Origin of the sequence: Mesorhizobium sp. M0862, from assembly GCF_040319795.1 — a bacterium.
GTDB lineage: Bacteria > Pseudomonadota > Alphaproteobacteria > Rhizobiales > Rhizobiaceae > Mesorhizobium.
In genome coordinates this window covers 110,930-222,714 of record NZ_JAMYOJ010000007.1, presented here as the reverse complement: position 1 = coordinate 222,714, position 111,785 = coordinate 110,930, and the positions used below count along the sequence as shown (strand labels likewise).

109 protein-coding genes and 2 tRNA genes (1 of these 111 cut by a window edge) are annotated in these 111,785 nt (G+C 62.8%); 61 read left to right on the top strand and 50 right to left on the bottom strand.

The features are described from left to right. Positions 1-40: 40 nt before the first annotated feature. On the bottom strand, positions 41-451 hold the full coding sequence (locus tag NKI15_RS13590) for a hypothetical protein (protein WP_352886210.1): 411 nt from the start codon (positions 449-451) through the stop codon (positions 41-43). A 182-nt stretch (positions 452-633) separates the two neighbouring features. Further along, positions 634-804 (bottom strand): hypothetical protein, encoded by a 171-nt coding sequence (locus NKI15_RS13585; protein WP_023670139.1) that lies wholly within the window; start codon positions 802-804, stop codon positions 634-636. 204 nt (positions 805-1,008) lie between these two features. Here NKI15_RS13585 and NKI15_RS13580 point away from each other — a divergent pair, with 204 nt between their 5' ends. Then, positions 1,009-1,170 (top strand): hypothetical protein, encoded by a 162-nt coding sequence (locus NKI15_RS13580; protein ID WP_023683991.1) that lies wholly within the window; start codon positions 1,009-1,011, stop codon positions 1,168-1,170. Between the two features lie 9 nt (positions 1,171-1,179). On the opposite strand, the gene NKI15_RS13575 is transcribed toward NKI15_RS13580, so the two are convergent. The 8 genes from NKI15_RS13575 to tkt all read right to left on the bottom strand — a co-directional run bounded on the left by NKI15_RS13575 (position 1,180) and on the right by tkt (position 10,959). Then, positions 1,180-1,440: a hypothetical protein gene (locus NKI15_RS13575; RefSeq protein WP_352886208.1), complete on the bottom strand. Its 261-nt coding sequence runs from the start codon at positions 1,438-1,440 to the stop codon at positions 1,180-1,182. An 85-nt stretch (positions 1,441-1,525) separates the two neighbouring features. Further along, the gene (locus NKI15_RS13570; RefSeq protein WP_023706280.1) at positions 1,526-2,239 is read right to left on the bottom strand and encodes an SGNH/GDSL hydrolase family protein; all 714 of its coding nucleotides are present in this window, start codon (positions 2,237-2,239) and stop codon (positions 1,526-1,528) included. Positions 2,240-2,302: 63 nt separating this feature from the next. Further along, positions 2,303-3,043, bottom strand: a complete 741-nt coding sequence (locus NKI15_RS13565; protein ID WP_023693666.1) for a DUF899 domain-containing protein — start codon at positions 3,041-3,043, stop codon at positions 2,303-2,305. Positions 3,044-3,215: 172 nt separating this feature from the next. Further along, entirely contained in the window at positions 3,216-4,241 is a 1,026-nt protein-coding gene (locus tag NKI15_RS13560) for a class I fructose-bisphosphate aldolase (RefSeq protein ID WP_023708586.1), read from the bottom strand. Between the two features lie 120 nt (positions 4,242-4,361). Then, positions 4,362-5,564: a phosphoglycerate kinase gene (locus NKI15_RS13555; RefSeq protein ID WP_352886206.1), complete on the bottom strand. Its 1,203-nt coding sequence runs from the start codon at positions 5,562-5,564 to the stop codon at positions 4,362-4,364. Between the two features lie 145 nt (positions 5,565-5,709). Then, on the bottom strand, positions 5,710-7,596 hold the full coding sequence (locus NKI15_RS13550) for a potassium/proton antiporter (RefSeq protein ID WP_352886205.1): 1,887 nt from the start codon (positions 7,594-7,596) through the stop codon (positions 5,710-5,712). Positions 7,597-7,801: 205 nt separating this feature from the next. Then, positions 7,802-8,812, bottom strand: coding sequence for a type I glyceraldehyde-3-phosphate dehydrogenase (gap, locus tag NKI15_RS13545; RefSeq protein ID WP_023696438.1), 1,011 nt, complete (start codon positions 8,810-8,812; stop codon positions 7,802-7,804). Positions 8,813-8,967: 155 nt separating this feature from the next. Continuing rightward, on the bottom strand, positions 8,968-10,959 hold the full coding sequence (gene tkt / locus NKI15_RS13540; RefSeq protein WP_023706284.1) for a transketolase: 1,992 nt from the start codon (positions 10,957-10,959) through the stop codon (positions 8,968-8,970). Between the two features lie 273 nt (positions 10,960-11,232). Between tkt and NKI15_RS13535 the strand changes: the two genes are divergently transcribed. The 4 genes from NKI15_RS13535 (at position 11,233) to NKI15_RS13520 (ending at position 13,751) form a co-directional block, all read left to right on the top strand. After that, entirely contained in the window at positions 11,233-11,505 is a 273-nt protein-coding gene (locus NKI15_RS13535; RefSeq protein WP_023670128.1) for a DUF4164 domain-containing protein, read from the top strand. Between the two features lie 12 nt (positions 11,506-11,517). Further along, positions 11,518-11,883, top strand: coding sequence for a cell division protein ZapA (locus tag NKI15_RS13530; RefSeq protein WP_023670127.1), 366 nt, complete (start codon positions 11,518-11,520; stop codon positions 11,881-11,883). A 190-nt stretch (positions 11,884-12,073) separates the two neighbouring features. After that, positions 12,074-12,733, top strand: a complete 660-nt coding sequence (locus tag NKI15_RS13525) for a peroxiredoxin (RefSeq protein ID WP_023670126.1) — start codon at positions 12,074-12,076, stop codon at positions 12,731-12,733. A 145-nt stretch (positions 12,734-12,878) separates the two neighbouring features. Then, positions 12,879-13,751 (top strand): MBL fold metallo-hydrolase, encoded by an 873-nt coding sequence (locus tag NKI15_RS13520; RefSeq protein ID WP_023706285.1) that lies wholly within the window; start codon positions 12,879-12,881, stop codon positions 13,749-13,751. Positions 13,752-13,903: 152 nt separating this feature from the next. On the opposite strand, the gene rpoH is transcribed toward NKI15_RS13520, so the two are convergent. Together rpoH and NKI15_RS13510 are read right to left on the bottom strand one after the other, a co-directional pair. After that, the gene (rpoH, locus tag NKI15_RS13515; RefSeq protein WP_023670124.1) at positions 13,904-14,815 is read right to left on the bottom strand and encodes an RNA polymerase sigma factor RpoH; all 912 of its coding nucleotides are present in this window, start codon (positions 14,813-14,815) and stop codon (positions 13,904-13,906) included. Between the two features lie 188 nt (positions 14,816-15,003). Next, complete coding sequence (locus tag NKI15_RS13510) at positions 15,004-16,062, bottom strand: RluA family pseudouridine synthase (RefSeq protein ID WP_023706286.1); 1,059 nt, start codon at positions 16,060-16,062, stop codon at positions 15,004-15,006. Positions 16,063-16,087: 25 nt separating this feature from the next. On the opposite strand from NKI15_RS13510, the gene NKI15_RS13505 reads away from it, so the two are divergent. The 6 genes from NKI15_RS13505 (at position 16,088) to tolA (ending at position 19,725) form a co-directional block, all read left to right on the top strand. Continuing rightward, complete coding sequence (locus NKI15_RS13505) at positions 16,088-16,468, top strand: hypothetical protein (RefSeq protein WP_023701325.1); 381 nt, start codon at positions 16,088-16,090, stop codon at positions 16,466-16,468. Between the two features lie 13 nt (positions 16,469-16,481). Then, positions 16,482-16,889 (top strand): VOC family protein, encoded by a 408-nt coding sequence (locus NKI15_RS13500; RefSeq protein ID WP_023706287.1) that lies wholly within the window; start codon positions 16,482-16,484, stop codon positions 16,887-16,889. A gap of 92 nt (positions 16,890-16,981) precedes the next feature. Next, a tRNA-Glu gene (locus NKI15_RS13495) sits at positions 16,982-17,056 on the top strand. A gap of 588 nt (positions 17,057-17,644) precedes the next feature. Further along, positions 17,645-18,226 (top strand): VOC family protein, encoded by a 582-nt coding sequence (locus tag NKI15_RS13490; protein WP_023683976.1) that lies wholly within the window; start codon positions 17,645-17,647, stop codon positions 18,224-18,226. Between the two features lie 25 nt (positions 18,227-18,251). Beyond that, complete coding sequence (locus tag NKI15_RS13485) at positions 18,252-19,136, top strand: glutathione S-transferase family protein (protein ID WP_023706289.1); 885 nt, start codon at positions 18,252-18,254, stop codon at positions 19,134-19,136. Between the two features lie 220 nt (positions 19,137-19,356). After that, a complete protein-coding gene (gene tolA, locus NKI15_RS13480; RefSeq protein ID WP_023690097.1) occupies positions 19,357-19,725 on the top strand; it encodes a cell envelope integrity protein TolA in 369 nt (122 codons plus the stop codon). Positions 19,726-19,860: 135 nt separating this feature from the next. Here tolA and NKI15_RS13475 read toward each other — a convergent pair whose 3' ends face one another. Beyond that, on the bottom strand, positions 19,861-20,076 hold the full coding sequence (locus NKI15_RS13475; protein WP_023690098.1) for a hypothetical protein: 216 nt from the start codon (positions 20,074-20,076) through the stop codon (positions 19,861-19,863). A gap of 292 nt (positions 20,077-20,368) precedes the next feature. Here NKI15_RS13475 and NKI15_RS13470 point away from each other — a divergent pair, with 292 nt between their 5' ends. After that, entirely contained in the window at positions 20,369-21,274 is a 906-nt protein-coding gene (locus tag NKI15_RS13470) for a DUF2865 domain-containing protein (RefSeq protein WP_023737394.1), read from the top strand. Positions 21,275-21,392: 118 nt separating this feature from the next. On the opposite strand, the gene NKI15_RS13465 is transcribed toward NKI15_RS13470, so the two are convergent. Next, the gene (locus NKI15_RS13465) at positions 21,393-21,749 is read right to left on the bottom strand and encodes a hypothetical protein (RefSeq protein WP_023670115.1); all 357 of its coding nucleotides are present in this window, start codon (positions 21,747-21,749) and stop codon (positions 21,393-21,395) included. A gap of 242 nt (positions 21,750-21,991) precedes the next feature. On the opposite strand from NKI15_RS13465, the gene NKI15_RS13460 reads away from it, so the two are divergent. The 7 genes from NKI15_RS13460 to phoB all read left to right on the top strand — a co-directional run bounded on the left by NKI15_RS13460 (position 21,992) and on the right by phoB (position 33,188). Beyond that, complete coding sequence (locus tag NKI15_RS13460) at positions 21,992-26,500, top strand: PAS domain-containing hybrid sensor histidine kinase/response regulator (protein WP_023706291.1); 4,509 nt, start codon at positions 21,992-21,994, stop codon at positions 26,498-26,500. A gap of 496 nt (positions 26,501-26,996) precedes the next feature. Then, a complete protein-coding gene (locus tag NKI15_RS13455; RefSeq protein ID WP_023670113.1) occupies positions 26,997-28,025 on the top strand; it encodes a substrate-binding domain-containing protein in 1,029 nt (342 codons plus the stop codon). Positions 28,026-28,120: 95 nt separating this feature from the next. After that, a complete protein-coding gene (gene pstC, locus NKI15_RS13450) occupies positions 28,121-29,581 on the top strand; it encodes a phosphate ABC transporter permease subunit PstC (protein ID WP_023748347.1) in 1,461 nt (486 codons plus the stop codon). Beyond that, the gene (gene pstA, locus NKI15_RS13445; RefSeq protein WP_023748348.1) at positions 29,578-30,894 is read left to right on the top strand and encodes a phosphate ABC transporter permease PstA; all 1,317 of its coding nucleotides are present in this window, start codon (positions 29,578-29,580) and stop codon (positions 30,892-30,894) included. Before pstC ends, pstA begins: the two co-directional genes overlap by 4 nt. 17 nt (positions 30,895-30,911) lie before the next feature. Then, positions 30,912-31,736 carry a phosphate ABC transporter ATP-binding protein PstB gene (gene pstB / locus NKI15_RS13440; RefSeq protein WP_023670110.1) on the top strand — a complete coding sequence of 275 codons (825 nt, stop codon included), beginning with the start codon at positions 30,912-30,914 and terminating at the stop codon, positions 31,734-31,736. A gap of 41 nt (positions 31,737-31,777) precedes the next feature. After that, positions 31,778-32,482 carry a phosphate signaling complex protein PhoU gene (gene phoU / locus NKI15_RS13435; protein ID WP_023670109.1) on the top strand — a complete coding sequence of 235 codons (705 nt, stop codon included), beginning with the start codon at positions 31,778-31,780 and terminating at the stop codon, positions 32,480-32,482. 16 nt (positions 32,483-32,498) lie between these two features. Continuing rightward, a complete protein-coding gene (phoB, locus tag NKI15_RS13430; protein WP_031193203.1) occupies positions 32,499-33,188 on the top strand; it encodes a phosphate regulon transcriptional regulator PhoB in 690 nt (229 codons plus the stop codon). Positions 33,189-33,218: 30 nt separating this feature from the next. Here phoB and NKI15_RS13425 read toward each other — a convergent pair whose 3' ends face one another. Continuing rightward, positions 33,219-34,454, bottom strand: coding sequence for an ROK family protein (locus NKI15_RS13425; protein ID WP_023683969.1), 1,236 nt, complete (start codon positions 34,452-34,454; stop codon positions 33,219-33,221). 266 nt (positions 34,455-34,720) lie between these two features. Between NKI15_RS13425 and xylF the strand changes: the two genes are divergently transcribed. From xylF to NKI15_RS13405, 4 genes are all read left to right on the top strand, one after another. Next, positions 34,721-35,761 carry a D-xylose ABC transporter substrate-binding protein gene (gene xylF, locus NKI15_RS13420; RefSeq protein ID WP_023683968.1) on the top strand — a complete coding sequence of 347 codons (1,041 nt, stop codon included), beginning with the start codon at positions 34,721-34,723 and terminating at the stop codon, positions 35,759-35,761. 144 nt (positions 35,762-35,905) lie between these two features. Continuing rightward, positions 35,906-37,222 (top strand): sugar ABC transporter permease, encoded by a 1,317-nt coding sequence (locus NKI15_RS13415; protein WP_352462175.1) that lies wholly within the window; start codon positions 35,906-35,908, stop codon positions 37,220-37,222. A 12-nt stretch (positions 37,223-37,234) separates the two neighbouring features. Next, positions 37,235-38,032, top strand: coding sequence for an ATP-binding cassette domain-containing protein (locus NKI15_RS13410; protein WP_023822585.1), 798 nt, complete (start codon positions 37,235-37,237; stop codon positions 38,030-38,032). 154 nt (positions 38,033-38,186) lie between these two features. Next, positions 38,187-39,833, top strand: coding sequence for a CHASE domain-containing protein (locus NKI15_RS13405; protein ID WP_352514790.1), 1,647 nt, complete (start codon positions 38,187-38,189; stop codon positions 39,831-39,833). A gap of 39 nt (positions 39,834-39,872) precedes the next feature. Here NKI15_RS13405 and NKI15_RS13400 read toward each other — a convergent pair whose 3' ends face one another. The 6 genes from NKI15_RS13400 to NKI15_RS13375 form a co-directional block, all read right to left on the bottom strand. Then, a complete protein-coding gene (locus tag NKI15_RS13400) occupies positions 39,873-40,115 on the bottom strand; it encodes a YMGG-like glycine zipper-containing protein (RefSeq protein ID WP_023670102.1) in 243 nt (80 codons plus the stop codon). Between the two features lie 82 nt (positions 40,116-40,197). After that, positions 40,198-40,524, bottom strand: a complete 327-nt coding sequence (locus tag NKI15_RS13395) for a hypothetical protein (RefSeq protein ID WP_352514789.1) — start codon at positions 40,522-40,524, stop codon at positions 40,198-40,200. Positions 40,525-40,665: 141 nt separating this feature from the next. Further along, positions 40,666-40,842, bottom strand: coding sequence for a hypothetical protein (locus NKI15_RS13390; protein ID WP_352514788.1), 177 nt, complete (start codon positions 40,840-40,842; stop codon positions 40,666-40,668). Between the two features lie 129 nt (positions 40,843-40,971). Further along, positions 40,972-42,006 (bottom strand): sensor histidine kinase, encoded by a 1,035-nt coding sequence (locus NKI15_RS13385; protein WP_023670099.1) that lies wholly within the window; start codon positions 42,004-42,006, stop codon positions 40,972-40,974. A 163-nt stretch (positions 42,007-42,169) separates the two neighbouring features. Beyond that, the gene (locus tag NKI15_RS13380; RefSeq protein WP_023670098.1) at positions 42,170-42,337 is read right to left on the bottom strand and encodes a DUF1328 domain-containing protein; all 168 of its coding nucleotides are present in this window, start codon (positions 42,335-42,337) and stop codon (positions 42,170-42,172) included. Between the two features lie 220 nt (positions 42,338-42,557). After that, positions 42,558-43,352: a response regulator gene (locus tag NKI15_RS13375; RefSeq protein ID WP_023670097.1), complete on the bottom strand. Its 795-nt coding sequence runs from the start codon at positions 43,350-43,352 to the stop codon at positions 42,558-42,560. Between the two features lie 221 nt (positions 43,353-43,573). Here NKI15_RS13375 and NKI15_RS13370 point away from each other — a divergent pair, with 221 nt between their 5' ends. Both NKI15_RS13370 and NKI15_RS13365 read left to right on the top strand, forming a co-directional pair. Further along, positions 43,574-43,768 (top strand): NepR family anti-sigma factor, encoded by a 195-nt coding sequence (locus NKI15_RS13370; protein ID WP_027050766.1) that lies wholly within the window; start codon positions 43,574-43,576, stop codon positions 43,766-43,768. A gap of 3 nt (positions 43,769-43,771) precedes the next feature. Beyond that, positions 43,772-44,323: a sigma-70 family RNA polymerase sigma factor gene (locus tag NKI15_RS13365; protein ID WP_023670095.1), complete on the top strand. Its 552-nt coding sequence runs from the start codon at positions 43,772-43,774 to the stop codon at positions 44,321-44,323. Positions 44,324-44,379: 56 nt separating this feature from the next. On the opposite strand, the gene NKI15_RS13360 is transcribed toward NKI15_RS13365, so the two are convergent. Continuing rightward, on the bottom strand, positions 44,380-44,697 hold the full coding sequence (locus tag NKI15_RS13360) for a response regulator (RefSeq protein WP_050485906.1): 318 nt from the start codon (positions 44,695-44,697) through the stop codon (positions 44,380-44,382). A gap of 339 nt (positions 44,698-45,036) precedes the next feature. Here NKI15_RS13360 and NKI15_RS13355 point away from each other — a divergent pair, with 339 nt between their 5' ends. The 3 genes from NKI15_RS13355 (at position 45,037) to NKI15_RS13345 (ending at position 46,722) form a co-directional block, all read left to right on the top strand. After that, complete coding sequence (locus tag NKI15_RS13355) at positions 45,037-45,798, top strand: Crp/Fnr family transcriptional regulator (RefSeq protein WP_023670093.1); 762 nt, start codon at positions 45,037-45,039, stop codon at positions 45,796-45,798. 124 nt (positions 45,799-45,922) lie between these two features. Next, entirely contained in the window at positions 45,923-46,249 is a 327-nt protein-coding gene (locus tag NKI15_RS13350; protein ID WP_023670092.1) for an ElaB/YgaM/YqjD family protein, read from the top strand. A gap of 11 nt (positions 46,250-46,260) precedes the next feature. Then, on the top strand, positions 46,261-46,722 hold the full coding sequence (locus NKI15_RS13345) for a hypothetical protein (protein ID WP_023706299.1): 462 nt from the start codon (positions 46,261-46,263) through the stop codon (positions 46,720-46,722). Between the two features lie 58 nt (positions 46,723-46,780). Here the strand turns inward: NKI15_RS13345 and NKI15_RS13340 are convergent, their stop codons facing one another. Then, positions 46,781-48,301 carry a sensor histidine kinase gene (locus tag NKI15_RS13340; RefSeq protein WP_502898690.1) on the bottom strand — a complete coding sequence of 507 codons (1,521 nt, stop codon included), beginning with the start codon at positions 48,299-48,301 and terminating at the stop codon, positions 46,781-46,783. Positions 48,302-48,467: 166 nt separating this feature from the next. Between NKI15_RS13340 and NKI15_RS13335 the strand changes: the two genes are divergently transcribed. Continuing rightward, positions 48,468-48,695, top strand: a complete 228-nt coding sequence (locus NKI15_RS13335; protein WP_023706301.1) for a hypothetical protein — start codon at positions 48,468-48,470, stop codon at positions 48,693-48,695. A 26-nt stretch (positions 48,696-48,721) separates the two neighbouring features. Here the strand turns inward: NKI15_RS13335 and NKI15_RS13330 are convergent, their stop codons facing one another. Beyond that, positions 48,722-49,642 carry a diacylglycerol/lipid kinase family protein gene (locus NKI15_RS13330; RefSeq protein WP_023696423.1) on the bottom strand — a complete coding sequence of 307 codons (921 nt, stop codon included), beginning with the start codon at positions 49,640-49,642 and terminating at the stop codon, positions 48,722-48,724. A gap of 259 nt (positions 49,643-49,901) precedes the next feature. Between NKI15_RS13330 and NKI15_RS13325 the strand changes: the two genes are divergently transcribed. After that, positions 49,902-51,206: a PRC-barrel domain-containing protein gene (locus NKI15_RS13325; protein ID WP_352514786.1), complete on the top strand. Its 1,305-nt coding sequence runs from the start codon at positions 49,902-49,904 to the stop codon at positions 51,204-51,206. Between the two features lie 91 nt (positions 51,207-51,297). On the opposite strand, the gene NKI15_RS13320 is transcribed toward NKI15_RS13325, so the two are convergent. After that, positions 51,298-52,839: an alkaline phosphatase family protein gene (locus NKI15_RS13320; protein ID WP_352514785.1), complete on the bottom strand. Its 1,542-nt coding sequence runs from the start codon at positions 52,837-52,839 to the stop codon at positions 51,298-51,300. Between the two features lie 217 nt (positions 52,840-53,056). On the opposite strand from NKI15_RS13320, the gene NKI15_RS13315 reads away from it, so the two are divergent. The 4 genes from NKI15_RS13315 (at position 53,057) to NKI15_RS13300 (ending at position 56,225) form a co-directional block, all read left to right on the top strand. Further along, positions 53,057-53,989, top strand: a complete 933-nt coding sequence (locus NKI15_RS13315; RefSeq protein ID WP_023670085.1) for a VOC family protein — start codon at positions 53,057-53,059, stop codon at positions 53,987-53,989. A gap of 4 nt (positions 53,990-53,993) precedes the next feature. Then, entirely contained in the window at positions 53,994-54,626 is a 633-nt protein-coding gene (locus NKI15_RS13310) for an alpha/beta hydrolase (protein WP_023708589.1), read from the top strand. Next, on the top strand, positions 54,619-54,918 hold the full coding sequence (locus NKI15_RS13305) for a GNAT family N-acetyltransferase (RefSeq protein ID WP_023683956.1): 300 nt from the start codon (positions 54,619-54,621) through the stop codon (positions 54,916-54,918). Before NKI15_RS13310 ends, NKI15_RS13305 begins: the two co-directional genes overlap by 8 nt. 248 nt (positions 54,919-55,166) lie before the next feature. Continuing rightward, complete coding sequence (locus NKI15_RS13300; protein ID WP_023708590.1) at positions 55,167-56,225, top strand: dipeptidase; 1,059 nt, start codon at positions 55,167-55,169, stop codon at positions 56,223-56,225. Between the two features lie 3 nt (positions 56,226-56,228). Here the strand turns inward: NKI15_RS13300 and NKI15_RS13295 are convergent, their stop codons facing one another. Genes NKI15_RS13295 through NKI15_RS13280 form a run of 4 tightly spaced genes read right to left on the bottom strand, consistent with a single transcriptional unit; the run spans position 56,229 to position 60,926 of the window. Further along, positions 56,229-56,474, bottom strand: coding sequence for a hypothetical protein (locus NKI15_RS13295; protein WP_023708591.1), 246 nt, complete (start codon positions 56,472-56,474; stop codon positions 56,229-56,231). A gap of 2 nt (positions 56,475-56,476) precedes the next feature. Beyond that, positions 56,477-57,703 carry an aminomethyl transferase family protein gene (locus NKI15_RS13290; protein WP_023708592.1) on the bottom strand — a complete coding sequence of 409 codons (1,227 nt, stop codon included), beginning with the start codon at positions 57,701-57,703 and terminating at the stop codon, positions 56,477-56,479. A gap of 51 nt (positions 57,704-57,754) precedes the next feature. Next, positions 57,755-59,320 carry a phytoene desaturase family protein gene (locus NKI15_RS13285; RefSeq protein ID WP_286440133.1) on the bottom strand — a complete coding sequence of 522 codons (1,566 nt, stop codon included), beginning with the start codon at positions 59,318-59,320 and terminating at the stop codon, positions 57,755-57,757. Beyond that, the gene (locus NKI15_RS13280) at positions 59,307-60,926 is read right to left on the bottom strand and encodes a phytoene desaturase family protein (protein ID WP_023708594.1); all 1,620 of its coding nucleotides are present in this window, start codon (positions 60,924-60,926) and stop codon (positions 59,307-59,309) included. The genes NKI15_RS13285 and NKI15_RS13280 overlap by 14 nt, the downstream gene beginning before the upstream one ends. Positions 60,927-61,128: 202 nt before the next feature. Between NKI15_RS13280 and NKI15_RS13275 the strand changes: the two genes are divergently transcribed. The 6 genes from NKI15_RS13275 to NKI15_RS13250 all read left to right on the top strand — a co-directional run bounded on the left by NKI15_RS13275 (position 61,129) and on the right by NKI15_RS13250 (position 66,256). Next, positions 61,129-61,368, top strand: a complete 240-nt coding sequence (locus NKI15_RS13275; protein WP_245271003.1) for a class I SAM-dependent methyltransferase — start codon at positions 61,129-61,131, stop codon at positions 61,366-61,368. After that, a complete protein-coding gene (locus NKI15_RS13270) occupies positions 61,365-61,922 on the top strand; it encodes a methyltransferase domain-containing protein (RefSeq protein ID WP_245261175.1) in 558 nt (185 codons plus the stop codon). The genes NKI15_RS13275 and NKI15_RS13270 overlap by 4 nt, the downstream gene beginning before the upstream one ends. Positions 61,923-61,949: 27 nt before the next feature. Continuing rightward, complete coding sequence (gene betI / locus NKI15_RS13265) at positions 61,950-62,630, top strand: transcriptional regulator BetI (protein WP_023708595.1); 681 nt, start codon at positions 61,950-61,952, stop codon at positions 62,628-62,630. A gap of 58 nt (positions 62,631-62,688) precedes the next feature. Continuing rightward, positions 62,689-63,771: an ABC transporter substrate-binding protein gene (locus NKI15_RS13260; protein WP_023708596.1), complete on the top strand. Its 1,083-nt coding sequence runs from the start codon at positions 62,689-62,691 to the stop codon at positions 63,769-63,771. A 116-nt stretch (positions 63,772-63,887) separates the two neighbouring features. Beyond that, positions 63,888-64,964, top strand: coding sequence for an extracellular solute-binding protein (locus NKI15_RS13255; protein WP_023742923.1), 1,077 nt, complete (start codon positions 63,888-63,890; stop codon positions 64,962-64,964). Beyond that, on the top strand, positions 64,961-66,256 hold the full coding sequence (locus tag NKI15_RS13250; RefSeq protein ID WP_023715004.1) for a flavin monoamine oxidase family protein: 1,296 nt from the start codon (positions 64,961-64,963) through the stop codon (positions 66,254-66,256). The genes NKI15_RS13255 and NKI15_RS13250 overlap by 4 nt, the downstream gene beginning before the upstream one ends. Positions 66,257-66,296: 40 nt before the next feature. Here NKI15_RS13250 and NKI15_RS13245 read toward each other — a convergent pair whose 3' ends face one another. The 3 genes from NKI15_RS13245 to NKI15_RS13235 all read right to left on the bottom strand — a co-directional run bounded on the left by NKI15_RS13245 (position 66,297) and on the right by NKI15_RS13235 (position 69,200). Beyond that, complete coding sequence (locus NKI15_RS13245) at positions 66,297-67,370, bottom strand: ABC transporter ATP-binding protein (RefSeq protein ID WP_023696411.1); 1,074 nt, start codon at positions 67,368-67,370, stop codon at positions 66,297-66,299. A 91-nt stretch (positions 67,371-67,461) separates the two neighbouring features. Then, positions 67,462-68,286: an ABC transporter permease gene (locus NKI15_RS13240; RefSeq protein ID WP_023670071.1), complete on the bottom strand. Its 825-nt coding sequence runs from the start codon at positions 68,284-68,286 to the stop codon at positions 67,462-67,464. Then, positions 68,283-69,200, bottom strand: coding sequence for an ABC transporter permease (locus tag NKI15_RS13235; protein ID WP_023701363.1), 918 nt, complete (start codon positions 69,198-69,200; stop codon positions 68,283-68,285). The genes NKI15_RS13240 and NKI15_RS13235 overlap by 4 nt, the downstream gene beginning before the upstream one ends. 293 nt (positions 69,201-69,493) lie before the next feature. Between NKI15_RS13235 and NKI15_RS13230 the strand changes: the two genes are divergently transcribed. Continuing rightward, entirely contained in the window at positions 69,494-70,906 is a 1,413-nt protein-coding gene (locus tag NKI15_RS13230) for an aminotransferase (protein WP_023670068.1), read from the top strand. 15 nt (positions 70,907-70,921) lie between these two features. Here NKI15_RS13230 and NKI15_RS13225 read toward each other — a convergent pair whose 3' ends face one another. Beyond that, entirely contained in the window at positions 70,922-72,124 is a 1,203-nt protein-coding gene (locus NKI15_RS13225; RefSeq protein ID WP_023696407.1) for an aromatic ring-hydroxylating oxygenase subunit alpha, read from the bottom strand. Between the two features lie 505 nt (positions 72,125-72,629). Here NKI15_RS13225 and NKI15_RS13220 point away from each other — a divergent pair. Next, entirely contained in the window at positions 72,630-73,010 is a 381-nt protein-coding gene (locus tag NKI15_RS13220; protein ID WP_352514783.1) for a hypothetical protein, read from the top strand. A gap of 235 nt (positions 73,011-73,245) precedes the next feature. On the opposite strand, the gene NKI15_RS13215 is transcribed toward NKI15_RS13220, so the two are convergent. Next, the gene (locus tag NKI15_RS13215; RefSeq protein WP_023670065.1) at positions 73,246-75,336 is read right to left on the bottom strand and encodes a hybrid sensor histidine kinase/response regulator; all 2,091 of its coding nucleotides are present in this window, start codon (positions 75,334-75,336) and stop codon (positions 73,246-73,248) included. Positions 75,337-75,558: 222 nt separating this feature from the next. Then, positions 75,559-76,335, bottom strand: a complete 777-nt coding sequence (locus tag NKI15_RS13210; protein WP_352514782.1) for a response regulator — start codon at positions 76,333-76,335, stop codon at positions 75,559-75,561. A gap of 46 nt (positions 76,336-76,381) precedes the next feature. Between NKI15_RS13210 and NKI15_RS13205 the strand changes: the two genes are divergently transcribed. Continuing rightward, on the top strand, positions 76,382-77,086 hold the full coding sequence (locus NKI15_RS13205; RefSeq protein ID WP_023670063.1) for a response regulator transcription factor: 705 nt from the start codon (positions 76,382-76,384) through the stop codon (positions 77,084-77,086). A 71-nt stretch (positions 77,087-77,157) separates the two neighbouring features. On the opposite strand, the gene NKI15_RS13200 is transcribed toward NKI15_RS13205, so the two are convergent. Together NKI15_RS13200 and NKI15_RS13195 are read right to left on the bottom strand one after the other, a co-directional pair. Then, positions 77,158-77,328 (bottom strand): hypothetical protein, encoded by a 171-nt coding sequence (locus tag NKI15_RS13200; protein WP_023670062.1) that lies wholly within the window; start codon positions 77,326-77,328, stop codon positions 77,158-77,160. 33 nt (positions 77,329-77,361) lie between these two features. Next, entirely contained in the window at positions 77,362-77,694 is a 333-nt protein-coding gene (locus NKI15_RS13195; protein WP_023713277.1) for a hypothetical protein, read from the bottom strand. Between the two features lie 333 nt (positions 77,695-78,027). On the opposite strand from NKI15_RS13195, the gene NKI15_RS13190 reads away from it, so the two are divergent. Next, complete coding sequence (locus NKI15_RS13190; RefSeq protein WP_023730774.1) at positions 78,028-78,489, top strand: L,D-transpeptidase; 462 nt, start codon at positions 78,028-78,030, stop codon at positions 78,487-78,489. A gap of 165 nt (positions 78,490-78,654) precedes the next feature. Here NKI15_RS13190 and NKI15_RS13185 read toward each other — a convergent pair whose 3' ends face one another. Next, positions 78,655-81,738 (bottom strand): efflux RND transporter permease subunit, encoded by a 3,084-nt coding sequence (locus tag NKI15_RS13185; protein WP_352514781.1) that lies wholly within the window; start codon positions 81,736-81,738, stop codon positions 78,655-78,657. Then, positions 81,735-83,039, bottom strand: coding sequence for an efflux RND transporter periplasmic adaptor subunit (locus NKI15_RS13180; RefSeq protein WP_023735209.1), 1,305 nt, complete (start codon positions 83,037-83,039; stop codon positions 81,735-81,737). Before NKI15_RS13180 ends, NKI15_RS13185 begins: the two co-directional genes overlap by 4 nt. A 149-nt stretch (positions 83,040-83,188) precedes the next feature. Between NKI15_RS13180 and NKI15_RS13175 the strand changes: the two genes are divergently transcribed. From NKI15_RS13175 to NKI15_RS13140, 8 genes are all read left to right on the top strand, one after another. Further along, positions 83,189-83,725, top strand: coding sequence for a TetR/AcrR family transcriptional regulator (locus NKI15_RS13175; RefSeq protein WP_023824982.1), 537 nt, complete (start codon positions 83,189-83,191; stop codon positions 83,723-83,725). A gap of 333 nt (positions 83,726-84,058) precedes the next feature. Then, positions 84,059-84,847: a 3-hydroxybutyrate dehydrogenase gene (locus tag NKI15_RS13170; protein WP_023824981.1), complete on the top strand. Its 789-nt coding sequence runs from the start codon at positions 84,059-84,061 to the stop codon at positions 84,845-84,847. A gap of 140 nt (positions 84,848-84,987) precedes the next feature. Beyond that, a complete protein-coding gene (locus tag NKI15_RS13165) occupies positions 84,988-85,806 on the top strand; it encodes a chromate resistance protein ChrB domain-containing protein (protein WP_352886198.1) in 819 nt (272 codons plus the stop codon). Continuing rightward, positions 85,803-87,194 (top strand): chromate efflux transporter, encoded by a 1,392-nt coding sequence (gene chrA / locus NKI15_RS13160; RefSeq protein ID WP_023690134.1) that lies wholly within the window; start codon positions 85,803-85,805, stop codon positions 87,192-87,194. Before NKI15_RS13165 ends, chrA begins: the two co-directional genes overlap by 4 nt. Positions 87,195-87,431: 237 nt before the next feature. Further along, a complete protein-coding gene (locus NKI15_RS13155) occupies positions 87,432-88,418 on the top strand; it encodes a methyltransferase (protein WP_352514780.1) in 987 nt (328 codons plus the stop codon). Between the two features lie 375 nt (positions 88,419-88,793). Beyond that, on the top strand, positions 88,794-89,999 hold the full coding sequence (locus tag NKI15_RS13150) for a pilus assembly protein TadG-related protein (RefSeq protein WP_460221833.1): 1,206 nt from the start codon (positions 88,794-88,796) through the stop codon (positions 89,997-89,999). Positions 90,000-90,018: 19 nt separating this feature from the next. Continuing rightward, positions 90,019-90,444, top strand: coding sequence for a TadE/TadG family type IV pilus assembly protein (locus NKI15_RS13145; RefSeq protein ID WP_245260130.1), 426 nt, complete (start codon positions 90,019-90,021; stop codon positions 90,442-90,444). Next, complete coding sequence (locus NKI15_RS13140; protein WP_023708223.1) at positions 90,434-90,844, top strand: TadE/TadG family type IV pilus assembly protein; 411 nt, start codon at positions 90,434-90,436, stop codon at positions 90,842-90,844. The genes NKI15_RS13145 and NKI15_RS13140 overlap by 11 nt, the downstream gene beginning before the upstream one ends. Positions 90,845-91,121: 277 nt before the next feature. On the opposite strand, the gene NKI15_RS13135 is transcribed toward NKI15_RS13140, so the two are convergent. Continuing rightward, positions 91,122-91,198 (bottom strand) — tRNA-Arg (locus NKI15_RS13135). A gap of 106 nt (positions 91,199-91,304) precedes the next feature. After that, on the bottom strand, positions 91,305-92,468 hold the full coding sequence (locus NKI15_RS13130; RefSeq protein ID WP_023699100.1) for a M20 aminoacylase family protein: 1,164 nt from the start codon (positions 92,466-92,468) through the stop codon (positions 91,305-91,307). A 233-nt stretch (positions 92,469-92,701) separates the two neighbouring features. Between NKI15_RS13130 and NKI15_RS13125 the strand changes: the two genes are divergently transcribed. Both NKI15_RS13125 and NKI15_RS13120 read left to right on the top strand, forming a co-directional pair. Further along, positions 92,702-93,880 (top strand): D-alanyl-D-alanine carboxypeptidase family protein, encoded by a 1,179-nt coding sequence (locus tag NKI15_RS13125; protein ID WP_023694057.1) that lies wholly within the window; start codon positions 92,702-92,704, stop codon positions 93,878-93,880. Between the two features lie 3 nt (positions 93,881-93,883). After that, entirely contained in the window at positions 93,884-94,987 is a 1,104-nt protein-coding gene (locus NKI15_RS13120) for a CobW family GTP-binding protein (RefSeq protein WP_023686739.1), read from the top strand. A 3-nt stretch (positions 94,988-94,990) separates the two neighbouring features. Here the strand turns inward: NKI15_RS13120 and NKI15_RS13115 are convergent, their stop codons facing one another. The 5 genes from NKI15_RS13115 to NKI15_RS13095 form a co-directional block, all read right to left on the bottom strand. Continuing rightward, a complete protein-coding gene (locus tag NKI15_RS13115) occupies positions 94,991-95,248 on the bottom strand; it encodes a sulfurtransferase TusA family protein (protein WP_352500691.1) in 258 nt (85 codons plus the stop codon). Between the two features lie 59 nt (positions 95,249-95,307). Next, complete coding sequence (locus NKI15_RS13110; protein ID WP_023686738.1) at positions 95,308-96,603, bottom strand: L,D-transpeptidase family protein; 1,296 nt, start codon at positions 96,601-96,603, stop codon at positions 95,308-95,310. A gap of 234 nt (positions 96,604-96,837) precedes the next feature. Continuing rightward, positions 96,838-97,788, bottom strand: coding sequence for an acetyl-CoA carboxylase carboxyltransferase subunit alpha (locus tag NKI15_RS13105; RefSeq protein ID WP_352886196.1), 951 nt, complete (start codon positions 97,786-97,788; stop codon positions 96,838-96,840). A gap of 88 nt (positions 97,789-97,876) precedes the next feature. Next, the gene (locus tag NKI15_RS13100; protein WP_027050748.1) at positions 97,877-98,788 is read right to left on the bottom strand and encodes a site-specific tyrosine recombinase XerD; all 912 of its coding nucleotides are present in this window, start codon (positions 98,786-98,788) and stop codon (positions 97,877-97,879) included. Between the two features lie 21 nt (positions 98,789-98,809). Then, positions 98,810-98,962 carry a hypothetical protein gene (locus NKI15_RS13095; protein ID WP_023670666.1) on the bottom strand — a complete coding sequence of 51 codons (153 nt, stop codon included), beginning with the start codon at positions 98,960-98,962 and terminating at the stop codon, positions 98,810-98,812. Between the two features lie 172 nt (positions 98,963-99,134). Here NKI15_RS13095 and NKI15_RS13090 point away from each other — a divergent pair, with 172 nt between their 5' ends. From NKI15_RS13090 to NKI15_RS13080, 3 genes are read left to right on the top strand one after another with little or no spacing between them, the layout of a single operon-like run. Further along, positions 99,135-99,746, top strand: coding sequence for a shikimate kinase (locus tag NKI15_RS13090; protein WP_023670667.1), 612 nt, complete (start codon positions 99,135-99,137; stop codon positions 99,744-99,746). Continuing rightward, on the top strand, positions 99,743-100,876 hold the full coding sequence (gene aroB, locus NKI15_RS13085) for a 3-dehydroquinate synthase (RefSeq protein ID WP_023694054.1): 1,134 nt from the start codon (positions 99,743-99,745) through the stop codon (positions 100,874-100,876). Before NKI15_RS13090 ends, aroB begins: the two co-directional genes overlap by 4 nt. Beyond that, positions 100,873-101,769, top strand: a complete 897-nt coding sequence (locus NKI15_RS13080; protein ID WP_023670669.1) for an HlyC/CorC family transporter — start codon at positions 100,873-100,875, stop codon at positions 101,767-101,769. Before aroB ends, NKI15_RS13080 begins: the two co-directional genes overlap by 4 nt. A 41-nt stretch (positions 101,770-101,810) precedes the next feature. Here the strand turns inward: NKI15_RS13080 and NKI15_RS13075 are convergent, their stop codons facing one another. Genes NKI15_RS13075 through NKI15_RS13065 form a run of 3 tightly spaced genes read right to left on the bottom strand, consistent with a single transcriptional unit; the run spans position 101,811 to position 106,645 of the window. Further along, positions 101,811-103,361 carry a SpoVR family protein gene (locus NKI15_RS13075; protein WP_023685369.1) on the bottom strand — a complete coding sequence of 517 codons (1,551 nt, stop codon included), beginning with the start codon at positions 103,359-103,361 and terminating at the stop codon, positions 101,811-101,813. A gap of 9 nt (positions 103,362-103,370) precedes the next feature. Next, positions 103,371-104,678, bottom strand: a complete 1,308-nt coding sequence (locus NKI15_RS13070; protein ID WP_023685368.1) for a YeaH/YhbH family protein — start codon at positions 104,676-104,678, stop codon at positions 103,371-103,373. 17 nt (positions 104,679-104,695) lie between these two features. Continuing rightward, the gene (locus NKI15_RS13065) at positions 104,696-106,645 is read right to left on the bottom strand and encodes a PrkA family serine protein kinase (RefSeq protein ID WP_023714986.1); all 1,950 of its coding nucleotides are present in this window, start codon (positions 106,643-106,645) and stop codon (positions 104,696-104,698) included. Between the two features lie 536 nt (positions 106,646-107,181). Between NKI15_RS13065 and NKI15_RS13060 the strand changes: the two genes are divergently transcribed. Continuing rightward, positions 107,182-108,735 carry an acetolactate synthase large subunit gene (locus NKI15_RS13060; protein WP_023701378.1) on the top strand — a complete coding sequence of 518 codons (1,554 nt, stop codon included), beginning with the start codon at positions 107,182-107,184 and terminating at the stop codon, positions 108,733-108,735. A gap of 11 nt (positions 108,736-108,746) precedes the next feature. Here NKI15_RS13060 and NKI15_RS13055 read toward each other — a convergent pair whose 3' ends face one another. Then, positions 108,747-109,049 (bottom strand): BolA family protein, encoded by a 303-nt coding sequence (locus tag NKI15_RS13055; RefSeq protein ID WP_023670675.1) that lies wholly within the window; start codon positions 109,047-109,049, stop codon positions 108,747-108,749. 168 nt (positions 109,050-109,217) lie between these two features. Between NKI15_RS13055 and NKI15_RS13050 the strand changes: the two genes are divergently transcribed. The 3 genes from NKI15_RS13050 to cobT all read left to right on the top strand — a co-directional run. Further along, the gene (locus NKI15_RS13050) at positions 109,218-109,847 is read left to right on the top strand and encodes a J domain-containing protein (RefSeq protein WP_032887126.1); all 630 of its coding nucleotides are present in this window, start codon (positions 109,218-109,220) and stop codon (positions 109,845-109,847) included. A gap of 123 nt (positions 109,848-109,970) precedes the next feature. Continuing rightward, positions 109,971-110,957 (top strand): cobaltochelatase subunit CobS, encoded by a 987-nt coding sequence (gene cobS / locus NKI15_RS13045; protein ID WP_023670677.1) that lies wholly within the window; start codon positions 109,971-109,973, stop codon positions 110,955-110,957. Between the two features lie 11 nt (positions 110,958-110,968). Continuing rightward, positions 110,969-111,785, top strand: the 5' portion of a protein-coding gene (gene cobT / locus NKI15_RS13040) for a cobaltochelatase subunit CobT (protein ID WP_023706318.1). 1,082 nt of this gene lie beyond the right edge of the window; the window shows 817 of its 1,899 coding nt (coding positions 1-817); it begins with the start codon at positions 110,969-110,971; its stop codon lies beyond the right edge, outside the window.

Below are 111,785 nucleotides of genomic sequence, written 5' to 3'. Positions count from 1 at the left end.
GTTCTCCCAAAAACCGCTGCGCACTTTTGGGCGACACGCATTATGGTTTAAGTCCTTCGCGCTTGCGCTGCACGGCGACGAATTCCGCGCCGAAGGACAACTTCTTCGTTGTCGGCGTGTTCACGTCGAGCACACGCCAGTACGGCGTGATATCGTTCAGCGTCATGCCGCGTTCGAGATCCTCATTGGCGGCTTCGGCGACGGTTCGCAGATGATAGCCGATGGTGACCGGACATGTCACTTGCGCCCCATGCTCGATGGCGAGCGCGGTGCGCAAGGCGCGTACATCCATCTCGAAGCCGTTGGGGATCGTGCGGATGAAATCATCGACCTGACGGGCCGTCGGCACCAGCATCGGCTGGCCCTCGACGACGTCGCCCATTGTGCGTGGCGTCGGCTTCACGCCGTTGACGCCCGGCGTGTTCAGCCTGTCGTTCCAGCTTTTCACCATTCATGTCTCCTGACACGTTTATGGCATGGTGCTCCTGACAGCATTCTGTCAGGAGTCTTCAGCATTGTCCGTAGCAGGCGCCAAAAGTCTTTGCGCCAGCCCAAGGCGTCGCCGCCCGGGGGTCCATGTCAATGATCCGGGCGTTGCGGGGTCCGCATCCAAGCATTGTCATGTAAAACGCCTCAGATCTCGCGAATGCGGCTGTGACCCTCATACATATCCGGCCAGCCAATGTCCTTGCGGATGTCCGCCGGCAAGGAGTTCAGGAAGCGCTGGGTACGGACTTCATTGCGCATCGTGCGGATCTTGCCGACATAGTGCTGTACGCTGTTCAAAATACCAAAGCTGTTCATGACCATCTCCTCTTCTCTGATGGAGACACTATCGCATACCCCTCCTGACAGCAGTCTGTCAGGAGCATGTCAGCTCGTTGAAGAAAGCTGCGAGGTGCTTGGCGGTCGGTTCGGAAACGAGCCTTTTGTCAGGAATGGCCAAGTCGACCGAGACCATGCAAGAACCGCTTTGACAGCCTGTCGCGATGCTGCTCAAAGGCGGGCATGTCGAAACTCCTCGCGCTCGTCATCATCGGCATGATGGCCATTCAGCTGATCAAGCCGCTCGGCTGGCCGGGCCTGAAGCGGCGCGGCGATTTCTGGAAGCTGGCCCTGATCGCCATGGCGGCCATCGCGCTGGCGGGTGCGCTGGGGCACTGGGCATAGCCTTGAGGGTCAGGTCGGGTCCACCGTTCCCATGGCAATCATCCGGATGGCGTTGAGGCTGGGCACGAAGAAGTAATCGCCACCGCGCGTCGTCATGAATTCCGGCAGGTTCGCCGCAATAAGAGGCGTGGCGTTGGCCGGGCCGGCCGGAATGACATGCTTGCTCGATTCGGCGCGGTTGCCGGTCAGCGTGCAGGTGTCGTTGCCGGTTTCGGAATCCAGGCCGTAGCTCATCCATTGCTGCTGGATGATATTCTGGCTCAGATCCATTGGAAGCAGGCTGCAATCAACAGTATTTGGAAATACTCGCGTCAGTTCTCTGAAGCCCACCAGTCCGAGCTTGTGCCCCCTCAGGTCAATCGGCGAGCACCCATCCGACCAGATGTTCGGCCCAGGCGCGGTAACCGGCTTCCGAGGCATGAAAGCCATCGGAGGCAAAGCCGGCCTCAGGGTTGGTGATCGGCAGCCGCGGCGCCGGCACGGCGCCGCGCTCGAAACAGAGGCGCTCGCCCATGCGGTTCATTGCGGTAGCGCGGATTTCGAGTATCTTGCCGAGCAGCGGCGGCATGGCCGGCGCACGGGTGAATTCCAGCACCGGCGACCAGACGACGCGGGCCTCCGGCCATTTGGCGCGCAGCGCGTAAAGCAGGCCGCCGAACTCTTTCTTGAAGCGCGGCACCGAGTGGAAATTCTTGGTGTCGTTGGTGCCGATGGCCAGCACTATATGCGTCCACCGATCGGCCGACAGATTGGGCAGCACATGGTCGCGGATCTGGCCCGACGTTGCCGAGTTGAATCCGGCGGCGCGCCAGCGCACGGCAAGGCCGGTTCGTTTTGCGACCAGCATTGCAAGCTGCGCGGCAAGCCCGTTCTCGGAATTGCCGATGCCGACGGAAGCGGCCGAGGAATCGCCCAGCACCAGCAGCGAGATGGCCGGCGCCTTGCCCGATATTTCGTGCATGACCGGCCCTTGTGCCGGCAGCATGCGGGTGGTGCGGCGGCGCACGCCGAGGCCCTGCCAGACATAGACGGGGTAGGCGAGCCAGGTAAGAAGGGCCGGGAAGCGCATGGCGATACCGTTTAGAGATCAGCGGCAGCCTTAGCGCAAGTTTCGCCTGAGGTGAACGAGCTTCTAGTCGCAGCAGTTCGGCTTGTCCGCCTGCTTGTCCTGATATTCGTCATGCAGCCGCACCCAGTCCATCAGGCTATGATAAGGGCCATTTTCGCCGCGGCCCTTCGGTGTCATGTCGAGATAGTCGTAAGTGCCGATCTGGGCCTCGCCGCCGCGGGCGCGCGACATAAAGGTAAGGAATATGTCGCCGTTCTCTTCCTTGTAGAAAACACTGGTGCCGGGAAGGTCCTTTGACGTGCGCGGACGCGTCTCGAAATTGTAGGTGGTGTCGCCGGCCGCGATCTGCTTGTCGGTGAAGGAGACCTGCATGTCGAAGTTGAAATCCGAGGCGTAGGACGACACCCAGTCGAATTTCCAGCCCATACGCTGCTTGTAAGGCAGCAGTTCCGCCAGCGGCGCGCGCGCAACCACCACCAGCGACACGTCGTGGTGCCTGAGATGCTGATCGGCGCCGTCTATATGGTCGGCAAGGAAGGAGCATCCTTCGCAGCGGTGGTTCGATCCCGGCGTCATCATGAAGTGGTAGACGATCAGTTGGCTGTTGGCGCCGAACAGTCCGGCCAGGTTCTTCGGACCCTGCTCGGTCTCGAAGACATAGTCCTTGCGGATTTTCATCCAGGGCAGTTCACGCCGCTCGGCGGCGATGCGCTCACGCAACCGTGTCAATTCCTTCTCGCGCGCCAGATGCGCCTTGTGCGCCTCAAACCAGTCTTCACGCGAAACCACCTTGCTGCGAGTCATGAAGTTCTCCCTGTCTGTTCACCCAAGGACGTTTGGGGTGGGCAGAAACCGACATCGCCGTCAGCTTTTGCCGAAAAGGAGATAAGGATGGACGAACTCCGTCCAAGCCGGGCTTTGCATAAACAAACCCGGGCGCATCGGCCCGGGTTGTATGACAACGGGAGGACTGCGCTCAGGCGGCCTGTTCGAGGCTCGCCGTCCATTGTCCCAGCGCCGCCAGATGGTTCATGTGGGCACGATGGGTGAAGGCGGCCTGGCCGGCGGCGACGTTCGATGCCTTGCCGCTCCAGGCCTTTTGCGGGGCGGCCTGCAAGGCGCGGCCATAGGAGAAGGTCAGCTTCCACGGATGCGGGCCGATGGCGTTGATGGCGTTGAGGTTGGCGGTAGCCTCCTCGTCCGACTGCCCGCCCGAAAGGAAGGCGATGCCCGGCACCGCTGCCGGTACGGTTTCGCGGAACAGTTTTATGGTCTTTTCCGCGACCTCTTCGGGGCTGCTCACCTTGCCCGACTTCCTGCCGGCCAGCACCATGTTCGGCTTCAGGATGGTGCCTCCCAGCAAAACGCGCGCCGCATGCAGCTCGTCATAGAGCTTGATCAGCGTTGCCTTCGAGATGTCGTAGCAGGTGTCGATGTCGTGCGCGCCGTCCATCAGCACTTCCGGCTCGACGATCGGCACGATGCCGGCCTCCTGGCACAGTGCGGCATAGCGGGCCAGCGCATGGGCGTTGGAGGCAATCGAATTGACCGAGGGCACGCCCTTGCCGGTGTCGATGTCGATCACCGCGCGCCATTTGGCGAAGCGGGCGCCGAGCTTGTAATAATCCGCGAGCCGCTCGCGCAAGCCGTCGAGGCCTTCGGTAACGGTATCGCCGGGAAAGCCGGCGAGTGGCTTGGCGCCGGCATCGACCTTGATGCCGGGGATGGCGCCCGCCGCCTTGATGATGTCGACCAGAGGCGTGCCGTCGGCAGCCTTCTGACGGATGGTCTCGTCGTAGAGAATGACGCCGGAGATGTACTTCGTCATCGCGTCCTTGGCGCGGAACATCATCTCGCGGTAGTCGCGGCGGCTGTCGGCCGTCGATTCGACGCCGATAACGTCGAAGCGCTTCTTGATGGTGCCGGAGCTCTCATCGGCGGCCAGCAGGCCCTTGCCGCCGGCCACCATCGCGGCGGCAATGTCTTCGAGACGTTCGCTCATTTTTCTTCTCCTAAGGGGGTACGTTCCGCGCGTAACGGAAGTCTACCGCCAAAGGAATGGGATCGGAAAGCTCGAATCGATTGAAAGTTCCTGGCGTCCGTTTTTGCGCCCCCGATCCGGTCAGGCTTGTTTCTTCAGCACGTCGACGCCGGGCAGCGGCTTGCCTTCCATCCATTCGAGGAAAGCGCCGCCGGCGGTCGAGACATAGGTGAAATCGTCGGCGACGCCGGCATGATTGAGGGCGGCCACCGTGTCGCCGCCACCGGCGACCGAGACCAGCTTGCCGGCCCTGGTGCGGGCCGCCGCGTGCTTTGCCGCCGCCACCGTGGCGTGGTCGAAAGGCTCGATCTCGAAGGCGCCGAGCGGGCCGTTCCAGACCAGGGTCGCGGCGCGGTCGATCCATTCGTCGATCGTCTTCACGGTCTTTTCGCCGACATCGAGGATCATGCCGTCAGCCGGGACATCCGTAATGGCAACGGTCTCGCTGGCCGCACCCGCCTTGAATTCCTTGGCGACGACACCGTCGACAGGCAGGATGATGGCGCAGCCGGCTTCGGCGGCCTCGATCATGATCTGCTTGGCGGTCGCGGCAAGGTCATGCTCGCACAGCGACTTGCCGACAGCGGTGCCACGCGCGGCGAGAAAAGTGTTGGCCATGCCGCCGCCGATCACCAGCGCGTCGACCTTCTTCACCAGGTTCATCAACAGGTCGATCTTGGTCGACACCTTGGCGCCGCCGACAATGGCGACGACAGGGCGGACCGGATTGCCGAGCCCCTTCTCCAGCGCCTCGAGCTCGGCCTGCATGGTGCGGCCGGCATAGGACGGCAACAGCCGCGCCAGGCCTTCGGTCGAGGAGTGCGCCCGGTGGGCGGCGGAAAAGGCGTCGTTGACGAAGATATCGCCATTGGCGGCGAGCCGCTCTGTAAAGGCCGGGTCGTTCTTCTCCTCGGTCTTGTGGAAGCGGGTGTTTTCCAGCAGCAGCACATCGCCCTTGTTCATGGCGGCGACCGCACTGCCCGCCGTGTCGCCGACGCAATCGCCGGCAAAGCCGACCGGGCGGCCAAGCACCTCCGCGGTAGCCTTGGCGATCGGCTCCAGCGAAAATTCGGGCGAGGGACCATCCTTCGGGCGGCCGAAATGCGCGAGCAGTATGACCTTGGCGCCCTTGCCGGACAGCTCGGCGATGGTCGGTGCGATGCGTTCGATGCGGGTGGCGTCGGTGACCTTGCCGTCGGCGACGGGCACGTTGAGGTCGACGCGCACCAGCACGCGCTTGCCGCTGATATTGCCGATATCGTCGAGTGTCTTGAAGGCGGCCATGCGGGTTCCTTTCCGTGGAAAATCGCCGGGACCATACCTCGCATCGATGACGATGCAAGGCTTGAGCCGGGGTGCGAGCTAAATTTTGAGATCAAGGCGAAGGCTGTCGTGATGATGCGGGACGTCAGCGTGAACCGATCGCTTGTCAGCCTTCTGTCGTTATCTTTTCCGCCGTCGGCTCAAGGGCCTTCTCATTGGCTGTCGCCTCTGCAGTCTGCGTCTCGGTCGGCTTGCGCCAGTTGCGGATGAAGGCGGAGACACGATCGCCGATCTCGCCGGCGCTCAGGAACACCGGAACCCGCGCCACCGGCGCGGTCGGCTCGAAGGAGAGGCCGAGACCGGTGATCTTGCCCTTGTCGTCGACGTCGCGGACGATCAATTCGATCGGGCCGATCAGCACCCGGTCGGCATATTCGGCATGGCCGCCGAGCCGCGCCGTCACCAGCGCGCCGACGGTGAGCTTCTGCTCGGCTTCGCTCAATCCCGGAGTGTATGCGGCCTCGAGCTCTGCGGCCGAGCGGGCGGGATCGACGGCAAAGGCGCCGAAGAAGTCGGCATCCTCGGGGTCGACTACGGCGCGGCTGGCAAACAGCTTGTCAAGCAGGCGCGGATAGCGGTCGGGCACGAAGATGTAGACCTGGTCGCCGGCCGCGAGCCGGCCCATGTCCTGGAAACGCATCGAGCGGCCGTCGCGCAGCACCAACGAGGGCCGTGCCCAGCGCGGGATACGCTCGCCGCGCGCCACCGGGCTGCCGGGCGCCACGCGGTAGGCGAGCAGTTCGTGATGGGCGGAGCCCGGCAGTTCGAGTTCGACCTTGTCGAGCGGCCCGAGCCTCGCCGGCACGATCAGGCCGAGCCGGCGCGCCAGCGGACCGACCGACCAGCCCTGCACCACCAGCGATACCAGCACGATGATGAAGGCGACGTTGAAGATGGTGCGGCCGTTCTCCAGTCCGCCGAGCAGCGGGGTGATGGCAAGCAGGATGGACACGGCGCCGCGCAGGCCGACCCAGGAGACGAAGGCGATCTCGGGACGCGGCAGGCGGAACGGGATAAGGCAGAGCCAGACGGCGACAGGGCGCGCGACAAACATCAGGAACAGGCCGAGCAGCACCGCCGGCACCATGATCGCCGGAAACTGCGAGGGTGTCGCGAACAGGCCGAGGATCAGGAACATGATGATCTGTGCCAGCCACGACATGCCGTCCTGGAAGCGCTTCAGGATGGTGACGGCGCGGATGTCGGAGTTGCCGGCAATGAGCCCGGCGAGATAGACCGCCAGGAAGCCCGAGCCGCCAATGGCGCCGGCGGCGGCGAACACCATCAGTGACAGGGCCAGCACGAAGATCGGCAGCAAGCCATGGTCAAGGTTGAGCCGGTCGACGAGGCGCACGATGCCGAGCCCGCCAAGCACGCCGACGACGGCGCCGAGCCCCATATTGAGCAGGAAGCCGAGGATCAGGTCGGTGACCAGCACATGGGTCTCGGGATTGGCGTGGGCGGCGATGATCTCGACCAGCGTGATGGTCAGGAAGATGGCGATCGGGTCGTTGGTGCCGGATTCGACTTCCAGTGTCGCGCGCACGCGTTCGCGCAGATTGATCTCGCCGGCGCGTAGCAGGAAGAAGACGGCCGCCGCATCGGTCGAGGCGACCGCGGCGCCGAGCAGGAAGGATTCCAGCCAGCTGAGGTCGAGCAGGTAATAGGCGGCGGCGCCGAACAGGCCAGTGGTCAGGATTACGCCGAAGGTCGCCAGCGACACCGCCGGTCCGGCCGCCTGGCGCAGCGCGTTGAGCGGCGTGCCGAAACCGGAATCGAACAGGATGACCGCCAGCGCCAGCGAGCCGGCAAAATATGCCACGCGCGCATTGTCGAATTCGATGCCGAGACCATCGACGCCGCTGGCGAGGCCGATGCAGAGGAAGAGCAGCAGCAAAGGGGCGCCGAAGCGGAAGGCGATCAGGCTCGAGAACGCTGCGGCGACGACTAGCGCTGTGCCGACCAGCGTGACGAGATAGATCGCATGCTCCATCCGTGATTTGCCCCTCGAATTCCTCTTTCTACCGATTCACGGGAGAGTGGGGCGAAGGCATGGCCGGTGCAAGGCGCAAGGATGGCTTTTTGCCTGATGCCGCTGATTTTCCGGCGTTTGGCGGCTTGGCGCGCCTTGCCCGCCGCCCTGACGAAAAACGCCCGGACAAGCCGGGCGTTCGAAGCTGCGAGACGATGCCTTCAGGTCAGGCGATGGTCTTGCCAAAGGCGACCGAGGTGTCGGCCATGCGGTTAGAGAAGCCCCACTCATTGTCGTACCAGGACAGCACCGAAACGAAGTTGCCGTCCATGACCTTGGTCTGGTCGAGCGCCAGGATCGACGAGCGCGGATCGTGGTTGAAGTCGATCGACACATTCGGGTGATGGGTGACGCCGAGAATGCCCTTCAACTTGCCGTTGGAGGCGGCGATCACCGCTTCGTTGATCTCCTGCACGGTGGTGGCGCGCTTGGCGATGAACTTGAAGTCGACAACCGAGACGTTGGGGGTCGGCACGCGGATCGAGATGCCGTCGAGCTTGCCCTTGAGGTCGGGCAGCACCAGGCCGATCGCCTTGGCCGCACCGGTCGAGGTCGGGATCTGCGACAGGGCAGCCGCGCGGCCGCGGTAGAGATCTTTGTGCATGGTGTCCAGCGTCGGCTGGTCGCCGGTGTAGGAGTGGATCGTCGTCATCATGCCCTTTTCGATGCCGACGGTCTCGTGCAGCACTGCGGCCAGCGGCGCCAGGCAGTTGGTGGTGCAGGACGCATTCGAGATGACGATGTGGTCCTTGGTCAGCTTGTCGTGGTTGATGCCGTAGACGACGGTGAGGTCAGCACCTTCGGCAGGCGCGGAGACCACGACGCGCTTGGCGCCGGCGGTCAAATGCGCGGCAGCCTTGTCGCGGGCGGTGAAGATGCCGGTGCATTCGAGCGCGATGTCGATGCCGAGTTCCTCCCACGGCAGTTGCGCCGGGTCCTTGATCGCGGTGACCTTGAAGGTCTCCTTGCCGACGGTGATCTGGTCGCCCAAGACCGACACTTCGTGCGGGAAGCGGCCGTGCACGCTGTCATAGCGCAGCAGATGCGCGTTGGTCTCAACCGGGCCGAGGTCGTTGACGGCGACCACGTCGATATCCTTGCGGCCGGATTCATGGATGGCGCGCAGGATGTTGCGGCCGATGCGGCCAAATCCGTTGATGGCAACTCTGACGGTCATTTTACTCTCCCTGGGAGCTGGAGGCGGCAGATGGGTCCGCAGCTTCATAGCGGCGGATGGCACAAGAATCCAGCCGCAGAAGGCCGAAGTTAAATCGATTAGGTTGGTCCAGCCCCGCGAATCCGCCTTGGAGGTGCGCGGGACTGACCCTGATCTTACTTGCCGTGCAGGCGGGCTTCCGCAGCCTTGGCCGCGGCTTCGGCGGTGATGCCGAAATGCGGGTAGAGCTGCTCGATGGTGCCGGAAGCGCCGAAGCCGGTCATGCCGATGAAGATGCCGTCGGAGCCGATCAGGTGATCCCAGCCCTGGCGGATGCCGGCCTCGATCGCCATCTTGATCGGCGCGTTGCCGATCGTCTCCTTGCGGTAGGCGTCGCTCTGCTGGTCGAACAGTTCGAAGCAAGGCACCGAGACGACGCGGGTCGGGTGCCCATGCTTTTCAAGCAAATCACGGGCGCCGAGCGCGATCTCGACCTCGGAGCCGGTGGCGAAGATCGTCACCGCCGCTTCGCCGCTCGCCGCGGCCAGTTCATAGGCGCCCTGGCTGCTGAGGTTCCTGGCCGAGTGCTCGGTGCGCACCGTCGGCAGGTTCTGACGGGTCAGCGCCAGGGTGGACGGGGTCTTTTCCGATTCAATGGCGATCTGCCAGCATTCGGCGGTTTCCACCGCGTCGGCCGGGCGGAAGACATTGTGGTTGGGGATGGCGCGGAGCGCCGCCAGGTGCTCGACCGGCTGGTGGGTCGGGCCGTCTTCGCCCAAACCGATCGAATCATGGGTCATGACGAAGATCGAGCGGATGCCCATCAGCGACGCCAGCCGCATCGACGGACGGGCATAGTCGGAGAAGCACATGAAGGTGCCACCATAGGCGATGAGGCCGCCATGCAGCGTCAGGCCGTTGAGGGCGGCCGCCATGCCATGCTCGCGGATGCCGTAGTGGACATAGCGCTGGCCGTAATCGTCCGGCGTGATGTTCTTGGTCTGGCTGGTCTTGGTGTTGTTGGAGCCGGTGAGGTCGGCAGAGCCGCCGATGGTTTCCGGCACCGCGCCATTGATGACTTCCAGCGCCATTTCCGACGATTTGCGGGTGGCGACCTTCGGCTTGTCGGCCGACAGCTTCTTCTTGTAGTCGGCAATGACGGCATCGAAATTCGACGGCAGCTTGCCGGCGAGGCGGCGCTCGAACTCGGCCTTCAACTCAGGCTGGGCCTTGGCCAGGCGGCCCTCCCAGTCGGTGCGCGGCTTGGCGCCGGCCTTGCCGGCGGTGCGCCAGGCGTCGAGGATGTCGGCCGGGATCTCGAAGGGCGGCGAGTCCCAGTTGAAGAATTTCCGCGCGCCTGCGATCTCGTCGGCGCCGAGCGGCGAACCGTGCGCCTTGTTGGTGCCGGCCTTGGTCGGGGCGCCGAAGCCGATGGTCGTCTTGCAGGCGATCATCGTCGGCTTGTCGGAATGGCGGGCGGCTTCGATGGCGTAGGCGATCGCCTCGGGGTCGGTGCCGTCAATGTGGCTGGCGTTCCAGCCGGAGGCCTGGAAGCGGGCGACCTGGTCGGTGTTGTCTGCAAGCGAAACCGGACCGTCGATCGAGATGTTGTTGTTGTCCCAGAAGACGATCAGCTTGTTGAGCTTGAGGTGGCCGGCCAGCGCGATGGCTTCCTGGGAAACACCTTCCATCAGGCAGCCGTCGCCGGCCAGCACATAGGTGTAGTGGTCGACGAGGTCGTTGCCGAAGGCGGCGTTCATGATGCGCTCGCCGAGCGCGAAGCCGACCGAATTGGCGAGACCCTGGCCGAGCGGGCCGGTCGTCGTCTCGATGCCGGTGGCATGGCCGTATTCGGGATGGCCGGCGGTCTTGGAACCCAGCTGGCGGAAATGCTTGATCTGGTCGAGGGTCATGTCCTCGTAACCGGTCAGATGCAGCAGCGAGTAGAGCAGCATCGAACCATGGCCGGCCGACAGGATGAAGCGGTCGCGGTCCGGCCAATGGGGGTTCTTCGGATCATATTTCAGGAAGCGGGTGAACAGCACTGTGGCGATGTCGGCGCAGCCCATGGGCAGGCCGGGATGGCCGGACTGGGACTTCTCGACGGCGTCCATGGAGAGAAAACGGATCGCATTGGCCATCCGGTCATGTTGTTCACGCGACGTCATGGTACCTCCGGGGTGGGGATTTGTGGGCTTGGCAGAGCCCAGGAAAGAGTGCGCGACACATAGCAGCCACGGGCTTTTAGTCAACAAATCGGCTGCACATTTGCCGGTCTTGTGATGGCTTTGAGACCTTATGGGGCGACCTACATTAGCGTTAGCGGGGGACAGTCGCGAGAGCTTTGTTGACGTTGCCTTCACCCGGTGCCTAATGTTTCCTTGTTAACGCGTTCTGAACGCGAAGCGATTCGGTGATGGGCAGGGCACAGGACGAAGGCCATGACCGGCGAAACCACACTCAAGGAAGTCATCCACAGGCTGGGCAAGGCCATCGAGGGGCTGGAAAACGCCGTCGCGGCCAAGCTCGAGCACGAGCGCGACTATTCCGAAGCCGAGGCTGAGGTGCAGCGCATGAACGCCGACCGTTCACGGCTGGCGCAGGAACTCGACAATTCCGAAGCCCGCGCCGAACGGCTGGAAGATGCCAACAAGGAAGTGTCGCGCCGCTTGGTGACCGCCATGGAAACCATCCGCGCGGTGCTGGACAGGTAGGAGCTGCAGGCCATGGCACAGGTCACGGTTTCCATCGACGGCAAGCAGTATCGCATGGCTTGCGACGAGGGTCAGGAAGAGCACCTGATCGACCTCGCCGAGCGGTTCGACCGTTATGTCTCGCATCTGAAGGATTCGTTCGGCGAGATCGGCGACCAGCGGCTGACGGTGATGGCCGGCATCATGGTGATGGACGAGCTTTCGGAGCTGCAGAAGCGGGTCAAGGGCATGGAGACCGAAGTGCAGACGCTGCGCAAGACGCGCGACGAAGCGCTGACCAAGGCCGACAAGAACGACACCGTGCTGACCAGCGCGCTCGGCGCGCTCGCCCAGCGCATGGAAGACCTGGCCACGTCGCTGGCGGTCAACAAGGCCTGAGCCTTTCCCGCACAAACGAAAGATTGTCGGCCCAACGTCGGTCCGTAGAACGAAAGTGCTCGTTCCGTCGCCAATAATAGTTTCCTATTGTCCTGCAGCCGCGATTTTTGCGCTAAGATGCGGGAATGCCGGAGCGTTGACGCCGTCCACGGCCGCTCCTGACGAAATCTGTTGCTGGGGAAATAATGCCATGAGCCTTCGTATCAACGACATCGCGCCTGACTTCACCGCCGAGACCACGCAAGGGCCGATCAAGTTTCATGACTGGATCGGCGACGGCTGGGCGATCCTGTTCAGCCATCCGAAGAATTTCACCCCGGTCTGCACCACCGAGCTGGGCACGATGGCGGGGCTCGAAGGCGAGTTCAAGAAGCGCAACGTCAAGGTCATCGGCATTTCCGTCGATCCCGTTGCGAGCCACGACAAGTGGCAGGCCGACATCAAGACGGCGACCGGCCAGACGGTGAACTACCCGCTGATTGGCGACAAGGACCTCAAGGTGGCCAAGCTTTATGACATGCTGCCGGCGGGCGCCGGCGAGACGTCGGAAGGCCGCACGCCGGCCGACAACGCCACGGTGCGCTCGGTCTATGTCATCGGGCCGGACAAGAAGATCAAGCTGGTGCTGACTTACCCAATGACGACGGGCCGCAACTTCGACGAGATCCTGCGCGCGGTCGATTCCATGCAGCTGACGGCCAAGCACCAGGTGGCGACGCCGGCCAACTGGAAGCAGGGCGAGGATGTGATCATCACCGCCGCGGTTTCGAACGAAGATGCGGTCAAGCGTTTTGGCGCTTTCGAGACGATCCTGCCCTATCTCAGGAAGACCAAGCAGCCGTCAGCCTAGGTTTTCTCCGTCGGAGCTATTTGGGGCTTCAGTCCTATTTGTGGCAAGGCGTGCTTGACCGGCGCGCTTTGCCAGATGACCATGCTCTTGTTCAACCCGACGGAGAAAACGGTTCCTGTCGGGCAAGGGGCAGGGGGGCCGGACATTGGACATCGCTTCGGCCAAACCTGAGGTCGCCGGCTTCTACGACAAGCCGACCGGCGCCATCCAGTATGTCGTCACCGACCCGGTGACGAGACGCTGCGCCGTCATCGACCCGATCCTCGATTTTGACGAAAAATCCGGCGCGACGGCGACGAAGAATGCCGACGCCTTGCTGGATTTCGTCCGGGCAAACGGGCTGGAGCTCGAGTGGATCCTGGACACCCATCCGCATGCCGATCATTTCTCGGCGGCGCACTATCTCAAGGAAAGGACCGGCGCGCCGACGGCGATCGGCGACAGGATCGTCGAAGTCCAGGCGCTGTGGAAGGCGATCTACAACTGGCCGGATTTCCCCGCCGACGGCTCGCAGTGGGACCGGCTGTTTGGGGAAGGCGAAACGTTCATGATCGGCAACCTTCCGGTCAAGGTGCTGTTCTCGCCCGGCCACACGCTGGCCTCGATCACCTATGTCATTGGCGACGCAGCCTTCGTCCACGACACGCTGTTCATGCCCGACAGCGGCTCGGCAAGGACGGACTTTCCCGGCGGCAGTGCCGCGCGGCTGTGGCATTCGATCCAGGGCATTCTGGCGCTGCCGGACGAAGCGCGGGTGTTTGTCGGCCACGACTATCAGGCCGGCGGCCGCGAGCCGTGCTGGGAGAGCACGGTCGCCGAGCAGAGGGCAAAGAATATCCACCTCGTTGCGGCGCGCAGCGAAGCCGAGTTCGTCGACTTGCGCGAAGCGCGCGACAAGACACTGCCGATGCCGCGGCTGATCCTGCATGCGCTGCAGGTCAACATGAATGGTGGACGGCTGCCGGAACCGGAGGCCAATGGGAGGCGGTATCTGAAGTTTCCGCTTGATGGGCTTTGAGAGGGCAGTTGGCGAAGCTGCCGATCTCCCCCGCAAGGGGGGAGATTGGATGTCAAGAATGCTTTCGCCAATCGCCAGCGTAAGCGTAAGACATAAAAAAAGGCGGCGCCGGTTTCCCGACGCCGCCTTCTGTTCCTTAGCCGAACCCAGCTTTACGCCGCGGGCTGCGCCTCGATCGTGCGCAGGGCCTGCATCTGGCGCTTGGCGGCGGCCTTGACCGCGTCCTGCACCTTTTCGAAGGCGCGCACCTCGATCTGGCGCACGCGCTCGCGGCTGATGTCGAACTCGGACGACAGTTCTTCCAGCGTCAGCGGCTCCTCGGCGAGGCGGCGGGCCTCGAAGATGCGCCGCTCACGATCATTGAGCACGGCCAGAGCGCCCGACAGCATGCCGCGGCGGTTTTCCAGCTCGTCCTGCTCGATCAGCATGTCTTCCTGGCTTTCGTGGTCATCGACCAGCCAGTCCTGCCATTCGCCGGATTCACCTTCGCTGGCGCGGATCGGCGCGTTCAGCGACGCGTCGCCGGACAGGCGGCGGTTCATCGACACGACTTCAGCTTCCGACACGTTCAGCCGGGTGGCGATCTCGGTGATCTGGTCGGGCTTGAGGTCGCCATCGTCCAGCGCCTGGATCTTGCCCTTCACCTTGCGCAGGTTGAAGAACAGGCGCTTCTGATTGGCGGTCGTGCCCATCTTGACCAGGCTCCACGAGCGCAGGATGTACTCCTGGATCGAGGCCTTGATCCACCACATGGCGTAGGTCGCGAGGCGGAAGCCACGCTCGGGTTCGAATTTCTTGACGGCCTGCATCAGGCCGACATTGCCTTCCGAGATCACTTCGCCGATCGGCAGGCCGTAGCCGCGATAGCCCATGGCGATCTTGGCGACGAGCCGAAGATGGCTGGTGACGAGCTTGTGCGCAGCGGAAGTGTCTTCATGCTCGGCGTAGCGCTTGGCGAGCATGTACTCTTCCTGCGGCTGAAGCATGGGAAAGCGGCGGATTTCTTCCAGGTAGCGGCTGAGGCCGCCTTCGCCGGAAACAATACTGGGTAGTGACTGGGCCATGATTGCGCCCCCTCTCTATTGGAGTGATGCCCCCGAAACGCGGCGGGCATGTGACGCGAGCACCAAAAGGCTCGCCCGCGGCAACTGATTTATATAGGAACAAAACCAGAAAAGACAGGCATTTGTTCAACACGAAACAGTGTGTCACGCTGAAGTGAACAATGCCGCTCAGGTTTTAGCTGGCTGGTTCAGAGCTTGCGGAAGCCGCCGACGAGTTCCTCCATGTCCCCCGGTATCGGCGCCTCGAACCTCATCGATAAATGGGTAGCCGGGTGCCGAAATGCAAGGAGCCAGGCATGCAAAGCTTGCCTGGAAAATGCCTTGACCTGGGTTTTCAGCGGCTCGGGCAGCCGGTTGGCCTTGGTGCGGAAGGCCTGGCCGTAATCCGGGTCGCCGATGACGGGGTGGCCGATATGAGCCATGTGGACGCGGATCTGGTGGGTGCGGCCGGTTTCCAGCCGGCATTCGACCAGGCTGGCGGCGGCGAACGGCTGCTGGTTTTCGCCGAAACGCTCCTTGACGGTGAAATGGGTCACGGCGTGGCGGGCGTCGTCACGGCCTTCCGACACGACGGCGCGGCGCACGCGGTCGGCGGCACGGCCAAGCGGCGCGTCGACCGTTCCGGTCGGCCGCGACGGGATTCCCCAGACCAGCGCCAGATAAGCACGTTCGAGGTCGCCGGTGCGGCCGTGGTCGGCAAAGGCCTCCGACAGCGCCTTGTGGGCGCGGTCGGTCTTGGCCACCACCATGACGCCGCTGGTTTCCTTGTCCAGCCGATGGACGATGCCCGGCCGCCTGACGCCGCCAATGCCTGAAAGACTGTCGCCGCAGTGGTGGATCAGGGCATTGACCAACGTGCCGGTCCAGTTGCCGGCGCCGGGATGGACGACGAGGCCGGCCGGCTTGTTGATGACGATCAGCTCGTCGTCCTCATAAAGCACGTCGAGCACGATGGCCTCGCCTTGCGGTTCGGCCGGTTCCGGCTCGGGCATGACGACCGATACGCGCTCGCCGGCACTCATCTTGCGCTTGGTCTCGTCGACCGGCTTGCCGTCGATCGAAACGGCACCTTGCCGGATCAGCATCTGCACCCGGCTGCGCGACATGTCGGGACCAAGGGCGCTCGCCAGCCACTGGTCGAGGCGCTGGCCGGCCGCTTCCGCGCCGGCTTCGAGCACGGTTGGCGCCGCCTCTATGAATTGTCCAGCCTCTATCAATTCAGGGGTCTCTTCGCTATGAGCGCTCATCGAAAAAAGTTCCGGAAGTTCTGCCATGGCCCGGCCCGTTGCCGATGAAGAAGAAAAGCCGCTCGATCCCGAGATCGAAAAGGTGCGCGGCAGGCTCATCCGTTTCATGGCCATCAATCTCGGCCTGCTTTTGCTGGCCCTTATGGTGGTGATCGCGGCCATTGTCTACAAATCGCGCAAAGCGCCGCCCGCGAACCCGCCGCTCGCCAACGACATTCCAGTTCCGCCCGGCGAGCCGCTCGCGGCCGACATAGTGCTCCCGGTCGGAGCCAAGGTGATCAGCCAGGCTCTGTCGGGCAATCGCATTTCGATCGACGCCGAGATCAGCGACGGCAGCCGCACCATCTTCGTCTACGACATCGCCGAGCGCCGTATCATCGGCCGCTTCGCCATACGCAACAAATGAGCGGGCCGAAACAATGACCGGGTTTGCCGACCATCGCCGCATAGCAACCGTTACGCTCGTCGTCGCCGACTATGACGAGGCGATCGCCTGGTATGTCGGCAAGCTTGGCTTTGTCCTCTGCGACGACATCGAGCTCGGCGACGGCAAGCGCTGGGTGACGGTAACGCCGGCGGTCGGGCAAGGGCCCCGGCTGCTTCTGGCGGAAGCATTGGACGATGTGCAGAAGAGCCGCGTCGGCGACCAGACCGGAGGCCGCGTGGTTTTGTTTCTCGAAACCGATGATTTTGACAGTGACCATGCGACCATGCTGGAAAACGGCGTCGACTTCCACGAAACGCCACGCCATGAGCCCTACGGTACCGTGGCGGTTTTCGCCGATCTCTACGGCAATCTGTGGGACCTGATCGAGCCGAAACGCTAGGTTCGCGAAGCGACATTACACAGAAGCGGTCCGGCCGTTCCAAGCCCAGTTGCTTTTTCCAAACCGTCAGCCTATATCGCCGGTTCTTGAACGCGCCCATCGTCTAGCGGTCAGGACACCGCCCTCTCACGGCGGGAACAGGGGTTCGATTCCCCTTGGGCGTACCAAGCAACGACTTTCCTTCCGCATCATCGAAAATTTCGGGCAGCAGCCGCGCGGATCGCGTGTGACCGCGAGGGTCGGCGCATCAGCGAAATTCGGCAAGTCCGCGCACCCGAATACACCCAATTTAAGTCAGGCCGCGACGCTTGAAAGCGTAGCGATCTCTGTTACTTGCGGTGCGGGGATAGCATCTGCGGCAACGCGGATTTGGTTTGGCATAGCAGGCATGAATTCGGCAAAAATGATATGCCCGTGCTGTCACGGCAGCGGGCAGGTTTTCGATTGCTTGAAATGGCGTGAGTCGAAAGGGCATTGCTGCCCGCAAGGCACGCACCGGGCCGGCTGTCCCGGGCAGACGATGGCATGCGCCGAATGCGCGGGCCTGGGAACGCTGGCGGAAGCCGATCTCAGAGCCGTTGCATAGCCTCAGGTCATGCAACTCAAACCCCTTTCACCATCCAGCGCCGGCAGTCTCCGCGAGCTTCTGGCGCGGCGCTGCCAATTGCACTAGCATCATGTACGAATTCGCCAAAGGGCGTTGCGGCGCGCAAGACGCCGGGGAACATAGGCGAGGGTCGGCGAGGAGGAGACCGATGCAGAAACTGCAGTCGCAGGGCGTCCATCACATCACCCTCGTCGGCGCCGGGCGCCAGACTTCGATCGATTTCTGGGAGGGCGTGCTCGGCATGCCGTTCATCTTCGAGCAGCCCAACCTCGACAAGCCAAGCGAAAGTCATCTCTATTTCGATCCCGGCGACGGCAGGTTGATCACCGTCTTCACCGACGAGAGCCGCACGCCGGTCAAGCGGCGCACGCCCACCGAACCGGGCTGCGTCCATCATATTGCGTTCTCGGTGTCGCGCGTCACTTTCCTGCAGGCGGTCGCCCGGCTCGACGAACGCGCCATCAAGCACAGCGGCGTCAAGGATCGCGGCTTCATGGATTCGATCTATTTCGAGGATCCGCTCGGCCTCTTGATCGAACTCGCCTCCTATCGCTTCGATCCGCCGGCAGGTTTCACCCATGCCGACGTGCTGATGCAGGCGCACAAGCTGCGCGTTGCGCGCGGCGACTACAACATCGCCGAAGTGCACCTTGCCGACGCGATCCAGACGCTGGTCGAGTGGTCGCGCGCGACCTTGTCGGACGACCGGACGCCGAAGAATCCATACTGACGGCCAGCAAAAGGGGAGGACCACAATGGCAAAGACAGTGATCAAGAGCGCCGGGAAATCAGCGGCCAAGCCTGCGGCGAAAGCGGCTGCGAAGCCGGCCGCAAAGGCGGCCGTAAAGGCCGCGCCGAAGGCAGCCGCAAAGCCGGCCGCGAAAGCCGCGACGAGGCCGGCTGCCAAGAAATCCGCGCCGAAGGTCAAGGCGGCGAAAAAACCGGCGCTGAAGCTCTCGATGCTGAAGCCGAGCGTCAACAACATGACCGTCCGGGTGTTTGCCCGTGCGGCCGGGTTCGACGCCGCCGAGACCGACGCCTGGGGCCACACGCGCTCGCCCGAATATATGGCGCGCAATCCGGCGCATCTGACGCCGATGATCGAGGACAAGGGGCTGCCGCGCGGCGTGCTCTGGGAGAGCTGTGCCATCATGCAGTATCTCGCCAACAAGCACGGGCTGGAGAAATTCTATCCCAAGGCGCCGGCCAAGCGGGCGATGGTCGACAGCGCCATGTTCTACCTGATCGGCACGCTCTACCCGTATGTGGCGCGCGCCACCTATCCGGCGCTGGGTTTCCCGCACTATGCCGGCGAGGTCGGCCATAGCGACGCTCATCCGGAGAAGAAGTCCGAGGCGCAGAAGGCCGCCATGGCGGCGATTGCCGAGCCGCTGGAGGTGTTTCACTCCTTCTTCAGGGACGGCAAGCCGTTCATCGGCGGCAAGCACCCGTCGATCGCCGACATACGCCTGGCATCGACGCTGGAGTTCCTGGCCGTCATCGACTATGCGCTGCCCAAATGGGCCAAGGAGTATGTCGCTGCGATGGAGAAGAAACTCGGCCAGGCCTATGCCGAGCCGGCCGGCGATGTCAGAGGCTACATTGCCTATGTGAAGTCGCAGGCCAGCGCGCAACGCTAAGGATTCATTAACCAGAACGCTGTCTATTGAAGGCACCGCGCGACCACGGATGTACTGGCGCAAGGGTGAAGGGAAAGGTCGGCGCAATGCCGGCCTTTTGCTTTTCGCCGATGCGCCATCAGGCGCGTCTCATGCTGTAAAGTCCGACATCAGGCATATTGCCATCGTCTGCTTCGACCCTACCATCATGGTCGGCGGACGACACACGAGGAGCTTTGCGATGAAGGGCGTAGCGAGAGTGTTTGCGATTGCCGGTGTTGTGTTGGTCGGAGGCTACCCGTGCAATGCCGCGCCGCTCGACACGATGGCGGAGGTCGGCGATGCCATCCAGGCGTGCTGGACGCCGCCGGCGGGTGTTGGAAATGCCAGCGTCACCTTGAGCTTCAGCTTCAAGCGCGACGGCACGCTGATCGGTCCGCCGCGGCCGACGGCGATCAAGGTCGATGGCGATGCCGATACCAGGAAGTCATTCGTCGACGCCGCAACCACTGCCCTGCAAAAGTGCCTCCCGTTGAGCTTCTCGCCGACGCTGGCGCAAGGCGTCGCGGGCAATGTCTTCACCGTGCAATTCGCTTCGCCCAAGCAGTAGGCGAGCGGGCGAGCGTTTCACCGTTTTCACAGAAACGGCGACCCCCTCTCTCGTTGTCTTGACGCAATTCCCAGGGGAAAGCGCTACGCGCTTTTCCCGGAAAAACGACTCACACTTTTCCTGAAGTTGCTCTGATCAGTTGTGCGGGCGTCTGATATCGACATGCCGCTGCAGTTCCGGCGTCTCGAAGACGTAGTCGGCCCAGGCGGATTCCGGAATCTGTCCGGCCAGATAGCATTCCAGCAACAGGCTCTGTTCGGGATCGAGCGCTCTCGGCGCCCGCTCATGGTCCAGCCCCAGCGAGTGGAACAGGTTCCTGGTCAGGCCAGAGACAGTGAAGTGAATAGACATCTTCGTCTCCTTTGCCCGACACAACGCGAGACACCGGAGAAAGGTTTCATCCGCAAGGGCCCGATAACGCGGGATCGATGATTGCGGCGGCCCGGGCTCGCCCGAGCCTGGCCTCGTCGCAATCTTGAAACAAAAGTGTAATAGCGAATTTACAGGAACCGGCATAATACACTCGGCATAAAATACCTGGCGGTTGCTGGCGTCTCTTGAATTAGACTTACCTCACGCATTGAGGCTCAATCGGCTGGAGCGGCGATCGGCTCCACAGGGGTACAAGGACCAGGTGTCGCCGATGATGCGTTTGTGGCTTGTCGTGACCTTTGCACTGGTGTCGGCAAGCGTCCTCGGCATTTCGGCTTCCCTTGCCGATCCATGCGCCGCGCTCAGGAGCCAGCTGGCACCGTCCGGCCGCAGCGGCGGGATCAGCTCCGAGCTTGCGCAGCTGCGTCGCCAGCTTGCGGCGATCCAGGGGCTGGAGAGGCAACGCCGGTGCACGGCGCAAAGTGCGGTGGGGGGCTTCTTCAATGCTTGCGCCGACCTCGCCAAAAGCCGCACACAGGTGCAACGCCAGATCGCCGGCGCCGCGATTTCGCGCCGGGATGCGTCCGGACTGCAGGCCAGGCTCGTCGCGCTCGGCTGCACGCCCGCCGCCGGGCAACAAAGACAGCGTCCGGCTGGCGCCATGATCGGCAGCAATTCGATGCTGTTTTGCGTTCGTCTCTCCGACGGCTATTTCTTCCCGGCGCCGAAATCGCAGTTCGTGCAAGGCGGCGATGTCAAGGAGATGGTCGATCAGTGCCGCTACATCTGCGACGATGCCGGCGTCGACCTGTACACGCTCAGTGATCCAAGCCTTGAAACCGAAGAGATGGTCGCGCTCGATACGCGCACATCCTACAAGGACCTGCCGACGGCCTTCAAATATCGCAATGATGCGAACTTCAGGGCCTGCGACCTCAAGCGCTATCACCGGCGCGTTGCCGAGCTGAGAGCGCGCACGGTGACGCCAGCCAATATGGCCAACGCGATCATTCCTTTGCCGTCAGCGAAGCCGGATCTTGGCACCGTGGCGCAACTTCTCCAGCCTGGCGCAGACGCTGCAGAGGCCAGGGGCGCCGCCCAGCGACAATCGGTCGAGCCATTGGCCGGCTCGCGGCCGGTCAGGGTGGTCGGGCCGGCTTTCTTCCCGGCGGAGTAACCTGCGCCTAGAGCGTTTCACCGTTTCACCGAAACGGCGAACCGCTCTATGTCTTTGTTTTACGCAATTCCGGACGGAAAACCGTTTCACACTTTTCCTGGAATTGCACTAGTACCAGCTATTCGCAAACCATCCTGTAGCGTTTGCCGGGTTCGCTGACATTCTTGCAGGTGAGCGGATTGGCCGGTTCGGAAGCCATGCTGGGAGGGCTGGACCTGACGTGCCGCCTTGGCGCAGCTATTTGTGTCGTGTGCCTGCGTGCCGCGGGCCGGTAGGGCTCCTGCGGCGGCGGCGTCGGAAACACACCGGCTGCCGCCTGCATCCGGCTGGCCTCAGTCTGCGACGGATCGCGATCCCAGACCCGCCTGATATCGAGCGGCTTCGGGATCACCACCGTGCCGTCATAGCTGCGTGCGCAGCCGCTGCCCGCAAGCAGCGCCATGCACAGGAAACAAGGCACGATCCAACCGGTCATCAGCAACACCCCCGCCGACTTATAGCCCGGCCGGGGTTCCGCCGACAACCGGCGGAATACCGCAGGGCAATGTGGCTCTGGCCGCAGTCTGGATTGGTTATGGTTAGCGGATCATTAATGCTTCTCGGGCACATTCCGCCGGCGAACCGCTGAGGGGGTTCGGCCTTGGCTTTCGGGGTGGGAACGGGATGGCTGACGGGACTGTTGGAACACGCGGCGGACGCGGTTCCCGAAAAGGGGTGGTGAACGGCGAGGATACGTCCGTCGGGGGTTCGCCCGAAGCGCTGCGCGAACTGGTCGGGGCCGGCGCCGACTGGGTCTGGGAGACCGACGCCGAGCTGCGCTTTTCCTGGCTTTCGGAGAACTACCAGGCCGCCACCGGCATCGATCCCGCCAGCATTCTTGGCCGTTTCCGCTTCGATTTCCTCAAGCAGATGGTGCACGGCAATCGACACGCCGCCGCGCATCTGGAGGATCTGCAGGCGCATCGGCCGTTTCGCGACTTTGTTTATGAGTTGAAGGGCGGCCGTCCCGGCTGCCGCTGGGTTTCGATCACCGGTTCCCCGCGGTTCGACGGCGAAGGCGAATTCATCGGCTATCGCGGCATCGGCCGCAACGTCACGGCACTGGCCGGTGCGCTGGACGAACTGCGGCAGGACGAGAGCGATCCGCCGGCCGGCGAGGCTACGCAGCACCTCGCCGATCTCGAGCGGACAATGGATGCCATGCATATGGGCGTCGTGGTGCTTGACGCGAAGTTCGACACGCTCATCGTCAACAAGGCCTATCGCGAGCTCTCCAGGATTCCCGACGGCGCCGTCACGGTCGGCGCGCCGTTCAGCCTGTTGATGGAACTCAACCGCCGCAACGGCATCTACGGCGATCTCGATGAACAGCAGTGGCAGCACTACCTAGCCACCCGCATCGAGGAGATCAGCGCCGGCTCGGTTGCGCCACGCGAATTTCTCCATGCCAATGGCAGGACGATGATGTTCTCCGTGACGGCGTTGTCCGGCGGCAAGCGGCTGTTGACCTACTACGACGTCTCCGAGCTCAAGCGTCGCGACGCCGAGATCGAGAGTGCCAACGCCAAAATTACGGAGACCTTCGCCAATCTTCGCACGATGGTCGACCAGATGCCGATCGGCGTGCTCGTCCTCGATGCGGAGATGCGCGCGGAGGTGATCAACCGCGCCTTCTATGATTTCTGGGAAATCGATCCCCGACGCGCCGGCATCGGCTGCGGCTTCCGCGAACTGATGCAGGCCAGCCGCGATATGGACCCTTACGGTGCTGACGATGCCGAATGGCAGGGCCACATCGCCGAGCGCGAAGCAGAAATCTCGGCCGGCCTGGTTGGCTCCAGGCAACTGCCACGCAATGACGGCCGTACGCTGATTGCCTCGCTGGCGCCGCTCGCCGGCGGCAAAAGGCTGATCTCCTATGTCGACGTCACCAACATGAAGGATCGCGAGGCTGAACTCGCCCAAGCGCTGGAGAAATCGCGGCTGGCCGAGGCGGTGATCAACGGCGTCAAGGACCCGATCTTCGTCAAGGACGACAATCTGCGTTTCGTCTTCGTCAATGAGGCGTTTTCGGCACTGTTCGGACAGAGCCCGCAAGCGATGCTGGGCAGGCCCGGCGGCGACTTCCTCAAGCAAAAGGACGCCGCGCAATTCGAAGACAGCGAACGCGCCGTGCTGGCGACCGGCACGCCCTACGAGGTCGAGGAGACTTTCGACGCCGAGGGCGCCAGCCGCTCGCGCATCGTGCGCAAGAACCGCGTCGGCATGCCCAGCGGCCGCAACTATGTCGCCGGTTTCCTGTTCGACATCTCCGACATGAAGCGCCGCGAGACCGAAGCCGAGGACGCCCGCAAGAACCTCACCACGGTGCTGGAGTCGCTGCCGGCGGCCGTCATCATCTATGACCGCGACGACAAGTTCGTCTTTGCAAACCGCAAGCTGCAGGACACGCTGCCGGAGCTGAAACCGGCATGGCAGCCCGGCCGCAGCTTCCGCGAGGCCCTGGAACTCGGACATTCGGTCGGCTATTTCCGATCGAGCGGCGATCGAGAAATCGATAGGCTCTATGAAGGCGACCCCGATGTCTGGCTCAATGCCATCCTCGCCCGCTATCGCCTGCCCAACTCGTCCTATGAGCGCCTCAATGCGGACGGCCGCTGGTATCAGGTCTACGATATGCGCACCGAGGACGGCACCTTCATCGGCGTGCGCGTCGACATCTCGGAGATCAAGAGCCGCGAAAAGGCGCTGCAGGAAAGCATGCGCCAGATCGACCTGTTCCGCCACGTCATGGACGAACTGCCGGTCGCCGCCTTCATCAAGGCGCAGGATCTGAGCATGGAATTCGTCAACAAGGCCTGGTGCGCGCTGACCGGCATCCCCAAGGAGGAAGTCATCGGCCGGACCGATCTCCAGCTTTTCGGCATCGACGACGCCGAAACCTACACCCATGACGACACCGAGGTCGTCGTCACCGGCCGCGGCCGCGAGATCGAGGAGCCCGTTACCCATCGCGACGGCACGGTGCGGCAATTGATGACGCGCAAGAGCCGGCTGGTGGCGCTCGATGGGTCGGTGCACCTTGTCGGCTCCAGCACCGACATCACCGACGTCAAGGCGCGCGAGCAGGCGCTGGAAGAGAGCATGCGCGAGAACGAGGTGTTCCGCAATCTCATCGACAACGTGCCGGTGTCGATCTACGCCAAGCGCTCCGACCTCAGGCAGTTCTACGTCAACAAGGGCTGGTGCGACCTCACCGGCCTCCGCAGGGAAGACGCGATCGGCAAGACGGACATCGAGATTTTCGGCGAAGACGGCGAAGCCTTCGTCAACAGTGATCTCGCCGTGCTGCGCACAGGCGATACACAGGAGATCGAGGAAACGGTGACGCTTGCCGACGGCAGCGTGCGCCACCAGTTCGCCCGCAAGGGCGCGATGATCGCGTCCGACGGTTCGCTCTATCTGATTGGGTCGACCACCGACATCACCGAACTGAAGCTGCGCGAGGCCGAACTGCGCGAGGCGCGCCAGCGCGCCGTGCTGGCCGACCGCGCCAAGTCGGAATTCCTGGCCAATATGAGCCACGAGATCCGCACGCCGATGAACGGCGTACTCGGCATGGCCGAGTTGCTGGCCAAATCCGACCTCGATCCCAAGCAGAAGACGTTCACCGATATCATCGTCAAGTCGGGTAACGCGCTCTTGACCATCATCAACGACATACTGGACTTCTCCAAGATCGATGCCGGACAGCTGGTGCTCGACCCTGCGCCCTTCAACCTGCCCGAAGCGATCGAGGATGTGGCGACGCTGATATCGACGCGCGCCAAGGAGAAGGACCTCGAGCTCATCGTGCGCGTCGAGCCGGGCCTGGAAAGCCTGTTCGTCGGCGATGTCGGTCGCGTCAGGCAGATCGTCACCAATCTGGTCGGCAACGCGGTGAAGTTTACCGACGAAGGCCACGTGCTGGTCGACGTGACCGGACAAAGGGGGCCGACGGGGACAAAGCTTACCGTTTCGGTCACCGACACCGGCATCGGCATTCCGCAGCAGAAATTAAAGCTCGTCTTCGAAAAATTCAGTCAGGCCGACACCTCGTCGACCAGACGCCACGAAGGCACAGGGCTCGGGCTCGCCATCACCTCGCGGCTGGTCGAGTTGATGGGCGGCGAGATCGGTGTCGAGAGCGCCGAAGGCAAGGGCTCGACCTTCTGGTTCACCGTGACATTGCCCAGGGCCGAGGAACAGACCGGACGGCGGATCATGCCGGTCGACGTGACCGGCTCACGGGTGCTGATCGTCGACGACAATGCCGTCAACCGATCGATCCTGAGCGAGCAGATGGCGTCATGGACCTTCGATTCCTGCGCCGCCGAAAGCGGACCCGAAGGGCTCAAGGTGCTGGTCGCCGCGGCTGCCTACGGCGTGCCGGTCGACTGCGTCGTGCTCGATTATCAGATGCCGGGGATGAGCGGCGCCGAAATGGCGCGCGTCGTGCGCAACACCGCAGGGCTGGCCGACACGCCGATCATCATGCTGACCTCGGTCGACCAGTCGCTCGCCAACACCAGCTATCGCGATCTCGGCATCGACGCCCAGCTGATCAAGCCGGCGCGTTCCTCGGTGCTTCTGGAAACGCTGGTCGCCACCATCCAGCGGCACCATCACAATATCACGGACGGCCGTGTGCTGCCGGCGGCAAGCAGCGGTTCCGGCGGCGGCAGGAACGAACCGTCGCCGGCAAAGCCGCCGCTCGCTGCATCGGAACGCGCCTTGCTGCAACCGCCGCCGGTTCGTGCCCGCGCCCGGGCCGCCGGGGATGAACGCCGGCTCGACATTCTCGTTGCCGAGGACAATGAGGTGAACCAGATGGTGTTCACCCAGATAATCGGCGAAACCGGCTACAGTTTCGAAATCGTCGGCAACGGCCGCAAGGCGCTCGACGCCTTCGGCCGGCTTAATCCGCGCATGATCCTGATGGACGTCTCGATGCCGGAGATGAACGGGCTCGAGGCCACCGCCGCAATTCGCCGGCTGGAAGAACATACGGGTATGCATATCCCGATCGTCGGCGTCACCGCGCATGCCTTGAAGGGCGACCGTGAGCGCTGCCTGGAAGCCGGCATGGACGACTATCTGCCCAAGCCGATCAGCCCCAGGGCGCTGCTCGAAAAGGTCGAGCGCTGGGTCGGCATATCAGGCGAAGCCCAACGAGACGCTGGATAGCAACCTGCGGCGCCGCCGGGATTCGGCCGCGCCGCAACAGCCAAGGATATGGTGCGATCGCACCATATCAAAGCTGGCGCCCAGTCAGGACAATGGTCGCAACGAAACCGCTCATTCAGTTACGGGCGGGAGCAAGCGACCGCCGACAAGAAACAGCGTCGAATCTACCCCAACGGACCTGTTTTTGGCGATGGCTCGGCCAAGATTCGCTCTGGTCACGGGCAACGCGCTCCCGTCCGGTTTTTCTTTCTCGGCATCGCGGCCTGCGGTGTGCCGGGACTTGATGCCAGCACGAATTGCGCAAGCGTCTGATTCCAGCGGCAACTTCCATTCCCACAAACCGGCTTAAAGGGTGCGGCCCACAAGACGTCTGTGCGACGTTACCGGGCTGACACGAAACTGTCATGCGACTGTAATAATCGAAGGCTATTGGCCTCAGCGGGCGCCGGTTTGAAGAGGGCGCCAAGAGACCATCTTCCGAACAGGAGCAGGCCACATGAAGAAATTCCTCGTTACGGCATCGGCCGTGGCGGTAGCGTTCGCCGCATCGTCCGGTGTCGCCGCTGCGCGTGACCAGATCCAGGTCGCCGGTTCGTCGACCGTGCTGCCTTACGCCAAGATCGTCGCCGAGCAGTTCGGCGAAACCTTCACCAACTTCAAGACCCCGGTGGTCGAGTCCGGCGGCAGCGGCGCCGGCATCAAGGAGTTCTGCAAGGGCGTCGGCGAAGACACGATCGATATCGCCAACTCCTCGCGCCCGATCAAGAAGGACGAGCTGAAGTCCTGCGCCGACGCCGGCGTCAAGGACGTCCAGGAAGTCCGCATCGGCTATGACGGCATCGTCTTTGCCACCGACATCAAGGGTCCGGACTGGGCGCTGGTTCCCGCCGACATCTACAAGGCGCTCGCCGCCAAGCTGGTGGTCGACGGCAAGCTGGTCGACAACCCGAACACCAAGTGGAACCAGGTCAATCCGAAGCTGCCCGACTGGGATATCGCCGCCTATATCCCGGGTGAGAAGCACGGCACCCGTGAAGTGTTCGAGACCAAGCTGCTCGACGCCGGCTGCGACAAGGCCGCTTTGAAGGCTGCCGGCATCGCCGACGACAAGGAAATCGGCAAGACCTGCATCGCCATCCGCAAGGACGGCAAGGCTGTCGACATTGACGGCGACTACACCGAGACGCTCGCCCGCATCGACTCCAACAAGACCGGCGTTGGCGTGTTCGGCCTCGCCTTCTACGAGAACAATGCCGACAAGCTGAAGGTCGCTACCGTGGAAGGCATCGTGCCTTCGACGCAGACCATCGCCGATGGCACGTACCCCGTGTCGCGGCCGTTGTTCTTCTACGTCAAGAAGGCGCATCTGGGCGTCGTTCCCGGCCTCAAGGAATATGTCGAGTTCTTCCTTGATGACCAGATGATCGGCCCGGAAAGCCCGCTCGCCCAGTACGGCCTGGTTTCCGCTCCCGACGCCGAACGTCAGGGCCAGCGCGACGCCTTCGCCGCCGGAAAGACAATGTAATCAACGGACGGATCAGGGCGCGGATGAACTCCGCGCCCTGATTTCGCCGCTTGCCGCAACGGCGGCGGCGATCTGAATTTTCCCTGGGGTGGGTTATGTCGTCCTTGCTCGTACTCGCCATAATCATCGTCATAGGCGTGGTCGCTTTTGTGGTCGGCCGCCAGCGCGCCGCGGCGCAGGATACCGGCAAGGTCAAGCCGCATTCGCGCGCGCATTATCATGGCTGGTGGGCCTTTCTGCTCGCGGTCCTGCCTGCCGTCCTTTTGCTCGCCGTCTGGGATATCGGCTCTTCCTTCTATCTCGACCGGCATATCCATGCCGCTTTGCCCGAGCGCACCGCCGACACAAAGGTCGCCAGCGAAGCGCTCGACGCCAGCCTGGTGAAGAGCCTGGCCAAGGGCTTGCGCCGGCTCGATGGCGATACCGCACTTCCCGCTACTTTCGCCGAATTGCAGCCGCTGCTCGCCGCCAAGGGCGTGGCACTGGCCAGCGACACACAGGACTACATGATCCCGATCGCGGTCGAGGCGAACCAGGTCCAGGACCGGCTCGGCCTGTTCGGCGCCGTGCTGACCTTCGCGCTGTCGGTCGCCGGCGCCTTCTATGCGCTGAGGCAGATCGCGCCGCGCGCCAGGGCGCGCAACAATGTCGAGAAGCTGATGCTGTGGGGGCTGCTTGCGGCCTCGACCATCGCCATCCTGACCACGGTCGGCATCGTGCTGTCGATGCTGTTCCAGACGATCACCTTCTTCGAAAGCGTATCACCGATGAGCTTCTTCTTCGGCACGGTGTGGGATCCGCGTTTCGCCGCCGCCGGTTCCGGCGGCAGCCAGGGTCAGTTCGGCCTGATCCCGCTACTCGCCGGCACGCTCTACATCGCCGCCGTCGCGCTTCTGGTCGCAGTGCCGGTAGGGCTGATGTCGGCGGTCTACATGTCCGAATACGCCTCGCGCAGCGTCCGGTCGGTGGTCAAGCCCGCGCTTGAACTGCTGGCCGGCATCCCGACCATCGTCTACGGCATCTTCGCCGTGGTCACGCTCGGACCGTTCCTGCGCGACCTCTCGGCAGCCCTCACCGGCGGCTCTCCCTTCATCCAGGGCCAGAGCATCTTCACCGCCGGCCTGGTGATGGGCGTCATGCTGATCCCGGTCGTGTCCTCTTTGTCCGACGACATCATCACCGCGGTGCCGCGCGCAATGCGTGACGGCTCGCTCGGCCTCGGTGCCACGCGCTCCGAGACGATCAAGCGGGTGATCCTGCCGGCGGCACTGCCCGGCATCGTCGGCGCCATCCTGTTGACGGCGTCGCGCGCCATCGGCGAGACGATGATCGTCGTGCTGGCGGCGGGCGTCGCGGCCAATCTGACGGCCAACCCGTTCGAGGCGATGACGACCATCACCGTCAAGATCGTCAACCAGCTGACCGGCGATCTCGAGTTCAACTCGCCGCAGACGCTGGTCGCCTTCGCGCTCGGCCTGACGCTGTTCGCGCTGACGCTGGTGATGAACATCGTCGCCCTCTACATCGTGCGCAAGTACCGGGAGCAGTACGAATGACCGACATCCCCCTGGACACGATGGCGGGTGCCGTCGCGCGTCCGCGCCGCGACATCGGGCTGAAGGCGCGCTACGCCGCCGAACGCCGGTTCCGCATCTATGGCGTGATTGCGATCTCGGTGGGCCTGGCGTTCCTGGCCATCATGTTGATCACCATCGTCTCGAAAGGCTACACCGCCTTCTGGCAGACGACGGTGACGCTGCCGGTCACCTTCGACGAGAAGGTGATCGATCCCTCCGGCAAGCGCGCGACCGACCCTACCGTGCTGATCAAGGCGAACTATCCCAAGCTCGCCGAAAACGCGCTGGTGGCCAAGCTCGGCATCGATCCGGCCAACAAGCCGATGATGCTGAAGCTCAAGGGCTTCCTGTCGGAAGGCGCCCGCGTCCAGCTGCGCGACATCGTCTCCGCCGATCCGTCGGTGATCGGCACGACGCGTGACGTCGACATCCTGGCCGCCGCCAATCTCGACTCGGCCTCCAAGGGCCAGATCGACCTCGGCGTCGATGAAGCGCGCCGCAAGGTGTCCGACCAGCAGATCGACTGGATGAACAAGCTCAAAGCCGAAGGCGCGATGGCCGAGCATTTCAACACCGGCCTGTTCAGCTATGGCGCCTCCAGCCGGCCCGAGACGTCGGGCATGGGCGTGGCCATCATCGGTTCGTTCTACATGATGGTGATCGTGCTTTTGCTGGCGCTGCCGATCGGCGTCGCCGCCTCGATCTATCTCGAGGAGTTCGCCAAGAAGAACCGCTTTACGGACCTGATCGAAGTCAACATCAACAATCTCGCGGCGGTGCCGTCGATCGTCTTCGGTCTGCTTGGCCTTGCCGTGTTCATCAACTTCCTCGGCATGCCGCGCTCGGCTTCCTTCGTCGGCGGCCTGGTGCTGACCTTGATGACGCTGCCGACCATCATCATCGCCACGCGCGCCGCCCTCGCCGCGGTGCCGCCGTCGATCCGCTCGGCGGCGCTCGGCCTCGGCGCCTCCAAGATGCAGATGGTGTTCCATCACATCCTGCCGCTTGCCGCCCCAGGCATCCTTACCGGCACCATCATCGGCCTGGCGCGTGCGCTCGGCGAGACAGCACCGCTGCTCTTGATCGGCATGGTCGCTTTCGTCGCCGATTATCCGACGACGCCTTTCGATCCGGCGACCGCGCTGCCGGTTCAGATCTATATGTGGGCAAACGAGGCTGAGCGCGCTTTTGTCGAGCGCATGTCCGGCGCCATCATCATCCTGCTCGTCTTCCTCATGGCCATGAACATCACCGCGATCGTGCTCCGGCGCCGGTTCGAGCGGCGCTGGTAGAAAAAAGGCAATTTGGTATGAACATCATGACCGAACAGTCCCTTGAGAATGCAGTGGGCGACAAAATGAACGCCAAGTCGAACGAAGTCATCAAGATGCGCGGCGACAAGGTCGGCGTCTTCTACGGCGAGAAGCAGGCGTTGTTCGACGTCAATCTCGACGTCCGCCAGAACCAGGTGACGGCGCTGATCGGCCCGTCCGGCTGCGGCAAGTCGACCTTCCTGCGCTGCCTCAACCGCATGAACGACACCATCGATTCGGCGCGGGTGACCGGCAAGATCACGCTCGATGAAGACGACATCTACGACAAGAACATCGATGTCGTCGAACTGCGCGCCCGCGTCGGCATGGTGTTCCAGAAACCCAACCCGTTCCCGAAGTCGATCTACGAGAACGTCGCCTACGGCCCGCGCATCCATGGGCTGGCCAAGCGCAAGTCCGACATGGACCAGATCGTCGAGCAGAGCCTGAAGAAGGCGGCGATCTGGAACGAGGTCAAGGACCGCCTGCAGGAGCCCGGCACCGGCCTGTCCGGCGGCCAGCAGCAGCGCCTGTGCATCGCGCGCGCCATCGCCGTGTCGCCGGAGGTGATCCTGATGGACGAGCCCTGCTCGGCGCTCGATCCGATCGCCACCGCCCGTGTCGAGGAGCTGATCGACGAACTGCGCCAGAACTACACGATCGTCATCGTCACCCACTCGATGCAGCAGGCGGCGCGCGTGTCGCAGCGCACGGCGATGTTCCATCTCGGCTATCTCGTCGAGGAGGGCGCCACCGACAAGATGTTCACCAACCCCGACGACAAGCGCACCCAGGACTACATTACCGGCCGCTTCGGCTGAGCCGTCCGGCGGGTGGATTTTCAGGCACGAGGACCAAGATCATGGGTGAACATACCGTCGCCTCCTTCGATGAAGAGCTCGGGCAGATCAGCAAGCTGATCCGCGACATGGGCGATCTGGCAGGCTCGATGGTCAGCGGCTCGACCAGGGCGCTGCTCAATTCGGACAATGCGCTGGCACAGCGTGTCGTTTCCGACGACGCCATCATGGATGCGCGCCAGCGCGAACTGGACGACCGCGCCATCACGCTGATCGCCAAGCGCCAGCCGATGGCCAACGATCTGCGCGCCGTGGTCGGCTCGATCCGCATGGCCGGCGACCTCGAGCGCATCGGCGATCTCGCCAAGAACATCGCCAAACGCGTCGGCACCGTGGGCTTGAGCGTCACGCCGCGCGACCTCTCGCACTCCATCGATGCCATGGCGCAGCTGGTGCTGATCCAGGTGCAAGGCGTCGTCGAGGAATATGCCGCCACCGATGCGGCAGCTCTTGCAAAACTCAGGAATGACGACGAGCGCATCGACGTCAAATACACGTCCGTGTTTCGTGAGCTCTTGACCTACATGATGGAAGACCCTCGCAACATCACCGCCTGCACGCATCTCTTGTTCTGCGCCAAGAATCTTGAGCGCATCGGCGATCATGTCACCAACATCGCCGAAAATGCGTATTATGTGCTGACCGGCCAGCAATTGCCCGCCAATCGTCCGAAGCAGGACGAGACGGCGATGGCCACGCCGGCCTGATGAGGGTGAACTGCCTATGATCGCGCCACGCATCATGGTCGTGGAGGACGAGGAGCCGCTAGGCGTGCTCCTCCGCTACAACCTCGAATCCGAAGGCTATCACGTCGAGGTGGTGACACGCGGCGACGAGGCCGAGATCCGCCTGCAGGAAAACGTGCCCGATCTCCTGGTGCTCGACTGGATGGTGCCCGCTGTTTCCGGCATCGAGCTCTGCCGGCGGCTTAGAGTGCGGCCCGAAACCGAGCGGCTGCCGATCATCATGCTGACCGCGCGCGGTGAGGAAAGCGATCGCGTGCGCGGCCTGTCCACCGGTGCCGACGACTATCTGGTCAAGCCATTCTCGACGCCGGAGTTCATGGCGCGCGTGAAGGCGCTGCTGCGCCGGGCCAAGCCGGAAGTGCTGTCCAGCGTGCTCAAGGTCGGCGACATCGTGCTCGACCGCGAGTCGCACCGTGTCTACCGCAAGAAGAGCGAGATCAGGCTCGGACCGACCGAGTTCCGGCTGCTCGAATTCATGATGCGCCATCCCGGCCGCGTGTTCTCGCGCAGCCAGCTGCTCGACAATGTCTGGGGCGAGACGATCTACATCGACGAGCGAACCGTCGATGTCCATGTCGGGCGCTTACGCAAAGCGGTCAACAACGGCCGCATGCCGGATGTCATCCGTACCATTCGCGGCGCCGGCTACGCGATCAGGGAAGACTAGGATGCTGCGCGTCGCGCCGTTGCCGGCCATTCAGGCGACATGCTTGCCGGATTTGGCCTGAATGCCCGGCGCGAAAATCTCCTGATCGACGAAGCCGAGCGCGCGCATGGCACAGCCTTCGCGGATCAGCGGCAGCTCGTTGGGCTCGGTGTCGAAGGAGATCGATTTCGAGTGCTGGCCGCCGGCGGTCTGGGCGATCGCTTCGCGCAATGCCGGCTCGATCAGGTCGAAGGCGGCGGCGCTGACGCCAACCATGGCGACAGGCGCCGGGTCGATCAGCGCAAACAGGCTGCCGAGGCCGAAGCCGAGCGCCTCACCGGCCTTGCGATAGGCTTCGCGCTCCGGGCCATCGGTTTCGCGGGCGCGCGCGGCGAGTGCGCGCATATCAGCGTCGCCGATATCGACCGGCTCGGCATCTTCGCTCATCATTTTGGCGCTGCGCCAGATGGCGTAGTTTCCGGCATAGGCCTCGACGCAGCCGCGCCGCCCGCAGCGGCAGAGCGCGCCGCCCGGACGGTGGATCATGTGGCCGAACTCGCCGCCGGAGGAATGGGTGCCGGTGAACAGTTCGCCTTTCAGCACCAGCCCCATGCCGATGCCGTGCGACAAGAGGATCGCGATGAAATTGTCGCGGTAGCGCTCGGGCTGGCGCCATTGCAGGGCCACCGCCATCATATTGCAGTCGTTCTCCATGGTGGCAGGAATGCCGAATTCCGCTTCCAACATGTCGGCGAAGGCAATGTCGGTCAGTGGCGTGATTGGCGACCACAGCATGGCCCGCGCCTGCGAATCGGTGATGCCCTGGATGCCCATGGCAATGCGGGCGATGCTCTGGACATCGAGGTCCGGGTCCGCGAGACGCCGCCCGACGATTGCTACGCATTCGCCGATCAGCTCGTCGCGCGGCATGGTCAGCGTGTCGAGCCGGCGCTGTTCTTCCGCGACCACCTGGCCGGCATAGTCGATGACGGTGACGGAGAGGAAGTTCAGCGACAGCACCACGGTCATGACCGCCGCCGCTTCCGGGTTGAGGCCAAGGCCGACCTGCGGCCGGCCGCGTTTCAGCGAGCCGGTCTCGCCAGGCTTGCCTTCAATCAGGATGCCTTCTTGAATCAGATCAGACGAGATTGCCGATATCGTCGAATGGCTGAGGCCGGTGGTCGCCGCAATCTCGGTCCGCGACGGCTGGCCGGCCCGGCGCACGGCCGAAATCACCATCGCACGGTTGCGACGGCGCAGATCGTCGTGGCGGATCCCAACCGACATTTGTTTTCCTCCCGGCCTCCTCGCGCCTCATGATAGTGAAGGCGTTCGACGGCACCAGCCAAATATTGGCAGACGCCGGCAGCCCTGTCATTGTTTATTGCGGAGCTCGAAAAAATTCGGCAACGCCATCAGAATCCATCATAATCGATGTTGACAGTGCCTTATCATTGAACCAGTATTTTTTCGAGGCTCGAAAAAATTGAGCCTCTTTGTGCAGGCCTTCGGGCCGGTTTTGTCGCGCCGTGGGCGGCGCAGGGAGGGTTATAATGAACAGATTTGCAGCCGCCATGCTGGCGGGTGTCGCCATGTCGCTGGCGCTGATGTCGGTCGCGCAGGCGAAGGACAAGGTCATCGGCGTGTCGTGGTCGAACTTCCAGGAAGAGCGCTGGAAGACCGACGAGGCGGCGATGAAAACGGCGATCGAAGCCGCCGGCGACAAGTACATTTCGGCCGACGCGCAGTCCAATCCCGGCAAGCAGCTGACCGACGTCGAAAGCCTGATCTCGCAGGGCGCCAACTCGCTGATCATCCTGGCGCAGGACGCCTCGGCCATCGGCCCGGCGGTGCAGAAGGCGCTGGACGAAGGCATTCCGGTCGTCGGCTATGATCGCCTGATCGAGAACAAGGACGTCTTCTACCTGACCTTCGACAACAAGGAAGTCGGCCGCATGCAGGCCCGCGAAGTGTTCAAGGCGAAGCCCGAAGGCAACTATGTCTTCATCAAGGGCTCGGGCTCGGATCCGAATGCCGATTTCCTGTTCTCGGGCTCGATGGAAGTGCTCAAGGAAGCCATCGACTCGGGCAAGATCAAGAATGTCGGCGAGGCCTATACCGATGGCTGGCTGCCGGCCAACGCCCAGAAGAACATGGAACAGTTCCTGACCGCCAATGACAACAAGGTCGATGCCGTGGTTGCGGCCAATGACGGCACCGCCGGCGGCGTTGTCGCCGCGCTGACGGCGCAGGGCCTTGCCGGAACGGTTCCGGTCTCGGGCCAGGACGGCGACCATGCCGCCCTGAACCGCATCGCGCTCGGCACGCAGACGGTGTCGGTGTGGAAAGACGCGCGCGAACTCGGCAAGAACGCCGCCGAGATCGCCTCGCAGCTTGCCGATGGCAAGAAGACGGGCGACATTGCCGGCGCCAAGGACTTCACCACGCCTGGCGGCAACACCGTCAAGTCGCTGTTCCTGACCCCCGTCGCGATCACCAAGGACAACCTCAACGTCGTCATCGACGCCGGCTGGATCAAGAAGGACGAAGTCTGCACAGGCGTCGCCGCCGGCAGCGTCGCGGCTTGCAACTGATCTCGACCACTTGAACAAATTAGGCGCCGCGGCTGTCAAGCCGCGGCGTTTTCTCTACGAGAATTGTGTGTTTCCGCCATCGGCGGCAAACTTCTAGGCTGTGGTCCGGCATCCGCGCCAGACGGCAAGCCGCTGGAGGACATCATGACCGACACGACCTCAAATCCGCAGGCCGATACGGCACGAGCGTCTGAACTCGGCGCGGTCGCCCGGTTCCTGAAAGCGACCGAGCTCGACACGCGCATGCTCGGCATGGTCGGCGCGCTGCTGGTCATCTGGGTCGGCATACATATCCTGTCGGGTGGGCTTTTCCTGACGCCGCGCAATCTTTGGAACCTGTCGGTGCAGACGTCCTCGGTCGCGATCATGGCGACCGGCATGGTACTGGTCATCGTCATGCGCAACATCGACCTTTCGGTGGGCTCCGTCGAAGGCGTGATCGGCATGATCATGGGCGTGGCACAGGCCGAATTCCTCATTCGCGTCATCGGCTTCCAGCTTGGAAACCCCTGGCTCTGGGTCGTCGCGCTTGCCGCCGGCGTGGTGCTTGGTCTGCTGATCGGCGCGTTCCAGGGCTTCATCATCGCCTATATGCAGGTTCCGGCCTTCATCGTGACGCTTGGTGGCCTGCTGGTCTGGCGTGGCATGGCATGGCTCATCACCAGCGGGCGCACGGTCGCGCCACTCGACGCCACCTTCCAGCTGATGGGCGGCGGACCACGCGGCTCTATTGGCGCCGCTGCCAGCTGGATCGTCGGCATCGTCGCCTGCGCGGCGGTCGCCTTCGCGCTGCTCAACGGTCGCTCTCAGCGCAAGCGCTTCAGCTTTCCACTGCGCCCCGTCTGGGCCGAGACCCTGCTTGGCGTGGTCGCTTGCGCGGCCATCCTCGGCGCCGTGTGGATCGCCAATTCCTATCCATGGCCGATCGGCATCGTGCGCCAGTACGCACAGCAGAACGGCATCACCGTTCCCGAAGGCGGGCTGTTCATCGCGCATGGCATCGCCATACCGGTGCTGATGGCGGTGATTGTCGGCATCATCATGACGTTCATCACCAAGCGCACGCGTTTCGGCCGCTATGTCTTCGCCATCGGCGGCAATCCGGAGGCAGCGGAACTCGCCGGCATCAACACGCGCTGGGTGACCATGAAGGTGTTCATGATCATGGGTGTGCTGGCTGCAATCAGCGCGGCGATCTCGTCGGCCCGTCTCAATGCGTCAACCAACGCGCTGGGCACGCTGGACGAGCTTTTGGTTATCGCGGCAGCCGTCATCGGCGGCACGTCGCTCGCGGGCGGCGCCGGAACGGTGATGGGCGCCATGCTCGGCGCGCTTCTGATGCAGTCGCTGCAATCCGGCATGGTTCTGCTCGGCATCGACTCGCCGCTGCAGAGCATTGTCGTTGGTGCAGTCCTGGTCATCGCCGTCTGGCTCGACACCGTCTATCGCAAGCGCGTCTAGGGAGGAACGATTATGGAAAAAACTGCTCCCACCGGTACGCCACTGATCGACATGCGCAACATCTCGATTGCCTTCGGTGGCATTCGCGCCGTCGACGATGCGTCCATCGATCTTTTCCCGGGCGAAGTGGTGGCGCTGCTTGGCCACAACGGCGCCGGCAAGTCGACGCTGATCAAGATCCTGTCGGGCGCCTACAAGCGCGATGCCGGCCAGATATTGGTCAACGGCCAGGAGGCTTCGATCTCCAATCCGCGCGACGCCAAGAAATACGGGATCGAAACGATCTACCAGACGCTTGCGCTGGCCGATAATGTCGATGCCGCCGCCAACCTCTTCCTCGGCCGCGAACTGATGACCGCGTGGGGGACACTCGACGATGTCGCCATGGAAGCCGAGGCTCGCAAGGTGATGGGCCGGCTCAATCCGCGCTTCCAGCGCTTCAAGGAGCCCGTGATCAAGCTATCGGGCGGCCAGCGCCAGTCGGTGGCGATCGCACGCGCCATCCTGTTCAACGCCCGCATCCTGATCATGGACGAACCGACGGCCGCGCTTGGGCCGCAGGAGACGGCGCAGGTCGGCGAACTGGTCAAGCAGCTCAAGGCCGACGGCATCGGCATTTTCCTGATCAGCCACGACATTCACGACGTGTTCGAGCTGGCCGATCGGGTCTGCGTGATGAAGAACGGCCAGGTCGTCGGCACCGCACTCACCGCCGATGTGACCCAGGACGAAGTGCTCGGCATGATCATCCTGGGAAAGTGCCCGCCCGGCGCCATTCCCGGTCCGGGTGCGCTTAAGATCGCGGCCTGAGACCACGCTGCCATCAGCTGCCATGTTCACTGACGTGCGATCAGTAAGCGGCTAAATATACATGATGGGCCAGCTGTCATGATGGCTTGGCCGCGCCATTGTCTTGCCGCGGCGACTTGCCCATAAAGGTTACCGAACCGTCCATGGGCCTGCGTTGAAGAAGTTTTTCCCGATCCTTGCCTTCATTGCCGTTGCACTGATCAGCCTTACGATGGCGGGCTTCGCCTATTTCGCCACGCAGGAAGCGGCGCGCATCAAGTTCGAGGCGACCGCCGACGACGCGCTCAACCGCATCGAAAGCCGTATCGATCTGCATCTGTCGCTGCTGCGCTCGACGCAGGCGCTGTTCGACGCCCGCAACGGCGAGATTTCAGGTAGCGAATTCAAGGGCTTCTTCGGCGCCCTCAATGTCGATAACAATTTCGCCGGCCTGCGCGGTATCGGCTATCTCAGGCTGGCCAAGACCGGTGACGAAGCGGCGGTCGAGCGCGACATGTTGCGTGACCGCGGCGCCGCCCACACGATCTATCCGGACACGACACAGCCGTGGCGCACGCCCGTCGTGCTGTTCGAGCCGCTCGACCCTGCCGACGAATCCACCATCGGCTACGACATGTTCACCGAGCCGGTGCGGCGCGAGGCGATCGAAAAAGCGATGGCCGATGACGCACAGCACGCAAGCGGTCTGGTCCAGCTCGGCCAGGACACGGGCGCGGCGCAGACCTTTACCGGTTTCCTGGTCTTCGTCAGGCTCAATGTCGAAACCGCGCCGGATGGTATCAACGCGTCCAGATCATCGACATCAGGCCTTCTCTACGCGGCCTTCCGCGCCCGCGACCTGTTCCAGACCGCGCTCAGCCGCACGCCTTTGCTGCCGGTCAACACCGCGGTCTATGACGGCACGGCCGACGCCGACAATCTTCTGTTCCAGTCGGAAACGCCGCCGGTTGCGAGCTTTGGCGACAGGCTGTTGGTGACGCGCAAGATCATCGTCGCCGGTCGGCCGTGGACGGTGCTGTTTCGGCCGACAAGCGCATTTTCGCAACCGTCCTCGCGCGCCATTCCGGTCATGCTCGGGCTGTTCGGCCTGCTTCTGGCCGGCGCCATAGCGTTGGTGGCCCGCTACCAGGAGCGCGCCTACGACGCCAAGTCGCTGCTGCATGAAACGACGGAAAAAAGCCTGCTCGAAAAGGATTTGATGCTGCAGGAGATGAAGCATCGAATCAAGAATTCGATCACGCGGGTGCTGGCGATTGCGCGCCAGACGGCGGCGCAAGCAACCGACGTGCAGGAGTTCTCAACTTCCTTTTCGGCCCGCCTGCAGGCAATGGCGGCTTCCCAGGACATGCTGACGCGTTCGCGCTGGCAGAAGGCCGATCTTGGCGACCTGCTGCGCATCGAGCTCGGCCAGGTATTCGGCAAGGAGCTTCCGGAAGGGATATTGTCAGGGCCTCAGGTGCTGCTCGACGAGAGGACGACGCAGGCGCTTGGCCTGACCTTTCACGAACTGGCGACGAATGCGCTGAAATATGGCGAGGCCGGCAATTCCGTGGGTGCGCTGAAGGTCGACTGGTCGTTCGAGGGGCGCGGGTCCGAGCGGATGCTGGTTCTGAACTGGCGCGAGGCCGGGCAGAAGGAACTCGAAGCGCCGGCGAAGACCGGCTTCGGCACCAAGCTGATCGACCTCAATGTCACGCGCGAATTGCGCGGCACGATTGCCCGAGATTTTCGCGTCGATGGGCTTACGGTGGAAATCAAGATCCCGCCGCCTGATGCAGGCAAACAAACGGAGACCGGCTGACCGGTCTCCGTCTCGATTGTCTGACGCTTTTGAAGCGGATCAGCAGCGAGCGGTGTAGAGCCGGCCGCGATTGTCGCGATACTGGCAATAGCCGTTGCGCAGGTTGCGCACCAGCAGACCGGAACCGGCGCCAACGGCTGCGCCGATCAGCGCACCCTTGCCGCCGCCGATCAGTCCGCCGGCCAAAGCACCGACACCGGCGCCGACGCCGACATCCTGCTCGGTCGTGCTGCAGCCGCTGACGGCGACCACCGCAACCATGGCAATAATCAATTTCCGCATAGAATCTCTCCTCACTTTGTCCTCACTTTAGTAAGCTCCAGCCGCTATTTAGCACGAAACAGCAGCCTTTGCCCGCTCGATCTTATTGTTGGCTAAGAGAGTCTTTTTCGCGGCGCGTGGCGTTCGATGCGACCACGACACTGGAAATCTGCAAAGACGCGTCGAGGGTGCCGTCCGGGCGCACGTTCCAGACGATCTGGTCGTAATCATCTTCCAGCGCGGGGTCGACCCTAAGACATTTGGCAACGACGTGCTCGGCCTGACCCTGCACGTCGCCGGCAGCGAATGGACGTTCTGCCGTGCATGCTTCGGCGGTTTCGAAAACACTGACCGGCACCGGCAGTTCACGGCATTCGGTCATGTTGTTCGAACAGCCAATTACCAAAAGCAAAGCGGCGATGTGTTCCACGGCGACACGTCCTCTCGCCATAAGAACGGTCCACAGCCGTCAAAGTTCCTGTGCCGAAAGGGCGTTAATAATTCGTCGGCTACGAGCTGGACAGTTTCTGAGCCAGGCTGCTTGGGAGCAGCGTGAACCTGAGCATCTGGCTCAGACCAATTGCGACGCCACGATCAGCACAACAGCGGCGACGAGCGCGACAGCGGTGACGCGAAGCAAGGGATGCCAGGCGTGCTGCAAAGGCGAGGCTGAAGCGTCAGGATCCTGAAAGCCGCTCATCGACACCCGGGCGGCCTGCTCCAGCCTGTTCATATCGGCAACCGTCATGATCATTCCTCCCATACTCGCGTTGCAGGCTGCGGCCGAAACATCGGTTGAATCGGTCAAGATCCAGCAATCTCTGGGAACCACAGCATCGGATTTTATGGTGAACAGCCGGTTAAGGAATCCCGCCGCTCATTCGGTTTCGAAATTGCCGTGCGGAACGACGAGGCGATATTCGAGGCGGTCACTGGTGATCTCCAGCGTCGCCGTGCCGTTCAGCGATGCCGGCACGACACGTTCGAGGGCAACGCTGCCGAAGCGTTTCTCGGTGCGCCTGTTATCATTGGCGACAATGGCCTCGACCCAGGTCAGCGACAAAGCCGGCTTGTCTGCGGCCTCTGCGACGTTCGACAGATCGGCGGTTACCTCGACAAAGCCGTCCGGCCGCGCCAGGGCGCCGTAGCTGAATGAATTGACGGCGAGTTCGTGCATTGCCAGTCCAATATGAATGGCCGCGTTGGGATTGAGGTAGGGGTTGACGCCATTGAAGCGCAGGCTCTGCGCGGGATCGGCGCCGTAGCGAACGACCTGGCCGCGGATAAGCTCGCGAAGTGCTGCACCCCGCCAGTTCGACGACGTTACCAGGTCCTGGGAGGAAGCCAGTGACTGCAGGCGGCCGCGAAAGCGCTTCAGGAAATCGTCGGGTGTCTCGGAATAGCGGCCGGTCTGGGTGGCAATACTCTGGATGATGGCCAACAGGTTCTTGGAGCGGTGGCTGACTTCGCGCAACAGCGTCTTCAGCGTCTGTTCGCGGCGTTTCTGCTCGGTGGTTTCCACCATCGTGGTGACGACGCCCTGCACGTCGCCGCGATGGCCCCGATCGGCATCGACCCATACCTGGAACCAGCGCATGCCATCACCGGTGGGAACACTCAGTTCAAGGCGTTCCGGATTGCCGGAAGCGATCACATTGCTTTTGGCGGCGGCGATTTGCTCAGCTTGCGCCGGTGGCAACGCGCCGTTGCTGTCGGCTGTGTCGGAAACCCACGGCGCACGCATGTTGCGGGCCCATACAGTCTTCAATTCACGATCCTGATAGAGGACGGAAATGCCGGCATTGTGCAGAGCGTGAAGCAAGGCCCGGCCAAGCTGCATTCCGCTTTCAGCCGGGTGCAGTGCGATCACCTCGTCGCCCTGTCCGCTCTCGCCTCCGCCAATGGAACGCATCAATCACCTGTCCACCTGATCAGGACCGAACGATTCACTTGGACTCAGTTCCTGAGTAGGTCCCCAGAAAAGGTCCGCCGGACGATGTCCCGTTGGAGGACATCGCCCGGCGGTGGCTGGAAACCGTTTGAGGGGTGCGGCTTCCAGTGTTCTTCGCCCGCTCCTACGATGCCCGTCTGAACAGGCCGGCCAGAAGCGAGATGACGAGGAAGGCGAGAAAGATGAAGAACAATATTTGCGCGATACCGGCCGAGGTACCGGCGATGCCGCCGAAACCAAGCGCGCCGGCGATGATCGCCACGACGAGAAATACGAGCGCCCAGTAGAGCATGATCTGTCTCCTTCCGATACTGGATCAAGAACGTGAGTGATTGCTGTTTGTTCCACCATTTGCCGAAAAAGAAGGTCTTTGGAAGAGGCCCGGACGCGAATTGATTCGCGCGCGTGAGCGCCATACGGCGCGACGGGCAGCCGCCGATCGCCGGGTTAGGCGATCGCCAGTGCCGCCAACGCTGCGAGGCGGCGAAAAGTTGGAGATTGAAGGCCCTACTTCACGCGGCGGCCTTGGCCTGCCGGTCGAAGAACAGCGCTTGGCTGATCAGCGCCTTTACCATGTCGGGATTGAACGGCTTGGTGACGAGGAAGGCCGGTTCAGGCCGCTCGCCGGTCAGCAGACGTTCGGGGAAGGCGGTGATGAAGATTACCGGCACCGAAGTCGACGACAGGATTTCGTTGACCGCATCGATACCCGAGCTGCCATCGGCAAGCTGAATGTCAGCCAGCACCATCTTCGGCCTTGTCTTGCCGAACATCGCCACCGCCTCGGTATGGGTGCGCGCGGTTCCGACCACGTGGTGGCCGAGGCTCTCGACCATTTCCTCGATGTCCATGGCGATCAGCGGCTCGTCCTCGATGATCAGCACATCGGTCGCCACCTGGCGAGAGATCTCATTGCTCGCCTGGGCAAGCAGTTCGGAGAATTCCTTGGCGTCGACATCGAGAATTTCAGCTGCCTCGTCTTCACCGAAGCCTTCGACCGCGACCAGCAGGAAAGCCTGGCGTGGCCGTGGCGCAATGGCGTTCAGATTGGCGGCGGCGCGCTGCTCCCATGCCGATTGTGCCTGCTCCTGCGGAACGCGGATGGCAATGGAGGTGAACAGTTTGGCGAATACCTTGTAGAGCGCGATGCGGTCGCTTGACGCTTGCGGGAAGATGTCGACGTCGGCGATGATGGCTTCGAGCATCGCGGCGACCAGCGCATCGCCACTCTCCTGCGATCCGGATACGGCGCGTGAAAAGCGGCGCAGGAACGGCAGGTGCGGAGCGATGGTTGCGGAAAGGCTCATGGTAGACGTCTCCCTCAGATGACGTGATTGCATAGATTGCAGGTCAAGCTGATTGCAAGCCCCAACACCCAAACGCCGGTTTTGCGAAAAAGTTCCGAGACTTGTGGAACGAAACCGTACGGGCGACGTTTGTGGTGCGATGGGCAACCAGACGAGGGGGCCGCTTTGTGTTGTGTAATGGGGCGGCTCGGGGCGCTGGATTTAAGGGCGAAGTGAAGGACATGAATAAAGAAACGCTGGCTGGCGCCGCTGACAGGCGCCGGGCCAATTCCGGCGACCCGCTCGGGGCGAATTCGGAAATCGGCCGCAAACTCAAACAATATTATGACGAGCTGGTCTCGGACAATGTGCCGGATCGCTTTGCCCAGTTGCTCAGCCAACTGGAAAAGGCCGAACCTGCACAGAAGAAGGACTGAGGCATGGCAGCTGTCTCACAAGGGTTCAAGACCGACCTGCTCGGCTCGATCCCGAGCCTGCGGGCCTTTGCCGTGTCGCTGACGCAGAATGCCGACAAGGCCGACGATCTCGTGCAGGAGACGCTGGTCAAGGCTTGGGACAAGCATGAGAGCTTTCAGCCCGGCACCAATCTCAAGGCATGGCTGTTCACCATCCTGCGCAACGAGTTCTATTCCCAGATGCGCAAGCGCGGCCGCGAGGTGCAGGACAGCGACGGCATCATGACGGCCAGGCTTGCCGTTCATCCGGCTCAGCACGGCCAGCTTGACCTCAAGGATTTCCGCGGCGCGCTCGAGCAACTCCCCGAGGACCAGCGCGAAGCCATCATCCTCATCGGCGCTTCAGGCTTTTCCTATGAAGAGGCCGCCGAAATCTGCGGCTGTGCGGTCGGAACGATCAAAAGCCGGGTCAGCCGGGCCCGCACGCGGTTGCAGGAGATCCTCAAAATCTCCGGCGAAGACGAATACGGGCCGGACGCGATCTCGTCCCAGGTGACGGGTTCAAACGCTGCCTGACGGCGGAGGCCCCGTTTGCGGGCCTGGGCTCTCTACACATACCCATCGAAGATATCTCAGACTGGCGCGCGGCCGCAGGCCGCCGCCAGAGCCTCGACGAGATCGGTCCCCGAATAGGGCTTGGTGACCAGGCGGATGCCGGGAAAAGACCCTTTGATCTCATCGGGGTCCGAATAGCCGGAGGCAAAGACAAACGGCAGGCCCGATTGGCGCAACCGCGCGGCAAAATCGAGTGTGGACGTTCCGCCCAGCATGAGGTCCACGATAGCGGCGTCGAACTCGCCAACGACCTTCTGCTCATCGATCTCGGCCAGAGCGCGGGCAATCACTACGTCGTTCGCGCCATGGTCGCGGCAAAGCTGCTCGACATCCATGGCGATCAGGAATTCATCCTCCAAGACAAGAATTCGCAATCCCTCAAGCAATGGCGGCACTTGGCAATCTCTCCTCAATTCTTGCAGCATCGGGTACAGTGACTCCAGTCAACCGCATCGCGGACCTTGGGGGATCGGTCAGGCCTTAATCCGAAAAGTTCGCCCACCGGCTCTACTCCACAAGCGGGCTTCGAATTCGCCTCAGTGGAGTGTAGCGAGTCATGATCGCTATTTGCCATCCTGTCATTTAAAAAAGACATGCCATCGGCAGCGGAACCGCGGCCTTGCAAAAGCGTAGCACTCAGTCTCTGGCAAGAGACGTTCGAAAGAGGGATCGAAATGTCTGGCCAGAATGGTCGTTCGTTTTCCAGCCGTCAGTACCCATGCGAGATCTGCCCGCTTCGGCCATTGCCGGTGTTCCGGGAATTCGAGAAGCAGGAGCTTGCCTATGTCAGCATGTTCAAGAAGGGCGAACTGGCCGTCGACAAGGGCGCCACAGTGCTGGTCGAAGGCAGCCAAAGTGCTCATCTCTACACCGTGCTTTCGGGCTGGGCCTTCCGCTACAAACTATTGTCGGACGGCAGGCGCCAGATCCTGAACTACTCCATGCCCGGCGATCTTATCGGGCTGCAGGGCAGCCTGATGGGCGAAATGCAGCACTCGGTCGAGGCGCTGTCGCCCATGCTGTTGTGCGTCTTCGAGCGTGAAAACCTGCACGAGCTCTACCGCAACCATCCGGGCCTTGCCTACGACATTACCTGGCTGGCGTCGCGCGAGGAGCGCATGCTGGACGAGAACCTGCTCAGCGTCGGCCGGCGTACGGCGGTCGAGCGCACCGCCTATCTCATTGCCTTCATCGCCAGCCGCGCGGCGGCAGTCGGGCTCAACGGCAAGGCGCCGGTGCAAATCCCGATTACCCAGCAGCATGTCGCCGATACGCTCGGCCTGTCGCTGGTCCACACCAACAAGACGATCCGCAAGCTCATCGATCGCAAGCTGATCGCCTGGCGCGACGGCGGTTGCGAAGTGATCGACGGGGAGGGGCTGAAGGATCTCGCGCGCTGGGAGGGCCTAAGCGAAGGCCGTCGGCCGCTGATCTGACAGGCAGGCCTCCATCTGGGGCTGGACTCGCACTTGCAAACACCCTTTCATGGATACGGTCTCCGATTTCGGAACCATGACGTGTGTCGGGCGTTTGAAGCCAAGCAAACGCAAGGAGTTTAGAATGGCAACTGCCGCAGGAAAAACCGCCAACGAAAGTCAGACGAACGCCGACCTGGAAGCCGACATTCGGCAGTTGAAGGCGGATATCGAAAAGTTGACCAAGCAATTGGCCAAGACCGGCGAACATGGTTACGGCACGGCGCGGCGCGCTGCTGCCGAAGGCGTCGACCAGTTGCGCGCGCAGGGCGAAGCCGTCTTCGACAGCCTGCGTGGCAACGCCAAGGATCTTGAGGCCCAGATCACGGCCAATGTGCGCGAGAAGCCGGTCACTTCACTGGCGATCGCGGCCGGCGTCGGCTTCCTGTTTGCGCTTCTTGCCCGGCGCTAGTTTCGACAGAGATGGGCATGCTGGCACCGCTTATCTCGGCCTTGGCCTCGGGTGAAGCCATTGCCGCCATGCGCCGCGCGCGCACGGCGGCAATCGTCTACGGGCTCGCCGCCGTGGCTGCCCTGTGCGGCCTCGGGTTTCTCCTGGGGGCGGCCTACATCTGGGCGGCTGACCGTTATGGCTCGATGGCCGCCTGTCTTGGCTTCGCGGCCGGTTTCCTGGTAACGGCCGGGCTTATCGTGCTCATTCATCAACTTGCGGCCGGAACGCGTGCGCGCCGACGTGCGCGAAGGCGCAATGCCGACCTGAAGGCGCTCGGTATCACCGCGGCGCTTGCCGTGCTGCCGGCCTTGCTCAAGGGGAAAGGCGGGAAGGGCGTCATTCTCGGCCCGATGATCGCGCTCGCGGCCTATGCCATCTACCGCGAGAACGTCAAACCGGATCCGGGCGATCCAGACAGCGAAGCCGACTAAAGCGCGTCGCGCTGATACGCTGTTCCCGGGAAAACCGCTTCGCACTTCTGAAATTGCTTTAAGCCGGCAGATCTTCAAGCGGCATCGATATTTCGGCGAACACGCCTTCGCTGCGGAATTCGTGGGTCACTTCGCTCGATAAAACCTTGGCGAGGCTGCGGCGGATCAGGATAGAGCCGAAGCCCTGGCGTTCCGGCGGGTCGACTTTCGGCCCGCCGCTTTCGCTCCAGGTCAGCACAAGGCGGCGCGCGCCTTTCTTGCCCGCCGCCTTCCAGTCGACATCGACCTTCCCCGAGCCAACCGACAGCGATCCGTATTGCAGCGCGTTGCTGGCCAGTTCGTGCATGATCAGGCCGAGCCCCACCGCCTGGTCGGGCGAAAGCAGCAGCTCCGGACCGGAGATCACGATGCGCGGCCGTTCTGCCGAATCGAACGGCTTGACCTCGATCTGCATCAGTTCGCGAATACCGATGCCGCGCCATTCGCGATCCGACAGCAGGTTATGGGCAGCGCCCAGCGCCTGCAGCCTGGCGCCGAAGGCTTCCAGGAATTCGCTTGGGCGGCGAGCGTGGCGAACGGTCTGCGTCGCCAGCGCCTGCACCGTCGCCAGCGTGTTCTTGACCCGATGGTTGAGCTCGCGCAGCAGCAGCCTTTGCCGGTCCTCGCCGAGCTTGCGTTCCGAGATGTCGTAGTTGACGCCAAAGATAAGCGTCGGCTTGCCTTCGCCGTCGCGCTCGATGACGCGGCCGCGGGTGACTATCCAGCGCGGCGGATCGAAGCCTTTGACCCGGTATTCGCCGAAATAGTCGTCGCTGCCGGTCAGGGCATCGCGAAAGCGCGTCTCGGTCTGGTAGACGTCGCGCGGGTCGATGGCGGCCAAAATGTCGCGCGCCCGCAGCCGGTTCGAACGCGGCAGGTTGAACAGCTCCGACAAACGCACGTCGCATTCGATCATGTCGGTGCGGATATCCCAGGCCCAACTGGCGAGCGAGGCGGCATCGAGCGCTATGGCTCGGCGCTTTTCCTCCTGCGCCAAAGCAGCCGTGGCAATGGCGCCGCTGCGGGTGGCGTCCTTGAGGGTAAACAGGCTGGCGGCGAGGCTGGCCAGCGATTTCAAATGATCGAGCGCGGCAGCGGACGGAAATTCATGCGGCTCCCGGTCGAATACGCACACCGTGCCGACGCGCGCGCCGGCGACCACCATCGGCGCGCCGACATAAAAGCGGACATGGTGTTCGCCGGTGACCAGCGGGTTGCGGGAGAAGCGAGGGTCGATGCTGGCATCCGGCACCACCATCGGCTCGTCGCCGGCGGCAATGGTATGGGCGCAGAACGATATGTCGGTCGCGGTTTCGGTCTCGTTGAAGCCGACACAGGATTTGAACCACTGTCGTTCGGTGTCGAGCAGCGTGACGAGCGCGATCGGCGCCTGCATCACGGCGGCGGCAAGGCCGGTGATGCGATCGAAGTCGGGATCGGAGTCGGTGTCGATCGCGTCAAGCCCGTGCAGTACGGCAAGCCGCTCCGGCGCCGCCACGGCGCGGCGGACCTCAACCGGCAAACCAGCCTGCTTCGTCACCTTGCTATCCACCAAGCCCCCTCGCTTGCAGGCCCCACCCGCGGTGGCGCGCACCTTGCGCGGCCGTCGCGCGCCGGAACTTTTGTAGCAAGCAATCGTTACCCCACCATGTTTCGCCGGCGATGGTTTCATCCACCATCCCGGCTGCACGATAGGAACGCCGCCAATGACCAAGATCGCCCCTGAAAACAAAGCCCGTCAGGGGCGCTGGGGTTGGCACGGCCTGCGCATATTGGTCGCCGCGTTGCTCCTGGCTTTCATTGCTTGGGGAGCGGCCGAGATTTATGGCCAAAAGATCGATCCAGATAGCCCTGAAAGCCAGGGGCAGCCCACCGGCCAGACCGCGCCGGCCAACCAGAGCGCGCCAGCCGGCGAGGGGCAGTCGGGCGGCTAGGGTTTTCCTCGTCATTCGTAATCGCATCAGGCGGCCTTTGCCTGGGCGGCTTGCGCCGGAACCAGGACGTTCAGTGCGCCAGGGTGGATCTGGATTGTCGTTTCACGCTCCAGCTTGACCAGTTCGCCGTCGATGACGGCGCCGAATTTCTTGCTCCCTGTATGGATTTTCACGATTGCCTTGTCGGCCTGATGGGTTTCGACATGATCGCTGTCGCGCCACCTGCCTCGAGCCATGTCGAAGAGCGCCCTGACCAACTCGCCACGCTGCCGCGCCACGGTGACATAGATGCCGAGCACGCCGCCGGCAGGATTGTCGGCATAAGGCAGATGGCCTTCGCCAAACAGATTGTTGGAAATGCCGATGCCGCTGATGCGGGTCACGATCTCGGCTTCGCCGACCGTCAACGTCACCTTCATGGCGGGAGGATTGTTGATCGTCGTCCAAGCGGCCTTGGCCGAAGCGCGAATCTTTCCCAAGCGCGAGGCGAATTCCATATTGTCGCGCAGCTTCACCATCCTGGCGTGCAGGCCGATCGAGAACTGATGCACGAACGGCCGGCCATTCGCGCTCGCGATATCGACCGCCATGATCTCGCCGTCGGCAAAGGACTTCAGCGCGCCATCGATGGTCTGCGGAATTCCAAGGCCGCGGGCGAACAGGTTCATTGTTCCTGCAGGCAGGACGGCCAGCGCCTTCTTGCCATTCATCAGCCGCCCCGCGGCGGCCGAAATGGTGCCGTCGCCGCCACCGGCCAGCACGACGTCGATGTCGCGCCGCGCGGCGACCTTGTCGAGCGCCGCGACAATCTCTTTGCCGGCGACGATGTCGATATCGATGGAGTGACCAGCCGCCTCGAGCGTCTGGCGCATGCGGTCCGTTAGCGCGGAAAGATCGGTGGTCCGCAAGGTGCCGCCGTCCCGGTTCAGCACCGCTGCAAATCGCATGCCCCGCTCCGTATTCTTTTTTAAAGGCCGGAATGCCAGCCGCAGGCTGAAACGGGCAAGCTTGGCAAAGGTTCCATCGGCCGGGCGGGAATGTCGGGCGATTCCGCGGACTTGCCCAGGGTATTTCGATGCTCCCGTTTTTTCGGAACAAGCGCCTTGTCACAACGTTGTGATCCCATTGGAGGCGCCGCCTTCGGTCTCCCGGCAAGTGGTTTGCCGATTGCGGCGCGCATGAGATCACGCAAGAGGAGACTTAATCATGATCCGCACACTGTTCGCGACGACTGCACTCGCAACGCTGATCGCTACCGGTGCGTTTGCGCAGTCAACGACGGCCCCGGCGACGACCCCAGCGCCGGCTGAAGCCCCTGCTACCATCGCGCCGGCGCCGCAACAGGCCGAGGGCGCGCTGATGACCAATATCATCGGCGAGTCCGTCTACAATGGCACTGGCGACGATGCGCAGAAGATCGGTGACGTCAGCGACGTCGTCCTCGATGAAAACGGCCAGGCGAAATCCGCCATTATCGGCGTTGGCGGCTTCCTCGGCATAGGCAGCAAGAACGTCGCCTTCGACTACGGCAAGTTGCAATGGGTCGAGAGGAATGGTGACCGCTGGCTCGTCGCCGAGACGACGAAAGAAGCGTTGACGGCGCTGCCCGACTTCGACCGTAAGCCCTACGATCCGGCCTCGGCGCCTGCTTCCACGGCGCAGAACGACCCGCAGAAGCCGGTTGATCTCAACGCCGCGCCGTCAGAACCCGCGGTGAAACGCGCTGACGGCAATCTCGCAACCAACATCATCGGCGAGAATGTCTACAATGGCACTGGCGACGATGCCCAGAATATCGGCGACGTCAACGACATCGTGCTGACCAAGGATGGCAAGGCGCAGTCGCTGGTGATCGGCGTCGGCGGCTTCCTCGGCATGGGTGAAAAGAACGTCACCTATGATTTCGCCAAGGCGCGGTGGGCCGAAAAGAACGGCGATCGCTGGCTGGTGGCGCAGACGACCAAGGAGGAACTGCAGGCGCAGCCTGATTTCGACCGCAAGCCCTATGATCCGGCGCCGGTGACGACAACCTCCGACGCAACGCAGCCGACTGCTCCCGCTGCCCCGACGGCCGTTGCACCGGCTGACAATGCTCAGCCAGCGGACAAGACCGCGGAAGCTCCGGCCGGTACAAAAGCCACCGATCCGACGCAAACGGCAGCGATCGACAAGTCGACACTGACCGAAATGCCGGTCGGCAACATCAGAGGCGACGACCTGAAGGGCACCACCGTCTATGGCGCCAACGACGCCAAGGTCGGCGAGATCGGCGACGTCGTGCTCACGCCCGACAGCAAGCCGGATGCCGTCATCATCGATGTCGGCGGCTTTCTAGGCATCGGCGCCAAGGAGGTCGCGGTCGGCATGGACAAGCTCAAATTCATGACCGACAAGGACGGCAACAAATATCTCTACACCAACTTCACCAAGGAGCAGTTGCAGGCGCAGGCCGCCTATGACAAGGGCAGCTATGCCGAGAAGCGCGACCAGCAGCGGATGATGGTACAGTAAGGGAATAGGCAGTAGGGATTAGGCAGTAGGCGAAAACTAGGCGATCAGGCACCAGGCCGCCAGGAACATTCTACTGCCTACTGCCTACTGCCTACTGCCTACCGCCTACCCACATACCCACCACCCCCTCGTCCGTCAGCTCTGCAAGCGCCAGCGACTGGTCGAGATGCTCGGCGCGCCAGGCAAGCAGCCGCTCGGCAAATTCAAGCCGCACGCTGAGATAGGCCGGGTCGGCGGCAACGTTGGCCAGTTCGCCCATGTCGAAGAGCAGCGGCGGCAGGCCGCCGCCGAAATGCACGTATTTGAATTTTTCCGTACGGATGACGGCGAGGTTGCACTGGCGCGAGCCGATGCCGAAATGCCGTTCGGCCTCACCGCTGGCAATCGAGCGGAAGTCGAACTCCCAATGCGCCGCGTCGCGCCAATCCTTAGGCGGTTCATCTTGCAGGAACGGTTTTAGCGAGCGGCCGTCGAGATGCAGCTGGGCGTCGGCGTCAAGCAGATCGAGCAAAGTCGGAAAGATGTCGACTGCCTCGGTGAAGTGGTTGACGATCGAGCCGGCTGCATTGCCGCGTCGTGGGTCGCGCACGATCAATGGGATGTGATAGCTGCCGTCGAAGAAGCCGCCTTTGCCCAGCATGAAATGGTCGCCCATCATCTCGGCGTGGTCCGAAGTCAGCACGATGATGGTGTCATCCCATGCATTCGCCGTCTTGATCGCTTGCCAGATGCGGCCAAGCTGCGCGTCGACCTCCGAGATCATGCCGTAATAGATCGCGCGGATGGCCCGGATGTTGTCGTCGCCCCAGTCGCGCACGTGGCCGTCGGTGCCGGGGCGGAAGCTTCTCCGCTTCCGGCGACCAAGGTCGTAAGCCAGATAGGGATGCCTTTGCGCCTCTGCCTGCCAAGTCTCGGCACGGCGGAAGGGCGGTCCGTCCGCCGGATCATACAGCGTGTTGTAGGGCTGCGGTACGACAAAGGGCGGATGCGGGCTGATGAAGGAGACATGCGCGAACCATGGCGAATCCTGTTCGTCCAGCCAGCGAATGAATTCGCCGGCAAGAAAAGCGGTCGGCGTCTCGTCCCTGGAATAGACAGGCGGCGCGCTGGTCACGGCGTCGCCCGCTTCCCCGCCCACGGGGCGGTGAATGCCGGGAGAGCCCGCGCTGGTGTCGACGCCACGTGCCTTCAGCCATGACAGCCATGGTTTCTGATGCTCAGGCAGGAACTGGCGAACGCTGAAGCCGGGCAGCACGCCCTCATAGCTTTTCAGCCGGGGATCGCCCGGCGCCATCGTGCGCGGATCGGGCGAGACGTCGGTGTAGCCGAACAAAGTCGGATCATAGCCGAGGGCGCGGGCCGAAAGCGCCATGTTGCCGTGGCGGGCGTCGAGCGGCGTGCCGTTGCGGCAGACGCGATTGTTCATCTGGTAGAGGCCGGTGTAGAGGCACGCGCGGGCCGGCGAGCAAGGCGCCGCGCCGCCGTAATGCCGCATGAAAAGGACGCCTTCGGCGGCGAGCGCATCGGCATTCGGCGTCTTCACCACGGCATGGCCGGCAGCCGACAGGCAATCGCCCCGCCATTGGTCGCAGGAGATCAATAGGATGTTCGGGCGTCTGCTTTTCGCGGCCAATGCTCTATCCTGTCACGTCGGGAAGACGTTCAATGAACCGGAATTTGGCGGCAGCGCAAGCCTGTCAGTCTTGCTTAAATGGTGAACGAAAATTTCCTGCTGTTCACTATTAAGATACAGTCCATTCTGAGTTTGCCGCCTTTGCCGTTGCCGGGCGGCCCCTCATATAGGCGTGGACAGCGGCAACGGCCGCAAACCCAAGGGAAGGAGCAAGACAATGCTCGACCAGATCAAGGGCCTGCATCACGTGACGTCGATGGCCGGCGATGCGCGCCAGAACAATGATTTCTTCACGCACAAGCTCGGCCTGCGCCGGGTCAAGAAGACCGTCAACTTCGACGCGCCAGATGTCTATCACCTCTATTATGGTGACGAGCACGGTACGCCCGGCTCGGTGATGACCTATTTTCCGTTCCCGGACATTGCCAGGGGCCGCCACGGCGTAGGCGAGGTCGGTACCACGGCCTATTCGGTGCCGGCCGGCACGCTCGGCTATTGGGAAAAGCGCTTCGCCGATGAAGGCGTTGCGGGTGTCTCCCGCGAAGAGACGTTCGGCGAGAAGCGGCTGGCCTTCGCCGGTCCCGACGGCGACGGTTTCGCGCTGGTTGAAGACAAGGCGGACAGCCGCGCGCCATGGTTGAAAGGCGGCATTCCCGCTGATGAGGCGATACGCGGCTTCCACTCGGTCTCGCTCAGATTGAAGGATGGTGGCGCCACGGAAGAGCTGTTGAAGTTCATGGGCTATGAGCAAGTGGACAAGTCCGGCAGTGTCAGCCGGCTCGCCATCAAGAACGGCAACGGCGCTGATGTCGTAGATATCGAATCGCTGCCTACCGCGGGCTTTGCCAATCTCGGCGCCGGCTCGGTCCACCATGTCGCCTTCGCGGTGGAGAACCGCGCCCAGCAACTCGAAGTGCGCAAGGCGCTGATCGATACGGGTTATGGCGTAACGCCGGTGATCGACCGCGACTATTTCTGGGCGATCTACTTCCGAACGCCGGGCGGCGTGCTGTTCGAAGTCGCTACCAATGAGCCGGGCTTCGACCGCGACGAGGACACCGCCCATCTCGGCGAAGCCCTGAAACTGCCGACGCAGCACCAGCATCTGCGGCCCTATCTTGAAGAGCATCTGCAGAAGCTGGAAGGCTGAGACGATGAGCAAGGAAGCTTACATCCATAAGACGCTGCCGGGTTCGCCCGGCGGCCCGCTGCTCTTCGTCTTTCACGGCACCGGCGCGGACGAGAGCCAGCTGCTGTCGCTCGGGCGCGACCTCGCGCCACAGGCGACGATCGTATCGCCGCGCGGCGATGTTTCCGAGCATGGTGCGGCGCGTTTCTTCCGCCGCACCGGCGAGGGCGTCTACGATATGGACGACCTCGCGCGGGCGACCGCCAAGATGGCCGGTTTCATCAAGGCGCAGGTGATAGCGGCAAGGCCATCTTCGGTCTTGGGTCTCGGCTATTCCAACGGCGCCAACATCCTGGCGTCCGTAATGTTCGCCGCGCCCGAGCTGTTCGATGCGGCGGTGCTGATGCACCCGCTGATCCCGTTCGAACCGCAGGTGCAGGGCAGCCTTGCCGGACGCCGCATCCTGGTCACCGCCGGCAAGCGCGACCCGATCTGCCCGCCCAACCTGACATCCCGGCTGGAGGCCTATTTGCGCGCCGATGGCGCCGATGTCACAGTGGAGTGGCACGATGGCGGCCACGAAATTCGACCAAACGAGATCGAAGCGGCGAGGCGGCTTTTTGCCGATGCGCCGGTTGAAGGAGCAAGCGATGCCTGACGAATTGCCTGAGATCGAACTCGAGGACCGCGGCTCGAAGGGACGTTATGTCCTGCGCGGGCCCGGTGGCGCCGAGGCGGAAATGACCTTCACCAAGGTCGGCGAGCACCAGATCATCATCGATCACACCGAAGTGCCGGACGTGTTTCGCGGCCAGGGCGCCGGCCTTCGGCTTGTCACACGCGCCGTCGAGGACGCGCGGGCAGTGGGCAAGAAGATCATCCCGCTCTGCCCCTTCGCCAACGCCCAGTTCCGCCGCCATCCGGAATGGGCGGATGTGCTGAAGCAATGACCTTTTTCCCTTCTCCCCTTGTGGGGTGAGCAGCCGGTTCGCCGCAGGCGAATTCATCGTGCCGGTGGCATGATGAAAGGCCGGCGAACGCCGGGACGCTGCGAAGCAGCGGGGACCGGCAGGTGGTCGGAGTCGCTCAGCCACAAGAGCGAACGCCTCTCTGGCATTTGCGCAGTTCGGCCTTCTTGCCTAAGTACACAGTTCGCTGCGGTTCGTCCGCTCCTGCCAACTGACCGAATGGCTTCCTGATGACCGAATCCGATCTCGTCCCCGTCTTCGACGGCCACAACGACACGCTGCTGCGACTGTACCAGTCGAAAGACACCGACGTCGAAAAGCTGTTCATCGAGGGGACGCAGGGCGGTCATATAGATCTGCCGCGCGCCAAGAAGGGCGGCTTTGCCGGCGGCATGTTCGCGATCTTTCCACCGCCGGTCGAGAAGAGCAAACGCTCTGCGGTGCCGCCGGCGCCGAGCGACAATGAGCCGTTGCCGCCGGAACTGCCGCGCGCTGATGCGCTCAATTCCACCATCGGCATGGCCTCGATCCTGTTTCGGCTGGAGCGAGCGGGGGCGCTGACCGTCTGCCGCAGTGCCGGTGACATTCGCGAGGCGATGGCGAAAGGTTCGATCGCGGCGGTGTTTCATATTGAAGGCGTCGAGGCGATCGATCCCGAACTTACCTTGCTCGACGTGCTCTACGAATCCGGCCTGCGCTCGCTCGGCATTGTCTGGAGCCGCCCCAACGCCTTCGGCCACGGCGTCCCGTTCCGCTTTCCGTCGTCGCCCGATACCGGACCGGGGCTGACCGATGCCGGCAAGGCGCTGATCAAGGCCTGCAATCAGCTCAAGATCATGGTCGACCTGTCGCATCTCAACGAAAAGGGCTTTCGCGATGTCGCCGCACTCAGCGATGCGCCGCTGGTCGCCACCCATTCGAACGTGCATGCGCTGTGCACCCATTCGCGCAACCTGACGGACTGGCAGCTCGGCGCTATCCGCGAGACCGGCGGCATGGTCGGGCTCAACTTCGCCACCGGCTTCCTGCGCGAAGACGGACGGATGAACTCGGACACCAGCCTCGACATCATGGTGCGCCATGTCGACTCGCTGCTGCAGGCGCTGGGCGAGGACGGCGTCGGTCTCGGCTCCGATTTCGACGGCGCGATGATTCCGGCGGTCATCGGCGACGTTGCCGGCTTGCCGAAGCTGATAGATGCGCTGGCCGCGCGCGGATTCGGACGCGCATTGATCGAGAAGATCGCCTATCGCAACTGGCTGAACGTTCTCGAAAGAACCATAGGCTGAGGCTTAAGCGCCCATGCGCTTCAGCCAATCCTGGCCGCCGCGATCCCTGATCATCGGCAGCGGGTTCTCCCAGTCCAACCGCGCGCAGATGCGGTAGACTTCGAGCGTCTCGGCGCTCATTTCGCCGCGCTTGTAGAAGTACATGGCGGCGGCATAGCGGGTACGACCCGACCATTTTTCGCCGAGCGGCGTGTTGACCAGCTGCCACTGTTCGGCGGCTTCCGTATCATCATCCGGTTCGTCGGCCATGATCAGAAATCCGCCGGCGGATTGGCGGTGCGGCGGTCGAGCTTGATGAAAGGACGGGCCACCACCTTGGCCCGCTTCATCAGCTTCTGGTACTGCAACTCGCGCATGGCGTAGATCTCGACCCAGAGGTCTTCCACCATCGTATCACCATAGGGACGCGTCAGCGAGGCGATGGCGATATTGCGCTTGGCCATCGGCGACCAGATGGCGGCGCTGACCAGCCCGACCTCCTGATGCTTCTTGTGGTAGACGATGGCGTGCTCGGCCGGGATGTTGCCTTCGATCTCCAGCCCGACCAGCATGTGGCGCAGCCTGCGTTTGGCACGGGCTTCGAGGATGGCGCGGCGGCCGTTGAAATGGCCTTTTCCCAAATCGACCATAAAGCCGAGACCGATCTCGTCCGGCATGCGCAGACGGTCGGCGCGAATGGCATGGTCTGCGGTGGTGAAGTCGGCATTGGCGACGATCAGGCCGGCTTCCAGCCGGGCGCGGTTGAGGGCGGCGTAGCCGATGGCGCGGATGCCGCGCAGTTCGCCTGCCGTCATCAGGCGGTCCCAGAGGCTGAGCGCTTTTTCGGCCGGCACGAACAGTTCGTAGCCGAGATCGCCGGTGAAGCCGGTGCGCGAGATGGTTACGGTGCCGCTGTCGTGCGGAAACTCGGCGAGGTCGAATATCTTCAACTTCTCGACGCCGGCGAAACCCGCCTCGCGCAGCACGGCGAAGGAGGTTGGGCCTTGCAGCGCGAGACCAGCGACGTTTTCGGTCTCTTCCTCGACGGTCACTTCGAAACCGATGGCGCTGTCGAGCAGCCAGGGCAGGTGCCGCTCCTGCGAACACAGGCGGAAGCGGGTCGGCGACAGCCGGAACAGCGTGCCGTCATCGAGGACAAAACCTTCGTCGTCGCACCATGCGGTGTAGTGGACGCGGCCGGGTTTCAGCTTGGTGACATCGCGCAGCGTGACGCGATCGAGGAAGGCTTCGGCATCCGGCCCCTCGATGCGGTATTTGGTCATCGGCGAGATGTCGAACAAAGCCGCCTGGCTGCGGATGGCGAAATATTCGAGTTCCTCGTCCCACAGCGAATGCGGCGCGCGATAGCCGGCCCAATTGTACCAGTCCTGAGTTTTGGCCACCGCATCGATGCGCGGCTGGAACGGCGTGCCGAGACGCAAGGTGCGGAAATGGCCCTGCGCTGTGGTGCGGGCGGCGTTGTTGACCCGACTCGTCATGACGGCATTCCTTCGCCGTAGAGTGCGGCGTTGACTGGCTGAAACATCCGATCATCCCTTCATCGCTATGATGCGCCGCGCCGCATTAAAACCGGGAGCACCCGAAACGCCGCCGCCTGGATGCGAACCGGCGCCGGCCAGGAACAGCCCCTCGATCGGCGTGTCGTAGCCCGACCAGCCCGAGACGGGCCGCGACATCAGCATCTGGTCGGCCTGCAATTCGCCGTGGTGCCAATGGCCGCCCGGCATCCGGTAGTTGGCTTCGATACCGGCTGGCGTCAAAAGCTCGGCATGCAGCACGGACTTGCCGATACCGGGGGCGTACGCTTCGAGCTGCGCCATAACAGCCTTGAGGAATTTCGGCTTGCCGGCATCCCAACCCTCTTTCAGCGCGTAAGGCGCGTATTGCACGTTCGCCGACAGCACGCAGGCGCCGCTTGGCGCGAGCGAGGGGTCGGAGAGCGAGGGCAGTGTGATCTCCATCACCGGTTCGGCTGAGAACTCGCCATATTTTGACGGGTTGAAGGCGCGCTCGACATGGTCGGCCGAGGGCGCGATGACCAGACGGCCCTTGTGATTATCGGCGTCGACGCCGGAAAATTGCGGTGGCCGATCGAGCGCCAGATGGAGCTTGGCAGCGTCGCCCTTCATGCGGATATTTTTTACCTTGCGCACGAAACCCGTGTCGATCTCGCGCGGACCGACGAGATCGAGCATGGTCGTCGCGGGGTTGACGGCGGAGACGATCGTTCTGGCGTGCAGCACCTCGCCGCCGTCGAGGGTCACGCCGAGGGCGCGGCCTTTCTCGACGACTATTCTGGCCACGGGCGCTGCCGTGCGGATGGTGACGCCGGCTTTCTCCGCCGCCGCGCGGATCGCGGCGACGACCGCACCCATGCCACCTTTCGGCAGCATCTGTGCCCCTGCCGCACCGCCGGTCTCGCCGGCCAGCCGATAGTAGAGGCCGAGCAGGGAGGTCGGCGAACGCGGGCCGAGATGGCTACCAAGCGTGGCGTCGAAGGCAAGCAGGCCCTTCAGCCTGATATCGGCAAGCTGCTCGTCGAGCAGGTCGGCGACGTTCATCAGGAGAACGCGCAGAAAGTCGCGCATGTCTTCCTTGCCGAGCTTTTTCAGCGCCACGGCCGTCTGGCCGAGCGCTGCCGTTTCAAGCAGCGACATGCCACCGAGATCGGGCGGGCGCCGCGACAGGAACGGTTTCAGGATGCCGGCATAGCGCATGAGTTGCGCGCGCAATTCCTTCCAGGCGGACTGCTCGGACGGAGTGGAGCCGGTCAGCACTTCGCCATAGGCGCCATGCAGGACAAGCGGCGGGCCGTCCTTCGCCAAGGCGACCGACGGCATGAAGTCTGTACGGGTGACCTGCAGCCCGTGTTTCTCCAGCTCCAATGTCTTCACCACGTCGGGGTGCAGGCGGTTCAGCACATGCGCGATCGAGGAGACCCGAAAACCCGGCGCAAACTCTTCGGTGCGCGCCGCGCCGCCGACATCGCCAGCGGCTTCCAGCACCAGCACCTTGCGGCCGGCTTTCGCCAGAGTGGCGGCAGCGACAAGGCCGTTATGGCCGCCGCCTATGATGATGGCATCAAATGACGTCATGGGCCGGGCTCATATGGGAGGTCGATTTGGCGAGATCGCGCAGGATTTCGGCTGCCGCATTGCGGCCGGGCGCGCCCATGACGCCGCCGCCGGGATGGGTCGAGGATCCGCATATATAGAGCCCGCCGACCGGCGAACGGTATTGCGCGTAGCCCGGCACCGGCCGGTTGAACAGCAGCTGGTCGAAGGTCAGCTCGCCCTGGAAAATATTGCCTTCGGTCAGCCCAACCTCGGCTTCGATCTCGCGCGGCGTGCGAACCTCCATGTGAACGATGCGGTCGCGGAAGCCCGGCGAGTATTCCGCGATCTGCGCGACCACGCTTTCGGCGAAGCCGTCGCGGTCGGTATCGGTCCAGTCGCGGCCGTTCACCTTGGGCGGCGCGTACTGCACGAAGCAGCTCATGAAATGCTTGCCCGGCGGCGCCATGGTCGGGTCGAGCGTCGTTGGGATGACCATGTCGAGGAATGGGTCGGCCGACCAGCGACCGGCCTTCCAGTCGTCATAGGCGCGCTCCATGCGCTCCATGGAGTCGGTGAAATGCATGTCGCCGCGATAAACGGGCGAATCCTTCGGCAGTGCCGGGAAATCGGGCAGCGAATCCAGCGCGATGTTGACCTTGCCGGACGAGCCGCGGACCTTGAAGTTCCTGACCCGACGCAGGAAAATATCGGGCAGTTCCTTCTCCTCGACCAGTTTCAGGAATGTGCGTTTGGCGTCGGCGTTGGAGACGACGAGCTTGCCGTAGACCTCCTCGCCGCCGGCCAGCACCACGCCCTTGGCCTTGCCTCGGCTCACCAGCACATGGTCGACCTCGGCGCCGGTACGGATGGTGCCGCCGGACCCCTCGAAGGAAGCGGCGAGCGCCTTGGTGACAGCGCCCATGCCGCCGCGCGCATAGCCCCAGGCGCCGACCGAGCCGTCGACCTCGCCCATATAGTGGTGCAGCAGCACGTAGGCCGTGCCGGGCGACATCGGCCCGAGCGCGGTACCGATAATGCCGGACAAAGCGAAGTTCGCCTTGATGACATCGGTCTCAAAATATTCGTCGAGGAATTCCGAGATCGACATGGTCCAGAAGCGCAGCGTCAGCGCCATTTCTTCTGATGACAGGCCGGCGAATTTCCTGCCGAGATAGAGAAACTCTCCGAGGTCACGCGGCTTGAGACTGGTCGGGTCCGGTGCGGTGCGCATCAGCAGCGGCTGGATGAAGCGGCACTGCCGCGTCACGTCGCGCGAATAACGGTCATAGGCCTCGGCGTCGCGCCTGGAGAAGCGGGCAAATTCGCGCCGGTGCGCATCGTGATCGCGGTAGTTGGCGAGGTAGTCGCCATCGCGCGTGAACACGGCGCCGCCCTCATAGGAAATCACCTGCAAGCCGAAGCGCGGCAGTTCGAGGTCGCGCATGATCTCGGGGCGAAACAGCGAGCAGACATAGGAGCAGTTGGAGTAGAGGAAGCCCGGCGTCAGCTCGCGGCTGGTGGCGGCGCCGCCGACCCAGTCGTTCTTTTCCACCACCAGCACGTCGAGCCCGGCGCGTTGCAAATAGCAGGCGTTGACCAGGCCGTTGTGTCCGCCGCCGATGACGATCGCATCCCAAGCTTTCATTCGCGCCCAGCCTTCATGGTGCTCGACCCTTCATTTTTCGCGTGATTTGTCGCCGAATGCGCGGAATTTGGCACGGCAGCGGCTATTCTGTCCAGCCGTTCTGAATGAATGTTCAACAAATGATATTGCGTTTTCCTGTTAATACGCTACGCTTTGCCGGCATTCGAACCTGCGCAATTCGGCTGATGGGACTTAAAGTCTGATGATCGAAACGGCAGATGGCGAGCCGGAATATGACGACGCCGCGATCCGCTTCCTCGAGGCGCTGTGGGGCGAGGGTTATCTGTCGCCGGGCGGACCCGACGAGGTCGACCGGGTGGTCGAAGGCCTGTCGCGCAAGACGATCCTCGACATAGGCTGCGGCTCCGGCGGCATCGCGTTGCATCTGATCGAGCGCCACGGTGCAGCCCATGCCACCGGCTTCGACATCGACGCCCGGTGATCGAGGCGGCCAGAACGCGGGCTGCTGCACGCGGGCTCTCAGACCGCGCCAGCTTCATCCAGGCGTCACCCGGAGCGCTGCCTTTCACCGATGGCGCCTTCGATGTTGTGTTCTCCAAGGACGCGCTTTTGCATGTGCGTGACAAGGACGCGCTGTTTGCCGAAATCTTCCGCGTGCTGAAACCGGGCGGCGTCTTTGCCGCCTCCGACTGGCTGATCGGCCATGACGGCGAGCCGTCATCTGAGATGAAGGCCTATGTCGCGGCCGAAGGCCTGTCCTTCGCCATGGCCTCGCCGGCACGCTATGCGCAAGCGATGCGCAGCGCCGGCTTTGCCGATGTCGCCGTCAGAGACCGCAATTCTTGGTATCGCAAGGTCGCGCGCGGCGAGCTGGAAAGGCTGAAAGGCCCGCTCTACCAGACGGCGGCAGCCGCAGTCGGAGCGGCCTATATCGACAAGAACATACGAACCTGGGAGGCCATGCAGAAGGTGCTTGACAGTGGCGAGCACCGTCCCACTCATCTTCGCGGGTGGAAGCCGGCTGTGGTGGGATAGCCGGCAATGTGGAGCATGACGGCACCGATGAAAGCTGCAGCGCGCGAAGAGCGATCCTCCGACACGTCTGGAAAAACCGAACCGGAAAAACGCGGCCGCAAGGCGTCGAAGGAGGTCAGGCAACAGCAGCTGATCGAAGCGACCATCGATTCGCTGGCCAAGCGCGGTTATTCGGAAACGACGATGGCCGATGTCGCTGACGGCGCCGGCCTGTCGCGCGGCATCGTCAACTTCCATTTCGAGAGCAAGGAGAAGCTGCTCGTCGCCACGCTTGCCTATATGGCCGACGAATATGCGGCGCATTGGCGCGTCGCGCTGACCAAGGCCGGCGAGGATCCAGCCCGGCAGCTGCGGGCGCTGGTCGCCGCCGATTTCGACCGTTCGATCTGCAACAAGCGCAAGCTCGCGGCCTGGTGCGCGTTCTGGGGCGAGGCCAAGTCGCGGCCGACCTACCAGGCGCTGTGCGGCGCACGCGACGCGGCCTACCAGAAGATCTTCATCGACCTCTGTGCCACGCTCAAGCAGGGCGGTGGTTATGCCTATGAGCCGCAGGTGATGGCGCTCGCGCTCAGCGCCATGCTGGAGGGCTTGTGGCTGCGGCTGATGATGGGGACCGAGGACGTCACCCGTGAGAGCGCGCTGCAGGCGGCAAACGAATTCCTGTCGGCCGCCTTTCCGAAACACTACCGGCCGGGCAGCGGACGTTGACAACAACCGGCAGATCCAAGCCGGAGCGAACAATCAAAAACAAAGAGGATGGAACAGCATGAAAAGAATAACCCGACGCCTGACACTGACATTGGCGCTGACGGCGACGCTGGCTGGTTCGGCCGCGGCGATTGCGGTCGCCGCCGACAAGGACCTGATCGTGTTCGACTGGTCGGGCTATGAGGACCCGAGCTTTCACCCCAAATATGTCGAGAAGAACGGCGACTCGCCGACCTTCGCCTTCTTCGGCGACGAGGACGAAGCCTTCGAGAAAGTGCGCTCCGGTTTCAAGGCCGATCTTGGCCATCCCTGCTCGCAGAGCGTGACAAAGTGGCGTGAGGCGGGGCTGCTGCAGCCGCTCGACACCTCGAGGATCACCGGCTGGAAGGATCTCAATCCCGGCATCATGGCGATGAAGGATCTGGCCACCACTTCGGACGGCAAGGCCTGGTTCATGCCGTGGGACTGGGGCAACACCCAGCTCACCTACAACTCCGACAAGATCGACGCGAAGGATGTGCAGTCGCTGAAGGCCTTCGCCGACCCCAAGTTCAAGGGGCGGGTCTCAATCGGCGACAATGTCGACGACGCCTATGCGCTGGCCAGCCTTGCCATCGGGCTCAAGGACTGGACCAAGATGACGGACAACCAGTTCAAGCAGGCTTCCGACTTCCTGCGTCAGGTGCACAAAAATGTCCGCTCCTACTGGACCGATACCACCGACGTCGTGCAGTTGCTGAGCGGCGGCGAGGTCGATCTCGCCTGGGCATGGAACGATGCCACAGTACAATCCGTCGCTGCCGGTGTGCCGATCAAGTCCAAGAAGGATACGGACGAAGGCATCTCGACCTGGGTCTGCGGCTACGTGCTGTTCAAGGACGCACCCGGCAATGTCGACAAGGCCTATGACTACCTCAACGCGATCAACGATCCCGAGACCGCCAAGGTGCTGGTCAAGGACTGGGGTTATGGCCAGGCCAACGCCAAGGGCATGGCCGGCGTCGACCCGGCGATCCTGAAAGAAAAGGGCTATGACGACGTGCAGAAATTCGTCGACAAGACCCTGTTCCAATCGCCCGTGCCGTCGTCGCTCAAGCTCAAGATGATCGCCGAATTCGAGAAGATCAAGGCAGGCTACTAAAGCTCTGTCCGGCCTCCTCCGTCTGCCTGTCAGTGCGCCGGGCAGACGGTCTCGCCAAGGCCGCTGAAATTCCGTAACGTCGCCCGGCCGCTTTTCGCGATGAGGAGTTTCGCGCCATGAATTCCATGCTTCGCCGCCTCGCCCTTGCCGCTGCTCTTACAGTCGGCGCCGGCGCCGTGCTTGCTCATGCCGAAGGCGGCGGCGACCTCGTCGTGTTCGACTGGTCAGGCTATGAAGATCCGTTGCTGCACCCCGACTACACCGCCAAATACGGCGCCGAGCCGACCTTTGCTTTCTTCGGCGACGAGGAGGAAGCGTTCCAGAAGATGCGCGCCGGCTTCAAGGCCGACATCGCCCACCCCTGCTCGCAAAGCGTGACCAAGTGGCGCGAGGCCGGCATTCTGCAACCGCTCGACACCTCGCGGATCGCCGGCTGGAAGGATCTCAATCCCGGCATCATGGCGATGAAGGATCTCGCCGTCACCGCCGACGGCAAGGCCTGGTTCATGCCGTTCGACTGGGGCAACACTTCGCTGCTCTACCGCACCGACAAGGTCACGGCGGAGGAAGCGCAGTCGCTGAAGATTTTCGCCGATCCCAAATTCAAGGGCCGCGTCACCATCGGCGACAATGTCGATGACGCCTATGCGCTGGCCAGCCTGGTCATCGGCCTCAAGGACTGGACCAAGATGACCGACGCGCAGTTCCAGGAGGCGTCCGCCTTCCTGCGTGACGTCCACAAGAACATCCGCTTTTACTGGACCGACGACACCGACCTCAACCAGGCCTTTACCGGCAATGAGGTCGACCTCGTCTGGGGCTGGAATGAGACCTTCGTGACGCTCAAGGGCCAAGGCATGCCGATCGCCATGAACCGCGACACCAGGGAAGGCATATCCACCTGGGTGTGCGGCTATGTGCTGATGAAGGATGCGCCGGGCAAGCTCGATCAGGCCTATGATTTCCTCAGTGCGGTCAACGCGCATGCCGTTTCCGATTACTTGGTCAAGACCTTCGGCTACGGCCACGGCAACAGCGCCGGGATGGCCGCGATCGACCATCAGGTGCTGAGCGACCGTGGCTTCGACAATCTCGACAAGTTCTTGGACAAGACGCTGTTCCAGCAGCCGGTGCCGCCTGAGCTCAAGCAGCGCATGGTCACGGAATTCGAGAAGATCAAGGCCGGCTATTGAGCGACAGGACTGAAAGAACCGATGTCGTCATCGTCGGCGCCGGTTTCACGGGCCTGTCGGCTGCGCTTGAGCTGAGAAAGGCCGGCATCGATGTCGTGCTGCTCGAAGCACGCGACCGCGTCGGCGGCAGGGTCGAGGCTATTCGCAACGGGCTTGGCGAGCGCATCGACAGCGGCGGCCAGTTTTTCTGCGAAGACATGCCGGAGGTGACGGCGCTGGCCGCGTCCCGTGGCAAGGCCTTCGTCGAAACCTATGTGAATGGCGATTTCATCACCCATCCATCGCTGTCGGTCGAAGAGGCCGAACGGACCTATCATGGCGCGATGGCAATCCGCGAGCGGATGAATGCGATCGAGCCGGACGATCCCTCGATCGCCGGCATGAGCGCTGCCGCCTGGCTCGAATGCCAGCATGATCCCACTGACGCCAAGACGGCTTTCCGCTCGATGATCGAAGGCCTGTGGTGCCTGGCGATGGACAAGGTGCCGCTGTGGTACCTCATCGACAATGACCGCCGCATCACCAACGAGGTGCCCGAGCTGCAATATTCGCTGCTCGAAACCATGCAGTCGCTGGCCGAGGACATGGCGGGAGATCTCGGCGATAGCGTTCGGCTGAACGAGCCGGTTACGCGCATCGAGCACGGGCCGCAAGGGGTTCGTGCCGTCTCGGCAGGCAGCGCCATCGAAGCGCGAAGAGTGCTGGTCGCGCTGCCGCCGGCGAGGGCCGCGAAGCTGGATTTCGCGCCCGCTCTGCCACCAGCTCTCGCAAAGGCGCTCGGCGTCTGGGAAAGCGGTGCGGTGATCAAGATCCTGGTGCGCTATCCCACGCCGTTCTGGCGCAAGCGCGACCTCTGCGGCATGGTGATGTGGCGCGACCTGCCGGGCCTGTTCGCTTGTGACGCCAGCAAGGATGCGCAACATGCTGCGCTGGTCGTCTTCGTCGGCGGACCGCTGGCCTTGCATTGGCGTCCGCTCGCGGACGCGGCGTTGCGTGCGGAGGTCACGGCAAGGCTCGTTGATGCCCTTGGGCCGGAGGCAGCCGACATTGTCGATTTCAGCCAGCGCGACTGGATCGATGACCGCTGGAGCGGCGGCGCCTACAGCGACCTTATTGTCGATGTGACGGCACGGGATGCCGAGCGCACGATCCGTGCCGGCGCAGATCCTGTTCATTTCGCATCGTCGGAACTGTCGCCGTCATTCCCGGGCTATGTCGAAGGCGCCATCGTGATGGGGCGGATCGCAGCCAAACAGATCGCGACGGAACTTAAAATTCTTAGTGGAGCATGATCTTATTCCGAAAACCGGTTCCCACTTTTCGGGATCATGCTCAGTCCGCCATCGCCACCAGGGCCTCGGGATCGTAGCCGAGGCGGATCGAAGTGCCGACGGGGATATCGTCGGCGCCGAAGTCGTTGGTCTCGGTGACCGACAGTGGCTTTTCCAATCCGGGTATCTCGACGATCAGGTGGGTGATCTCGCCAAAATAGTGGCGTTCGACCACCTTGCCGGCCACTTCGAATTTCGCCGTCGCATTGTCCCACAGCACGCGCAATCGCTCCGGCCTGATGCCCAGAGTGGCGCCGCCGCCATTGCGCACGAAGGCCTTCGGCTTGTCGGTCCTGACCCGGCCGAAGCCCAGCGTGTCGACGACCAGCGAGGCGCTGCTCTCCTCGACGATCTGCGCTTTTACGAAATTCATGCCGCCGAGGAAATCGGCGACCTGGCGGTTGACCGGCCGCTGGTAGATTTCCTTGGGCGAGGCGACCTGGGCGATCTTGCCGCCGAACATTACGGCGATGCGGTCGGACATAGCGAGCGCCTCATACTGGTCATGGGTGACCAGCACGAAGGTGATGCCGACCGCCTGCTGCAGGCGGCGCAGTTCGACCTGCATCTGCTCGCGCAATTTCTTGTCGAGTGCCGACAGCGGCTCGTCGAGCAGCAGCACCTTGGGCCGCATCACCAAGGCGCGGGCGAGCGCCACGCGCTGGCGCTGGCCGCCGGAAAGCTCGGTGGCGAGGCGTTTGCCGAGGCCGGTGAGCGACACCTGCGCCAGCGCTTCCTCGACGCGGCGCTTTTCTTCCGTTCCTCCCAGCCTGAGCCGTTTCAGCCCATAGGCGACATTCTGCTCGACATTGAGATGCGGGAAGATGGCATAACTCTGGAATACCATGTTGGTCGGCCGGCGGTTGGCCGGGATGCCTTCCATCGACTGGCCGCCGACCGAGATCGAGCCGCTGGTCGGGTTGTCGAAACCGGCAATCATGCGCAGCAGCGTGGTCTTGCCGCAGCCGGAAGGGCCGAGCAGCGAAAAGAACTCGCCCTCCTTGATGGTCAGCGAGGCGTCGTCGAGCGCCTTGAACGCCCCATAGCTGCGGGTAACGCTGCGGATTTCGATCATTGCCCGGTCGGTTTGGGGTCGATCAGATTGGGCCCGCTCGGAATTATCTTGCTTGGATGGCTCATCCTGAGGCCGTTCGGCCCGGGACTGCTCAGGCATAGAGGCCTCCCTCGCTCTGGGTGCGTCTGGCCGCATGGCGGCGCAGGATCTCGGCAACGGTCATCAAAACGAAAGAGGCAACCAGCAGCAGCGTGCCCAGCGCCAACACACCCGGCAGCTTGGCGGCAAAGCGCAACTGGCCCCAGATATAGATCGGCAGCGTCGTCTCGGTGCCGGTCAGGAAGAAAGCGATGACGAACTCGTCGAGCGAGATGGTGAAGCAGACCAGGAGGCTGGAAATGATCGCCGGCGCCACCATCGGTAGCGTCACCCGCCGGAAGGTGCCGAAGGCACTCTCGCCGAGATCGGCGGAGGCTTCTTCGAGGCTGCGGTCGAAGCCCTCGAAACCGGCGGTCAGCACCGTCATCGAATAGGGAATGCAGATCAGGACATGGCCGAGTACGACGGTGAACAGCGAAAGGCTTAAGCCCAGTTGCAGCATGACCAGCAGCATGGAGATGGCGAGGATGATTTCCGGCAGCACCAGCGGCGCCATGATCAGGCCATTGATTGTGCGGCGGCCGGGATAGCGGTAGCGGGTGATCGAGCGGGCGGCGAGGATGCCGAGCAGCGTCGCCAGCACCGATGCCGAGATACCGACGATCAGGCTGTTCCAGGCGGCGTCAAGCAGCGCCGGCGTCTTCGGCAGGTCTTGGTACCATTTCAGCGTATAGCCGGTGAGAGGAAATTTCGGCGTCGGCGCGGTGTTGATCGAGAAGATCGGCAGGAAGATCACCGGCAGATAGAGAAAGACGACGTAGAGGAAGGCGTAGGCGGACAGCCAGCCGCCGGGAAAAAGGCGCCGCCTCGCCGTCATCGCGCCAGCCTCTGCAGCGCGCGGATGATGAGCACGGTGGCGCCCGCCATCAGCGTCACGACCAGCATGGTGGTCACGGACAGTGCCGCGCCGAGTGGCCAGTTGGAGGCCTTATGGAACTGCGACTCGATGGCATTGGCGATCATCACGCCATCCTTGCCGCCGACCAGCCTTGGGGTGACGTAGTCGCCGACGGTGGGGATCATGACGATGAGAGCGGCCGAGATGACGCCCGGCGCCGACAGCGGCAGCGTCACGCGCAGGAAGGAGCGCAGCGGGCCGTCGCCAAGATCGGTGGCAGCCTCGACCAAGGTGCGGTCGACCTTCTCGAGCGAAACGAAGATCGGCAGGATGGCGAAGGCCGCCCAGGCGTGTGTGAGCGTGATGATGACGGCGCTGGAATTGTAGAGTAGCGCGGTCGATGGTTCGTCGATGATGCCGAGGCCCATCAGGCCGGAATTCAGCACGCCATTATAGCCGAGGATGACTTTCCATGACATCACGCGCAGGAGATAGCTGGTCCAGAACGGGATGGTAATCAGGAACAGCCACAGGCTCTTGTGGCGACCGCCATGGAACGAGATGAAATAGGCGATCGGATAGGCGAGGATGACGGTGAAAAAGCTCACCGTCAGCGAAATGTAGAGCGAGCGCCAGAGCAGATCGCGGTAGATCGGCTCGGTCAGCGCGATGCGATAATTCTCCAGCGTGAATGTATGGTCGATGGTGAGGTAGTTCTGCGTCCAGAAGGAGTGGGCGAAGACCACCAGGATCGGCACCAGCAGCAGGATCAAAGCGTAGACCAAGGTCGGGCTGATCAGGGCAAGGCCCTGGACGGACTCGGACTGCAGAAGGGCGTTTCGCCTTGCTCGCGTCATGCGCCGCGTGGGCACCCCTTCGGCAGCTACCGTCATTGCAGCGACCCGGGCGTGATCTCGGTTGCTGGCTCGAACTGTTCCGCCATGATGCTCCCTTCGACCGGGCCGGCTGCCTGTTCCCAATTTTTGCGGAGCGCGCTTTGCTGGCCGAGCTCCAAGCTTGCCGGCTTTCTTTCATCATGAGCGCATCCGTGCATTGAAATCAAGCGCTATTTCTGTAATATTGATTGAACGGACATTCAAAATGGAGTGAAGAAAGCCGGCTTTCCTGCCCTTGGCGCTTCATGTTCTGTCCGGTGAAAATTACGCTCAGACGATGCGAGGCAATGATGGCGGCTGCAAGAGACCTAAGAGCGATGGAAATGGCTGACGGTGGCGATGCGGTCGAGCTGGCCAAGCGCCATCTCATCCAGCCCTGGCCTTATGCCGGCTCGGTCGGCAATGAAGCGCGTGCGCTGATTGGCGAGGGCGATGGCATCTACATCACCGATGTAACAGGCAAGCGACTGATCGACGGGCCGGCCGGCATGTGGTGCATCAATGTCGGCCACCGCCGCGAGGAGCTGGCCAGGGTGATGTACGACCAGGCGATGATGCTGTCCTACAACACGCCCTGGTATACGATGAATGCGCCGTCGGCCGAGCTCGCCAAGCGCCTCGCCGATCATGCGCCGGGCGATCTCAGCCATACCTTCTTCACCACCGGCGGATCGTCGGCTGTCGAGACGGCACTGCGCTTCATGCAGTTCTACAACAATGTGCGCGGGCGGCCGGAAAAGAAGCTGATCCTCAGCCGCGGCGGCGCCTATCACGGCTCGACCTATCTGTCGGCCTCGCTCAACGGCCGGCCGCGCGACCGCGACTGGATGGACGGCGCCGACGATCTGGTCGTCAAACTGTCCTCGCCAGACCCGTTCCGGCGGCCGAAAGGCATTGACATCGCCGCCTTCTGCGATTTCCTGGTCGATCAGTTTCGCGATACGGTCGCCCGCGTCGGCGCAGAGAAGATCGGTGCTTTCGTCGGCGAACCGGTGCAGGCATCCGGCGGCGTCGTCGTGCCGCCGGATGGCTATCTCAAGCGCATTCGCGAAATCTGCAGGGACAACGATATCCTCTATATCTCCGATGAGGTGGTGACCGGCTTCGGGCGGCTCGGCCATGTCTTTGCCTCCGGCGATGGCTTCGGCATCGACCCCGACATGATCACCTTCGCCAAGGGCGTTACATCAGGCTATTTCCCGCTTGGCGGCGTCATCATCTCGGAGCGGCTGCTTCAGGAAATGCGCCGTTCCAACCATCCCGATGCGATGTTCGGCCATGGCCTGACCTATACCAGTCATCCCATCGGCTGCGCGGTGGCGCTGAAGAACCTCGATATCCTGGAAGACAGCGTGCTGGCCCACACGCGCGATGTCGCGCCCTATTTCCAGGCGCAGTTGAAGACGCTGGAGGAACTGCCGCTGGTTGGCGAAGTCCGCGGCATGGGCCTGATGGGCTGCGTCGAGTGCGTAGCCGACCGCGAAAGCAAGGATCCGCTGCAGCTCGACAAGGATGTCGGCAAGCGCATCGACGCGCATTGCCACGAACTCGGCCTCCTGGTCCGGCCGCTGATCAACATGTGCGTGATGTCGCCGCCGCTGATCATCACGCGAGAGCAGATCGACGACATGGTGGCGATCCTGCGCGAAGGCATTTCGCGGACCATGGATGATCTGCGCAAAGAGGGCGTGTGGCAGGGGTGACTGGCAGTTCCGCCCCTACACCTGCGAGCGCATAGCCTCATTGAGGTTCCACATGTCCTTCTCCTCCGGCGCCGTCTCCAGGCCCAGCACCGGGATCTGCTTGCGCAGATGGTCGTGGTGGGTGCGCACACCGTATTCGAGGTCGGAGAGATAAAAACCCTCGAAGGCCTCCGAGATCATGGACTCGTTTGACCAGACGGAAAGCTGCACGTCCTCGTTCATGGTATCGCGGTCGATGCGGTAGGCGAGATAGCGGGCGGCCGCCTGTTCCCGGGTCTCGTCGGGGTAGCGGTAGATGGCGCCGCGCAGCAGCGTCTCGCCGGTCGACAGCGGGAACTCCTGATAGAACTGCACCGATTCCGGCATGATCGACAGCGCGTTGTTGGGGAAGATGCCGTAATAGATCCAGGCCCTGCGCAGATGCTCCGGCAGGTGTGAGGCATCGGGCGTGAGCTTGATGTATTCGCGCACGCTCCAGCGCCGGCCGGCATGCGGATTGTAGGTGGCAAACGAGCGCGACACGCCGTTGATGAACGGCTCGTCGAAATAGGTCGAGCCGTAGAGATCCTGCAGCGCCGGATGCGCCATGGCGACGTGGTAGCCTTCATTGTCGACGTCGCGCACCGACTTCCAGTTGACCGGCGTTTTCTGTGTCCAGATGCCCCAGGACGGCACCATCTCGGCCACGTTGTAGTGTGCCATCTCGGCCTCGATCGGCTTCAACAGTTCGGCCACCGAAGGCTGCGGGCCGCCCTTGCGAAAGCGGACAAAGATGAAGCCCATCCATATCTCAAGGTCGAGCGGCATCAGGCCGAATTCGGTCTTGTCGAGCTCGGGGAAGGAGCGCGGCCGGGCGGCGCCGCGCAGCGTGCCGTCGAGATTGTAGACCCAGCCATGGAACGGGCAGACTAGCGCGTTCTTGCAGGTGCCCTGGCTGTCGGCGACGACGCGGCTGCCGCGATGCCGGCACATGTTGTTGAAGGCGCGCACGACGCCGTCCTTGCCGCGCACGATGAGCGCCCGCTCGCCGACCACGTCCATAGTCAGATAGTCGCCGGCATTCGGCACGTCGCAGACATGGCCGGCGATCTGCCAATGGTTGCGGAAGACGTATTCCTTCTCAAGTTCGAGAAGCGCGTCGGAGTGATAACTCCAGCCCGGCAGACCCCGCCGGTCCCAATCATTGGGGATCGCCACGTCACGGAGATGCGGGTTCATAAAAAAGCTCTTCTTTTATTGAATACTCATTCAATAAAACCATATTTTGCATTGAAATGCAATGGCTTGTAGAAATCTGAACTTTTCAAGTCGGCACAACAGGGCCGGCTGAAAGCCAGAAAATCCCGGAATATCCGGGCGTTAACCGGGGTCGTGAAATAGCTGTCCGGCATGCGGATTTGGCCGTGCCGAGCTTGCAAACACGGCCCGCTCCGAGACGAAAAATACCTGGCGTCCCGCAAATTCGATCCGCAGTGTGAGCTTGTTCATAGTGCGGCCGACAGGAAGCGGGCTTGGTCCGTTCGCGGCCCGCCTGTCGTCAACATTTGATTGCCCGCATGAAACAGCTTCGCAAACGCATCTTGCCGTCGGCACATGACCGGATCTGTCCGGATATGCCCGAATTTCTTGTTTCAAACCTGTTACGCGGGCAAGCCAAGCGCATCATTCGCCCGTTACCAGGCGCGCTTAGGTTCGTTTCATAAGAAAACGAAGGGGAGCAGCAATGCATACGAAAGTCGAGATCACTAGCAACGAACGACGCGCCAAACTGGCACTGCGTCAGCGCGCCAGCGACCATCCGGTTGCGATGTTCTCCATGCTGGGCGCCTGCGCTCTGGCCGTCATGTTCCTGACACCGGCTTCCGGTCCGGCTTTTGCTTCGCTCAACCCGCCGGCCAATGTTGTCCAGGGCGCGCCGACCACCATCAAGACCGCCCGGCTGCCGGAGCCGGAAATCGATTTTGCCTGCCAGGGTCAGGCCTGGGGCGCCGAGAGCGCGGAGTGCCTGTGCGTCATCGCCGCCCAGTCCGGCGTGCACAAGGCGCGTTCCGTCCGCATGATCGCCAACGCAGCGCCGCTGACCACGACACCCAACGTTTTCTGAACCTCCCGAGCGCTTCCTCCCGCGCTCGTTCTTGGCTCCCGCCGCTTCCCTCGGTCGGGAGCCTCTTTTTTAGGGCCTATCGATATTCGGATGAGGCCGCCCTGCGCGTGGAGGTTCCCTGCGCTTCCGGTGCTCGCGTACTTCAAGTACGCTCCGCTCCAGTTCTCGGGAACCACCATTCTCGACTCGGCCTGACCCGAATCTCGATAGACCCTACGTGGGTGCTTCCGAAAACTTAGCCGGCGGCGGCGACCTGGTCGGCTATTGCCGAGAGTACGCCGCGGACGTCCAGCGTCGAGAACGGCTTTTCCAGGATTTGCGGGCGCTGCGGCGCCGGCAAGGCTTCGATCTCGGCCTTGGCGCCGATCAGGTCGCCGGTGACCAGCACGAAGCGTTTGGCCAGCGCCAGGTTGTCGGCGAGCAATTCGCGGTAGATGGCAATGCCGCTGGTGCCGGGCATGCGCAAGTCGGAAAAAACGATGTCTGGCGGCATGTGGCCGGTCAAGGTCGCCGCCGCCGACGTCCAGGCCGGCACAACCCGCGACTTGATACCCATCAGTTCCAGGATGTCGGAGAGGGAGCCGGCGACGTCGGGTTCGTCGTCGATGATCAGCGCATGGCGCAAGCCGCTGGAACGAGCCGGGCTGTCGCCGGCTGCTGCCGCGCCGCCGGTGATTACCGGCAGCTGGACGACGAAGCGCGCGCCGCGCGGCAGCACCTCCTCGAACCAGATATTGCCGTTGTGGCGCTCGACGATCGATTTCGAGATCGACAGGCCGATGCCGGTGCCGACGCCGACCGGCTTGGTGGTGAAATAGGATTCGAAGATGCGGCTGCGGATCGCCTCGGGAATGCCCGGTCCGTTGTCCTCGACCGAAAACCCGGGGTTGCCGCGATCGCTGCGGAATGTCCGCACCTTGATCAGGCGGTCGCCGCCGATACCGGCCAGAGCGTGTTGGCTGTTGATCAGGAAATTGGCGGCCACCTGCGTGACGTGGTCGGCATCGGCCATCGCCAGCAGCGGGCCGGGCGCGAAATCGGTGTCGATGATGATGCCGCTCGAGCGTGCGCCATAGGCGGTTACTTCGAGTGCGGCGCGGATCACCTGGTTGAGATCGGTCTCGGCCTGCGCCGCCGGATGCAGGCGCACCATCGACAGGAAGCTTTTGACGATGCGGCCGCAGCGCTCGGCGGCGGCGCGCACTTTCTCGGCGCGAACCTTGGTCTGCGGGTCGGTGGCGAATTCATGCAGCAGCGTCGACTGCGCAACGACCACGGCGAGCGGGTTGTTGAGCTCGTGCGAAACACCGGCCAGCAGCGAACCCATCGCCGCCATCTTCTCGTTCTGGTGCAGTTTTTCGCGCTGGCGGTTGATCTCTTCTTCGGCGCGCAGCTTATCGCGCAGATCGCGGATCGAACCGAAGATGAGCTGACGGTCGGCCACCCGCATCTCGGTCGCCGTCAATTCGATGGGAAACACCTCGCCGGCCGCATTCTGTGTCACGGTCTCAAGCCGCTGGCCAACCATCGGCGCGCCGCGGCCAGACATGTATTCGGCGCCCGAGACATAGCCCTTGCGGTAATATTCCGGCACCACGGTATCGAGCAGGTCCTTGCCGAGGATGTCGCTGCGCTGATAGCCGAACATCTTTTCGGCGGCCGGATTGAATTCGATGATCGAGCCGGTCTCGTCGATGACGATGATGGCGTCGAGCGACGCCTGCAGCATGGTGCGGCGGATGACTTCGCTGGCATGGGCGTCGGACGGCGAGTGCTCGATGGCGTCGCCGATGGCGAGCGCGATGATGTGCATCGTCGCCTCTTCCTCTTCGGTCCATTCGCGCTCGTTTAGGCAGTCATTGACCGCGAACGTGCCCCACAGATGACCGTGCGCGAACACCGATACCGACAGGAACGACTTGATGTGCTGCTTTTCGAAATCGGCCCTGAGGAACCCGTCGAGATCGCGCGTATGGCCGGCGAAGATCTTGCCTTGCCGCTCGTCCTCTCCAATCCGCTCCAGCAGCGGATCGGTATCGACGATCGACTGCATGATCACCGTCGGCGAAGCCAGTTCGCCGCCGAAGCGAGGATCGATCCAGTAGGCGGCGACCGATTGGGCGAAGCCCTGGCCGGGCAATTCGCGCAGCCTGAACAGGATGCCGCGCTGGCAATTCATGGCGCTGCAGAGCGTTTCGAGGATGGTTTCCATCTCGCGCTGCCAGTCGCCGGCATCGCGCAACCGGCGGACGACGCGCACAGCCGCCATCGCGGCGCTCTGGCGAGCGCCTTGCGGGTCCATGCGTGGTGCTGGTTCAGCGGTCATGTCAGCCATCAGTAAAGGGCCGTCGAATTAGGCAGCTATGGAGCATTTCACGAAAAAGGTGAAACGCTCCATGTTTCAATGCAATCCCGAACGGAAAATCGCTACGCACTGTTCCTGGAATTGCTGAAGCGTTCACCGTTTCACGGAAACGGAGAAGCCTCTATCTCTTTGTTTTCACGCAATTCCGGGCGGAAAACCGCCTACACTTTTCCTGTAATTGCGCTAGTGCCCGTCACCGGTCGGCAGCGAGAAGATATAGCCTTCGCCGCGCACTGTGCGCAAAAATTTCGGATTGGCCGGATCGGTTTCGATCTTCTTGCGCAGCCGCATGATGCGAATGTCGACGGCGCGCGACGATTCAGGATCCTCAACAAAACCAATCGCCTCGGAGATCGCCGATCGCGTCAACAGCCGGTTGGCGCGGGTCAGGAAAACCTCCAGCACATCGAACTCGCTCTTGGCCATGTCGATGACGGCGCCGTTGGCGCCGGTGACAAGCCTGCCGTCTAGGTCGGCCTGGAACGGGCCGAAGGTCAGGCGGCGGCCGCCCTCGGCTTGTGCTTTCGCCGCCTGGGGCGGGCTCGGCTGCGGAACGCGGCGCAGCACGCTGCGCACACGAGCCAGCACCTCACGCAACTCGTAGGGCTTGACGATGTAGTCGTCGGCGCCAAGCTCCAGCCCGACAATGCGGTCGAGTGCGGTGCCGGCAGCCGTGGCATAGATGATGCCGACCGGTATTTTCGAGCGCAGCCAGCGGCCGAGCGACAGTCCGTCCTCGCCCGGCATGGCGATGTCGAGAATGGCCAAATGAAACGATTCCGTCTCCAGCAAGGCGCGCGCCTCGGCCGCGCTTCCGGCCTGGGTCACATCGTAGCCGTTGGCGCCGAGATACTCGGCGACCGCGTCCCGGAGATCGGGCTCGTCCTCGACGATGACAATCCGTGCCCGCACTATGGCCTCGCTCCCGCTTTCAGCGGAAAGTAGATTGGGTATAAACATGATGTCCAGCACTCATATCCGGTTGCGGGGGAACGGGAAGAAAAACATGGCTGCACGATCCGTCATCGCGCTGGTTTCCGTCGCCGATGTGGTGGCCGGCGATCTTGCCGATCATCTCGACCGGCGCGGCCATGACGTGCGCGAGGCGCGGCAGCCCTGGGAAGCTGAATCCCTGCTTTCGGCCGGAGGCATCGATATCGTCATCGTCGGCGACAGCCTCAGCCAGGCGGAGGGGCGGGACCTGCTCAGGCGTTATGGCGGCGGCCAGAGCGCGGACGGGAAGGCGGGGCCGGATTTCATCCTGATCTGCCGGCCGGCCGATCTGGTCGACAAGGTGCTGGCGCTCGAGCTTGGCGCCGCAGATGTCGTCGAAAGTCCGCTCAATGTCAGGGAGCTTGCCGCGCGCATCGGCGGCCTGCTGACGCGGCGCGGCAGGTCCGCCCAGGAACTGATCGTGCTGGAAAATGCCACCGTCGATTTGCGGTCGGCCATCGTCATGCACCGTTCGGGTACGGAAGAACAGCTGTCGCCGGGCCAGGTGGCGCTGCTCAGGCTGTTTCTGGCCAGCCCGCGCAAGGTGCTGACGCGCGACGACATCATTGCGGCGGCGCCCGCCGAAAATGCCGATGCCTTCGACCGCTCGATCGATTCGCGCATCGTGCGGCTGCGCCGCAAACTCGACACCGAAACCATCACAACTATACGCGGCGCAGGCTACCGGTTCGACCCGCCGACGCAGCGCGCCGACTGAGGGTTGGGAGGCTGGATTGTTCCTCGGCTCGCCCAAAAAAGCTGCGCAATCTTGGGCGCCATGCATAGGCGTCAGCGCACCACCAGAAGCGATGGTCCCGACGGCAATTCGCTGGCGACTACGATTTCGCTGGCGGCATGCGCGCGGTCCTTCAGAAGAACCGTGGCGAGACCGGCAAAGCCGAGCAGGCCTTGTGCATAGAGCAGTACCGAAAGCACGGAGGCTGCAGATTTCGTCTTCATCGGTTGTCCCCAAAAATCAGAACCGCGGGTGCTTCAGGATAAACCCGAAGTGCCCGCGTCGCCCACGGAGCCCCCCGTTGCGACGCGGGCCTTCGGTCCTCTCGGCAGCAAGTTGCCGGAGGGGCCGCGCATCCACTTCAACCCGAGGCCGACCCGCCAGAGGGCCCTGAGACGGTTGATGCGCAGACTGGAGACAATCCAGACCAAGGCTATGAACAGCGCGGCATGCAGCGTCGAAATCTCACCCGAATTCATCACCGCCAGTTTCGTCATCGGGGTGCCGGCTACTGTGCCGATGCCGCCGACGACAAATGCGGCGATGCTTATCCTGAAGTACCAGGACAGGGTGGTCGATTTGATGCTCATTTTCGTTGGCGCCGGCTGTTCTCGTTGGGATGACTGTGCCGCGAGCCTGTAACCAGATCATGCCGCCCAGGCCGCGCTTTGTTGCAAGTCGGTTTCGAGCGAAGCCGATCTTCTTTCATATAAGGACATCAGCACTTTCGTTTGGGGGCGCGGTGCGTGATCGGGAGTGCGCAGCGAAGACGGGAGCACGCTCCTTGTTGTCCACCTTGCTTGTTAACCCGAGGAAACAGATTCGAAACACAAACGAGCGTCGATCGAAATCAGCCTGAAACATGACGCAGGGATAAGCGGCCATCGAATTGACGCCGGCCGGGCCGGCAAAGGGGAGCCATCATGTACAAAGCCATTTCCGCCAAACTCATCAACGTCGCCGCCGCCGCTGCCGGCGCCGCGCTTCTGCTTGGCGCTGCCAACAGCACCGCCCATGCCGCGGCAAACCAGATCGTCGCGCGAGTTTCGCTGTCGCAGCAGACCATGGAAGTGCTGGTCGATGGCCGGCCGACTTTCGCCTGGAAGGTCTCGACCGGCGACAGTGCGCATGTCACGCCGACCGGCTCGTTCAAGCCGACCCGCATGCACGAGATGTGGCATTCGAAGAAATACGACAACGCGCCGATGCCGCACTCGGTCTTCTTCAGCGGCGGCTACGCCGTGCATGCGACCAACGCCATCAAGCGGCTGGGACGGCCGGCGTCGCATGGCTGCGTGCGGCTGCATCCCGACAATGCCGCCGACTTCTACCAGTTGGTCGAAACCTTCGGCCCGACCAACACCAGCATCGTCATCGTCAAGTAGCAGACTGCGTTTGGAGCGATGGTGCAGCGCAGCCGGACAGGTCATGCCGCACCGCAAGTTCCCGCCTTGGAGCTCCATCGGGGCTTCGCGGTAAATCAATCCAGTCAAAAAAAGAGGCCGGAAATTTCCGGCCTCTTTTCGTTTGTTCGCTGACGCCGTTCGCGCTCAGTCCGCGTGCACCGGCATCAGCTTCGGGTCTGGCTTTTCGGCGTGGTGCGGCAGGTCCTTGCTGGCGATGAAGGTGTAGAACATCGGCACCACGAACAGGGTGAACATGGTTCCGACCAGGATGCCGGTGAAGATTACGAGGCCCATCGAATAGCGCGCCGCCGCACCAGCACCACTGGACACGATCAGCGGCACGACGCCGAGCGCCATCGCCGCTGTCGTCATCAGGATCGGCCGCAAGCGCACCTTGGCCGAGGCGACGATCGCATCGCGCCGCCTCATGCCATGCAACTCGCGCTGCTGGTTGGCGAACTCGACCAGAAGAATGCCGTGCTTGGTGATCAGACCTATCAGTGTGATCAGGCCGACCTGCGTGTAGATATTGAGCGTTCCAAGCCCCAGATTGAGCGGCACGATGGCGCCAAAGATCGACAGTGGCACCGCCATCATGATGATCAGCGGGTCGCGGAAGCTTTCGAACTGCGCCGCCAGCACCAGATAGATGACGATTACGGCGGCTGCGAACGCGATAAGGATCGTGTTGCCTTGCTCCTTCTCCTGCCGGGACTGGCCGGAATAATCGATGAAGAAGGTATCGGGCAGGCTCTCCTTGGCAAGGTTCTCCAGGGTCTGCAGCCCGTCGCCCGTGGTGACGCCGGGAAGCGGCAGCGCTGATATCGTCGCCGAGTTCAGCTGGTTGAACTGCTCGATCGCGGCCGGCGCGGCGTTGGTCGAAATCTTCACTACCGCTGAAAGCGGCACCATTTCGCCGGTCACGCTACGCACGAAATATTCGCCGAGCTTCTCGGGATTGTCGCGGAATTCCTTCGGCACCTGCGGGATGATGTCGTAGCTGTTGGAATCGCGGTCGAACTGAGCCACTTCGGCGCCGCCGACCAGCAGCGTCAGCGTCTGGCCGATGTCGGCGATCGGCAGGTTGAGAGCCGCCGCGCGGTCGCGGTCGATGGTCACCGTCACCTGCGGAGCGTCAAAGGACATCGAGTTTTGCACGACGATGAAGCGGCCGGAGGCCTGCGCCTTGTTCTTAATCTGCTCGGCCGCCTCGTAGACCTCGGCGGAACCACCGGTCGAGCGCACCACCATGGAGATCGGCAGGCCGCCGCCGGAGCCCGGCAGCGTCGGCGGCGCGAAGACGAAGGCCTCGACGCCGGCCACCTTGCCGAGGCGTCCCTGGATATCGGATTGAAGCTCCTTTGAGTTGCGCTGGCGCTCGGCCCAATCCTTGAAGGCGAAGCCGACAAAGGCGCCGTTGGTGGCGCCGCCAAAGGCAACGGCGGAGAATTGCGCCCTGGTTTCGGGAATGTCCTTCACCAAGCCGAGGATCTGGTTGACGTAGGTCTCGGTGTAGTCCGAGGTCGCGTAGCGCGGTGCCGTCACGATCGACAACAGGAAGCCCTGGTCCTCTTCCGGCGCCAGTTCGCTCGAGGTCTTGGTGAACATGAAGCCGGTGAGCGCAACCAGCGCCACGACCATCAGCAGCGTCACCGGTCGATTTCTCAAGGAGGCGGTTACCGCCCGCTCATAGACATGCTCGACACGGCTGAAGGTTCCGTCGACGACGCGCTGGAAGCGACTGTGCGATCCCGCCTTGAGCAGACGCGCCGCCATCATCGGCGTGATGGTGACGGCTATGAGGCCGGACAGCACCACCGAACCTGCGAGCGTCACCGCGAACTCGCGGAACAGCGCACCGGTCAGGCCGCCGGTGAAGGCCAGCGGCGCGAACACGGCGGCGAGCGTGATGGTCATGGCCACGATGGCGGAGAAAATCTCGCGCATGCCGTTGAAGGCCGCCTGCATCGGCGACATGTGGTCCTCCTCCATGTGGCGATGGATGTTCTCCACCACCACGATAGCGTCGTCGACGACAAGGCCGATGGCCAGCACCATGGCCAGCAGCGACAGAAGGTTGATCGAATAGCCGACCGCAAACAAAAGGAAGCAGACGCCGACCAGCGACAGCGGGATGGTCACGATCGGCATCATCACCGAGCGGAATGAGCCGAGGAACAACAGGATGACCACGACGACGATGGCGACGGCTTCGGCGATGGTCTTGAACACTTCATCGATCGAGGCGCTGATCTGTTCGGTGGAATCGTAGACGATTTCGATGGTCATGCCTTTCGGCAGCGTCTCTTGAATTAAAGGCACGATCTTGTGGATCGCCTCCGCCGTTGTCAGCGGGTTGGCGGCCGGCGTCGGGAAGATGGCGAGGAAGGTGCCGGGCTTGCCATTGAAGCTCACCCTCGTGTCGGTGCTCTCGGCGGCAAGCTCGACTCGCGCCACGTCGCGCAAGCGCACCACCTGGCCGTCCGTCGAGCGCAGCGGAAGCTCGGCAAAGGCCTCAGGCGTCTGCAGCGTCGAGCGAACCGTGATCGAGGAGACGACATATTCGTTCTCGGTGTTGCCGGGCGCCGACAGGAAGTTGGAGTTGTTGATCGCCGCCAGCACTTCGGCGGCGGTGACGCCACGCGCAGCAAGCTTGACCGGGTCGATCCAGACCCGCATCGAATATTCCTCGGCGCCGAAGATCTGCACGTCGGCGACACCTTCGACCGTCGACATGCGGGGCCGCACGACACGCTCGATATATTCGGTGAGCTGCTCCTTGCTCATGTTCGGATTCTGCATCGAGATGTACATCATCGCGAACTCTTGGCCGGTGCCCTTGACGATGACCGGGTCCTTGGATGCATCCGGCAAGGTGCCGCGTACGCCCTGCACTTTCGACAGGACCTCGGTCAGCGCGACATCCGGATTGGAGCCGAGCTTCATCTGGACGACCACAGTGCTCGAAGACGGCCGGCTGGACGAGGTGACGTAGTCGATGTTCTCGGTCGAGGCGACGGCCCGCGCGATCGGGGCGGAGATGAAGCCCTGGATCAGGTCGGCGCTGGCGCCGGGATAGGCGGTGGTGATGGTGATCGCCGTCTCGTCAACCTTGGGATACTGCCGGATCGACAGGTTGAAGATGCCCTGGAACCCGAGGAGCAGGATCATGCAGGCGAGGACGGTGGAGAGGACCGGCCGGCGAATGAAGATGTCGGAAAAGTTCATTGCTGAGCCTGCTGGTTAGCCGACTTGCTGGGATCAATGGTGTTGTCGACAGCGACGGACATGCCGTTGAAGAGACGGTTCTGACCGGCGGTGACGACCTCGTCCCCGGCCTTGATGCCCTCGATGATCTCGACCATGCCGTCGTTGCGGCGGCCGGGCTTGACGAACACCTGCGACAGCACGAGCGCCGGCTTTTCCGGTTCTGCCGCGGGCTTCGCGGGGTCGACAGCCGGCTTGTCCGCGGGCTTCGCCGCGGCGTCTTCGGCAGCCGGTTTCGCGCCGGCCGGCTTTGCATCTGCCGCCGGCTTTGCCGCGTCGGCCCCTGCAGCAGGCTTTTCCTCGGGTTTCGCGGCTGGGGCGCCTTCCGCCGGCTTCGCCGGAACGACGACGAAGACGAAGTCGCCATAGAGGCTCGACGTCAATGCCGTCTGCGGCAAGGACAGAATGTTTTTCTCCTGCGGCAGCTCGACGCGAACCTGGACGAACTGGCCGGGCGTCAGCTTGCCGTCGGGGTTGGCGACCTCGCCGCGCACGGACACCAGGCGGCTTGAAGCGTCGATCTTGGGATCGATGCCGCGAATGGAGCCGGCAAACGGCATGTCGGCGCCGCCGCCGGTGCCGCCGAGGCCGAGCCGCACGGCCTGGCCTATCTTGAGCAGCGGCAGCTGCTGTTCGGGTACCGAGAAATCGACCCGCATGGTGTCCAGATCCTGCAAGGTCACCACTGCGTTGCCGGGCGAGAGATATTGGCCGAGGTCGATCTTGGGGATGCCCACGGTGCCGGCGAAAGGCGCCGTCAGCTGCTTCTGATCAAGCACGGCCTGCAGCTTGTTGACCTGCGCGGCGGAGGCCGATGCAGCGGCTTGAGCGGTGTCGAGCGTGGCATCCGTTCCGACGCCGCGCCGCTGCAGTTCCAGCGCGCGTTCGAGCGCCGTCTTGTCGGACACGGACTGCGCCTTGGCCGCGACGAGATCCGCGCGTTCGACGGCATCGTCGAGCTGCAGCAGGACCGAATCGACAGGCACCTTCTGGTTGGCGTGGAAAAGGATGTCCTTGACGATGCCGCTGGTCTCGACGGTAAGGTCGACACCGCGCACGGCGCGTACCGTGCCGATCGCCTCGACGCCCGGCGTCCAGTCGGAAGGCTTGACGACAACCGTCGATACGGTCGTCGCCGGCGGCTTCATGGTGGCGAAATACTGTTTGATAGCGTTGTCGCGGAACAGGTTGAAGCCGACAACGCCGACGCACACCAGAGCGAGCAGAAGCAGAATTGCGGTGATAGAGATGAAGCGCTTCACGAACTGTCCCCTCGGCCGGTTTCCGGCAAAATAGCCGAATAGCGGGACACTTATCGACGCCAGGTCCCGATTACAAATGACGGCGAACTTACTGTACCGTCTGGACGGTCTTGTCAATTCCGCCTAGGCTGGTGCGGGGGAAGGGATCGATGAAGACCCAAAGGGCAAATTCGCGCGACAAGATACTCGCCGCCGCCGCCGATGTCGCACGTGAGGCCGGTCCCGGCAGCCTGTCGCTTGACGCCGTCGCCAGCCGCGCCGGCGTGTCAAAAGGCGGCCTGTTATATAACTTTCCGACCAAGGCCAAACTGATGCAGGGCCTGGTGGAGAATTACCTGCGCGCGTTCGAGCTGGCGCTGGAATCGGGCCGTGTCGCCGGCGCCAGCGGTGAGAACCTGCTCGCCACCTATATCCGGCTCTCGGCGGATGATTGCGAGGAGCCGAAGCCGACGGCTTCGTGGATATTCTCGGCGATCGCCGAGGATCCGGATTTCCTGACGCCGATAAAAGCCTTCAAGTCGCAGCTGCTGCAGCGGCTGAAGAGCGAGACGCCGGACCTGAAGACGCTGCTGGTCTGCTTTCTGGCCATCGAAGGGCTGCGCAGCATGAACCTCTTCGATTCCGACGTGCTTTCCGCCGACGAACGCCGCTTGCTGGTATCGGCCCTGCTGGAGATTGCGGGATAGCTCAAGGCGTCGGGTCGAAGAAGCGATACGGGCCGGGCGGAAAGGACGGTTGGTGAGCGGCATGGCATAGCCACGCATCACGACATCGGCGATTTCAAGCTACAGCCCCCCTGATTCGTTGGATCGATGGTTCAGGAATGACTGCGCGAATGCGCGGCCGACTATGTTGCGCCGCACCATAACACTGCCGTGTCAGCCTTGAGACGGCGCTCGGCGAGGCCGGCAAAGCGCGTTTTAGGGCTGTGATGGCGCCGACCTATGGTTATGGCGTTGTCATGTTGTGGCGCACAAACTATGTGCCTTTGTAGTCCTCCTAACAGTCGCGAGATCTCCATGGGTTCCCTTTCTTCGAAGAATGCGCTCGTCACCGGATCGACCAGCGGCATTGGCCTGGCCATTGCCCGCGCCCTTGCCGCCGAGGGCTCCAACGTCACGATCAACGGCCTTGGCGAAGCCGCGGCGATCGAACAGGAGCGCGCCGGCATCGAGAAGGATTTCGGCGTCCAGTGCCGCTACTCCGGCGCCAACATGATGGACGGCGCAGCGGTGACCGCCATGGTGCGCGAAGCCGAGCAGGCCTTGGGCAGCCTCGACATTCTGGTCAACAATGCCGGGATACAGCATGTCGCGCCAATCGAGGAGTTTCCCGACGACAAGTGGGAAGCCATCATCCGCATCAATCTGCTTGCCGCCTTTTACGCGATCAAGGCCGTGGTGCCCGGCATGAAGGCGCGCAAATGGGGCCGCATCATCAACACCGCGTCGGCGCATGCACTGGTCGCCTCGCCGTTCAAGTCGGCTTACGTCTCGGCCAAGCACGGCATAGCGGGTCTGACCAAGACGGTAGCGCTGGAAGTCGCGCAGGACGGCATCACCGTCAACGCCATCGCGCCCGGCTATGTCTGGACGCCACTGGTCGAAAAACAGATCCCCGACACGATGAAGGCGCGCGGCATGACCGAGGAACAGGTCAAGCGCGACGTGCTGCTGGCAGCGCAGCCCACGAAGGAATTCGTCACCGTCGAGGAGCTCGCCGCGCTGACGCTGTTCCTGTGCTCTGACGCAGCCAGACAGATCACCGGCACAACCTTGCCGATGGATGGCGGCTGGACGGCGCAGTAGGCGCGGTCCCCCGGCGCCGCTCTTTCCTTGACAAAGACGAAGGATCAATCCAGCATTGTGGCAAGGGGTTCCTTCGCGACGACCCCGTGAGGCGTCAGCCCAATGATCGCGTCCAAACTCTCACTCTGGAGGTGGACGCCATGCCGTCAACAACCGCAATCACCGTAGCGCAGCTTTCCCGCCTTGTCGGTCTGTCCGACGCGCCTGTTCTTGTCGATGTCCGCATCGACGAAGACTACGACGCCGATCCGCGGCTGCTTCCGGCCTCGTGCCGGCGCGACTTCAAGTCTGTTTCGAGCTGGGCGGCCGAGTTCACGGGGGCTCATGCTGTCGTCATCTGCCAGAAGGGGCTGAAGCTCTCGCAAGGCGTTGCCGCATGGCTGCGCCATGGGGGCATTGCTGCCGAATCCCTTGAAGGCGGCTTCGAGGCGTGGCAGGCGGCCAAGGGACTTCTGCTCAAGGCCGACAAGATACCGCCCCGCGACGACAAGGGCCGCACGGTCTGGGTGACGCGTGCCCGCCCCAAGGTCGACCGCATCGCCTGTCCCTGGCTGATCCGCCGCTTCGTCGATCCCTCGGCGGTGTTCCTGTTTGTCGAGCCGTCTGAAGTGCTGGCGGCCGCCGATCGGTTTGGGGCGGTTGCCTTCGACATCGACGACGTGTTCTGGAGCCATCGCGGCGAGCGCTGCACCTTCGACACGATGATCGAAGAGTTCGGGTTGCGGTCCGAAGCGCTCGATCGCCTTGCGCTGATCGTGCGTGCAGCCGATACGGCGCGCCTCGATCTCGTACCGCAGGCGGCCGGGTTCCTCGCTGCATCGCTCGGGCTGTCGCGCATGTTCCGCGACGATCTCGAACAGCTTGATGCCGGCATGCTGCTCTACGATGCGTTCTTCAGATGGTGCCGCGATGCCACTGACGAAACCCACAATTGGCCCAGCGCGGGCAAAGCGCCATGAGCGCCCTCGCCGCGGACGACGATGCACAGGCTACCGAGGCTCCGGTGGTCCCGACCTTCCGCCAAGCCGCGAAACTGTGGGCAAGGATCGGCCTGCTCTCCTTCGGCGGGCCGGCCGGACAGATCGCGCTGATGCACAAGGAATTGGTCGAGGATCGCCGCTGGATCGGCGAGCAGCGGTTCCTGCATGCGCTCAACTACTGCATGCTTCTGCCAGGCCCCGAGGCACAGCAGCTCGCCATCTATATCGGCTGGCTGCTGCACCGGACCGCCGGCGGCCTCGTCGCCGGCATCCTGTTCGTGCTGCCCGGTGCGTTTGTCATGCTGGGCCTCAGCATCTTCTACGTGCTTTACAATGATGCGCCCGTCATCGAGGCGCTGTTTTTCGGCATCAAGGCGGCGGTGCTGGCCGTCGTCGTCGAGGCGGTCCTCCGCATCGGCAAACGGGCGCTCAAGAACCGGGTGATGGTGGCGATCGCGGTGGCCGCGTTCCTTGCCATTTATGTCATCAGGCTGCCGTTTCCGCTGATCATCCTGGTTGCAGGGCTGACCGGCTGGATCGGCAACCGCTTGGCACCGGCGCGTTTTTCCGGAGCCGCACGCGGCAAGGACAATTTGCCCGATGTCAGGGGCGCCGTCGACGTCATGTTCGAACGCGGCGACCTCGCTCACACCAAGCCGACGAAATGGCACGCGCCGCGCACCATCGCGATCTGGCTGCCGATCTGGCTCGGGCCGGTCGTACTGATCCTGGCGCTGACCGGCCCTGCCAGTGTTTGGGCACAGCTTGGCGGCTTCTTCAGCCTGATGGCGGTGGTCACATTCGGCGGCGCCTACGCTGCGCTCTCCTATGTCGCGCAGGCAGCGGTGACCTCGTTCGGCTGGCTGGCGCCGGGTGAAATGGTCGATGGGCTTGGTCTGGCCGAGACGACGCCGGGACCATTGATCCTGGTGCTGCAGTTCGTCGGCTTCGTCGCCGCCTATCGTCACGCCGGTGCGATGGGACCGCTTGTGGCCGGATCGCTCGGCGCATTGCTGACGCTCTGGGTGACGTTCGTGCCGTGCTTCTTCTGGATCTTTCTGGGTGCCCCCTACATCGAGGCGCTGCGCGGCAACAAGGCGCTGTCGGCGGCGCTGAGTGCGATCACGGCGGCTGTGGTCGGCGTGGTGATGAACCTTGCGCTGTGGTTCGCACTGCATGTCGTCTTCGGCGCGTTGCACCGTTTTGGTCTTGGGATGGAGCTACCGGTGCTGTCGTCGCTGGATTGGCGCGCCGCGCTGCTGGCGGCGGCCGCCATGGTCGCCATGCTGAAACTGAGGATCGGCATGCTGCCGACATTGGCCGGCTCGGCGCTGGCCGGACTGGCGCTGCTGGCCTTGCCTGCGTAGCGTCCGAAGGCGCGACCAGCCATTATCACAGCCGGATTTTTGAGGTATGCCGGGCCGGCGCACAACGGTCGCGGGCGCTGGTAGGATCAGCGCCGGCCCCGGAGATACGCTTTACGTCGAACCCGATACCGCCAAGCTGAACCTGCTCGACGCGGAGAGCGGCGCGCTGGCGAACTGATTTGACGAGGTTGGCCGAGCTGTTCAAAGTCGATCCTGGATCGCACAACGGGATATGACATGGTGGATTCCGATCGGATCGACAAGCTGATCGCAGGGGTGCCCCCCGCCTTGGCGCTTCGTGCCGGGCTGGACCTTGGCATCTTCACCCGGCTCGGCGGCGATGCTGCGACTGCCGACAGCCTTGGGGCAGCGCTCAAAGTCGAGCCCGCTCGTCTGTCGCGGCTCCTCTACGCGCTCGCCAGCATCGGTCTCCTCGACGTCGAGGATGGTCAGTTTCGCAACGGAGCCGAAGCGTCGAAGTTTCTCGACGCGTCCAAGTCGACCTATCGCGGCGGCGATCATGTGCTGCTGCGCGAACTCTGGGGAGCCGACCTTTTGACCGCAGAGTCGCTGCGGCAGAACCGGCCGGCCGCGCTGCACGACTTTTCTGAAGCGGGGCCAGAATCCGCAGCGGCCTTCAGCCGCATGCTCGCACCGGGAGGGGTGATTTTCGGCCGGAATCTGGCCCGTGAGCTGGACCTCTCGGCGGTCCGTTCGGTGATCGACATCGGCGGCGGCGCCGGGACCATTCTGGTCGGACTTCGCGAGCGATGGCCGCATATTGCGGCGACTTTGATGGAACTCCCGACGGTCGCAGCGGTCGCACCAGCGATCCTGTCGGAATACGGTGCCGGCGATGTGGTTGTCGAAGAAGGCGACATAACGGTCGCGCCATCGACCGGCCGGCATGACTTGGCAATCCTGAAGGCCGTCGTCCAGGTCCTGCCGCCGGACCAGGCGCGCAGTTCGATCCTGAACGCGGCGCGTTGCCTCACCCAAGGAGGCGAGATCGCAATTGCGGGGTGGGGTGTCGTCGATGACGACCGTCTCGGCCCGCCTGAGGGTGTGTTTCTCAATCTCACCTTCCTGAATCTCTATCGCGCAGGCGAATCGTACACGGAAGGTCAGTATCGCGCGTGGATGACCGAGGCTGGGTTCCGGGATATTTCCAGGTCGCAGCTGACCGACGGCACCACGTTGTTTCGTGGGCGCCTCACGGACTGAACGTGGCTGGAGTGGTTGGTTTCGGGCGTGTGGCCCTCAAAGCCAGCCCCGGACGGATTGCACAAAGTTCCTGAGGCGGCGTGAGCCGATCTTTCCCCTTACCGGGCAGCGCGGTGTCCCCTGTCTTCTCGATAGCTTCTTCGCAGAGGGGGCATTTAAATGTCACTTGGTCGACAACAAAGTTCGCGATAGCGGCATATTTCGCATTCATCGATTCTGGGGCGGTACCTCCGACAGGATGATGCGCGGTCGCTGCAATTGCGCCTAGCACGTTCGACTACGTCGAATCGGAATGGAGTTTTTAGACATTCGTTTATCTATTCGTGGTTTCTAATACATATGGCATCCAACGCGTTCACCCGGATTTGGTTTGCTTTGGGCCGCCCAACGCGCGCCACGAACGGTAACGTTGCCGTCATCTTTGCCTTCACCTTGCCGGTCGTGGTCGGCGGCGCCGGCCTCGGTGTCGAGACATCCCTCTGGTACTACAGCAGCCTCAAGCTGCAGGCCGTCGCCGATGCCGCGGCCTATGCCGGTGCGCTCGAGAAAGTCGCGGGTTCCGATAACCCGACCATCATTGCCGCCGCCACGCAGTCCGCGACCTCGAACAATTTTGCCACGCCGGGCACGATCCAGGTCAACACGCCGCCATTGTCCGGCCCGAACACCGCGAAGAAGGCGGTAGAGGTCATCGTCAAGCAGAATCTCGATCGCTACTTCACGGCGATTTTCAACCAGGCGCCCGTTGCCGAACAGGCAAGGGCGGTGGCGCTGATCAATGACGCCTCCAAGGCTTGTGTGCTGGCGCTCAGTCCCTCGGCCTCCCAGGCTGCGCTCTTTTCCGGCAACACCACCGTCAACCTCACCGGCTGTTCGGTCATGTCGGACTCGATTGCCTCGGACGCCATAAAGACGCAGGGCTCGGCTGTGCTCAAGGCCGACTGCCTGATCACGGTCGGCGGCATGGTGCTGAACAATCCAGCGACCACGGTCTGCAAGTCCAACATCACCCGAGCCTTGCCGGCAGCCGATCCTTTCTCCGGCTTGGCGACGCCGACAGCAGGCAACCCTTGCAAGAATGTCAACGGCAACAAGACGTCGCAAACACTCCAGCCTGGCACCTACTGTAGCGGCATGAGCCTCAGCGGCAACGTCACCCTGCAGCCCGGCGTCTACGTCGTGCAGGGCGGTATGAAGGTCAACGCCAACGCGGTCGTCGCCGGCAGCGGGGTAACCATCTTCATGGCAGGCAGCAACACCGTCAGCATGAACGGCAACGCCAAGGTGACGCTGAGCGCGCCTACCTCCGGAGCCTATTCCGGCGTGCTGTTCTACGGCGACAGGACCGGGACCGCGGCGCAGAGCACCTTCAACGGCACCGCGGCCTCGCTTTTGACCGGCGCCATCTATTTCCCCAGGCAGCAGGTCAACTACCTTGGCAACTTTTCCGGGAACGGCGGCTGCACTCAGGTCGTCGCCGACACCATCCAGTGGTCCGGCAGTACGACCATCAAGCAGGACTGCACCAGCCTCGGGATGAAGAACATTCCGGCGACGCAATCCGTTCAGCTCGTCGAGTAGCGGGATGGGTGGGCGGACCTTGCGCATTGTCCTGGACAAATCCGGGATAGCTGCCGTCGAGTTTTCCATGTTGCTGCCCATCCTGTGCCTCGTCTGCCTCGGCATCGCCGACGGCTGGTCCTACGTAACGAGTTACCTGCAGATGCGCGCGGGCGTTAAAACCGCGGCCAATCTCGTAATGGCCGGCGCGTCCAATGACACCGGAACGCAGGCGGTCGCGCTTTCGAGCTGGAACGACAAGCCCGAGGACGCCGCGGTCGTACTGGTCCGCTCCTATTTGTGCGGCGCCACGGTCGTGGATGCGACCACCATTTGCGGCGGAACGAAGCTGCCGACCGTCTTCGTCCAGATAACGGCGACGGGCACCTGGGTGCCCCCGTTTAACTTCGGTGTCTTCCCGGACCCGCGCGCGATCAGTCATCAGCAGGTGATCCGTGTCCGCTGAAAGGATCGGATCCAGGTGGCGCCGTGACTGCTCCGGCGCAGCCGGGCTGGAATTCGCCTTGATCGCGCCTTTCCTGGTGATGCTTTTGTTCGGAATCTTCGCCTTCGGCTGGGCCATGAATGCCGTGTCGACCGTCCGCTATACACTGGAAACCTCTTCCCGGGCGCTGCAGCTGAACAACACGCTTTCGCAGAGCGACATCCAGGCCATCGCCACGCAGAAATTGGTGAACCTGGGTCTGAAGAACGTCATTGTGACGATCGCGACCGACCCTGCCAGCGGCGGTTTCAAGATGGCGCATCTGACCGCCAGCTATGCTTTCGTCATCGCTTTCCCGTATTTCGACCAGTATCCGATAAATTACGCCACGACCGTCACGGTGCCCCTGGTTGCCAGCTAGGATACGGCCGGCTTCGTTGAGTTGGCGGCGCCGAACTCAGACGGTAACGGATCGACTGGGAACCATCGCTCGATCTGGAATTGTACTTGCAAGAGGTCGATTCTCTTCGCGGCTGTAGATGCTTAAAGCTCGCTCCTGAGACCTCAGGGATGGACTTTTTCTATGGAACTAAAGTCAGGCTGCTTGCTTGGTCGCGTCCGTGAAAATCACCGAAAACCAGTCCATCAGTGCTGCACATGCCGACAGGCTATCTCAGTCACCAAGCCTTTGATCTTGCTGGTGATCCCGACAGGAATCGAACCTGTGACCTACAGATTAGGAATCTGCCGCTCTATCCTACTGAGCTACGGGACCACGCGGCCCGACACATAGCCGCTTCCGATCGTTTCGCCAAGAGGCTCGCCGAACGCAATGAAGAGGCCGGCCGAAGGCTAATCGGCCGGCCTTTCGTCGGGGCAGGTCAGGCTGCCAGCGCCGTTTCGGCCAGTTTCACCCAGTAGCTCATGCCGTGCGGTATGACTTCGTCGTTGAAGTCGTAGGCCGGATGATGGAGGCCGGCGGTCTCGCCATTGCCGATGAAGATGAAGGCGCCAGGTCGGGCTTCCAGCATGTAGGAGAAGTCTTCGCCGCCCATCACCGGCTGGATGGCGCGGTGGACCTGGGTGTCGCCGGCGACATGTGCCGCGACATCGCCGGCAAAGACCGTTTCTTCCGGATGATTGAAGGTCACGGGATAGTTGGCGTCATAGTCGACAGTGATCGTCGCGCCGAAGGCGGTGGCTATTCCTTCGCAGATGGTGCGGATGCGCTCTTCCGACTTCTTGGCGATCTCTTTCTTCAGTGTGCGCACCGTGCCGGCAATCTCGGCGGTCTCGGGAATGACGTTGTAGGCGTCGCCGGCGTGGAACTTCGTCACCGAAACCACCACCGCCTCGACCGGATCGGTGCTGCGCGAAGCGACCGTCTGAAGGGCGCCGACCAACTGGCTGGTGATGACGATCGGGTCGATCGTGCCGTGCGGCATCGCCGCATGGCCGCCGCGGCCCTTCACGGTGATGGTGAACTCGGCGGTCGCCGCCATGATCGGGCCCGGCCGGATGGCGAACTGGCCCACCGGCAGGCCCGGCATGTTGTGCATGCCAAAGACGCGCGAAATATCGAAACGCTCCATCATGCCGTCCTTGACCATCTCGTTGCCGCCGCCGCCGCCCTCTTCCGCCGGCTGGAAGATGACCGCGACCGAGCCGGCGAAATTGCGCGTTTCGGTCAGATATTTGGCGGCGCCCAAAAGCATCGCCGTATGGCCGTCATGGCCGCAGGCATGCATTTTGCCAGGAATGGTCGAGGCATAGGGCTTGCCGGTGATCTCGTTGATCGGCAGCGCGTCCATGTCGGCGCGCAAGCCGATGGTCGCGCCTTGCCCCTTGCGGCCATGGATGATGCCGACGACGCCGGTCTTGCCGAGGCCCGTCACCACGTCGTCGCAGCCGAATTCCTTCAGCTTCTCGGTGACGAAGGCGGCGGTCTTGAAGACATCGAAATTCAGTTCTGGCGTCTGGTGCAGATGGCGTCGCCAGCCGGCAACTTCATCCTGCATCTCGGCGGCGCGGTTGAGAATCGGCATAATGGTTCCATCTCGCTATTGGAGCAGACGATCTGGCCTGCTTGATTGCAATTGTGATTGCCATGCTTGTTGCCATCTTGGCACTTTGCCATCTTGGCGTCACATAGGGTAAATAGCACCCCAGACAATGTGATCCGGAAATTGAGGGCCGGATCAGGTCATGCTGGCCATCGCGTAACGAAATCTTACGGAGCCAGGGGCGACTACGGCAAGAGGCGATTTCGGATTCCATGATGCGGCACAGCCATATCCTCAAATTACTGCTAACGGGCGGCTTGGCGTTACCCATGCTGGCTGGGCCAGCTTTGGCCAATCCGGTGATCCTGTTCGACCTCAACAGCGGCAAGGTTCTGCAGCACCAGGACGCCTTCAAGCGCTGGTATCCCGCTTCGCTGAGCAAGCTGATGACCGCCTATGTCACCTTCCGGGCGATTGCCGCCGGCGAGGTCCAGCTCGATTCACCGATCAAGGTGACCAAGCATTCGGCGGGCGAACCGCCGAGCAAGATGGGCTTCAAGCCGGGCTCGGTGATGCGGCTCGACAATGCGTTGAAGATGATGCTGGTCAAATCGGCCAACGATATCGCCATGGCCATCGGCGAAAACATAGGCGGCTCGCAGGCCGGATTCGCCGTTCGCATGAATGCGGAGGCGGCGCGGCTCGGCATGACCGGAACGCATTTCGTCAATCCGAACGGACTGTTTTCGCCGGAGCAGTATACGACGGCGCGCGATCTTGCCCTGCTGGTGATGGCGATCCGCAAGGAATTCCCGCAATACGCCCCCTGGTTCTCGATCGAAGGCCTTGCCGTCGGCAAGAAGGCGATCTCCAACTACAATCTCTTGATCGGGCGCTATCCCGGCGCCGACGGCATGAAAACCGGGTTCGTCTGTCCCTCGGGCTTCAACATGATCGGCTCGGCGACACGCAATGGCCGCACGCTGGTCGCGGTCGTGCTCGGCGAAAAATCGGCGATCAGCCGTGCCGAGACCGCCGCCAGGCTGCTCGACCAGGGCTTTGCCACGCCCGACCCGAACTGGCTCACGGTCGCGGCCATGCCTTCCTATGGCGATACAATGTCACCCAACGACATGCATGATGAGATCTGCAGGAAGAAGGCGCCGCACGAGCAGTCCGAGGCGGCTCCGCCGGTGGCCGCGAAGGGTGCCGACGTGCCGAAATCGCCCTATCAGGAAAAGCTCGACCACGTGCCGACGCTGGTTGCCGTGGGCCTCGGCGGCGCCACCGGGCCGGCGCCGAAGGCGATGCTCGACCAGGGCGGCCAGGAATACGCCGATGTGCCGCTGCCGAGCTGGCGGCCAGACATTCCGGCGCCAAAGGGCGCCGAACCGGCCGTGGTGGGCCAGGCAACCGCGGTGCAGGGCGACCAGCTGGTCAAAGCCGCGAACTAGGCGATGGCTGGCTTTCCGATACCCGTCACGGTGGTCACCGGCTTCCTCGGCGCCGGCAAGACGACATTGCTCAACCGGCTGCTCAAAGATCCGGCACTGGTCGACACGGCCGTCATCATCAACGAATTCGGTGAGGTGGCGATCGACCACCTGCTGGTCGAGCAGGCCTCGGACGGCATCATCCAGCTGTCCGACGGCTGTCTGTGCTGCACGGTGCGCGGCGAACTGGTCGATACGCTGGCTGACCTCGTCGACCGGCTGCAGACCGGCCGTATCGCCCGCCTTGCCCGCGTCGTTGTCGAAACCACCGGGCTCGCCGATCCGGCGCCGGTGCTGCAGTCGATCATGGCGCATCCCGCCCTTGTGCAGGCCTTCCGACTTGATGGCGTCATCACGCTGGTCGACGCGGTCAACGGCAATGCGACGCTCGACGGCCATGTCGAGGCGGTCAAGCAGGTGGCGGTCGCCGATCGCATCGTGCTGACCAAGGTCGATCTGGCCAGCGATCCCGGCGACGTCGATGCTTTGCGAACGCGACTCCATCAGCTCAATCCAGGCGCCGTGGTGCTGGACGCCGGCGACGGCCGAACCGGCGTCACGGCGCTGTTCGATTGCGGCCTCTACAATCCGGCGACCAAATCCGCCGATGTCCGGCGCTGGCTCGGCGAAGAAGCCGCCCATGAGCACCACCATCATCATGATCATGACCACGGCGAGCATGAGCACCACCACCGCCACGATTCCCGCGTGCGCTCCTACTCGCTGGTCCATGACGGCCCGGTGCCGTTTTCGGCGATCGAGATGTTCCTCGACCTGCTGCGTTCTGCGCATGGCGACAAGCTTTTGCGGATGAAGGGCATCATCGAGCTTGCGGAGGACCCGTCGCGGCCGCTTGTCGTCCACGGGGTGCAGAAGATCCTGCACCCGCCGGCGCGGCTGCTGGCCTGGCCGGACGGCCAGCGCGGCACCAGGCTGGTGCTGATCACGCTCGATATGCCGGAAGACTATGTGCGCCGGCTGTTTTCCGCCTTCACCAACCGGCCGTCAATCGACACGCCGGATCGCGCGGCGCTGGAGAGCAATCCGCTGGCGATAGCCGGGGGCTGATTCTCAGGCTCGCTCTGCGCCGCGTTTGACCAGGAAGCGGTGGCCGCCGCTGACGGCTGACGTTTCAACCAGTTGGTGACCAGCGTCGGCGCAAAAGGCGGGGATGTCGATGACCGCCAGCGGGTCGGTGGTCTCCAGCCAAAGCCGGCTGCCCGGCTGCATTGCCGCCAGGCGTTTTTTCGCCTTGAGAACGGGCAGAGGGCAGTTCAGGCCCTTGAGGTCATAGATCGCGGTGTGATTTGTTTGTTTGTCTTCATGCATGTCTTTGTCCCAAAACCGCGGCGCACTTTTGGGCGGCATGCATCGGCAAGGCGAAAACCTCAGCCGCCGAACATGCCTAGCAGCTTGTTCTTGATCTTCGACATCCGGCTTTCGTCCGCCGGCGGTTCTGCAGGCGCCGCCTCGACGCTCGCAGTGGCGACCGGCTGCTGGGCGGCCTGCTTGGCTGCTTCCTTTTCGGCCAGCGCTTGGGCCTTTGCCGCTTGCTTTTCAGCCAGTGCCTGGGCCTTGGCGGCTTTCGCAGCCTCGATGGCAGCAACCCGCTGTTCCTCGGCCTTGCGCTTGGCTTCCTTCTCTGCGTCCAGCGCCGCCATCTTGCGGCCGGCGGGCGAATCGATGCGCCCCATGCGCGCCGTCTCGGTCAGCGTGCCGTCGGAATTCAGCGACGGCGGTTCGATCGGCACGCGCTCGCCCCGGGCGCGGCGCTTCGACCAGTCGGAAACGATGGCGGCTTCCTTGATGCCGGCAATGGTCGGCTTGGGCGCCGGCACGCTGGCTTTGACCGCGCCGGTGAAGGCCGCGTCATAGCTGCTTTGATAGGCGTTGAGTGCGCTCTTCAGCGAATCCGGCTGCGTGGTCGCCGGGCAGGCGCCGGTCGGATCGAATGTCGTGCCCTCAGGCGCCACCTGGTTGAAGACATAGCGCTTGTCGCAGACATCGACCTTCGGTGGCACCTTGGTGATCTCGAAATTGTCGTAACCGACCTTCAGCATCTTCCAGAACTCATAGTTCGGGTCGTTGCGGTAGCGCGCCATGTTGGCGGCGGTCATGCGGAACGGGAAGGCCTGGATCTGGAACTCGGTCTGGCCGCCCTGGAAGGCATCGCGACCAAAAGCGTAGATCTGCTCGATCTGCGGATCGGTCATCGAATAACAGCCCGACGACGAGCAGGCGCCGTGCACCATCAGATTGGCGCCGGTGCGGCCATTGGCACGGTCATAGGCGTTGGGATAGCCGATGTTGAAGGACAGATGATAGTTCGAGCGCGGATTCATCTGCGACGGGCGGACCGTATAGAAACCTTCCGGCGCCTGGCGGTCGCCCTCGGTGTATTTTGGGCCGAGCTTGCCCGACCATTTGCAGATGTCGTAGCTGGCGACCATCTCGTAGCGGCCGGTGGTCTTGGCCTTCCAGATTTCGAGCTTGCCTTCTTCCTTGAAGATGCGGGCCATCACCGACGAGGTGCGGATCATGCCCTTGGCCTTCATGTCGGCCAGGATCTTGTCCGGCAGCGGCTTGCTGGCTTCCGGCGCAAAATTCTTCATCGAGGAATCGTTGCAGCCGGCAACGCCAAGCGCGGCGATCAGAAGTCCAGTGCGGGCAAGCTTGGTAAACATGGATACGGCTATGTCTTTTTCTCGCGTCACGGCCGGATAGCGCCCGGGCCTGCATGCTGAACACCGACGGACCCTAAGCCCGTTAACCTTGAAAATTCCTTACCGCAAGCATCGGAAGGCGCCCCCCACGGCAATTCGCTCGGTGTCACGGATTTTTTATTGAGCCGAATGCGGCGGCATTTTTGTGGCGAAATTGCTCCTTGACGCCACATTGCGGTGCGCTGCCGGCAAAAATCAGAGGCTGCGGCCCATCGCCAGATATTTTTCGCGGCGCTGTTCGCGAAAATCGGTGTTGGCGCCGGCAAAATCCTTCATCGTCTTGGCGATGAGGTCGCCGGTGGCGGCGATCACCGTTTCGGGCGCGCGCTGGGCGCCGCCGAGCGGCTCGGCAATGATGGCGTCGATGATCTTCATTTCCAGAAGGTCCTGGGCGGTGATCTTCATGTTGGTCGCCGCATCTTTCGAGCGCGTGGTGTCGCGCCACAGGATCGAGGCAGCGCCTTCCGGCGAGATCACCGAATAGATGGCGTGTTCCAGCATGTAGACGCGGTTGGCGGTGGCGATCGCAATGGCGCCGCCCGAACCGCCTTCGCCGATTACAACCGAAATCGATGGCACTTTGAGGCCGAGGCAGGCCGAGGTTGAGCGGGCGATGGCTTCAGCCTGGCCGCGTTCCTCGGCGCCAACGCCGGGGTAAGCGCCGGCGGTGTCGACCAGCGTCAGAAGTGGGATCTGGAAACGGTCGGCAAGTTCCATCAGCCGCACGGCCTTGCGGTAGCCTTCAGGGCGCACCGAGCCGAAATTGTGCTTGAGCCGGCTCGCCGTGTCGGAGCCCTTTTCCTGGCCGATGACGGCCACCGGTTCGCCGCGGAAGCGGGCGAAGCCGCCGATGATCGCCTGGTCCTCGCCGAAATTGCGGTCGCCGGCGAGCGGCGTGAAATCGCTGAACAGACCCTTGATGTAGTCGAGGCAATGCGGCCTGTCGGTGTGGCGCGCGACCTGCACCTTCTGCCACGGCGTCAGCGCCTTGTAGATGTCGCGCAGCGCGTCGCGCACGCGCTTATCGAGCCGGCTGATTTCGTCGCCGACGTCGACCGCCTCGCCATTCTCGGCAAGCTTCTTCAGCTCGAGGATCTTGAGTTCAAGGTCCTGCACCGGCTTTTCGAAATCGAGGTAATTGTACATTCTTGAGCGGACCGATGCGTCGGAAGGCAAACATCGCGCAGATGTAGGCTCCGCGCGGGCACGTTGCCCTCACATAGCGATATGAGGCCTAGTCGGCAAGCGGATGATGATCGTTGACCAGCCGCACCAACCGCTCTTCCAGCACATGCGTGTAAATCTGCGTGGTCGAGATATCGGCGTGGCCGAGCAGCTGCTGCACCGCCCTGAGATCGGCGCCGTTCTGCAGGAGATGGCTGGCGAAAGCATGGCGCAGCACATGCGGCGAAATTTTCGCCGCCGATATGCCGGCCCGCGCGGCAAGGCCTTTGAGATCGCGGGCAAAGACCTGCCGGGAGAGAAAGCCGCTGTCGCCGGCGGCCGGGAAGAGAAACGGGCTGTCGGCGAAAGCCGGCACCGTGGCCCGGGCTGTGAGCCAAGCCCGCATCGCCGTGCGGGCCTTGGCCGACAGCGGCACCATGCGCTCCTTGTCGCCCTTGCCGCGCACCATGAAGAAGCGGTCGTCGCGCTGGGCGACGGTCACCGGCAGGCCGACTAGTTCGGAGACGCGCAAGCCGGTGGCATAGAGCACCTCCACCAAAGCGTGCAGGCGCAGTGCAGCCACCCGGTCACCATTGACGGCATCGCCTGTCTCAAGCGCGGCGCGGTCGAGCAGCCGACCGGTATCGGCCTCGCTCATCGTCTTGGGCAGCGGCCGGCCCTTTTTCGGACTGTCCAGCGTGCCGGTCGGGTCGTCGCCGCGCAAGCCCTCGGCGTAGAGAAACTTGAAGAACTGGCGGATCGCCGACAGTTTGCGCGCCTGCGACGTCGACGCAAAGCCGCGCGCCGCGATATCGTCGAGATAGGCGCGGATGTCGGCTGCGGCGGCAGCGGCAAGCCCGCCGGCAATCTGCTGCGAAGCGTCTTCGAGATCACGGCGGTAGGAAGACAGCGTGTTTGCAGCGGCACCGCGTTCGGCGCTCATCATCTCGAGAAAGGCTTCGATGCGAGCCGCGCTGTTCATGTTCCAGGGGTCAGTTTTGGGTCAGTTTTTCTTGGGGTTCAGCTTTTCCGGTGGAATGCGCACGGTGATTTCGGCTTTTTTCGGCTCGACGAACATCGCCAACGCCACCATCGTACCATAGGCAATGCCGGCAAGAATCATCATCGTCACGACAAAGCGGAACAGTGTCGGCATCAATCTTCGCCCGTCTTCTTGCTCTGCGATTCCAAGCCCTGTGTCCTTATGGGACGCTAATTCCGTCAATTCAAGGACGAAGGGCTCTGCGTGCGAAAGGCGCTGTGCTTGACGCAAACGGGCTTTTGATGTCGATACGCCGGCAAAGACGGCTTAGAAACAGCATGGTCTCATGAACGCGTTACCAGCAAATCCTCCCGGCGATAGCCATGCCGCGCTGCTCGACAGGCTGGGCAGCCGCTCGATCGTCTTTGTCGGCCTGATGGGCGCCGGAAAGACGGCGATCGGCCGCAAGGTGGCGACGATGCTGTCGCTGCCCTTCGTCGACAGCGACCAGGAGATCGAAACCGTGTCGCGCATGACGGTGCCGGAACTGTTCGAACGCTATGGCGAGACCGAATTCCGGGCATTGGAGCAGCGCGTCATCCTGCGCGTGCTGGAGAGTGGGCCGCAGGTGCTGTCGACCGGCGGCGGCGCGTTCATGAATGCGCAGACGCGGGAAGCGATCGCCGGGCATGGCGTGTCGGTGTGGCTGAAGGCCGAGATCGACCTATTGATGGAACGCGTGTCCAAGAAGCAGAACCGGCCGTTGCTCAAAAGCGCCGATCCGCGCGCCGTGCTCGAGCGACTGATGGGCGAGCGCTACCCGGTCTATGCCACGTCCAACATCACCGTGCCGACACGCGACGACCGCAAGGAGGTCATTGCGACGGAGGTTGTCGACGCGCTGTGCGGGCATTTCGGCATTCCGGCTCCGACTGCGCCAGGCGAGGTGCGGCTGTGAGCGAACCGGTCACTGTCGAGGTCGGCCTTGGCGAGCGTGCCTATGACATCCTGATCGGCCCTGGCCTTTTGGCGCGCGCCGGCGCCGAGATTTCGCGCCGCCTGCCCGGCACGAGGGCGGCGGTGGTCACCGACGACAATGTCGCGGCGGCACATCTCGACGCGCTGAAGGCCGGTCTGGAAACAGGCGGCATCCAGCCTGCCGTCATCACTTTGCCGGCCGGCGAAAAGACCAAGAGCTTTGCCCATCTCGAAGAGGTGGTCGACGGCGTGCTCGCCGCCAAGCTGGAGCGCGGCGATGTCGTCATTGCGCTCGGCGGTGGCGTCATCGGCGACCTGACCGGCTTTGCCGCCGGCATCGTGCGCCGCGGCATGAATTTCGTCCAGATTCCAACCTCGCTGCTGGCGCAGGTCGATTCCTCGGTCGGTGGCAAAACCGGCATCAACAGTCCGCGCGGCAAGAATCTGGTCGGCGTCTTCCATCAGCCGAAGCTGGTGCTGGCCGACACCGAAGTGCTCGACACGCTGCCGATCCGCGAATTTCGCGCCGGCTATGCCGAGCTTGCCAAATACGGGTTGATCGACCGACCGGCGTTTTTCGCCTGGCTGGAAGCGAACTGGGAAAAGGTGTTCGCCGGTGGTGCGGAACGGGCGGAGGCGATTGCCGAGGCCTGCCGCGCCAAAGCCGATGTCGTCGCCCGCGACGAGTTCGAAACCGGCGACCGCGCACTGCTCAATCTTGGCCACACGTTCGGCCATGCGCTGGAAGGCGCCACACAGTATGATGGCGCCCGCCTCGTCCATGGCGAAGGCGTCGCCATCGGCATGGCGCTGGCGCACCGCTTTTCCGCAAGGCTCAATCTGGCCAGCCCGGACGACGCGGCGCGCGTGGAGGCGCATCTTCGCGCCGTCGGTCTACCCTGGCGGATGGCCGACATCCCTGGTGAGTTGCCCGATGCCGAGGCGCTGCTTGGCTTCATCACCCAGGACAAGAAAGTGTCGCGCGGCGCGCTGACCTTCATCCTCACGCGCGGCGTTGGCCAGGCTTTTATTGCCAAGGATGTACCGGCGTCGGAAGTGCTTTCGTTCCTCAGGGAGAACCACCCGGGCCAGGAAAGCCGGCAGCGATGATCAACGAGCCCGGCTGGACCGTCGTCGCCGTCCTTGCCATCCTCATCCTGCTGGTCCTGGCCGTGCGTACGCGCCTGCTTGCCATGTTCGGCTATGAGCTGTCGCGCATCGAGCCGCAGCGCTCGACACAGGACGAGTTGCGCGGCGCGGTCGACGATTTCCGCCGCGACGGCCAGATGGTGCGTGAGGACCGCGACCGCGTCGGCGGGCTGTTCGATCTCGCCGAGCTCGAAGTCTCCGACATCATGGTCCACCGCACCAATATGCGCTCGGTCAATGCCGACAATGGGCCGGAAGCGGTGGTGCGCGAGATCCTGCAAAGCCCGCACACCCGCATGCCGTTGTGGAAAGGCTCTCTCGACAACATTGTCGGCGTGCTGCACGCCAAGGACCTGCTGCGAGCGCTGAACGAGGTCGGCAACGACTTTTCCCGGATCGACGTGATGAAGATCGCTTCGAAGCCTTGGTTCGTGCCCGACACCACGACGCTGCAGGAACAGCTCAACGCCTTCCTGCGCGCCAAGGCGCATTTCGCTATCGTCGTCGACGAATATGGCGAGGTCGAAGGGCTGGTGACGCTGGAGGACATTATCGAGGAGATCGTTGGCGAGATCGCCGACGAGCACGATGTAGACATTCAGGGCGTGAAGCAGGAGGCGGACGGTTCCGTGGTCGTCGACGGCACCGTGCCGATCCGCGATCTCAACCGGGCGCTCGACTGGAACCTGCCTGACGAGGAAGCGACCACCATTGCCGGCCTGGTCATCCACGAGACGCAGTCGATCCCCGAGGAAAAGCAGGCTTTCACCTTCCACGGCAAGCGCTTCGTGGTGATGAAGCGCGACAAAAACCGGATCGCCAGAATCAGGATCAGGCCGGCGGGCGAATCTTAAAGGTACCGAGCAGGCCCGCCACATGACGCTCTTTGCCGAGCTTATGCCGCGATCTGGCTCGTAGACCGTTCGTGGATGGTCGCACCGGTTTGAGCGTCAACTGCGACCAGGCTGACCTCGTAGCCCCAGAGGCTGCGGACATGGCGCAGCGTCGCGTCACGGCTGGCCCCTTCGAGCACAACACCATCCTTTACCCTGTGTTGCAGTCGCAACTGCCGGTCGCCGAGCAGGTCGACATCAATCACCTGGATGTCCGGCCGATTCGCTCCAAGGTCGTAACCGTGGGCTAGCTCGGCCCGTATCTTGTGATAGCCACGTTCGTTGTGGATCGAGGCGACTTCGAAATGCGGTTGGTCGGCTCCATCGCCAAGCACGAAGAACCGCCATTTTCGGATCAAGCTCGGGCTGAGGTACTGGCGGATAAAGGATTCGTCGCGGTGGTTGGCCCAGGCCTCAAGCAGGACCTCGCGCCAGTTGCCATGTCCTGCAATGTCCGGGAACCAGTCGCGGTCCTCCGCCGTCGGCTCGGTCGAAATGCGCTGTATGTCCTGCATCATGTCGAGGCCGAGGGCATAGGGATTGATGCCTGAAAACCGGGGATCGTCAAAGGCCGGCTGGAAGATCACGTTCGAATGGTTGCGCAGGATTTCGAGCATGGCACCTTCGCCGATCCGGCCGCGATCGAATAGCATGTTCATGAGCGTATAATGCACGAAGGTGGCGCAGCCTTCATTCATGACTTGAGTCTGTCGCTGCGGGTAGAAATATTGCGCGATGACGCGGACGATCCTGATGATCTCGCGCTGCCAGGGTTCCAGGATCAGGCTGTTCTTCTCGAGGAAATAAAGGAGGTTTTCCTCGGGAAGGTTGAGCGATCTCTTGCGCTCCGCCATCCCTTGATCCTCATTGCCGGACTTGTTTTTGTTCTGCGACGGCGGCAGCGTGCGCCACAGATCGTTGTAGGAGCGCTCTTCGTATTCGAGGCGCTCGCGAAGCCCTTCGCGCTGTCGCTCCGACGAGAGCTTTGGCGGCCGGTGGTAGCGGAACACCCCTTGTTCCATCAGCGCATGGGCGGAATCGAGAATAGCCTCCACTGCTGCAAGGCCGTGCCGCTCCTCGCACCGGGCGATGTAGCCCTTGGCGAAGTCCAGATAACCCAGGATTGCCCCGGCATCGGTCCATTGCTGAAACAGATGATTGTTCTTGAAGAAATGATTGTGGCCAAGCGCCGCGTGGGCCGTCACAAGGGCCTGCAAGGCCATGGTGTTTTCCTCCATGAGGTAGACGATGCAGGGATTGGAGTTGATGACCAGTTCATAGGCCAGCCCCCGACCACCCTTACGGTAAAGAAGCTCCTGGTGAAGGAAATGTTTGCCGAACGACCAATGCCGATACATCAGTGGCATGCCGATAGATGAGTAGGCGTCGAGCATCTGCTGGGAGGAGATTATCTCCATCTGGACCGGGTAAGTATCGAGATGCAACTCGTCGACCGCGATCGCCTCGATCTCTTCAAAAGCCCGCGATAATTTCTCGAAATTCCAGTCGGAACCGGAAAACAACAAATTCGTTTCGTTGGCTCGCCTGACCATCTCTCTCTCTCAAGCGCTCTTGATGGCCACCGGCTGCCTGGCGAAGAGCCGGTGGAAGACCGGGTAAATATCCGCGGGAGCAGCGATGCGGCTCATCTGGAAGTTGGGCCATTTCAGCTCGATCGTACTGTAGGCGCGCCAAAGCGACGTCCCGTTTTCGGTAGCACCGAATATGTGGCTCTCGCGTTCGTCGATGATCTCGACATAGGCGAAATACTGGCACAGGCGCATGAGCTTGCCGTTCATGAGCTCTATGCATCGCTCGGAATCGGTGGTGAAATTGTCCCCGTCAGAGGCCTGCGCGGCGTAAATGTTCCACTCGCTGGCAGGATAGCGCTGGCCGATAATGCGGTGCATTTCGTCGAGCGCGGTGGAGACGATCGTACCGCCGCTCTGCGTGTTGTAGAAGAACGTGTCCTCATCCACTTCGTGCGCCTCATGGGTATGGCGGATGAAGACGATCTCCGTGCGTTCGTAGCGCCGTTTCAAGAACAGGTGCAGCAGCACGAAGAAGCGTTTGGCCAAGTCCTTTTCGCGTTGGCCCATCGATCCGGACACGTCCATAAGGCAGAACATGACGGCATTGGCATTCGGCACCGGCCGGGCGTCGAAGCGGTTGAATCGGATATCGACCGGATCGACAAAGGCAATTCGCCTGCGCCGTCGCTCCAGCCGGTCAAGCTCGTCGCGTAATTCCGCGATGCGCTGGCGCACCGCCGCGCCGGCCGGGGCCGACTCAAGCGTGACGATTTCCCGGAGGATCGCCTCCAGTTCCTGCTGCGTGGGGCGCCTCAGCGCAATGCGCCGGCCTAGGCTGTTGCGCATGGTGCGGCCGGCATTGATGTTGGTCGGGGAACCGGTTGCCGCGAAGCCGGCCCGGCGCGGCTTGAAGGCAAGGATTTCCTTGAGATTGAGCTTAACCAGGTCGGGCAGTTCGAGATCCTCAAAAAAGAGTTCGAGCACCTCCTCGCGTGACAGCACGAAACGAAAATCGTCTTCCGACGCCGTGTTTCCTGGCGACGACGCCGCGCCGCCCCCATGCGGCTTCGGGAGCAGGTCTCCAGGGGAAAAATGCCTGTTGCCCGGAAGGATGTGTCGGCGCCGTCCGCTGGCCCTGTCATCGTTGAAGCTCGGCTCGGCCGTTTTCCTTTCAGGCATGGGCACGGCGTGCTCGGTATCCACGTCGGCGATCCTGCCAGTGCGGATTTGATCGCGAATGCTCCGCTTCAACTCCTCGCGAGCACGCCTGAGGAAGCGTTGTCGATTGCCAAGGCTCTTGTCCTTGGGGTTCAGGCGACGGTCGATGAAGATCGGCATGGAACCATCCGGCTCTGTCAACCCGCCTTGTTCACCCGCATGTACCAGTCCACCAGCCGGCGTACCTGCCGTTCTGTGTAGCCACGCTCGATCATGCGCTGCACGAATTCGTTGTGGCGCTTTTCCGTAACGCTGTCTTGCTTGGAGCCGAAGCTGATCACCGGCAAGAGGTCCTCGACCTGTCCGAACATCCGCTTCTCGATGACCTCGCGCAGTTTTTCATAGCTGGTCCATGACGGGTTGCGGCCGTGGTTTCTTGCGCGAGCGCGCAGAGTGAACTTCACCACCTCGTTACGGAAGTCCTTGGGATTGGCGATGCCTGCCGGTTTCTCGACCTGCGAAAGTTCGTTGTCCAGGATCTCCCGGTTGAGGATCTGGCCGGTGTCGGGGTCCTTGTAGTCCTGGTCCTCAATCCAGGCATCCGCATAGGCGATGTAGCGGTCGAAGAGGTTCTGGCCGTATTCGCTATAGGACTCCAGATAGGCCTTCTGGATTTCGTGGCCGATGAACTCGGCGTAGCGCGCCGCAAGCTCCGACTTGATGAATTCAAGATAGGCCGCTTCCGTTTCCTTCGGGAACTGCTCCCGCTTGATCGCCTCCTCCAGAATGTACATCAGATGCACAGGATCCGCGGCCACCTCCTCATTATCGAAGTTGAATGTCTGCGAAAGGATCTTAAAGGCAAAGCGCGTGCTGACGCCCGTCATGCCTTCATCGACGCCGGCGGCGTCGCGATATTCTTGGACCGACTTTGCCCTGGGATCGACTTCCTTCAGATTTTCGCCGTCATAGGCGCGCATCTTGGTGTAGAGCGGCGAGTTGTCGTGCTCGGCCAAGCGCGTCGAAACTGCAAAGCGGCTGAGGATGTCCAAAACTTCAGGGGCACAGGGGCTGGCGGCCAACTCGCTCTCACGCAGCAATTTCTCATAGATCTGCCTCTCTTCGGTGATCCGCAGGCAATAGGGTACCTTGACCACCAGGATGCGATCGAGAAACGCCTCATTGTTCTTGTTGCTCTTGAACTGTTGCCATTCCGACTCGTTGGAATGGGCGACGATGATCCCCTGGTAGGGAAAGGCGCCGAAATTTTCAGTGCCGTTGTAGCTGCCTTCCTGTGTTGCGGTCAGCAGCGGATGCAAAACCTTGATGGGTGCCTTGAACATCTCGACGAATTCAAGCAGACCTTGCGTGGTCCGGTTCAGGCCACCGCTATAGGAATAGGCATCGGGGTCGGACTGGCTAAAATTTTCCAATTGCCTGATGTCGACCTTGCCGACCAGGGCCGAGACATCCTGATTGTTCTCATCGCCAGGTTCGGTCTTGGCAATGCCGATCTGGCGCAGCCGCGAAGGCATCAGCTTGACGACGCTGAATTTGGAGATGTCGCCAGACAATTCGTCGAGGCGCTTGGCCGCCCATGGCGAAATCAATCCGTTCAGCCGGCGCCGGGCTATGCCGTATTTATCCTCTAGCAGATCACCCATGTGATCGGGATGGAACAGCCCAAGCGGCGACTCGAAAACCGGGCTGATCTGGTTGCCGACCTTCAGCGTGTAGATCGGGCGCTGCTCCATCAGTTTCTTCAGGCGCTCGGCCAGAGAGGATTTGCCGCCGCCGACCGGGCCGAGGAGATAGAGGATCTGCTTGCGTTCTTCGAGCCCCTGCGAGGCATAGCGGAAATACCCGGCTATGCGCTCGATCGTATCCTCCATTCCATAGAAGTCGGAAAAATGAGGGTAGACCTTGAGGGTCCGATTCGAGAAAATGCGGCCGAGCCGCTCGTCTTTGCTGGTGTCAACCAGTTTTGGTTCGCCGATTGCGTCGACCATCCTTTCGGGAGCCGAAGCGTACATCGATTTGTCTTCCCGACAGGCAAGAAGATACTGTTGGATGCTGACCTCTTCGTCCGCCGCATTGGCATAAATTTCCGAAAAAAGATCGAAGACGTCGGATTGGGTTGCACGCATGATGTTCTGCCCTCGGAGCCGATCTGGATTCCAATCGCCTCATCACCTTCAACTGTCGGAAAGCATTGTTGGTTCCCTTCACATGAAGGAGAGTGGCTGCAATCCGGGTAGAAGGCTTGGGAGGAAACATTCGGAGTGGCTGGAATGGCGGGTTGCCCGGTGCTGCGGCGCTGATGGGCGGCGTTGTCGCCGGCCAGCTATCTCGATGGACACAAGCATCCGCCGACCTTCATCGCCTATTCGCGCGCCGAAGGCCGCGACGACCAATCGAAGGCTTTGCCAAACGCCTGCGCGCCATCGGCACTGAAGTGACGCTGTTCGACGGCAACGCCTACACGCATATGTCGATCAATCACGACTTCGGCGAGGACGGCGACGCGTTGACCGCCGCGATGCTGGCCTTCCTGAATGGACCGTCGGTTGATCCCCGATCCCCGCGAGGCGTCCTGGATCAGACCAAAAGCCCCGGCGGGACATTGCCGACCCGGCGGCTACAGGTGCAATTGTTCCTGAGTTGTCGATTGGGAAAGAAAATCATGAATGGCGCCGATCTGCTGTGCGACGTGCTCCTGGCCAATGACGTCACGGTCTGCTTCGCCAATCCTGGCACATCCGAAATGCATTTCGTTGCCGCACTGGACCGCAAACCTCAGATGCGCTGCGTGCTCGGCCTGTTCGAGGGCGTGGTGACCGGCGCCGCCGACGGCTATGCGCGCATGACCGACCGCCCGGCAGCAACGTTGCTGCATACCGGACCGGGTCTCGCCAACGGTTTGGCCAACATGCACAACGCAAGGCGTGCGCGCAGCCCGATGATCAACATTGTCGGCGACCATGCTTCCTACCATCTGCCGCTCGATGCCCCGCTGACCAGCGACATAGAAGGCCTGGCGTCGCCGATGTCGAACTGGGTTGGCCGCGTCAAGGGGCCGGCCGATATTGTGCCGGCCGCAGAGGCGGCTTTCCGCGCCTCACTCACGCCGCCTGGCGTCACGACCTTGATCCTGCCTGCGGATGCCGCCTGGGGCGAAGTTGCTGCGATTTCGCCTGGCAAGGTGAAGCTGGAGCCGCCGCCCGCCGTCGACATGGCTGTTGTGCGCACGATCGCCGAAGCAATCCGCGCCGCGCCGGGCCGTGTCGGCATGGTGGTGCGTGGGCAGGCGGCGCGCGCCGATGGACTTGAAATCGCAGGGAGAATGTCATCGGGAAGCGATGTCAGGCTGTTCAGTGAGGTTCTGATCGCCCGCATGCAGCGCGGCCGCGGGCGGTTCGCCCCGACCCGCATTCCCTATCCGGTCGATGCGGCGACGGCCATGCTCCGGGATATCGACTTGCTGGTGCTGGTCGGCGCCAAGGAGCCGGTTGCCTTCTTCGCCTATCCCGGCAAGCCCGGGCGGCTGGTTCGGGACGATTGCAAGGTGCTTTCGCTGGCGGCGCATGGCCAGGATCTGAAAGCGGCGCTGGAGGCGCTGGCTGCCGAGGTCGGCATCAAGCCGACGCAGCAATTCGCCGCCGCAACCGCCTTTCCAGACGAACCGACGCTGAGCGGCAGACTGACGGACGATGCCATCGCGCTGTCGGTGGCGCGCAAACTTCCGGCCAATGCCATCGTCTGCGACGAAGCGGTCACCTCGGCGAGACGGTTCTTCGCGCTATCCGCCTTTGCGGCGCCGCACGACTACATGATGGGTACGGGCGGATCGATCGGCGGCGGCATTCCGATGGCGACAGGAGCAGCGATCGCCTGCCCGGACCGCAAGGTGATCAATCTCGAGGCCGACGGCAGCGGCATGTACACGGTGCAGGGACTGTGGACCCAGGCCAGGGAAAAGCTTGACGTCGTGACCATCATCTTTTCCAACCGGACCTACGCCATCCTGCATGGCGAAATGAAGAATGTCGGGGTCAATGAGATCGGCGAGAACGCTAGGCGCATGCTCGATCTCGACCATCCGGCGCTGGACTGGGTTGCGCTGGCCAAAGGCATGGGCGTCGAGGCGGCCCGCGCCGACACGTGCGAGCGGTTCGACGCGCTGCTCGACAGTGCCCTGTCGCGTCCGGGACCGTTTCTCATCGAAGCGGTGATCTGAGGCGGAGAGACTTACCAACGGGTCTTTTCGCCGGGTGCAGCCGGTTCGATTGCCAGCGCATGGACGCCGGCTTGCAGCTCCGCTGCGAGCAATTCGTTGACGGCGCGGTGGCGGTCGATGCGGCTCATGCCGGCAAAGACGGATGAGACGATGCGGACGCGAAAATGCGTCTCGCCGGTGCCGTCATAGGCACCGTGATCGTCGGAGCCGTGGTGGTGATGACCGGCATGAAGGTGGCTTTCATTGACGATCGCCAGCCGCTCCGGCGAAAACGCCTTGTTCAGCTTGTCTTCCATCGTCGCCTGTATGGACATCGCCATCTCCCTTCACCATATCTGCAAGGCGTGATCGGGAAATCGGGATCGATCCCGCCGGGCCGCCTCAAAAATCGCCATTCGCCCTGCTTTATGCCGCGATTCAGCGGTTAGGGCGATGATCGCGAAAATGTCAATTCTTGTTTCGCACGTGCGAACAGCCCATAAATGGGTGAGATGAAACCGTACCCCAAATATTTCGAGAAAATTCGGGTCCGTCCCGACAAGGATGCGGAGCTGAAGTCGCACTCGCCGATCTGCCAGTGGGACGGCTGCAAGGAGGCCGGTACCCACCGGGCGCCGGTCGGACGCATGAAGGAAGGCGAGTATTTTCAGTTCTGCTTCGATCATGTGCGCGAATACAACAAGGGTTTCAACTACTTCTCCGGCGTGCCGGACACCGAGATAGCCCGCTTCCAGAAGGAAGCGATGACCGGCCACCGGCCGACATGGAAGATGGGCGTCGCCGGCGCCTCGACGCGCTCCTCGCCCGATTTCGCCCAGCAGCGTTCCGGTCGCGCCGGCTATTACAACCGCATGCGCGATCCCTTCGATCTGTTCAAAGGGCCGAAGGACCCGCGCGAGGCGCGCGAACGCAAGGCCAAGCCGCTTGAGGCCAAGGCGCTGGAAACGCTTGGCCTTGATACAAAGGCGACTGGCAAGGACATCAAGGCGCGCTATAAGGAACTTGTGAAGCGCCACCATCCGGATGCGAATGGCGGCGATAGAGGTTCGGAAGACCGGTTCCGCGATGTGCTGCAGGCCTATCGCGTGCTCAAGCAGGCGGGTTTGTGCTGAGCAACCTAACGGTTCGTGTCGTTTTCCAACTTTCATAAGGGTGGAAAAGGCTCTAAGACCGCCCCCGGACAAAATCGATTGCCGGCGAAATCAGGCATTTCGCCCGTGGAGACTTGGATAGAGATGAACAAGGTCGATCGCGACATCGCCAATTTGCCCGACACGACGGTGTCGGTGAAAGACAAATTCGGCTTCGAGTCCAAGATGGTGGTGCCGGCCTATTCGGTGACCTCGGAACATGTGCCGGACATCGATCCGGATTATCTGTTCGACAAGGCGACGACGCTGGCGATCCTTGCCGGCTTTGCCTACAATCGCCGCGTCATGGTGTCTGGCTATCACGGCACCGGCAAATCGACCCATATCGAACAGGTCGCCGCCCGCCTTAACTGGCCCTGCGTGCGCGTCAACCTCGACAGCCATGTCAGCCGTATCGACCTCGTCGGCAAGGACGCCATCGTCGTCAAGGATGGCCTGCAGATCACCGAATTCCGCGACGGCATCCTGCCCTGGGCCTACCAGCACAATGTCGCGCTCTGCTTCGACGAGTACGATGCAGGCCGTCCGGACGTGATGTTCGTCATCCAGCGCGTGCTGGAATCGTCGGGCCGCCTGACGCTGCTCGACCAGAGCCGGGTCATCCGCCCGCATCCGGCGTTCCGGCTGTTTTCGACCGCCAACACGGTCGGCCTCGGCGACACCACCGGCCTCTATCACGGCACGCAGCAGATCAACCAGGCGCAGATGGATCGCTGGTCGATCGTCACCACGCTGAACTACCTGCCGCACGACAATGAGGTGAACATCGTGCTGGCCAAGGCCAAGCACTATCGCGACGGCAAGGGCAAGGACATCGTCAACAAGATGGTGCGCGTCGCCGACATGACGCGCTCGGCCTTCATCAATGGCGATCTGTCGACCGTGATGAGCCCGCGTACCGTCATCACCTGGGCCGAAAATGCCGAGATCTTCGGCAATATCGGCATGGCGTTCCGGCTGACCTTCCTCAACAAGTGCGACGAGCTGGAGCGTTCGGTGGTGGCCGAGTTCTACCAGCGCGCCTTCGGCGAGGATTTGCCCGAGAGCGCCGCCAACGTGGTGCTGGGGTAAGCTGAGCCTCGATGGCGGGTCCGGGCGACAACACGCGCAACAAGTCGAAGACGGGGTCTGAAGCCGACAGCTTCAAGCGTGCCGTCACCGTCTGCATGCGCGCCATCGCCGGCGACAAGGAGCTCGAAGTCGGTTTCGCCAAGGACCGCCCGGCGCTCGCCGGCAGCCGCGCCCGACTGCCCGAACTGCCGAAGAAAGCGTCCAAGACAGACATCGCGATTACTCGTGGCCTGGGCGATTCCATGGCGCTGAAGCGCGCCTGCCACGATCAGCGCATCCACACCAAACTGGCGCCGGAAGGCAAGCTGGCGCGCTCGATCTATGACGCCGTGGAACAGGCCCGCGTCGAGGCGATCGGCAGCCGCGCCATGCAAGGCGTCGCCGACAATATCGGCTCGATGCTGGAGGACAAATACGCCAAGGCCAACCTTGTCGACGTCAAGGACAAGGCCGACGCGCCGATCGAGGAGGCGCTGGCGCTGATGGTGCGCGAAAAGCTGACCGGACGGCCGATCCCGAAGAGCGGCGAACGGCTGGTCGACCTCTGGCGGCCCTGGGTCGAGGAAAAAGCCAAGGCCGATCTCGACGGACTGTCGGCCAAGCTTGGCGACCAGCAGGCCTTCGCCCGCGTCGTGCGTGAGATGCTTGCGTCCATGGAGATGGCCGAGGAACTCGGCGACGACCAGGAAACCGAAGACTCCGAGGACAATGACGACAACCAGCCGCAAGGCGAGGAGCAGAGCGAGGAGGGCGGTGAAGACGATTCCGGCTCCGAGCAGTCGCAGTCCGAGGATGCCGAGGCCTCGGCTGATGACGAACAGTCGTCCG

What these genes read in the sequence shown, in the direction of transcription:
- NKI15_RS13590 (WP_352886210.1), bottom strand. Translation starts at nt 451, where the DNA reads ATGGTGAAAAGCTGGAACGACAGGCTGAACACGCCGGGCGTCAACGGC.
- NKI15_RS13500 (WP_023706287.1), top strand. Translation starts at nt 16,482, where the DNA reads ATGACCGGGTTTGCCGACCATCGCCGCATAGCAACCGTTACGCTCGTC.
- NKI15_RS13225 (WP_023696407.1), bottom strand. Translation starts at nt 72,124, where the DNA reads ATGAACCCGCATCTCCGTGACGTGGCGATCCCCAATGATTGGGACCGG.
- NKI15_RS13110 (WP_023686738.1), bottom strand. Translation starts at nt 96,603, where the DNA reads ATGTTTACCAAGCTTGCCCGCACTGGACTTCTGATCGCCGCGCTTGGC.
- NKI15_RS13400 (WP_023670102.1), bottom strand. Translation starts at nt 40,115, where the DNA reads ATGCGGAAATTGATTATTGCCATGGTTGCGGTGGTCGCCGTCAGCGGC.
- NKI15_RS13305 (WP_023683956.1), top strand. Translation starts at nt 54,619, where the DNA reads ATGCCTGACGAATTGCCTGAGATCGAACTCGAGGACCGCGGCTCGAAG.
- NKI15_RS13275 (WP_245271003.1), top strand. Translation starts at nt 61,129, where the DNA reads ATGATCGAAACGGCAGATGGCGAGCCGGAATATGACGACGCCGCGATC.
- NKI15_RS13050 (WP_032887126.1), top strand. Translation starts at nt 109,218, where the DNA reads ATGGGTGAGATGAAACCGTACCCCAAATATTTCGAGAAAATTCGGGTC.
- NKI15_RS13285 (WP_286440133.1), bottom strand. Translation starts at nt 59,320, where the DNA reads ATGACGTCATTTGATGCCATCATCATAGGCGGCGGCCATAACGGCCTT.
- NKI15_RS13195 (WP_023713277.1), bottom strand. Translation starts at nt 77,694, where the DNA reads ATGAGCATCAAATCGACCACCCTGTCCTGGTACTTCAGGATAAGCATC.
- tolA (WP_023690097.1), top strand. Translation starts at nt 19,357, where the DNA reads ATGAAGGGCGTAGCGAGAGTGTTTGCGATTGCCGGTGTTGTGTTGGTC.
- NKI15_RS13115 (WP_352500691.1), bottom strand. Translation starts at nt 95,248, where the DNA reads ATGCATGAAGACAAACAAACAAATCACACCGCGATCTATGACCTCAAG.
- NKI15_RS13530 (WP_023670127.1), top strand. Translation starts at nt 11,518, where the DNA reads ATGGCACAGGTCACGGTTTCCATCGACGGCAAGCAGTATCGCATGGCT.
- NKI15_RS13550 (WP_352886205.1), bottom strand. Translation starts at nt 7,596, where the DNA reads ATGGAGCATGCGATCTATCTCGTCACGCTGGTCGGCACAGCGCTAGTC.
- NKI15_RS13470 (WP_023737394.1), top strand. Translation starts at nt 20,369, where the DNA reads ATGATGCGTTTGTGGCTTGTCGTGACCTTTGCACTGGTGTCGGCAAGC.
- NKI15_RS13070 (WP_023685368.1), bottom strand. Translation starts at nt 104,678, where the DNA reads ATGCCGATCTTCATCGACCGTCGCCTGAACCCCAAGGACAAGAGCCTT.
- NKI15_RS13130 (WP_023699100.1), bottom strand. Translation starts at nt 92,468, where the DNA reads ATGCCGATTCTCAACCGCGCCGCCGAGATGCAGGATGAAGTTGCCGGC.
- NKI15_RS13525 (WP_023670126.1), top strand. Translation starts at nt 12,074, where the DNA reads ATGAGCCTTCGTATCAACGACATCGCGCCTGACTTCACCGCCGAGACC.
- NKI15_RS13235 (WP_023701363.1), bottom strand. Translation starts at nt 69,200, where the DNA reads ATGACGGTAGCTGCCGAAGGGGTGCCCACGCGGCGCATGACGCGAGCA.
- NKI15_RS13220 (WP_352514783.1), top strand. Translation starts at nt 72,630, where the DNA reads ATGCATACGAAAGTCGAGATCACTAGCAACGAACGACGCGCCAAACTG.
- NKI15_RS13155 (WP_352514780.1), top strand. Translation starts at nt 87,432, where the DNA reads ATGGTGGATTCCGATCGGATCGACAAGCTGATCGCAGGGGTGCCCCCC.
- NKI15_RS13425 (WP_023683969.1), bottom strand. Translation starts at nt 34,454, where the DNA reads ATGTCGGTTGGGATCCGCCACGACGATCTGCGCCGTCGCAACCGTGCG.
- NKI15_RS13565 (WP_023693666.1), bottom strand. Translation starts at nt 3,043, where the DNA reads ATGACTCGCAGCAAGGTGGTTTCGCGTGAAGACTGGTTTGAGGCGCAC.
- NKI15_RS13105 (WP_352886196.1), bottom strand. Translation starts at nt 97,788, where the DNA reads ATGTACAATTACCTCGATTTCGAAAAGCCGGTGCAGGACCTTGAACTC.
- NKI15_RS13415 (WP_352462175.1), top strand. Translation starts at nt 35,906, where the DNA reads ATGACCGACACGACCTCAAATCCGCAGGCCGATACGGCACGAGCGTCT.
- NKI15_RS13255 (WP_023742923.1), top strand. Translation starts at nt 63,888, where the DNA reads ATGAATTCCATGCTTCGCCGCCTCGCCCTTGCCGCTGCTCTTACAGTC.
- NKI15_RS13200 (WP_023670062.1), bottom strand. Translation starts at nt 77,328, where the DNA reads ATGAAGACGAAATCTGCAGCCTCCGTGCTTTCGGTACTGCTCTATGCA.
- NKI15_RS13580 (WP_023683991.1), top strand. Translation starts at nt 1,009, where the DNA reads ATGTCGAAACTCCTCGCGCTCGTCATCATCGGCATGATGGCCATTCAG.
- NKI15_RS13205 (WP_023670063.1), top strand. Translation starts at nt 76,382, where the DNA reads ATGGCTGCACGATCCGTCATCGCGCTGGTTTCCGTCGCCGATGTGGTG.
- NKI15_RS13120 (WP_023686739.1), top strand. Translation starts at nt 93,884, where the DNA reads ATGGCTGGCTTTCCGATACCCGTCACGGTGGTCACCGGCTTCCTCGGC.
- NKI15_RS13315 (WP_023670085.1), top strand. Translation starts at nt 53,057, where the DNA reads ATGCTCGACCAGATCAAGGGCCTGCATCACGTGACGTCGATGGCCGGC.
- NKI15_RS13055 (WP_023670675.1), bottom strand. Translation starts at nt 109,049, where the DNA reads ATGTCCATACAGGCGACGATGGAAGACAAGCTGAACAAGGCGTTTTCG.
- NKI15_RS13295 (WP_023708591.1), bottom strand. Translation starts at nt 56,474, where the DNA reads ATGGCCGACGAACCGGATGATGATACGGAAGCCGCCGAACAGTGGCAG.
- NKI15_RS13485 (WP_023706289.1), top strand. Translation starts at nt 18,252, where the DNA reads ATGGCAAAGACAGTGATCAAGAGCGCCGGGAAATCAGCGGCCAAGCCT.
- NKI15_RS13355 (WP_023670093.1), top strand. Translation starts at nt 45,037, where the DNA reads ATGTCTGGCCAGAATGGTCGTTCGTTTTCCAGCCGTCAGTACCCATGC.
- NKI15_RS13245 (WP_023696411.1), bottom strand. Translation starts at nt 67,370, where the DNA reads ATGATCGAAATCCGCAGCGTTACCCGCAGCTATGGGGCGTTCAAGGCG.
- NKI15_RS13365 (WP_023670095.1), top strand. Translation starts at nt 43,772, where the DNA reads ATGGCAGCTGTCTCACAAGGGTTCAAGACCGACCTGCTCGGCTCGATC.
- betI (WP_023708595.1), top strand. Translation starts at nt 61,950, where the DNA reads ATGAAAGCTGCAGCGCGCGAAGAGCGATCCTCCGACACGTCTGGAAAA.
- NKI15_RS13280 (WP_023708594.1), bottom strand. Translation starts at nt 60,926, where the DNA reads ATGAAAGCTTGGGATGCGATCGTCATCGGCGGCGGACACAACGGCCTG.
- NKI15_RS13215 (WP_023670065.1), bottom strand. Translation starts at nt 75,336, where the DNA reads ATGACCGCTGAACCAGCACCACGCATGGACCCGCAAGGCGCTCGCCAG.
- NKI15_RS13060 (WP_023701378.1), top strand. Translation starts at nt 107,182, where the DNA reads ATGAATGGCGCCGATCTGCTGTGCGACGTGCTCCTGGCCAATGACGTC.
- NKI15_RS13260 (WP_023708596.1), top strand. Translation starts at nt 62,689, where the DNA reads ATGAAAAGAATAACCCGACGCCTGACACTGACATTGGCGCTGACGGCG.
- NKI15_RS13475 (WP_023690098.1), bottom strand. Translation starts at nt 20,076, where the DNA reads ATGTCTATTCACTTCACTGTCTCTGGCCTGACCAGGAACCTGTTCCAC.
- NKI15_RS13350 (WP_023670092.1), top strand. Translation starts at nt 45,923, where the DNA reads ATGGCAACTGCCGCAGGAAAAACCGCCAACGAAAGTCAGACGAACGCC.
- gap (WP_023696438.1), bottom strand. Translation starts at nt 8,812, where the DNA reads ATGACCGTCAGAGTTGCCATCAACGGATTTGGCCGCATCGGCCGCAAC.
- tkt (WP_023706284.1), bottom strand. Translation starts at nt 10,959, where the DNA reads ATGACGTCGCGTGAACAACATGACCGGATGGCCAATGCGATCCGTTTT.
- NKI15_RS13505 (WP_023701325.1), top strand. Translation starts at nt 16,088, where the DNA reads ATGGCCCGGCCCGTTGCCGATGAAGAAGAAAAGCCGCTCGATCCCGAG.
- NKI15_RS13210 (WP_352514782.1), bottom strand. Translation starts at nt 76,335, where the DNA reads ATGTTTATACCCAATCTACTTTCCGCTGAAAGCGGGAGCGAGGCCATA.
- NKI15_RS13570 (WP_023706280.1), bottom strand. Translation starts at nt 2,239, where the DNA reads ATGCGCTTCCCGGCCCTTCTTACCTGGCTCGCCTACCCCGTCTATGTC.
- NKI15_RS13360 (WP_050485906.1), bottom strand. Translation starts at nt 44,697, where the DNA reads ATGGATGTCGAGCAGCTTTGCCGCGACCATGGCGCGAACGACGTAGTG.
- NKI15_RS13455 (WP_023670113.1), top strand. Translation starts at nt 26,997, where the DNA reads ATGAAGAAATTCCTCGTTACGGCATCGGCCGTGGCGGTAGCGTTCGCC.
- phoU (WP_023670109.1), top strand. Translation starts at nt 31,778, where the DNA reads ATGGGTGAACATACCGTCGCCTCCTTCGATGAAGAGCTCGGGCAGATC.
- NKI15_RS13300 (WP_023708590.1), top strand. Translation starts at nt 55,167, where the DNA reads ATGACCGAATCCGATCTCGTCCCCGTCTTCGACGGCCACAACGACACG.
- NKI15_RS13175 (WP_023824982.1), top strand. Translation starts at nt 83,189, where the DNA reads ATGAAGACCCAAAGGGCAAATTCGCGCGACAAGATACTCGCCGCCGCC.
- NKI15_RS13555 (WP_352886206.1), bottom strand. Translation starts at nt 5,564, where the DNA reads ATGGCCGCCTTCAAGACACTCGACGATATCGGCAATATCAGCGGCAAG.
- NKI15_RS13560 (WP_023708586.1), bottom strand. Translation starts at nt 4,241, where the DNA reads ATGAGCGAACGTCTCGAAGACATTGCCGCCGCGATGGTGGCCGGCGGC.
- NKI15_RS13390 (WP_352514788.1), bottom strand. Translation starts at nt 40,842, where the DNA reads ATGACGGTTGCCGATATGAACAGGCTGGAGCAGGCCGCCCGGGTGTCG.
- cobS (WP_023670677.1), top strand. Translation starts at nt 109,971, where the DNA reads ATGAACAAGGTCGATCGCGACATCGCCAATTTGCCCGACACGACGGTG.
- NKI15_RS13190 (WP_023730774.1), top strand. Translation starts at nt 78,028, where the DNA reads ATGTACAAAGCCATTTCCGCCAAACTCATCAACGTCGCCGCCGCCGCT.
- NKI15_RS13510 (WP_023706286.1), bottom strand. Translation starts at nt 16,062, where the DNA reads ATGAGCGCTCATAGCGAAGAGACCCCTGAATTGATAGAGGCTGGACAA.
- NKI15_RS13310 (WP_023708589.1), top strand. Translation starts at nt 53,994, where the DNA reads ATGAGCAAGGAAGCTTACATCCATAAGACGCTGCCGGGTTCGCCCGGC.
- NKI15_RS13345 (WP_023706299.1), top strand. Translation starts at nt 46,261, where the DNA reads ATGGGCATGCTGGCACCGCTTATCTCGGCCTTGGCCTCGGGTGAAGCC.
- NKI15_RS13100 (WP_027050748.1), bottom strand. Translation starts at nt 98,788, where the DNA reads ATGAACAGCGCGGCTCGCATCGAAGCCTTTCTCGAGATGATGAGCGCC.
- NKI15_RS13335 (WP_023706301.1), top strand. Translation starts at nt 48,468, where the DNA reads ATGACCAAGATCGCCCCTGAAAACAAAGCCCGTCAGGGGCGCTGGGGT.
- pstB (WP_023670110.1), top strand. Translation starts at nt 30,912, where the DNA reads ATGAACATCATGACCGAACAGTCCCTTGAGAATGCAGTGGGCGACAAA.
- chrA (WP_023690134.1), top strand. Translation starts at nt 85,803, where the DNA reads ATGAGCGCCCTCGCCGCGGACGACGATGCACAGGCTACCGAGGCTCCG.
- NKI15_RS13090 (WP_023670667.1), top strand. Translation starts at nt 99,135, where the DNA reads ATGAACGCGTTACCAGCAAATCCTCCCGGCGATAGCCATGCCGCGCTG.
- pstA (WP_023748348.1), top strand. Translation starts at nt 29,578, where the DNA reads ATGACCGACATCCCCCTGGACACGATGGCGGGTGCCGTCGCGCGTCCG.
- NKI15_RS13410 (WP_023822585.1), top strand. Translation starts at nt 37,235, where the DNA reads ATGGAAAAAACTGCTCCCACCGGTACGCCACTGATCGACATGCGCAAC.
- NKI15_RS13065 (WP_023714986.1), bottom strand. Translation starts at nt 106,645, where the DNA reads ATGCGTGCAACCCAATCCGACGTCTTCGATCTTTTTTCGGAAATTTAT.
- NKI15_RS13290 (WP_023708592.1), bottom strand. Translation starts at nt 57,703, where the DNA reads ATGACGAGTCGGGTCAACAACGCCGCCCGCACCACAGCGCAGGGCCAT.
- NKI15_RS13230 (WP_023670068.1), top strand. Translation starts at nt 69,494, where the DNA reads ATGGCGGCTGCAAGAGACCTAAGAGCGATGGAAATGGCTGACGGTGGC.
- NKI15_RS13490 (WP_023683976.1), top strand. Translation starts at nt 17,645, where the DNA reads ATGCAGAAACTGCAGTCGCAGGGCGTCCATCACATCACCCTCGTCGGC.
- NKI15_RS13325 (WP_352514786.1), top strand. Translation starts at nt 49,902, where the DNA reads ATGATCCGCACACTGTTCGCGACGACTGCACTCGCAACGCTGATCGCT.
- NKI15_RS13370 (WP_027050766.1), top strand. Translation starts at nt 43,574, where the DNA reads ATGAATAAAGAAACGCTGGCTGGCGCCGCTGACAGGCGCCGGGCCAAT.
- NKI15_RS13465 (WP_023670115.1), bottom strand. Translation starts at nt 21,749, where the DNA reads ATGACCGGTTGGATCGTGCCTTGTTTCCTGTGCATGGCGCTGCTTGCG.
- NKI15_RS13575 (WP_352886208.1), bottom strand. Translation starts at nt 1,440, where the DNA reads ATGGATCTGAGCCAGAATATCATCCAGCAGCAATGGATGAGCTACGGC.
- NKI15_RS13240 (WP_023670071.1), bottom strand. Translation starts at nt 68,286, where the DNA reads ATGACGGCGAGGCGGCGCCTTTTTCCCGGCGGCTGGCTGTCCGCCTAC.
- NKI15_RS13380 (WP_023670098.1), bottom strand. Translation starts at nt 42,337, where the DNA reads ATGCTCTACTGGGCGCTCGTATTTCTCGTCGTGGCGATCATCGCCGGC.
- xylF (WP_023683968.1), top strand. Translation starts at nt 34,721, where the DNA reads ATGAACAGATTTGCAGCCGCCATGCTGGCGGGTGTCGCCATGTCGCTG.
- NKI15_RS13585 (WP_023670139.1), bottom strand. Translation starts at nt 804, where the DNA reads ATGAACAGCTTTGGTATTTTGAACAGCGTACAGCACTATGTCGGCAAG.
- NKI15_RS13330 (WP_023696423.1), bottom strand. Translation starts at nt 49,642, where the DNA reads ATGCGATTTGCAGCGGTGCTGAACCGGGACGGCGGCACCTTGCGGACC.
- NKI15_RS13385 (WP_023670099.1), bottom strand. Translation starts at nt 42,006, where the DNA reads ATGCGTTCCATTGGCGGAGGCGAGAGCGGACAGGGCGACGAGGTGATC.
- NKI15_RS13535 (WP_023670128.1), top strand. Translation starts at nt 11,233, where the DNA reads ATGACCGGCGAAACCACACTCAAGGAAGTCATCCACAGGCTGGGCAAG.
- NKI15_RS13095 (WP_023670666.1), bottom strand. Translation starts at nt 98,962, where the DNA reads ATGCCGACACTGTTCCGCTTTGTCGTGACGATGATGATTCTTGCCGGC.
- NKI15_RS13075 (WP_023685369.1), bottom strand. Translation starts at nt 103,361, where the DNA reads ATGGTCAGGCGAGCCAACGAAACGAATTTGTTGTTTTCCGGTTCCGAC.
- NKI15_RS13165 (WP_352886198.1), top strand. Translation starts at nt 84,988, where the DNA reads ATGCCGTCAACAACCGCAATCACCGTAGCGCAGCTTTCCCGCCTTGTC.
- NKI15_RS13185 (WP_352514781.1), bottom strand. Translation starts at nt 81,738, where the DNA reads ATGAACTTTTCCGACATCTTCATTCGCCGGCCGGTCCTCTCCACCGTC.
- NKI15_RS13125 (WP_023694057.1), top strand. Translation starts at nt 92,702, where the DNA reads ATGCGGCACAGCCATATCCTCAAATTACTGCTAACGGGCGGCTTGGCG.
- pstC (WP_023748347.1), top strand. Translation starts at nt 28,121, where the DNA reads ATGTCGTCCTTGCTCGTACTCGCCATAATCATCGTCATAGGCGTGGTC.
- rpoH (WP_023670124.1), bottom strand. Translation starts at nt 14,815, where the DNA reads ATGGCCCAGTCACTACCCAGTATTGTTTCCGGCGAAGGCGGCCTCAGC.
- NKI15_RS13170 (WP_023824981.1), top strand. Translation starts at nt 84,059, where the DNA reads ATGGGTTCCCTTTCTTCGAAGAATGCGCTCGTCACCGGATCGACCAGC.
- NKI15_RS13375 (WP_023670097.1), bottom strand. Translation starts at nt 43,352, where the DNA reads ATGAGCCTTTCCGCAACCATCGCTCCGCACCTGCCGTTCCTGCGCCGC.
- NKI15_RS13080 (WP_023670669.1), top strand. Translation starts at nt 100,873, where the DNA reads ATGATCAACGAGCCCGGCTGGACCGTCGTCGCCGTCCTTGCCATCCTC.
- phoB (WP_031193203.1), top strand. Translation starts at nt 32,499, where the DNA reads ATGATCGCGCCACGCATCATGGTCGTGGAGGACGAGGAGCCGCTAGGC.